Origin of the sequence: Planococcus maitriensis, assembly GCF_003289925.1 — a bacterium.
GTDB lineage: Bacteria > Bacillota > Bacilli > Bacillales_A > Planococcaceae > Planococcus > Planococcus maitriensis.
The window spans coordinates 1-111,997 of sequence record NZ_QLZQ01000003.1 but is presented as its reverse complement, the minus strand read 5'-3'; the positions used below and the strand labels follow the sequence as shown (position 1 = coordinate 111,997).

Annotated in this window: 122 protein-coding genes, 7 tRNA genes, 1 rRNA gene, 2 riboswitches and 1 other annotated feature; of the genes, 37 read left to right on the top strand and 93 right to left on the bottom strand. The window is 50.6% G+C overall.

Translation table 11 applies throughout. From position 1 onward, the window contains the following. Positions 1-154 precede the first annotated feature (154 nt). Positions 155-1,147 (top strand): alpha/beta hydrolase, encoded by a 993-nt coding sequence (locus DP119_RS08965; protein WP_112232870.1) that lies wholly within the window; start codon positions 155-157, stop codon positions 1,145-1,147. Between the two features lie 45 nt (positions 1,148-1,192). Here DP119_RS08965 and DP119_RS08960 read toward each other — a convergent pair whose 3' ends face one another. From DP119_RS08960 to DP119_RS15830, 10 genes are all read right to left on the bottom strand, one after another. Continuing rightward, positions 1,193-2,512: a nucleobase:cation symporter-2 family protein gene (locus DP119_RS08960; protein WP_112232869.1), complete on the bottom strand. Its 1,320-nt coding sequence runs from the start codon at positions 2,510-2,512 to the stop codon at positions 1,193-1,195. Beyond that, the gene (locus DP119_RS08955) at positions 2,509-3,096 is read right to left on the bottom strand and encodes a xanthine phosphoribosyltransferase (RefSeq protein ID WP_112233078.1); all 588 of its coding nucleotides are present in this window, start codon (positions 3,094-3,096) and stop codon (positions 2,509-2,511) included. The genes DP119_RS08960 and DP119_RS08955 overlap by 4 nt, the downstream gene beginning before the upstream one ends. Positions 3,097-3,238: 142 nt before the next feature. Beyond that, a riboswitch (purine riboswitch) is annotated at positions 3,239-3,340 on the bottom strand. A 57-nt stretch (positions 3,341-3,397) separates the two neighbouring features. Further along, complete coding sequence (locus tag DP119_RS08950; protein WP_112232868.1) at positions 3,398-3,814, bottom strand: acyl-CoA thioesterase; 417 nt, start codon at positions 3,812-3,814, stop codon at positions 3,398-3,400. A 59-nt stretch (positions 3,815-3,873) separates the two neighbouring features. Beyond that, positions 3,874-4,845, bottom strand: a complete 972-nt coding sequence (locus DP119_RS08945) for a proline dehydrogenase family protein (protein WP_112232867.1) — start codon at positions 4,843-4,845, stop codon at positions 3,874-3,876. Positions 4,846-5,061: 216 nt separating this feature from the next. Continuing rightward, entirely contained in the window at positions 5,062-5,559 is a 498-nt protein-coding gene (locus DP119_RS08940) for a TspO/MBR family protein (RefSeq protein WP_112232866.1), read from the bottom strand. Between the two features lie 27 nt (positions 5,560-5,586). Then, a complete protein-coding gene (locus DP119_RS08935) occupies positions 5,587-6,870 on the bottom strand; it encodes a DUF4139 domain-containing protein (protein ID WP_205853866.1) in 1,284 nt (427 codons plus the stop codon). Positions 6,871-7,005: 135 nt separating this feature from the next. Then, positions 7,006-7,227 carry a hypothetical protein gene (locus DP119_RS08930; RefSeq protein WP_112232864.1) on the bottom strand — a complete coding sequence of 74 codons (222 nt, stop codon included), beginning with the start codon at positions 7,225-7,227 and terminating at the stop codon, positions 7,006-7,008. Then, positions 7,227-8,891 (bottom strand): formate--tetrahydrofolate ligase, encoded by a 1,665-nt coding sequence (locus DP119_RS08925; protein ID WP_112232863.1) that lies wholly within the window; start codon positions 8,889-8,891, stop codon positions 7,227-7,229. Before DP119_RS08925 ends, DP119_RS08930 begins: the two co-directional genes overlap by 1 nt. Before the next feature lie 125 nt (positions 8,892-9,016). Further along, the gene (locus tag DP119_RS08920) at positions 9,017-9,958 is read right to left on the bottom strand and encodes a hypothetical protein (protein WP_112232862.1); all 942 of its coding nucleotides are present in this window, start codon (positions 9,956-9,958) and stop codon (positions 9,017-9,019) included. A gap of 115 nt (positions 9,959-10,073) precedes the next feature. Further along, positions 10,074-10,217, bottom strand: coding sequence for a hypothetical protein (locus DP119_RS15830; protein WP_167399208.1), 144 nt, complete (start codon positions 10,215-10,217; stop codon positions 10,074-10,076). 126 nt (positions 10,218-10,343) lie between these two features. Here DP119_RS15830 and DP119_RS08915 point away from each other — a divergent pair, with 126 nt between their 5' ends. Beyond that, complete coding sequence (locus tag DP119_RS08915) at positions 10,344-10,847, top strand: methylated-DNA--[protein]-cysteine S-methyltransferase (RefSeq protein ID WP_240616403.1); 504 nt, start codon at positions 10,344-10,346, stop codon at positions 10,845-10,847. Between the two features lie 39 nt (positions 10,848-10,886). Here DP119_RS08915 and DP119_RS08910 read toward each other — a convergent pair whose 3' ends face one another. From DP119_RS08910 to DP119_RS08900, 3 genes are all read right to left on the bottom strand, one after another. Next, on the bottom strand, positions 10,887-11,441 hold the full coding sequence (locus DP119_RS08910) for a TetR/AcrR family transcriptional regulator (protein ID WP_112232860.1): 555 nt from the start codon (positions 11,439-11,441) through the stop codon (positions 10,887-10,889). A gap of 121 nt (positions 11,442-11,562) precedes the next feature. After that, positions 11,563-11,961, bottom strand: coding sequence for a hotdog fold thioesterase (locus DP119_RS08905; protein WP_112233077.1), 399 nt, complete (start codon positions 11,959-11,961; stop codon positions 11,563-11,565). A gap of 30 nt (positions 11,962-11,991) precedes the next feature. Continuing rightward, a complete protein-coding gene (locus DP119_RS08900) occupies positions 11,992-13,548 on the bottom strand; it encodes a fatty acid--CoA ligase (RefSeq protein WP_112232859.1) in 1,557 nt (518 codons plus the stop codon). 299 nt (positions 13,549-13,847) lie between these two features. Between DP119_RS08900 and DP119_RS08895 the strand changes: the two genes are divergently transcribed. Continuing rightward, positions 13,848-14,876, top strand: coding sequence for a C40 family peptidase (locus DP119_RS08895; RefSeq protein ID WP_112232858.1), 1,029 nt, complete (start codon positions 13,848-13,850; stop codon positions 14,874-14,876). Positions 14,877-14,947: 71 nt separating this feature from the next. On the opposite strand, the gene DP119_RS08890 is transcribed toward DP119_RS08895, so the two are convergent. Beyond that, positions 14,948-16,342 (bottom strand): protoporphyrinogen oxidase, encoded by a 1,395-nt coding sequence (locus DP119_RS08890; protein ID WP_112232857.1) that lies wholly within the window; start codon positions 16,340-16,342, stop codon positions 14,948-14,950. 423 nt (positions 16,343-16,765) lie between these two features. Here DP119_RS08890 and DP119_RS08885 point away from each other — a divergent pair, with 423 nt between their 5' ends. Further along, on the top strand, positions 16,766-17,323 hold the full coding sequence (locus DP119_RS08885) for a nitroreductase family protein (RefSeq protein WP_112232856.1): 558 nt from the start codon (positions 16,766-16,768) through the stop codon (positions 17,321-17,323). Between the two features lie 37 nt (positions 17,324-17,360). On the opposite strand, the gene coaW is transcribed toward DP119_RS08885, so the two are convergent. Further along, positions 17,361-18,164: a type II pantothenate kinase gene (gene coaW / locus DP119_RS08880; protein WP_112232855.1), complete on the bottom strand. Its 804-nt coding sequence runs from the start codon at positions 18,162-18,164 to the stop codon at positions 17,361-17,363. Between the two features lie 251 nt (positions 18,165-18,415). Here coaW and DP119_RS08875 point away from each other — a divergent pair, with 251 nt between their 5' ends. After that, the gene (locus DP119_RS08875) at positions 18,416-18,622 is read left to right on the top strand and encodes a hypothetical protein (protein ID WP_112232854.1); all 207 of its coding nucleotides are present in this window, start codon (positions 18,416-18,418) and stop codon (positions 18,620-18,622) included. 54 nt (positions 18,623-18,676) lie between these two features. Here DP119_RS08875 and DP119_RS08870 read toward each other — a convergent pair whose 3' ends face one another. Then, positions 18,677-19,666 (bottom strand): S8 family peptidase, encoded by a 990-nt coding sequence (locus DP119_RS08870; protein ID WP_112232853.1) that lies wholly within the window; start codon positions 19,664-19,666, stop codon positions 18,677-18,679. A 179-nt stretch (positions 19,667-19,845) separates the two neighbouring features. Here DP119_RS08870 and DP119_RS08865 point away from each other — a divergent pair, with 179 nt between their 5' ends. Continuing rightward, complete coding sequence (locus DP119_RS08865) at positions 19,846-20,916, top strand: saccharopine dehydrogenase family protein (RefSeq protein ID WP_112232852.1); 1,071 nt, start codon at positions 19,846-19,848, stop codon at positions 20,914-20,916. A gap of 31 nt (positions 20,917-20,947) precedes the next feature. Here DP119_RS08865 and DP119_RS08860 read toward each other — a convergent pair whose 3' ends face one another. The 19 genes from DP119_RS08860 to hisC all read right to left on the bottom strand — a co-directional run bounded on the left by DP119_RS08860 (position 20,948) and on the right by hisC (position 36,699). Then, positions 20,948-21,697 (bottom strand): ABC transporter permease, encoded by a 750-nt coding sequence (locus DP119_RS08860; RefSeq protein ID WP_112232851.1) that lies wholly within the window; start codon positions 21,695-21,697, stop codon positions 20,948-20,950. Continuing rightward, positions 21,694-22,425, bottom strand: a complete 732-nt coding sequence (locus DP119_RS08855) for an ABC transporter ATP-binding protein (protein ID WP_112232850.1) — start codon at positions 22,423-22,425, stop codon at positions 21,694-21,696. The genes DP119_RS08860 and DP119_RS08855 overlap by 4 nt, the downstream gene beginning before the upstream one ends. A gap of 204 nt (positions 22,426-22,629) precedes the next feature. Next, complete coding sequence (hxlA, locus tag DP119_RS08850) at positions 22,630-23,253, bottom strand: 3-hexulose-6-phosphate synthase (RefSeq protein ID WP_112232849.1); 624 nt, start codon at positions 23,251-23,253, stop codon at positions 22,630-22,632. 27 nt (positions 23,254-23,280) lie between these two features. After that, positions 23,281-24,117, bottom strand: a complete 837-nt coding sequence (locus DP119_RS08845) for an SDR family oxidoreductase (protein ID WP_112232848.1) — start codon at positions 24,115-24,117, stop codon at positions 23,281-23,283. An 11-nt stretch (positions 24,118-24,128) separates the two neighbouring features. Continuing rightward, positions 24,129-25,187 (bottom strand): mannonate dehydratase, encoded by a 1,059-nt coding sequence (gene uxuA, locus DP119_RS08840; protein WP_112232847.1) that lies wholly within the window; start codon positions 25,185-25,187, stop codon positions 24,129-24,131. Between the two features lie 11 nt (positions 25,188-25,198). Continuing rightward, positions 25,199-25,822: a bifunctional 2-keto-4-hydroxyglutarate aldolase/2-keto-3-deoxy-6-phosphogluconate aldolase gene (locus DP119_RS08835; RefSeq protein WP_112232846.1), complete on the bottom strand. Its 624-nt coding sequence runs from the start codon at positions 25,820-25,822 to the stop codon at positions 25,199-25,201. A gap of 11 nt (positions 25,823-25,833) precedes the next feature. Beyond that, on the bottom strand, positions 25,834-26,853 hold the full coding sequence (locus tag DP119_RS08830; RefSeq protein WP_112232844.1) for a zinc-binding alcohol dehydrogenase family protein: 1,020 nt from the start codon (positions 26,851-26,853) through the stop codon (positions 25,834-25,836). A gap of 12 nt (positions 26,854-26,865) precedes the next feature. After that, the gene (locus DP119_RS08825) at positions 26,866-28,140 is read right to left on the bottom strand and encodes a TRAP transporter large permease (protein ID WP_112232842.1); all 1,275 of its coding nucleotides are present in this window, start codon (positions 28,138-28,140) and stop codon (positions 26,866-26,868) included. Beyond that, a complete protein-coding gene (locus DP119_RS08820) occupies positions 28,137-28,634 on the bottom strand; it encodes a TRAP transporter small permease (RefSeq protein ID WP_112232841.1) in 498 nt (165 codons plus the stop codon). Before DP119_RS08820 ends, DP119_RS08825 begins: the two co-directional genes overlap by 4 nt. Before the next feature lie 70 nt (positions 28,635-28,704). Continuing rightward, positions 28,705-29,703, bottom strand: coding sequence for a TRAP transporter substrate-binding protein (locus tag DP119_RS08815; protein WP_112232839.1), 999 nt, complete (start codon positions 29,701-29,703; stop codon positions 28,705-28,707). A gap of 38 nt (positions 29,704-29,741) precedes the next feature. Beyond that, positions 29,742-30,752, bottom strand: coding sequence for an ureidoglycolate dehydrogenase (allD, locus tag DP119_RS08810; RefSeq protein ID WP_112232837.1), 1,011 nt, complete (start codon positions 30,750-30,752; stop codon positions 29,742-29,744). A gap of 10 nt (positions 30,753-30,762) precedes the next feature. Continuing rightward, complete coding sequence (gene hxlB, locus DP119_RS08805) at positions 30,763-31,308, bottom strand: 6-phospho-3-hexuloisomerase (protein ID WP_112232835.1); 546 nt, start codon at positions 31,306-31,308, stop codon at positions 30,763-30,765. A gap of 15 nt (positions 31,309-31,323) precedes the next feature. Further along, positions 31,324-32,280, bottom strand: a complete 957-nt coding sequence (locus DP119_RS08800; protein ID WP_112232833.1) for a sugar kinase — start codon at positions 32,278-32,280, stop codon at positions 31,324-31,326. A 25-nt stretch (positions 32,281-32,305) separates the two neighbouring features. Next, complete coding sequence (locus DP119_RS08795; protein ID WP_112232831.1) at positions 32,306-33,310, bottom strand: LacI family DNA-binding transcriptional regulator; 1,005 nt, start codon at positions 33,308-33,310, stop codon at positions 32,306-32,308. A 262-nt stretch (positions 33,311-33,572) separates the two neighbouring features. Further along, positions 33,573-33,941 carry a nuclear transport factor 2 family protein gene (locus DP119_RS08790; protein ID WP_167399207.1) on the bottom strand — a complete coding sequence of 123 codons (369 nt, stop codon included), beginning with the start codon at positions 33,939-33,941 and terminating at the stop codon, positions 33,573-33,575. Beyond that, on the bottom strand, positions 33,934-34,116 hold the full coding sequence (locus DP119_RS08785) for a hypothetical protein (protein ID WP_058382011.1): 183 nt from the start codon (positions 34,114-34,116) through the stop codon (positions 33,934-33,936). Before DP119_RS08785 ends, DP119_RS08790 begins: the two co-directional genes overlap by 8 nt. 59 nt (positions 34,117-34,175) lie before the next feature. Then, positions 34,176-34,475, bottom strand: a complete 300-nt coding sequence (locus DP119_RS08780) for a hypothetical protein (RefSeq protein ID WP_112232827.1) — start codon at positions 34,473-34,475, stop codon at positions 34,176-34,178. A gap of 70 nt (positions 34,476-34,545) precedes the next feature. Further along, positions 34,546-35,454, bottom strand: a complete 909-nt coding sequence (locus DP119_RS08775) for an NAD(P)/FAD-dependent oxidoreductase (RefSeq protein WP_112232825.1) — start codon at positions 35,452-35,454, stop codon at positions 34,546-34,548. A 141-nt stretch (positions 35,455-35,595) separates the two neighbouring features. Continuing rightward, the gene (gene hisC / locus DP119_RS08770) at positions 35,596-36,699 is read right to left on the bottom strand and encodes a histidinol-phosphate transaminase (RefSeq protein WP_112232823.1); all 1,104 of its coding nucleotides are present in this window, start codon (positions 36,697-36,699) and stop codon (positions 35,596-35,598) included. Between the two features lie 229 nt (positions 36,700-36,928). Between hisC and DP119_RS08765 the strand changes: the two genes are divergently transcribed. Continuing rightward, positions 36,929-37,672, top strand: a complete 744-nt coding sequence (locus DP119_RS08765) for a SurA N-terminal domain-containing protein (RefSeq protein ID WP_112232821.1) — start codon at positions 36,929-36,931, stop codon at positions 37,670-37,672. A 439-nt stretch (positions 37,673-38,111) separates the two neighbouring features. Here DP119_RS08765 and DP119_RS08760 read toward each other — a convergent pair whose 3' ends face one another. Beyond that, on the bottom strand, positions 38,112-38,396 hold the full coding sequence (locus tag DP119_RS08760; RefSeq protein ID WP_112232819.1) for a DUF6509 family protein: 285 nt from the start codon (positions 38,394-38,396) through the stop codon (positions 38,112-38,114). A 130-nt stretch (positions 38,397-38,526) separates the two neighbouring features. Between DP119_RS08760 and DP119_RS08755 the strand changes: the two genes are divergently transcribed. The 3 genes from DP119_RS08755 to DP119_RS08745 all read left to right on the top strand — a co-directional run bounded on the left by DP119_RS08755 (position 38,527) and on the right by DP119_RS08745 (position 40,655). Continuing rightward, positions 38,527-39,171: an SDR family oxidoreductase gene (locus tag DP119_RS08755; RefSeq protein WP_112232817.1), complete on the top strand. Its 645-nt coding sequence runs from the start codon at positions 38,527-38,529 to the stop codon at positions 39,169-39,171. Between the two features lie 70 nt (positions 39,172-39,241). Next, entirely contained in the window at positions 39,242-39,619 is a 378-nt protein-coding gene (locus DP119_RS08750; RefSeq protein ID WP_112232815.1) for a nucleotide excision repair endonuclease, read from the top strand. A gap of 181 nt (positions 39,620-39,800) precedes the next feature. Further along, positions 39,801-40,655: a dimethylarginine dimethylaminohydrolase family protein gene (locus DP119_RS08745; RefSeq protein ID WP_112232813.1), complete on the top strand. Its 855-nt coding sequence runs from the start codon at positions 39,801-39,803 to the stop codon at positions 40,653-40,655. 56 nt (positions 40,656-40,711) lie between these two features. Here the strand turns inward: DP119_RS08745 and DP119_RS08740 are convergent, their stop codons facing one another. Continuing rightward, on the bottom strand, positions 40,712-41,320 hold the full coding sequence (locus DP119_RS08740) for an anthranilate synthase component II (protein WP_112232811.1): 609 nt from the start codon (positions 41,318-41,320) through the stop codon (positions 40,712-40,714). Continuing rightward, positions 41,317-42,669 (bottom strand): anthranilate synthase component I, encoded by a 1,353-nt coding sequence (gene trpE / locus DP119_RS08735; protein WP_112232810.1) that lies wholly within the window; start codon positions 42,667-42,669, stop codon positions 41,317-41,319. The genes DP119_RS08740 and trpE overlap by 4 nt, the downstream gene beginning before the upstream one ends. A 78-nt stretch (positions 42,670-42,747) precedes the next feature. Further along, positions 42,748-42,950, bottom strand: a binding site (T-box leader). Positions 42,951-43,143: 193 nt separating this feature from the next. On the opposite strand from trpE, the gene DP119_RS08730 reads away from it, so the two are divergent. The 3 genes from DP119_RS08730 to DP119_RS08720 are packed head-to-tail and all read left to right on the top strand — an operon-like array spanning position 43,144 to position 46,109. Beyond that, positions 43,144-44,400: an ABC transporter substrate-binding protein gene (locus tag DP119_RS08730; RefSeq protein ID WP_112232808.1), complete on the top strand. Its 1,257-nt coding sequence runs from the start codon at positions 43,144-43,146 to the stop codon at positions 44,398-44,400. Between the two features lie 7 nt (positions 44,401-44,407). Further along, positions 44,408-45,283 carry a carbohydrate ABC transporter permease gene (locus tag DP119_RS08725; protein ID WP_112232806.1) on the top strand — a complete coding sequence of 292 codons (876 nt, stop codon included), beginning with the start codon at positions 44,408-44,410 and terminating at the stop codon, positions 45,281-45,283. Between the two features lie 16 nt (positions 45,284-45,299). Then, entirely contained in the window at positions 45,300-46,109 is an 810-nt protein-coding gene (locus DP119_RS08720) for a carbohydrate ABC transporter permease (RefSeq protein ID WP_112232804.1), read from the top strand. 35 nt (positions 46,110-46,144) lie between these two features. On the opposite strand, the gene DP119_RS08715 is transcribed toward DP119_RS08720, so the two are convergent. The 3 genes from DP119_RS08715 to DP119_RS08705 all read right to left on the bottom strand — a co-directional run bounded on the left by DP119_RS08715 (position 46,145) and on the right by DP119_RS08705 (position 47,869). Further along, positions 46,145-46,768: a cell wall hydrolase gene (locus DP119_RS08715; RefSeq protein WP_112232802.1), complete on the bottom strand. Its 624-nt coding sequence runs from the start codon at positions 46,766-46,768 to the stop codon at positions 46,145-46,147. Positions 46,769-47,004: 236 nt separating this feature from the next. After that, positions 47,005-47,538, bottom strand: coding sequence for a dihydrofolate reductase family protein (locus tag DP119_RS08710; protein ID WP_112232800.1), 534 nt, complete (start codon positions 47,536-47,538; stop codon positions 47,005-47,007). Positions 47,539-47,593: 55 nt separating this feature from the next. Then, on the bottom strand, positions 47,594-47,869 hold the full coding sequence (locus DP119_RS08705; protein WP_240616402.1) for a hypothetical protein: 276 nt from the start codon (positions 47,867-47,869) through the stop codon (positions 47,594-47,596). A gap of 127 nt (positions 47,870-47,996) precedes the next feature. Here DP119_RS08705 and DP119_RS08700 point away from each other — a divergent pair, with 127 nt between their 5' ends. Continuing rightward, positions 47,997-48,497, top strand: coding sequence for a metallophosphoesterase family protein (locus DP119_RS08700; protein ID WP_112232798.1), 501 nt, complete (start codon positions 47,997-47,999; stop codon positions 48,495-48,497). An 81-nt stretch (positions 48,498-48,578) separates the two neighbouring features. Here DP119_RS08700 and DP119_RS08695 read toward each other — a convergent pair whose 3' ends face one another. Beyond that, complete coding sequence (locus tag DP119_RS08695; RefSeq protein ID WP_112232796.1) at positions 48,579-49,430, bottom strand: STAS domain-containing protein; 852 nt, start codon at positions 49,428-49,430, stop codon at positions 48,579-48,581. Between the two features lie 184 nt (positions 49,431-49,614). On the opposite strand from DP119_RS08695, the gene DP119_RS08690 reads away from it, so the two are divergent. Further along, positions 49,615-50,808 (top strand): fibronectin type III domain-containing protein, encoded by a 1,194-nt coding sequence (locus tag DP119_RS08690; protein ID WP_112232794.1) that lies wholly within the window; start codon positions 49,615-49,617, stop codon positions 50,806-50,808. Between the two features lie 70 nt (positions 50,809-50,878). Here the strand turns inward: DP119_RS08690 and DP119_RS08685 are convergent, their stop codons facing one another. The 4 genes from DP119_RS08685 to DP119_RS08670 form a co-directional block, all read right to left on the bottom strand. Continuing rightward, positions 50,879-51,280, bottom strand: coding sequence for a thiol-disulfide oxidoreductase DCC family protein (locus DP119_RS08685; RefSeq protein WP_112232793.1), 402 nt, complete (start codon positions 51,278-51,280; stop codon positions 50,879-50,881). 41 nt (positions 51,281-51,321) lie between these two features. Continuing rightward, positions 51,322-51,687: a nuclear transport factor 2 family protein gene (locus DP119_RS08680; RefSeq protein ID WP_112232791.1), complete on the bottom strand. Its 366-nt coding sequence runs from the start codon at positions 51,685-51,687 to the stop codon at positions 51,322-51,324. Between the two features lie 62 nt (positions 51,688-51,749). Further along, the gene (locus DP119_RS08675) at positions 51,750-52,301 is read right to left on the bottom strand and encodes a TraR/DksA C4-type zinc finger protein (protein WP_112232789.1); all 552 of its coding nucleotides are present in this window, start codon (positions 52,299-52,301) and stop codon (positions 51,750-51,752) included. Between the two features lie 78 nt (positions 52,302-52,379). Continuing rightward, positions 52,380-53,309, bottom strand: coding sequence for a phosphotransferase family protein (locus tag DP119_RS08670; RefSeq protein ID WP_112232787.1), 930 nt, complete (start codon positions 53,307-53,309; stop codon positions 52,380-52,382). A gap of 196 nt (positions 53,310-53,505) precedes the next feature. Here DP119_RS08670 and DP119_RS08665 point away from each other — a divergent pair, with 196 nt between their 5' ends. From DP119_RS08665 to DP119_RS08655, 3 genes are all read left to right on the top strand, one after another. Beyond that, on the top strand, positions 53,506-54,834 hold the full coding sequence (locus DP119_RS08665) for a cytochrome P450 (RefSeq protein WP_112232785.1): 1,329 nt from the start codon (positions 53,506-53,508) through the stop codon (positions 54,832-54,834). A gap of 712 nt (positions 54,835-55,546) precedes the next feature. Next, positions 55,547-55,594: riboswitch (PreQ1 riboswitch) on the top strand. Positions 55,595-55,690: 96 nt separating this feature from the next. Further along, the gene (gene queF, locus DP119_RS08660; protein ID WP_058382035.1) at positions 55,691-56,185 is read left to right on the top strand and encodes a preQ(1) synthase; all 495 of its coding nucleotides are present in this window, start codon (positions 55,691-55,693) and stop codon (positions 56,183-56,185) included. Positions 56,186-56,197: 12 nt separating this feature from the next. Then, positions 56,198-56,827, top strand: coding sequence for a queuosine precursor transporter (locus DP119_RS08655; protein WP_112232783.1), 630 nt, complete (start codon positions 56,198-56,200; stop codon positions 56,825-56,827). Between the two features lie 52 nt (positions 56,828-56,879). Here DP119_RS08655 and DP119_RS08650 read toward each other — a convergent pair whose 3' ends face one another. From DP119_RS08650 to DP119_RS08625, 6 genes are all read right to left on the bottom strand, one after another. After that, on the bottom strand, positions 56,880-57,728 hold the full coding sequence (locus tag DP119_RS08650; RefSeq protein WP_112232781.1) for an endonuclease/exonuclease/phosphatase family protein: 849 nt from the start codon (positions 57,726-57,728) through the stop codon (positions 56,880-56,882). Between the two features lie 96 nt (positions 57,729-57,824). Further along, the gene (locus DP119_RS08645) at positions 57,825-58,610 is read right to left on the bottom strand and encodes an endonuclease/exonuclease/phosphatase family protein (RefSeq protein ID WP_112232780.1); all 786 of its coding nucleotides are present in this window, start codon (positions 58,608-58,610) and stop codon (positions 57,825-57,827) included. A gap of 54 nt (positions 58,611-58,664) precedes the next feature. Continuing rightward, the gene (locus tag DP119_RS08640; protein ID WP_240616401.1) at positions 58,665-59,426 is read right to left on the bottom strand and encodes a MerR family transcriptional regulator; all 762 of its coding nucleotides are present in this window, start codon (positions 59,424-59,426) and stop codon (positions 58,665-58,667) included. Between the two features lie 62 nt (positions 59,427-59,488). Further along, positions 59,489-61,228, bottom strand: coding sequence for an ABC transporter ATP-binding protein (locus DP119_RS08635; RefSeq protein WP_112232778.1), 1,740 nt, complete (start codon positions 61,226-61,228; stop codon positions 59,489-59,491). Between the two features lie 32 nt (positions 61,229-61,260). Continuing rightward, positions 61,261-62,475 carry an MFS transporter gene (locus tag DP119_RS08630; protein WP_205853865.1) on the bottom strand — a complete coding sequence of 405 codons (1,215 nt, stop codon included), beginning with the start codon at positions 62,473-62,475 and terminating at the stop codon, positions 61,261-61,263. 144 nt (positions 62,476-62,619) lie between these two features. Next, complete coding sequence (locus DP119_RS08625) at positions 62,620-63,810, bottom strand: class I SAM-dependent rRNA methyltransferase (RefSeq protein WP_112232776.1); 1,191 nt, start codon at positions 63,808-63,810, stop codon at positions 62,620-62,622. 121 nt (positions 63,811-63,931) lie between these two features. On the opposite strand from DP119_RS08625, the gene DP119_RS08620 reads away from it, so the two are divergent. Continuing rightward, positions 63,932-64,135 (top strand): hypothetical protein, encoded by a 204-nt coding sequence (locus DP119_RS08620; RefSeq protein WP_112232774.1) that lies wholly within the window; start codon positions 63,932-63,934, stop codon positions 64,133-64,135. A 658-nt stretch (positions 64,136-64,793) separates the two neighbouring features. Here DP119_RS08620 and DP119_RS08615 read toward each other — a convergent pair. Next, on the bottom strand, positions 64,794-65,150 hold the full coding sequence (locus DP119_RS08615) for a SpoIIAA family protein (protein ID WP_112232772.1): 357 nt from the start codon (positions 65,148-65,150) through the stop codon (positions 64,794-64,796). 6 nt (positions 65,151-65,156) lie between these two features. Beyond that, positions 65,157-65,516 (bottom strand): SpoIIAA family protein, encoded by a 360-nt coding sequence (locus tag DP119_RS08610; RefSeq protein WP_112232771.1) that lies wholly within the window; start codon positions 65,514-65,516, stop codon positions 65,157-65,159. A gap of 163 nt (positions 65,517-65,679) precedes the next feature. Here DP119_RS08610 and DP119_RS08605 point away from each other — a divergent pair, with 163 nt between their 5' ends. Beyond that, complete coding sequence (locus DP119_RS08605) at positions 65,680-66,342, top strand: GntR family transcriptional regulator (RefSeq protein WP_112232769.1); 663 nt, start codon at positions 65,680-65,682, stop codon at positions 66,340-66,342. 46 nt (positions 66,343-66,388) lie between these two features. On the opposite strand, the gene brnQ is transcribed toward DP119_RS08605, so the two are convergent. After that, a complete protein-coding gene (gene brnQ / locus DP119_RS08600) occupies positions 66,389-67,762 on the bottom strand; it encodes a branched-chain amino acid transport system II carrier protein (protein ID WP_112232767.1) in 1,374 nt (457 codons plus the stop codon). A 335-nt stretch (positions 67,763-68,097) separates the two neighbouring features. Here brnQ and DP119_RS08595 point away from each other — a divergent pair, with 335 nt between their 5' ends. Both DP119_RS08595 and DP119_RS08590 read left to right on the top strand, forming a co-directional pair. Further along, positions 68,098-68,472: a CidA/LrgA family protein gene (locus tag DP119_RS08595; protein ID WP_112232765.1), complete on the top strand. Its 375-nt coding sequence runs from the start codon at positions 68,098-68,100 to the stop codon at positions 68,470-68,472. A gap of 2 nt (positions 68,473-68,474) precedes the next feature. Continuing rightward, positions 68,475-69,164, top strand: coding sequence for an LrgB family protein (locus DP119_RS08590; RefSeq protein ID WP_112232763.1), 690 nt, complete (start codon positions 68,475-68,477; stop codon positions 69,162-69,164). A 98-nt stretch (positions 69,165-69,262) separates the two neighbouring features. Here the strand turns inward: DP119_RS08590 and DP119_RS08585 are convergent, their stop codons facing one another. Genes DP119_RS08585 through DP119_RS08570 form a run of 4 tightly spaced genes read right to left on the bottom strand, consistent with a single transcriptional unit; the run spans position 69,263 to position 72,807 of the window. Further along, positions 69,263-69,640, bottom strand: a complete 378-nt coding sequence (locus DP119_RS08585; RefSeq protein ID WP_112232762.1) for a VOC family protein — start codon at positions 69,638-69,640, stop codon at positions 69,263-69,265. Positions 69,641-69,653: 13 nt separating this feature from the next. Continuing rightward, a complete protein-coding gene (locus DP119_RS08580; RefSeq protein WP_112232760.1) occupies positions 69,654-71,255 on the bottom strand; it encodes an ABC transporter permease in 1,602 nt (533 codons plus the stop codon). Continuing rightward, positions 71,255-72,160, bottom strand: coding sequence for an ABC transporter ATP-binding protein (locus DP119_RS08575; protein WP_112232758.1), 906 nt, complete (start codon positions 72,158-72,160; stop codon positions 71,255-71,257). Before DP119_RS08575 ends, DP119_RS08580 begins: the two co-directional genes overlap by 1 nt. Beyond that, positions 72,157-72,807: a TetR/AcrR family transcriptional regulator gene (locus tag DP119_RS08570; RefSeq protein WP_240616400.1), complete on the bottom strand. Its 651-nt coding sequence runs from the start codon at positions 72,805-72,807 to the stop codon at positions 72,157-72,159. The genes DP119_RS08575 and DP119_RS08570 overlap by 4 nt, the downstream gene beginning before the upstream one ends. A gap of 180 nt (positions 72,808-72,987) precedes the next feature. On the opposite strand from DP119_RS08570, the gene DP119_RS08565 reads away from it, so the two are divergent. The 6 genes from DP119_RS08565 to DP119_RS08540 all read left to right on the top strand — a co-directional run bounded on the left by DP119_RS08565 (position 72,988) and on the right by DP119_RS08540 (position 78,565). Continuing rightward, on the top strand, positions 72,988-73,833 hold the full coding sequence (locus DP119_RS08565) for a transporter substrate-binding domain-containing protein (RefSeq protein ID WP_112232756.1): 846 nt from the start codon (positions 72,988-72,990) through the stop codon (positions 73,831-73,833). Positions 73,834-74,110: 277 nt separating this feature from the next. Next, positions 74,111-74,809 carry a 5-oxoprolinase subunit PxpB gene (gene pxpB / locus DP119_RS08560; RefSeq protein ID WP_112232754.1) on the top strand — a complete coding sequence of 233 codons (699 nt, stop codon included), beginning with the start codon at positions 74,111-74,113 and terminating at the stop codon, positions 74,807-74,809. Continuing rightward, complete coding sequence (locus DP119_RS08555) at positions 74,793-75,773, top strand: 5-oxoprolinase subunit C family protein (RefSeq protein ID WP_112232752.1); 981 nt, start codon at positions 74,793-74,795, stop codon at positions 75,771-75,773. Before pxpB ends, DP119_RS08555 begins: the two co-directional genes overlap by 17 nt. After that, entirely contained in the window at positions 75,770-76,540 is a 771-nt protein-coding gene (locus DP119_RS08550) for a LamB/YcsF family protein (RefSeq protein ID WP_112232750.1), read from the top strand. Before DP119_RS08555 ends, DP119_RS08550 begins: the two co-directional genes overlap by 4 nt. Before the next feature lie 22 nt (positions 76,541-76,562). Further along, the gene (locus DP119_RS08545) at positions 76,563-77,768 is read left to right on the top strand and encodes an NRAMP family divalent metal transporter (RefSeq protein WP_112232748.1); all 1,206 of its coding nucleotides are present in this window, start codon (positions 76,563-76,565) and stop codon (positions 77,766-77,768) included. 14 nt (positions 77,769-77,782) lie between these two features. Beyond that, a complete protein-coding gene (locus tag DP119_RS08540; RefSeq protein WP_112232746.1) occupies positions 77,783-78,565 on the top strand; it encodes a putative hydro-lyase in 783 nt (260 codons plus the stop codon). 57 nt (positions 78,566-78,622) lie between these two features. Here DP119_RS08540 and DP119_RS08535 read toward each other — a convergent pair whose 3' ends face one another. The 5 genes from DP119_RS08535 to DP119_RS08515 all read right to left on the bottom strand — a co-directional run bounded on the left by DP119_RS08535 (position 78,623) and on the right by DP119_RS08515 (position 82,030). Continuing rightward, a complete protein-coding gene (locus DP119_RS08535; protein ID WP_112232745.1) occupies positions 78,623-79,252 on the bottom strand; it encodes an NUDIX hydrolase in 630 nt (209 codons plus the stop codon). Beyond that, positions 79,242-79,712 (bottom strand): GNAT family N-acetyltransferase, encoded by a 471-nt coding sequence (locus tag DP119_RS08530; RefSeq protein WP_112232743.1) that lies wholly within the window; start codon positions 79,710-79,712, stop codon positions 79,242-79,244. The genes DP119_RS08535 and DP119_RS08530 overlap by 11 nt, the downstream gene beginning before the upstream one ends. Positions 79,713-79,734: 22 nt before the next feature. Further along, positions 79,735-80,493, bottom strand: coding sequence for a hypothetical protein (locus DP119_RS08525; protein WP_112232741.1), 759 nt, complete (start codon positions 80,491-80,493; stop codon positions 79,735-79,737). A 100-nt stretch (positions 80,494-80,593) separates the two neighbouring features. Continuing rightward, positions 80,594-81,427, bottom strand: coding sequence for an STAS domain-containing protein (locus tag DP119_RS08520; protein WP_112232739.1), 834 nt, complete (start codon positions 81,425-81,427; stop codon positions 80,594-80,596). A gap of 141 nt (positions 81,428-81,568) precedes the next feature. After that, positions 81,569-82,030 carry a DinB family protein gene (locus tag DP119_RS08515; protein WP_112232737.1) on the bottom strand — a complete coding sequence of 154 codons (462 nt, stop codon included), beginning with the start codon at positions 82,028-82,030 and terminating at the stop codon, positions 81,569-81,571. A gap of 220 nt (positions 82,031-82,250) precedes the next feature. Between DP119_RS08515 and DP119_RS08510 the strand changes: the two genes are divergently transcribed. Then, a complete protein-coding gene (locus DP119_RS08510; RefSeq protein WP_112232736.1) occupies positions 82,251-83,252 on the top strand; it encodes an EAL domain-containing protein in 1,002 nt (333 codons plus the stop codon). Between the two features lie 95 nt (positions 83,253-83,347). On the opposite strand, the gene DP119_RS08505 is transcribed toward DP119_RS08510, so the two are convergent. Genes DP119_RS08505 through DP119_RS08495 form a run of 3 tightly spaced genes read right to left on the bottom strand, consistent with a single transcriptional unit; the run spans position 83,348 to position 84,694 of the window. Next, positions 83,348-83,716, bottom strand: coding sequence for an iron chaperone (locus DP119_RS08505; protein ID WP_112232734.1), 369 nt, complete (start codon positions 83,714-83,716; stop codon positions 83,348-83,350). Between the two features lie 33 nt (positions 83,717-83,749). Further along, positions 83,750-84,196: a PaaI family thioesterase gene (locus DP119_RS08500; RefSeq protein ID WP_112232732.1), complete on the bottom strand. Its 447-nt coding sequence runs from the start codon at positions 84,194-84,196 to the stop codon at positions 83,750-83,752. 27 nt (positions 84,197-84,223) lie between these two features. Further along, positions 84,224-84,694: an HIT family protein gene (locus tag DP119_RS08495; RefSeq protein WP_112232730.1), complete on the bottom strand. Its 471-nt coding sequence runs from the start codon at positions 84,692-84,694 to the stop codon at positions 84,224-84,226. 143 nt (positions 84,695-84,837) lie between these two features. Between DP119_RS08495 and DP119_RS08490 the strand changes: the two genes are divergently transcribed. The 4 genes from DP119_RS08490 (at position 84,838) to DP119_RS08475 (ending at position 88,713) form a co-directional block, all read left to right on the top strand. Next, positions 84,838-85,512, top strand: a complete 675-nt coding sequence (locus DP119_RS08490; protein WP_112232728.1) for a response regulator transcription factor — start codon at positions 84,838-84,840, stop codon at positions 85,510-85,512. After that, complete coding sequence (locus DP119_RS08485; protein ID WP_112232726.1) at positions 85,509-86,888, top strand: sensor histidine kinase; 1,380 nt, start codon at positions 85,509-85,511, stop codon at positions 86,886-86,888. Before DP119_RS08490 ends, DP119_RS08485 begins: the two co-directional genes overlap by 4 nt. A 116-nt stretch (positions 86,889-87,004) precedes the next feature. Continuing rightward, positions 87,005-88,045 (top strand): ABC transporter permease, encoded by a 1,041-nt coding sequence (locus DP119_RS08480; RefSeq protein ID WP_112232724.1) that lies wholly within the window; start codon positions 87,005-87,007, stop codon positions 88,043-88,045. After that, positions 88,042-88,713 (top strand): ABC transporter ATP-binding protein, encoded by a 672-nt coding sequence (locus DP119_RS08475; protein ID WP_112232722.1) that lies wholly within the window; start codon positions 88,042-88,044, stop codon positions 88,711-88,713. The genes DP119_RS08480 and DP119_RS08475 overlap by 4 nt, the downstream gene beginning before the upstream one ends. Positions 88,714-88,743: 30 nt before the next feature. On the opposite strand, the gene DP119_RS08470 is transcribed toward DP119_RS08475, so the two are convergent. The 3 genes from DP119_RS08470 to DP119_RS08460 all read right to left on the bottom strand — a co-directional run bounded on the left by DP119_RS08470 (position 88,744) and on the right by DP119_RS08460 (position 91,823). After that, positions 88,744-89,124, bottom strand: a complete 381-nt coding sequence (locus DP119_RS08470; protein WP_112232720.1) for a hotdog family protein — start codon at positions 89,122-89,124, stop codon at positions 88,744-88,746. Between the two features lie 13 nt (positions 89,125-89,137). After that, a complete protein-coding gene (gene abc-f, locus DP119_RS08465; RefSeq protein ID WP_112232718.1) occupies positions 89,138-90,778 on the bottom strand; it encodes a ribosomal protection-like ABC-F family protein in 1,641 nt (546 codons plus the stop codon). 283 nt (positions 90,779-91,061) lie between these two features. Continuing rightward, the gene (locus DP119_RS08460; protein ID WP_112232716.1) at positions 91,062-91,823 is read right to left on the bottom strand and encodes a TerC family protein; all 762 of its coding nucleotides are present in this window, start codon (positions 91,821-91,823) and stop codon (positions 91,062-91,064) included. A gap of 556 nt (positions 91,824-92,379) precedes the next feature. Here DP119_RS08460 and DP119_RS08455 point away from each other — a divergent pair. Together DP119_RS08455 and DP119_RS08450 are read left to right on the top strand one after the other, a co-directional pair. Next, positions 92,380-93,702 carry a hemolysin family protein gene (locus tag DP119_RS08455; protein ID WP_112232714.1) on the top strand — a complete coding sequence of 441 codons (1,323 nt, stop codon included), beginning with the start codon at positions 92,380-92,382 and terminating at the stop codon, positions 93,700-93,702. Between the two features lie 34 nt (positions 93,703-93,736). After that, positions 93,737-94,792: a hemolysin family protein gene (locus DP119_RS08450; protein ID WP_112232712.1), complete on the top strand. Its 1,056-nt coding sequence runs from the start codon at positions 93,737-93,739 to the stop codon at positions 94,790-94,792. Positions 94,793-94,868: 76 nt separating this feature from the next. On the opposite strand, the gene DP119_RS08445 is transcribed toward DP119_RS08450, so the two are convergent. The 6 genes from DP119_RS08445 to DP119_RS08420 all read right to left on the bottom strand — a co-directional run bounded on the left by DP119_RS08445 (position 94,869) and on the right by DP119_RS08420 (position 98,498). Then, entirely contained in the window at positions 94,869-95,627 is a 759-nt protein-coding gene (locus DP119_RS08445) for a DUF1129 family protein (RefSeq protein ID WP_112232710.1), read from the bottom strand. A gap of 1 nt (position 95,628) precedes the next feature. Beyond that, positions 95,629-95,958, bottom strand: coding sequence for a PadR family transcriptional regulator (locus tag DP119_RS08440; protein WP_112233072.1), 330 nt, complete (start codon positions 95,956-95,958; stop codon positions 95,629-95,631). 150 nt (positions 95,959-96,108) lie between these two features. Then, positions 96,109-96,531: a GNAT family N-acetyltransferase gene (locus tag DP119_RS08435; RefSeq protein WP_112232708.1), complete on the bottom strand. Its 423-nt coding sequence runs from the start codon at positions 96,529-96,531 to the stop codon at positions 96,109-96,111. Positions 96,532-96,734: 203 nt separating this feature from the next. After that, complete coding sequence (locus DP119_RS08430) at positions 96,735-97,139, bottom strand: hypothetical protein (protein WP_112232705.1); 405 nt, start codon at positions 97,137-97,139, stop codon at positions 96,735-96,737. A 100-nt stretch (positions 97,140-97,239) separates the two neighbouring features. After that, positions 97,240-97,602 carry a VOC family protein gene (locus DP119_RS08425; RefSeq protein WP_112232703.1) on the bottom strand — a complete coding sequence of 121 codons (363 nt, stop codon included), beginning with the start codon at positions 97,600-97,602 and terminating at the stop codon, positions 97,240-97,242. 20 nt (positions 97,603-97,622) lie between these two features. Continuing rightward, positions 97,623-98,498, bottom strand: a complete 876-nt coding sequence (locus DP119_RS08420; RefSeq protein WP_112232701.1) for a YitT family protein — start codon at positions 98,496-98,498, stop codon at positions 97,623-97,625. A 207-nt stretch (positions 98,499-98,705) separates the two neighbouring features. Here DP119_RS08420 and DP119_RS08415 point away from each other — a divergent pair, with 207 nt between their 5' ends. After that, a complete protein-coding gene (locus tag DP119_RS08415; RefSeq protein WP_112232699.1) occupies positions 98,706-99,257 on the top strand; it encodes an NADPH-dependent FMN reductase in 552 nt (183 codons plus the stop codon). 150 nt (positions 99,258-99,407) lie between these two features. Here the strand turns inward: DP119_RS08415 and glmS are convergent, their stop codons facing one another. The 9 genes from glmS to DP119_RS08365 form a co-directional block, all read right to left on the bottom strand. Next, entirely contained in the window at positions 99,408-101,210 is a 1,803-nt protein-coding gene (gene glmS / locus DP119_RS08410; RefSeq protein WP_112232697.1) for a glutamine--fructose-6-phosphate transaminase (isomerizing), read from the bottom strand. Positions 101,211-102,459: 1,249 nt separating this feature from the next. Further along, positions 102,460-103,809 carry a phosphoglucosamine mutase gene (glmM, locus tag DP119_RS08400; RefSeq protein ID WP_112232693.1) on the bottom strand — a complete coding sequence of 450 codons (1,350 nt, stop codon included), beginning with the start codon at positions 103,807-103,809 and terminating at the stop codon, positions 102,460-102,462. A 73-nt stretch (positions 103,810-103,882) separates the two neighbouring features. Then, positions 103,883-104,887 carry a CdaR family protein gene (locus DP119_RS08395; protein ID WP_112232691.1) on the bottom strand — a complete coding sequence of 335 codons (1,005 nt, stop codon included), beginning with the start codon at positions 104,885-104,887 and terminating at the stop codon, positions 103,883-103,885. Next, a complete protein-coding gene (cdaA, locus tag DP119_RS08390) occupies positions 104,880-105,716 on the bottom strand; it encodes a diadenylate cyclase CdaA (RefSeq protein WP_058383732.1) in 837 nt (278 codons plus the stop codon). Before cdaA ends, DP119_RS08395 begins: the two co-directional genes overlap by 8 nt. A gap of 100 nt (positions 105,717-105,816) precedes the next feature. Then, positions 105,817-106,452, bottom strand: a complete 636-nt coding sequence (locus tag DP119_RS08385; protein ID WP_112232689.1) for a zf-HC2 domain-containing protein — start codon at positions 106,450-106,452, stop codon at positions 105,817-105,819. 12 nt (positions 106,453-106,464) lie between these two features. Then, positions 106,465-107,028: an RNA polymerase sigma factor SigW gene (gene sigW / locus DP119_RS08380; RefSeq protein WP_101189215.1), complete on the bottom strand. Its 564-nt coding sequence runs from the start codon at positions 107,026-107,028 to the stop codon at positions 106,465-106,467. Positions 107,029-107,300: 272 nt separating this feature from the next. After that, on the bottom strand, positions 107,301-108,209 hold the full coding sequence (rocF, locus tag DP119_RS08375; protein ID WP_112232687.1) for an arginase: 909 nt from the start codon (positions 108,207-108,209) through the stop codon (positions 107,301-107,303). A gap of 67 nt (positions 108,210-108,276) precedes the next feature. Further along, positions 108,277-108,843, bottom strand: a complete 567-nt coding sequence (locus tag DP119_RS08370; RefSeq protein WP_240616399.1) for a GNAT family N-acetyltransferase — start codon at positions 108,841-108,843, stop codon at positions 108,277-108,279. A gap of 79 nt (positions 108,844-108,922) precedes the next feature. Further along, on the bottom strand, positions 108,923-109,804 hold the full coding sequence (locus DP119_RS08365) for a LysR family transcriptional regulator (RefSeq protein WP_112232683.1): 882 nt from the start codon (positions 109,802-109,804) through the stop codon (positions 108,923-108,925). A 103-nt stretch (positions 109,805-109,907) separates the two neighbouring features. Between DP119_RS08365 and DP119_RS08360 the strand changes: the two genes are divergently transcribed. Then, the gene (locus DP119_RS08360; RefSeq protein ID WP_112232681.1) at positions 109,908-110,987 is read left to right on the top strand and encodes a citrate synthase/methylcitrate synthase; all 1,080 of its coding nucleotides are present in this window, start codon (positions 109,908-109,910) and stop codon (positions 110,985-110,987) included. A gap of 62 nt (positions 110,988-111,049) precedes the next feature. Here the strand turns inward: DP119_RS08360 and DP119_RS08355 are convergent. From DP119_RS08355 to rrf, 8 genes are all read right to left on the bottom strand, one after another. Then, positions 111,050-111,122 (bottom strand) — tRNA-Ala (locus DP119_RS08355). Between the two features lie 24 nt (positions 111,123-111,146). Beyond that, a tRNA-Lys gene (locus tag DP119_RS08350) sits at positions 111,147-111,219 on the bottom strand. An 11-nt stretch (positions 111,220-111,230) separates the two neighbouring features. Beyond that, positions 111,231-111,305, bottom strand: a tRNA-Gln gene (locus DP119_RS08345). Between the two features lie 14 nt (positions 111,306-111,319). Then, positions 111,320-111,403: transfer RNA gene (locus DP119_RS08340), tRNA-Tyr, on the bottom strand. 30 nt (positions 111,404-111,433) lie between these two features. Next, a tRNA-Val gene (locus DP119_RS08335) sits at positions 111,434-111,509 on the bottom strand. Between the two features lie 5 nt (positions 111,510-111,514). Then, positions 111,515-111,589: transfer RNA gene (locus tag DP119_RS08330), tRNA-Glu, on the bottom strand. A gap of 58 nt (positions 111,590-111,647) precedes the next feature. Next, positions 111,648-111,720 (bottom strand) — tRNA-Thr (locus DP119_RS08325). Between the two features lie 42 nt (positions 111,721-111,762). Further along, a 5S ribosomal RNA gene (gene rrf, locus DP119_RS08320) occupies positions 111,763-111,878 on the bottom strand. Positions 111,879-111,997 lie beyond the last annotated feature (119 nt).

The following is a 111,997-nucleotide window of genomic DNA, read 5'->3' as shown; positions in this document are numbered from 1 at the left end:
ATACCCGATTTGCCGGGCTCTGAACCCCCAACACCTTACAGTTCCGTTTCATTTCCATGACAGTTAATCTTTTGAGGAGCTGCACGGCACGTGATAGGATGTCAGTAAGCTTGATTGAACTTCAGGTATATTCGCCATGCAGAGGATGGAAACCATGAAACGCAAACGACCCATTTCCAACAAAATAATCGCACTTCTCGCAGGGATATTCCTGGCTTCTGCAGGATTCGTACTGGCCAGCCATTTAACAGAAGAACAAAGCGCCCCGCCGATCATTGGCTCCGCGATCTACAGCCCGCCACCGAATATCGCGGAAATCGCTTCCCATGTCGAAGTCGTCAAAGACATCCGCTACCATGCATCCGACAACGCCTTCATGGATCTCTACTACCCGAAAGGTGCTACCGGCCCCTTGCCCGTCATCTTATGGATCCATGGCGGCGGCTTTATCGGCGGCTCCAAAGACAGCCGCCAGGATTACGGGATGACACTGGCGAACGACGGCTATCTTGTCGCCAATATCGACTATGCACTGGCGCCCGGCCAATTATATCCGGGCCCTGTCATCCAGGCCAATGAAGCCTTGAAGTTCTTGAATGGATCTGCTGCACAGTATGGCGGCGATATGGAACGGATTTTTGTCGGCGGGGATTCTGCCGGCGCGCAGATCGCCAGCCAGCTGGCAGCCTTGCAATCCACCCCTGCCCTTGCCGAAACGATGGATCTGGCTCCAGCCGTTTCTTCGGGACAGATGCGCGGGGCGTTGCTGTTCTGCGGGCTGTATGATATGGAAACCGTCCGCGAGTCCGGCTTCCCGAATATCGACTTTTTCCTGAACGCCTATACGGGCACAGAAAGTTTCGAGACATTCGGCAATATACATGAAATGTCGACAATCCAGCACGTCACCCCTGCTTATCCGGATGTCTTCATATCAGCCGGCGACGCCGACCCGCTGGAGCCGCAATCGGTCGCACTGGCCGATAGCCTGCGTGCCAAAGGCGTCGATGTCACCGACGTCTTCTTCCGTGGCACCAATAAGAACCTGAAGCATGAATATCAATACGCCTTGGATACGAACGACGGCCAGGAAACCCTCCAGAAAACATTGGAATTTCTGCTTGAAAAAAGCCAGGCGCAAAAATAAAAGCTGTCCCGTCGCTTTAAGCGAAGGACAGCTTTTTTCGATTGATCAATGGGGAGTGACTGCTTGATTGGATTGTACCGCTTGCGCCTCGCGTTTTCTCTTGCGGGATGGCAGCATGTTGAAGACGACATTCAATCCGATCGCCGTCAAGCTCCCGGCAACGATGCCGTTGCTCGTCAAGATCTGGACGCCTGCAGGCAATAACGCGAACAATTCCGGAACGACCGTCACGCCTAGGCCGATGCCGACAGAACAAGCGACGATCATGGAGTTTTCCTGCGATTGCGATATGACGCCGCTCAGCATTTTAATGCCTTGTGCGATGACCATACCGAACATCGCGATCATCGCCCCGCCGAGAACCGGTGTCGGGATGATGGTCGTCATGGCGCCGATTTTGGGCACAAACCCGAGGACGATCAACATGAGCGCCGCGATGAAGATGATCTTGCGCGACTTCACGCCAGACATTTGGATCAACCCGACGTTTTGCGAGTAGGCCGTATACGGGAAAGCGTTGAAAATCCCACCTAGGAAAATCGCCAAGCCTTCCGAACGATAGCCTTTCGCCAAGTCCTTTTCTTTAATCTCTTTTTTCGTGATATCGCTGAGCGCGAAATAGACGCCTGTCGATTCGACAAGTGACACGAGTGCTACCAGGATCATCGTCAGGATTGCGGACCATTCGAATGTCGGCATCCCGAAATAGAACGGCTCCACCATATGGAAATACGAAGCTTCCGCAATAGGCGTGAAATCGACTTTGCCCATAAACCCGGCTGCGACCGTTCCGGCAATCAAGCCGACCAGGATCGCAACGGCGCGCATAAAGCCGCGTGAGAATTTATAAAGGAAAATGATAAAACCCAATGTCCCGAATGCCAAGGCAATATTCGACAGCGAACCGAAATCCTCCGCACCCTGGCCGCCGCCCATATTGTTGATGGCGACCGGAATGAGCGTGATACCGATGATGGTGACCACTGACCCGGTGACGACTGGCGGGAAAAAACGCACGAGGCTTCCGAAAAACCCGGAGACCACAATGACAAACAAGCCCGAAACCAGAATCGAGCCATAAATAGCGGAGATGCCGTATTCGCCGCCAATGGCGATCATCGGGCCGACCGCCGTGAATGTGCAGCCGAGCACGACCGGCAAGCCGATGCCGAAAAAGCGCGAATTGAACACTTGCAGCAGCGTGGCAACACCGCAGAGCAAAATATCGATCGATACAAGATAAGTCAATTGTTCAGATGTCAATCCAAGCGCTGCCCCGACGATCAAGGGAACAAGAATCGCTCCTGCATACATCGCCAAGACATGCTGAAGCCCGAGCGCCGCTTCTCCAAATGCTTTTTTCATCGGCTCGGCACCTCCCCGTAAAACTCCACATGCCCTGGTTCCATCCATTTAATATTTGCCAATGTCTCCACGCGGATGCCTTTATCGCGCAGCAGTTTCCCGCCTGGCTGGAATCCTTTTTCAATGACGATGCCGATGCCTGCACATCCCGCTCCAGCCTGCTCGACGATATCGAGCAAGCCCAATGCCGCCTGGCCATTCGCCAGGAAATCATCGATGATCATCACGACATCACTTTCCCCGAGAAAGTCATGGGACACGGAGATATCGTTCGTTTCATTCTTCGTAAATGAATGGACAGGTGCTGTGTACAAACCATCCGTCAAAGTCAGCGATTTGCGCTTTCTGGCGAAGACGACCGGCACGCCAAGGGTAAGCCCGGCCATCACTGCAGGCGCGATGCCTGATGATTCGATCGTCAAAATCTTCGTCACCCCCGCTTCCTTGAAACGTTCAGCGAATTCTTCCCCGATCGCCTGCATCAAAGCAGGATCGATCTGATGGTTTAAAAATGAATCGACTTTCAGTACCGCTTCGGACAAAACCCGCCCGTCCGCTTTAATCTTCTCTTCCAACTGCTTCATGTTTTTCGCTCCTTTTCCCGCATCCCCCGAGAAAAAGCCCGGAGGACGCGCATCCATTCATAACCATGAGTGGAGCAAGGTCCTCCGGGCTTCGCCGAAAGGAAACGCAAAAGGAAGCCGCCTAAAAGAATAGGCAGTTTCTTTCCGTTCCATTGCTTCTCATAGTCAGTCCGTTTACGGCGGACCGGTAGAAACTTGCGGGCCATATTCCCGCTATTATATGAGTGAATATTGTTTTTGAATGCACTTATTATAGCACGCCAAAACACTCTTTCAAGAGCTGCCTTAATTAAAAAACTATTCAGAATCCCTCTTGATTTTCGCTAGTCTCACGCAGATGCTTGCTCAGTTCAGCGCGAATCGGGGCCGGGATCGGTTCGCTGTGCTGCTGTGACAGATTGAAGTTTACGTAGACGGCCCGGTTTTTTGCGCATAGGCGCCCTTCCTGGTACAGCTCCTCGTACAACTCGAGGCTGCTGTTGCCGATGCGCTCGACCCAGGTATGGATTTCAGCGTCTTTCCCGAAATACACTTGCCCGGTGAATTCGAGCGTCGTTTTGACGATGACCATTTTCCACTTGGCGAAATCGTGGTCCGGCGTAAACAATTCAAAAAGCGGGTTGCGGCCCGCTTCGAACCAGACCGGCAAACTCGTGTTGTTGATATGGCCGACCGCATCGGTCTCGGATACGCGCGGGGTGATCGTTGTTTTATACATGCATACATTCCTCCACATTTAGCAATTGAAAAAGGCGCCTCCGGAAGAGACGCCTTTGTTTACTTGCGCTTTTTGGTGGCGCGGCCCAAGATGAATGCTCCGGCAAGCGCCCCGATGGCGATATTGTTCTTTTTGGTGAATACTTGCTTGAATACGAGATTCAAGTTTTGCGGGCGCTCTGCCAGGCGGCGCATGAAATATGCATACCAGTCATCGCCGAACGGCACGTATGTGCAGAAGTTGTAGCCTTTATTCGCGAGTTCGCGCTGCAATTCTTTGCGGAATCCGTAAAGCATCTGGAATTCGAATTTATCGTATGAAATATCATGTTCTTTGATGAAAGCCTCGACATGATTGATGATGTTATGGTCGTGTGTGGCGATCGACGTGAATTTGCCGTTCAGCAAATGGTACTCGATCAATTTGATGAAGTTTTCGTCGATTTCTTCACGCGTCTGGTAAGCCACATCTGCCGGCTCTTTATAAGCGCCTTTGACGATGCGCAAACGCAAATCTTTGTGTTCCTTTATGTCGTCCATTGCACGGAAGAAATACGCTTGGATGACGGTCCCGATATTATCGTAGTCTTTCGAAAGCGTATTCAAAAGATCGTACGAAGGCTGGACATGCCCGTAATCCTCCATATCGATATTGATGTGCATGCCATAATTATGGGCAAGGGCGACAATTTCCTTCAAGTTTTCCAGGCAGAAGCCATAATCGATATCCAGCCCGAGCTGAGTCGGTTTCAAGGAAATATGGGCATCGACTTTATTCTTGTGGATCGCTTCGATCATATCCATGATATTCTCTTTCGCTTCGAGCGCCGCTTCCCTTTCGAACACGAATTCACCCAGGTTATCTACTGTCGCGCTGATTCCCTGCGCATTCAAGCTTCGGATACTTTTAATGGTCTCTTCAATATTGGTCCCCGCCACTACGGTTTGGGCACCTAATTTCAAGCCGTACTTTTTGGCCGCAGCCGTAAGGAGACGGTTTTGAGACAAGCCGATAAACACATCTTTTAACATTGATTTCCCTCCTGATACCATTCAACTGCGTTGATTCCAACAGTCCCAAAAAGGCCATGCCTCGAACGTTGTCAACTTCCTTCATTGTAGTCGTTTTCCTCCCGCTATGCATCATAATTTTTTAACAGTTTGCAGTGTTTGCAATACTTTTTTAAAACCAGGTCAAAAAATGGACAAAAGTGCCGGAACCGCTTGGGATTCCGGCACTTTGGGCAATCATTTATTCAGCTGCCAGAATGAATAATTCAACCCCAGGGCAAACGCCACCCAGGCGATATATGGCACCAGCAAACTGCCGGCCAGCCGGTCGACTTGATAGAATTTATACGCCGCCCAGATGACTGCACCGAGAAGCGCCGCCATTTCGGCGAGCGCCGCCCCCCGGAGCCCCCATTTAAAGAATAAAAACGACCACAGGAAATTCAAGCCGAGCTGAAGTTCATATGGAGCCAGCACTTGCCGCTCCCGCCCAAGCGATTTGGCCGTTTCTTGCGCGCGGTACTTGGCGACACCCATCATTTTGTAAAGCACTGTCCAGACGGCCGGGAAAACCCAGCCCAGCGGTGCAAACGAAGGATTTTTCAGCCGCTCGTATTGCTCGCGGGTGCCTCTATTGGCAAGCGCTCCGACAATCGACCCGCCGACGACCGGGACGAGTATGCTCGCGGCCAGGTTCCTCACATGTATACGCCCATTGACTGATGCGACTTCCATGGCATTCGCCTCCTCATTCTAATAGTCTCACCCCTCGCGCCGTTTATCGACTTTGTACGTGAACTCCAATTCAACGGTAGTTTCGGGCTGGATCCGCACGACAAATTCAACTTCCGAACTGCTTTTCCGCTCATAATCATGGCTGGACGATTCCATTTCCCAAATGGGCTCGAAAATAACGTGTTCGACCAGTAAACGGATACTTTCCGTTTTTTCATTTTCAAGTTTGTACACATAGGTGATGTATTCATGGACGCCGTGCTTTTCGCGCAGTTTTTCATAACTGTCGCTCGTGATGTCGAGCGCTTTCCCGACGTGGATGCGCAGGTTTTTGCCAGCCGCCGTATGTTCGATTCGATCTTCGCCTGTGAAAAACACTTCCCCTGAATCCCCGGATTCGTATACTTTCACCACGCCTTCCGGAAGCGGCATGCCGAGCCCATTTTCAATCGAATTGGAAAATTCCAGTTTGACATCGGCATGCGTATCACCTGACCTCACCTGATAAGCCCGTTTGAATTGTGCGCCATTTGCCGAGAATAGGACTAATTGCTTGAGCTGTTCGTTCATGACGGTGACTGGCCGGTTGATCCGGTAGACAAGACGGTCCGGCAATGTTTCCGCTGTAATCAAGGACTCTTGCATGCGCGAATACAAAATCGGCGAATCGCCATTATTCAGGAGCTCTTCCCGGTGGACTTCTCCTGCCACCAAAGCAAGCTCTGCCTTTTCGTAATGTGCACCGCTATGATTCAGTATTTTCACCCAACCATCAAATTGAAACCCTTTATCTTGGATTTCCAATGTGTAATGGGCGTGCCATTCCAGGCTTTTCGTCAAATACGAAACCCTGATCTCCTGGTCCACAGCTGCTGGCGCGATTTTCCACACCAGTGCCGGCTTCAGCAATAAGCCTTCCGGCAATGCCGGAAGAATCAGTTCCCCGGCTGGATCGATGACGATTTCCTTTGTATCGGCCCGTTCGCCGATGATGCATTCCGACACGCTGAGCAGGCGCATCTCCAGCTCTTCCCCGGTTTCGCTGTTCCGCACATGGACATGGCGGTTGATATAGCGTTCCAATAATTTCCCTTTGCTGACCAGGTCATAGTCGTAATTCTGCTCCAGGACATCGAGCCCTTTCACAATGATCGAATCCGTCTCCACCCGTTCGGCAACATCCAGGAATTGCACTTCCTCCACTGGCCCGTCCGATTTCAAATAACGCATCTCCCGCACCAGCGCAAACCCTCCGTTATACGCCGCCACCGATAAATGCTTCTGCTGGCTTCGTGTAGACTGCAGTTTCATGGCAACCGCTCCTTTTTGAATCGATTGTTCATTCAGGCGATTCATTTCTTTCACCTTAGCACATTCAGCATAAAAGCGACCATAAATAATTGAATATTCAGTCACTAAAGATCAAAGATAAACCCACTTCGGAAATCATCTTCCGAAATGGGTTTTTAAATAAGCGATCGTTTCGATGCGCACCGGATCTGCCAGCGGCGATTTCTTTTCGTGGATCAATTCCCCGTATAGCAACTCCCCAAGAAAACGGACCTCGCCTTCAACTGCCGTCCCAGTCTCTGCATCAATCACCTTCAATTGAATATAAAGGGATTGGCCTTGTTCGACATAATCCACGATTTGCACGCTGGCTGCCATCAGAACAATCCGAGCGCTTGCCCGTCTTCCGCCACATCCATATTCAGTGCGGCAGGCGATTTCGGCAAGCCTGGCATGGTCATGATATCTCCTGTCAGGCAGACGATGAATCCTGCGCCAAGTTTCGGGATCAATTCGCGGATTGTCACCGTAAAGCCTTCCGGGCGCCCGAGCAATTTCGGCTGGTCGGATAAGGAATACTGAGTCTTCGCCATGCAGATCGGCAATGCGTCCCAGCCGTACTTTTTCAGTTCGGCCAATTGTTTCTTTGCTTTATCCGTCAATTGGACATCCGCACCGCCGTAGACTTTTTGCACGATCGTCCGCAGCTTTTCTTCAACGGCGTCTTCTTCTGCATACAGATAGCCGAAATCAGCGCCTTTATCGAGTTGCCGTTTGACGAGTTCTGCAAGTTCAAGCCCGCCGGCGCCCCCTTTGCCCCATACTTCCGTCAGCGCGATCGCGACTCCTTCCGCTTCCGCCCAGTCCATCACGTGCGCGAGTTCCGCAGCGCTATCGCCCATAAAGCGATTGAGTGCCACGACCGGCTCGATGCCGAACTGGCGGATCGTTTCCACATGCTTCGCCAAATTGACGATGCCGCGGCGAACGGCATCCGCGTCTTCCGCTCCAAGTTCTTTCTTATCCACCCCGCCGTGCATTTTCAGCGCACGCACCGTCGCAACGATGACGACCGCATCCGGATGGAAGCCGCCTTTGCGTGATTTGATGTGCATGAATTTCTCGGCGCCAAGGTCCGCGCCGAAGCCCGCCTCTGTGACTACGACATCCGCCAGGCTTCTCGCCGTGTTCGTCGCCATCAAGGAATTGCAGCCATGGGCGATGTTGGCGAACGGGCCGCCGTGAACGATCGCCGGTGTCCCTTCGATCGTTTGCACCAAATTTGGCTTGAAAGCTTCTTTCAAGAGCAGCGCGAGCGCACCTTGGGCTTCCAAATCTCTCACTGTGACCGGCTCGCGATCATACGTATAGCCGATGACCATGCGGGCCAAGCGTTCTTTCAAATCTTCCCGAGAAGTGGCGAGGCACAGCACCGCCATGATTTCCGACGCGACCGTGATATCGAAGCCGTCTTCACGCGGCACGCCTTGCGCAGGGCCGCCGAGACCAATCGTCACGTGGCGCAGCGCCCGGTCGTTCATGTCCAGCGCACGCTTCCATGTAATGCGGCGTGGGTCGATGCGAAGCGCATTCCCTTGGTGCAAATGGTTATCGATCAAGGCAGCGAGCGCATTGTTCGCCGAAGTGATGGCGTGGATATCACCCGTGAAATGAAGGTTGATGTCTTCCATTGGCAATACTTGCGCAAAGCCGCCGCCTGTCGCGCCGCCTTTGATGCCCATGACCGGCCCGAGGGAAGGCTCACGAAGCGCCACCATGACCGACTCGCCGCTTCTTCTTAATGCATCCGCAAGCCCCACTGTCACCGTTGATTTTCCTTCGCCTGCCGGTGTCGGGCTGATCGCCGTCACAAGTACGACTTTTCCGTCCTTCGTGGTGTTCGGCAATTTGTTCACATCGATTTTCGCTTTGTGTTTCCCGTACAACTCCAACGCGTCTTCCGCAATCCCGGCTTGCTGTGCAATTTCCTGGATCGGCCGGATAGCCGCTTCTTTTGCAATCGTCAAATCGGTCATCGCCATGCATAGTCCCAACTTTCAATTTTTCTTCCCATTATAAACGGGATGCCGGAAAACACAAGCCTGCCAGCGCCCAGAAAAAACTTCAGCTAGAATAAAAAAACGCACCCGCAATGGGGCACGTTGGCTTAGAAGCGCATGTCTTCGATGAACAGAAGTTCAGGGAAATCCGCTTCAATATGCTGTTGCAAGCCGTACTCTTCCAGCAAATCGTAAAAACCTTCGTCATCCAGCTTCAAAAAGCGCGGCGAATCCGGCTCGTCGTATTGCTCAAACTCCACAATGTACTTTTTTCGGCTATTGCGGGAAATGCTGAATACTTTAAAGGAGTCGAATTCCGTCGCTTCGCCAATCTCTTGGCAATCAATGACCGTCTCCGGATCCATCTTATCCAAGTGCATGTAAAGGAAAGCTTCAGAACGCGGCTGTTCTGCAGAGATGGCTGCCATCTTATCGCTATGACGGTTAATGAACCGTTCCGACAATTCCTGGTGAAACGACAGCGTTTCCCATTCCACTTGGCCTTTGTGTTTCTCGATAAACCGCTCCGTCAATTTTTGCCCGCGCGTCACAGCAAGCCAGTCAACTTTGTCTGCATGGCGGCCGATCAAGCTCATCGGTAATTCCTGCTGTTCGCTTAGCACCTGCCAATTGACCCGGTCCTGGTGTTTTTCGATGAACATCGGCGATGGGCGTCTAGCGGAGACGAGCGTCCAATACTCCCGCTCGTCAAAAGGCTGCCCGTGCATTTTCAATGCCTTCAATTGCTTTGCAGATAACCGGTCTTCTTGAGGCTGCCATTTTTCAGGGCTTGAAAACTCTTCCAGAAAGCGTTCCGATAATTGCTGGTTGCGGATAATCTCGCCCCAGTAAAGAAAGCCGCTGTATTGGCGGATAAACTTTTCGGATAGTGATTGGTGCTTGGAGACCAGCTGCCAATGGATATTGCGTGCGTTATCCGCCAGAAACTTCTCCGACAATCGCTCTTCCTCGCTGATTTTTTTCCAAGCGACCGAACGCTTGCTGTCCAGTCCTTTTTCTTCCATCAATTGTTCAAGGGTGTCAAACATGAAAACCACTCTTTCCTAAAAAAGTATTATCTACCATACTACCACGCCTGCACCCATAGTGAAAAAAGCCCGCCCACCGGATTTTCCGGTGCGCGGGCTGGGTTTGGCATGCGGCTTATTTTTGCTGGTTATGTGTATCGGTCATCCGGTTCTGTTCGTCGAGGTTTCTGGCACTGTCCTTAAAAGCCTGTTCTTCTTCACGCAACTCCTGCTCGCGGCGCTCTTCTTCCAGTCTTTCTTTGTTCTTGTCTCTTGCCATGTAGATCCCTCCTTATGTCTTACCCCTCGTATTCCCGTTCTCCACAAGCTCAAACAGGAAATCTGCTTGCTGAAAAATCTCTTGGCGGGGCGTATACTGGAATAAAAATACGGAAGGATGATGGCTATGGCACGGACCATCCGCTGGGCTTATGCTGAGCAGCACGGCTTCCGCCTGCTCCTCGCCAAAAGCGACAAGGGCCTTTGTTATGTCGGTTCGCCGGGTGAAGGCCTTATTGAAATGCAGCAGCATTGCGCAAAACGGTTTCGGGGCGCTGATTTCGTCCAGGACGAATCAGCGTTAAAGGAATATAAGTATGCAATCGAAGCTTGGCTCGCTGGTTCCCGCGAAAAGTTCCCCTTGCCTCTTGATGTGGAAGGCACCGCTTTTCAACGCTCTATCTGGCAAGCCTTGCAGGAAATCCCTTACGGCCGGACCATTTCTTACTCCGATCTGGCTGAACATATCGGCAAGCCGAAGGCAGTCCGGGCAGCCGGTTCAGCAGTCGGCGCGAACCCTTTGCTGCTGTTCATCCCATGCCACCGGGTCATACGGAAGAGCGGCGATGTGACAGGTTTCCGGGGCGGCATGGCGCTTAAAAATCATTTATTGGAACTGGAACGCAGTTAAGCATCTAAAAGCCGTTATCCGATGAACGGATAACGGCTTTTACTTTTGCGTCGGCATAATGCCATGGAGGATGAAATCCGTGTAAAGTTCAGCGAGTTCCCCAGTGGACAGCTCACCGCCGGGCTGAAACCATTGATAGCTCCAATTGGTCACGCCGAGGACGGCGAAAGCGATCATCTTCGGATTCAACTCCCGGCGGAATTCGCCGCTCTTGATACCCGCAATCAGGACCGATTCGATTTGTTCCCGGAATTCCGCCCGTCTTGCACGGATCGCTTTAGCGTTCTCCTCTTTCAAATGCCTGAGTTCGCGGAAATAGACATTGGCAATCGGCCCTTGTTTTTCCATGTCGCCGATCAATAAGCGGACAATCTCCGACAGCTTTTCTTTTGCCGGCGCTGCATCCTGCAGGATCGATTGCTGCCTGGCGAGCAATTCTTCGATGTATTGCCGGTGGATATCCATCAGCAATGCTTCCTTGCTTTTGTAATGGTAGTAGAAAGAACCTTTTGTCACGCCAAGCGCATCTACTATATCCTGTATCGACGTGGCGCTATAGCCTTTGTCGACAAACAGTGCAATGCTCTGTTGCATAATTTCCCTTTTCAAAATCTGTCACTGCCTTTCCGGACGCCCGATTCCTTGTTTAACTATTATAACATGGCCGAGCCAGGCAAAAAGACCGGACCTCATCGCGAGGTCCGGCCTTCCACCATCATTCAGTTGGCTTTTGGATAATCGCCACCGTGCAGCGCGACACGCAAATGAGCCGTTCTTCTTCATCCATGATTTTGATGTCCCAAATCATGGTGGTGCGCCCTTTGTGAAGCGGCGTGCCGATAGCTGTCACGATGCCGTCTTTTTTTCCGCGGATATGGTTGGCGTTGATTTCCAGCCCGACCGCGATTTCATTTTGCTGGTCAATCGCGTGCCAGGTCCCGAAACTCGCCACCGTCTCTGCGAGAACCACTGATGCCCCACCGTGCAATAAGCCGAATGGCTGGTGCGTCGCTGCATGCACCGGCATCGTCGCGACAATCCGTTCGCCGGACTGCTCTGTCAGTTCAATGCCCAGCACTCCCATGATCGTTTCTTCCACAGGCTTCATCTTCACCATTTTTGCCCCTCTTTTCTTGCCGCCCATTCAAGACGATAATTCTCGATATTGTTCGCGCAGCAGGAATTTCTGGATCTTCCCGCTGGCATTGCGCGGCAGCTCATCGACAAAACGGTACGAGCGCGGCCGCTTGTAGCGCGCGAGATTTTCGTGATTGACGCAGTATTCTTCCAAATCCTCTTCAGTCAGCGATGAATCTTTAGCAACGACGAACGCCAATACCGATTCGCCCCATTTCTCGTCCGGCACGCCAAGCACCGCAACGTCCTGTACTTTGTCATGGCCATGGAGCGCATCCTCCACTTCACGCGGATAGATGTTCTCCCCGCCGCTGATGATCATATCATCGACGCGGTCGGCAACGTATAGATACCCTTGTTCATCCATATAACCCAAATCACTCGAATGGTACCAGCCTTTATAAAGCGCTTTTTCCGTGGCGTCTTCGCGCTGGAAATACCCGGCCATCATGCTCGGCCCCCGTACGATGATTTCCCCGACTTCAAAAGGCGCAAGCACATCTTCCGGTTCCGACGGGCCGTCTTCATTCGGCCGGACGACGCGGATTTCGTGATTATAGGCAGGCTGTCCGGCGGAGCCGGCTTTCGTTAACTGGTCTTCTTCCGATAAAAACGTGATGGCCGGGCCCATTTCCGTCTGTCCATAAGCCTGGATCAAGTCGATGCCGAGCACTTCCTTGACGCGTTTCACGAGCACGGGTGCCATCGGGGCAGCGCCGTATAGCCCACGCTGCAAACTTTCGACTTTCTGCTGCGCGCCATCGATTTCGGAAATCATGCTCCACATCGTCGGCACCGCGAACATCACTGTCACTTTTTCTTTCTCGATTGTATCCAGCGCCAAAAATGGATCGAACTGATGCATGATGATGCTCGATGCGCCCGCTTGGACGCGCGGAATGATATTGCAATGCAGTTCCGCGCAATGGAACATCGGCGCGGCGACCAAACCGACATCTTTTTTGGTCGTCTTGAGCATCGCAATGCACATCATGCTTTGTTCGGCCATGCTCCTGTGGCGATGGATGACGCCTTTTGGCCGCCCTGTCGTTCCGCTCGTATACATGATGGCGTATGTATCCGATTCATCCATTTCAACACCCGGGTCTTCCGTCGATACCCCTGCGACCTGTTCATGGTAATTCTTTGCAAACGATGGCGTCTTGTCGTCGATGGTCCAGAACTGTACCGCCGGGAACTGCGGCGCAATGGTCTGCACTACGCCTTCCAGCACTTCTTCAAACAGCACCACTTCAGGTTTGGCATCTTCGATGATGAATGCCAATTCTTCCGCTTTCAGGCGGAAATTGATCGGGTTGAAGATGGCGCCGATTTTGGCGCAGGCAAATAATGCAGTCGCCAACTCTTGATTATTGAAAAGGTACGTGGAAACACGGTCCCCTTTCGTGACACCTGTTGCCGTCAGCGCATTCGCCAAGCGGTGCACGTCGTCCCGCCACTGCGCATACGTCCAGCGCTTATTTCTTCTTAAATCGACAAACGCTTCACGTTCCGGGTGCAGGGAAACCGTATGATCGAATATACTTCCGAGTGTCGCATACATTATTTTTTCCTCCCTCTACTGAATGGTGGTTCACCAATAAACTACTTTCATAATGTCAGATTAGAACAAATATTTCAACAATTGTTTTGTGAATCTCTTGTTTTGATTCACAACTAATAGACCAGAAGAAATTTTTACCATTATTATTTTTATAACCAAAATAAAACTCTAAATTAAGACTTTTGATTTTTGTAACACAAATGTAACATAAAACTTATTGCCTATATTCGTGAAACTGAATACACTTAAAGAAAATTGCGCACGCAAGAGACGTCGCTGTAAACAAAAGGGGAATGAACATGAAGAAGCTGATCGGCATGGCTATCACGGCTGGAGTCCTATCCTTGGCAATAGGGGCTGCAGATACAGAAGCAAGTTCGTATACAATCAAACCAGGCGATACATTATGGAAAGTGGCTTCAAGCAATAAGGTTTCTGTCGACAACTTAAAAACATGGAATCACCTGAGCACGGATTCCATTTATCCAAACCAAGTCTTGCGCTTGACTTCGCCAGCTGCAGCAAGCACTCCGGCACCAGCCGCACCAGCTGCCGCCAAGACCAGCACTTATACTGTCAAAGCCGGTGATACTCTTTATAAAATCGCCCAGGCACATTCCACATCCGTCGCAAAAATCCAGCAATTGAACAGTTTGAGCAATTCCACTATCCGTATCGGCCAGAAGCTGAAAGTCAGCGGCACAGCATCAGCTGCCGCCGTATCGCCTTCACCGGCTCCCGCTGCGCCGCCAACGCAAGCTAATACGACTACATACCGTGTCGTCTCGGGAGACACGCTCAGCAAGATTTCCAGAAGCTATAAAGTATCGGTTGCGCAATTGATGAGCTGGAACAATTTGAGCACAAGCAATATCCGCGTCGGCCAAGTGCTGAAAATCCAAGGAGGCACAGCTCCTGCCCCTTCGCCTGTCCAAGTTTCCAATCCGGCTGCCTCTTCGAAAGCCGGGCAAGTGCTCTCCATCGCACGCACGCAATTGGGGGTGCCTTATGCATGGGGTGGCACGACTTCAAGCGGCTTTGACTGCAGCGGCTATCTGTACTATGTCTATAACCGCGCAGGCATCACGATTCCGCGCACGAACACCATCGGCTATTACGCAAGTTCGTTTACGGTCAGCTCTCCGCAACCTGGGGACCTGGTATTCTTTAAAAATACCTACCGCCCGGGAATTTCCCACGTCGGCATCTATGTCGGCAACAATAGCTTCATCCATGCCGGCGGAGACCGCGTCCAAATCACCAGCCTCAACGACAGCTATTGGGGCAAGCATTTCGACAGCTACAAACGCCTCAACGCCATGAGATAATGCAGTATGTAAAAAAGCTCCGGAATGTTTCCGGAGCTTTTTTTGCATGTTGATGAATGTATTTTGCTGTTCTATATTTCACCCATCGCTTGTGCGATTTTCTGCGCCACGTCTTTGCCGTTTTGGATACAGGCGCCGATGCCGACACCGTAATAGGAAGAGCCGGCTAGATAGATGCCCGGATAAGCGCTTTTCAGCCGCGCTTCAAGCGACGTGACTGCCGTTTTGTGGCCCATATGGTAATTCGGCATGAGCTCGTTCCACGACGTGATTTCGATGACAGCAGGCTGTTGCTCGATGCCCAGGCTTTTCTGGATATCCGCTTTGGCTGTAGCCGCGACCTGTTCATCGGATCCTTTTTGCAGCTCGGCGAACACCGGATTTGTGCTCTTATAGAACAAACGCACCAACAATTTGTGCTGCGCTGAAGTATGCGGCCACTTGCGGCTCGTCCAGGTGCAGGCATTGCATGCCAAATCGCTGCCTTCCGACACGATAAAACCGGTGCCATCCGCCGGCAATTGCCCGTCCGGCAAGTCGTATCCCAGATAAACGCTGATCAATGACGAGTTGATCAATTGGCCGAATTCTTCACCAAGCGTTTCGTCCTTCACCAATGCCTGGGCTTGCTGGTGCGGAATCGCCAGGACGACGAAATCCGCCTCGCTTGATGTACCGTCCGAAAAGTTCAGCTTATAGCGTCCGTCCTGCTTTTCCAACGAGCTCGTCCCAACGCCTTTTCGGACGAGCGCTGTCTCCAGCTGTTCTTCGAGGCGGTCGATCAAAGCCGCCATCCCTCCCTCGAATGAGATGAACTTCTTATTCGCCGCCCCTTGAAAGGTTTTCTTGTGCGCTTCAAACCCTTTGATGATGCTGCCGTAGTCATTTTTATAATCAATTAAATATGGCAAGGTGGAAGCTAAAGTCAATTCACGCAATGAACCTGAATAAACGCCGGATAAAACTGGCGCAATCTGGCGTTCCACTAGTTCCTTGCCGAGGAACTCTTCCAGGAACTCCCCGATTGAACTGTCTTTCGTGAAACGGTCGTTCACGGTCTCAAAATCTTCCATCGCCCGTTCTTTCCCCTGTTCCGACACGAGCGTCGAACTGAACAGCGCTTCCCGGTCCATCGGGATGCCGAATACGGTATCTTTCGGAATCGCGTGCAATTGGTTATCCGTATACAGGTAGGAGATACCGGTTCCGTTATAAACCATTTGTTCTTCGAGCCCCAGCTCTTCAACGAGCGGCAGGACGCTGGCATGGCGTGCGACAATGGAATCCGCACCGACTTCCATCGCGAAGCCGTCTTTTTTCACTGTACGGATCTTCCCGCCCAGCTGTGCCTCTTTTTCAATAAGCTCCAATTCCAAGTCGAGCCCGTGCTGCTTTTTCATCCGCTCTAGATAATGCATGGCGGAAAGGCCTGTAATCCCCCCGCCGATGACCACGGCTTTCTTCATCCGAATCACTCCTCGCTTATATATCAAACTAAAGAAATCAAATTTATAAAAAGACGGACCATGTTAATGACGTCTAAATGGAGCAAAACCGCGGAAAAACCCTTACTGCTCAATAATGCTGCGCATTACATCGCAAGGCGCAAGGCGACTGAGGAAGCTTGGCGCTCGCCCGCAGGAAATGAATAAGCGATGGAAAGCGGAGCTGATTCATTTTCGATGCTCGGGCTTAGCGAGGGTTGAGCAACGCTTTTTCGTAGCGGTTTTGCGGAATGTTATGAAGTCGTAACATCAAATTATATAGTAATTATTTTATCAAGAAACCAGTATTTCTACAGAGGGCAATATGTCATTTTCAACACGATTTTCGCCATTCGTGGTAGGATTTAACCGAAAGCATTTAAAGGATAGGAGAGGTTCAAATTGATGAATCCGATTGATCAATTGATCATGGAAAGAAGATCGATCAAAAAATTCAAGCCAGACGCTGTCGATGTGGAAGAAATTATCGAATTGCTGAATATCGCAAAATGGGCGCCTAACCATAAAGTGAATGAACCTTGGCGTTTCCAGCTTTACGCAGGCGCCGGCAAAGAAAAGTTCGTCCAGGCATTTCTCGATTCGATGAAAACGCCGGACGGCGACATTCCGCAAAAAGCGCTCAATAAAGCCCAGTATTTTCGTGATATCCCGCTCCACCTCGTCGCCATCATGCCGGTCGACCCGCGGCAGCGACGCTTTGATGAAGATTACGGCGCGCTTAGTTCCATGCTGCAAAATTTCCAATTGGCTGCCTGGCATCGCGGCATCGGCATGATCTGGCGTTCGAACGACTGGATTTACAACCCCGTCTTCCGTGAGGCCATCGGGGTCGAACCAGGGGAGAAAATCGTCGCGACCATGATGATGGGCTACCCTGCACACGTGCCGGAAAAACAAGCACGCACCGATATTCGCGAAAAGCTGGAAATCATCGATCAATAACGAAGAAAAAGAGCATCAGCCTTGATGCTCTTTTTTCTTAACCCAAAACAGATAAGGCGCCGACTGCACCGGAATATTCGCCGTTGTCCGGGAACAATGGCTTCGAACCGCGCAGAATGGTATAGCTCGTAACAACCTCTTTCAAAAGGGCGTTATCGATGAACGACGAGCCGATATAGACGATTGTCGAGCTGCGGCATTGGCGAGCCGCTTGTACACTGACCGTACTGACCGTTTCGCCTACCAAACCGATGACCGTGGCAAGCAATTCTTCTTTCGACAACTCATGGGAAATGGAAAATAGATCCTGCCCAAAATTACTGGCAGTCAACTCACCTGAAATCGGCGGTTCTTTGCCTTCATAAATATGCTTCACTTTTAAATCGATGCGTTCACGCGATCCGCGCTTGGCCTGTTCGACGATTTCATCGAAGCTGGTGATGCCCGTCAGCAAATGGCTGAGGCCGATGAGCGTCCCGCCGCCAATTCCCGTCCCGCCGAGGCGCTCCTGTGTGTTATCCTGCACGCAATGGATCGACGTGCCGGTTCCGACATTTGTGACCAAATAAGCTTCCTCGTGAAGCCCCATGCGTTCAAGCAGTACTTGGACGCCCAAATGGGTCGCTTCGAATTCCACCATTTCCTGTACGGATTTCTCCAGCAAAGATGCAAGAACACCTGATTTGCCGCCTGTCACGCATACTTCACTAGCCGTCAGCCCGTTGATCCATTCCGCTACCAAACCGATTTCAGCAATCGGATACTTCGCAAAATGAATCGGGCCTCCGTCGGTGTAGGCCACTTTGATCAGCGTCCCGCCCGCATCTATTCCGACTTTCATCTATTCTGCACCTTCTCTTCTTAAAAGCACTTTTACTGCCTTACATAGTTTTTAACATATGGGGAAATTCTAACATATTCGCGCAGCGAGCGGGAGGAGTTTGCGCCATTCCGCTTCAGCGCTTTTAAAGATTTCAGTTTTTCAGGATTGAACACCGGCGAATGGGGGAATAGAAACTGCAGCAAACCATTTAATAACTCGTACTGAATTTTCTTTGCTTCTGCAAGGAGGATTTTGTGGGAGGTGATTAAATGGGGAAAATCCAGGGAATACCGAAATTGCTCGACTATCTCGAGCAGAGAAGTTGCCCTATGACAGAGGAGCAGATTAAGCGGCTCCTGTCAGAACGAACGATTCCGCATGCCCGGCCTTACGGTGATATGATCCTGTTCGACGGCAATCACATTGATTGGTGGATTGAAGAACAGCGGAAAACGGATAAATTAGTGACGGATTAACTGCAAGAAAACCCCTGGACTCTGCGTCCAGGGGTTTTTGAATGGTTTTTTCCGTTACCGGTCCAAGCCATTTCCATAGGAATTGCTGAGAATCTTGAACAATTGCTCGAATTTATTGAGGATGTCGAGCGCCAGCAAGCCGTTGCCTTCCGCTGTCTTTGGATAGCCAAGCGGAACCGTGCGCCGGACGAGCTGTGCATACAATTCGGCCTCTGTCAGTTTCCGGTCGAAATCACGCTCGGAAATGTTTCGGATCAATGCCAAGGCCCCCGACACATGCGGAGTCGCCATCGAAGTGCCGGATAAACTGGCGTATTTCCCTTCCAAGTAGGTCGAATAGATATTGATGCCCGGCGCTACCAAATCGATTTCGTTATTGGTATTGCTGAACGGGGCGATGCGCCGGTCGAAATCGACAGCGCCGACTTGAATGACTTCGCCGTAAGCGCCAGGGTAGGCGAATTCATCGGTATCGTGAGCATCGTCCCCTTCATTGCCAGCGGCACAGATGACCGGGATCCCGGCATCAACCGCCCGTTTCACAGCTTCATACAATTCGGGATGATCTTCAGGGCCGCCGAGTGACATCGAAATGACCGTCGTCTTTTGCCCTTCCGGACCGCGCCAATCGATGGCGTAATGGATGCCCGCGATGATGCCTTCATAGCTGCCGCTGCCTTGTTTGTCGAGCACTTTGACAACAAGCAAATCGGCGAGCGGCGCTACGCCGACCACCCCTTCCTCATCTCTCAGGGAAGCGGCGATCGTCCCGGCCACATGTGTGCCATGCCCGTTATAATCCTCGAACCGCTCCGGGTCCCCTCCGTCATCATGCGTAAAGTTGCGGCCGCCTGCGATTCGCGCCTCCAGATCGGGGTGATCGGTCTGACAGCCTGTATCCAGTACGGCCACTACATTGCCTTTGCCATGTTCGGCGCTTTCCCAGACTTCAGGGGCCTGGATTATCCGCACGCCTTCCGGGATACGCGGTGGTGCAGCCGTTACTTGTTCAACGCGGTATGGAATCAAATGAATATTTTTCATCGAGAATTCCTCCTTCAGCTCGTTTCTTTCATTCTACCTGACAGCTACAGACAAAATCAAACGTTTGTTCGCTTTTATAATTGGAAAGTTGTTCTTATTAGTTTCAAGCAAGAGACAGGAATTTCCTGCTTACTGAAGAACACAAGAAAGACGCCAAACTACGAGGAGACCAAAAAACGATGACTACATGGCTATTATACGGAGCGACAGGCTATACAGGAACATTAATCGCACAGGAAGCAGTGAAACGTGGATTGCGGCCGGTCTTGGCCGGGCGCAGCAAAGAAAAAGTGCAGACGCTTGCTGAAGAGCTCGATTTAGAATTCCGCATTTTCGAATTGAATGATCGCACAGCCGAACATTTGAATGGCATCGATCTCGTGCTGCATTGTGCCGGTCCGTTTGAGAAAACTAGTGAACCGATGATCCACGCCTGTTTGGAAGCCGACGCCCATTATCTCGACATTACCGGAGAGATTAGCGTTTTTGAGCATACCCATTCCTTGCACGAGGAAGCGCAACGGAAAAATATCATTTTCTGTTCTGGCGTGGGCTTTGACGTCATTCCGACTGACTGCACTGCGCTGAAGCTGCAGCAAGCTTTGCCGGATGCCATCGAGCTCGCGCTTGGGTTCGATTCGGATTCCGGCATTTCCCCCGGCACCATGAAAACGATGGTCGAAGGGCTCGGCGGAGGCAATATCATCCGTGAAGACGGCCAGTTGACCGCTGTCGCGATTGGCAAGCACCAGCGGGTGATCGATTTCGGGCGCGGACGGAAATCTGCCATGGCGATCCCTTGGGGTGACGTCGCTACTGCGTACTACACTACCGGCATCCCCAATATCACCGCTTGGATTCCGACGCCAAAACCCGCTGCCAAAATGGCACGGCTCATGAATGTGGCGAGTCCGCTGCTGTCTTCTGAAAAAGTGAAGCAGCCTTTGCTGAAATGGATTGAGCGCAGCATACAAGGGCCGGATCAGGAAGAACGCGCCGGAAGCGCAGCGCACATTTGGGGACAAGCCAAAAATAAGGACGGAGTTATCAAAACGTGCCGGATTGATACCGCGAACGTTTATGACCTGACAGTCTACGGAGCACTCGAAGTGACGCAGCGCTTACTGTCAGGCGACTACCCAGGCGGCAGCTGGACACCAGCGGCATTGTTCGGCCCCGAGCTGCTCGAAAGCCTTCCGGGTTCCGGCCGTTTTGAAATCGACAGCTTTTATCCAGGAACAGCCAACTGAATCTACACATAACAAAAAGGCTGACGTTATGTCAGCCTTTTAATAATTGCATACGCTTATTGAACAGAGTTGGATAGGATAAGTATCCGAGGAACACACTAGTCACAGCAGCCGTCGTCAATAACAGGAACATGATGAGCAACTGGAATTGCACCGCTTGTATCGGGTCTGCCCCTGCGATGATCTGCCCGCTCATCATGCCCGGCAATTGGACCAGCCCGACCGTCTTCTGGCTTTCGATCGTCGGGATCATGCTCGCCTTGATCGAATTGATCAATTGCCGGTGAATCGCTTGTTTCGGGGTCCCGCCGAGCGACAGGATCAATTCCGTCTGGTCCTGATGGTCTTCCACTTCCGCCGTGAAGCGGTTCAGGAACAGAATCGACAGCACCATCGAGTTGCCGATGACCATGCCGCTGATCGGGATGATATATTGTGCTGTAGCCGGCGTGATGTTGAAGCCGATCAGAATCCCTTGTGTCAACACTTCCACAAAGATTAAGGTGACGGCAATTTTCCAAGTAATCCCTTGGATGGCTGCGCCTTTTTTCTGCGCGTTATGGGTTGCCGCAACGATCATCAGCGCAACCATCAAGAAGATGTAGAGCAAACTTTCGGAGTCGAAGACGAATTTCAAGACATACCCAACAGCGAGCAGTTGGATGATCGAGCGGATTGTTGCGACCGTCATATCGCGGCCCAGCCCTAAGTTCAATGTTTTCGATAGTAAAAGGGGAATGAGGACGAAAATGAGCGTCAGCGATAAAGCCCAATAACTCATGACACTACCCCTTTCACAAATTCTTCGACGCGATCATTTTGCGGGTCTTCCAGCAGCGAACTCTCGCCGGTCTCCACTACTTGGCCGTCCATCATGACCCATGTGTAATCACCGATTTCGAGCGCCTGTTGGAGATTATGAGTGATCCAGATAATCGTCGTCTTGTATTTCCGGTTGATCTTGCTGATCAATTCCTCCACTTCAAGTTTTGAAGCGCGGTCGAGTGAAGAAGTGATTTCGTCCATCAAGAGAATTTCAGGCTTGTTGACAAGCGTTCTCGCGATGGAAACTTTCTGGCGCTGCCCGCCTGAGAGCTCTTTCACTTTCCGTTCCAGCAGATCTCCTTTCAAGCCGACATCTTCGAGCAGTTCAAGGGCTTCTTCTTTCGCCAATTGCTGCCCCTGCAGCTCCAAAGGCAAATTCAGATTCTCGTATACCGTTCCATTGACCATCGGCGCGCTTTGCAACGCCATCCCGACCATGCGGCGCAGTTCCACCGGATCGTATTCGCCAATCGCTTTATCTTTCACGAAAATTTCTCCGTTCGCCGGCGATATAAGGCCATTGCATAATTTCAGCAGCGTCGACTTCCCGGCGCCAGAAGGCCCTACTAGAGTGGTGATACGGCCTTGTGGAAATGAACCGGTAATATCGTTTAAGATTTCTATGTCTCCAATGCGATAATCCACGTGCTGAAAGTGGATCGCAGGTTTGTACTGGGTGCTCATGCCCACACCTCCCAAATTCTCAAGTTTCTTATTTATAATTATTCTAATGTAGATATCATAGCACAACTTTACAGCCGAACCAAGTAATTGAGAATAACTATTTTTAATTGAGAATACATATCAATTAATGCGTTTTCACAGGCTTCTTAAACGATAATTATTATCATTAAAAAAGAGTTGAATCCTTTTTGGATTCAACTCTTTTCACTTCATTAAGTTTTGAATTTCTTTTGCGGCATTTCTAGGATTGTCCGAAGCTGTGATGGCGCTGCCGATAATCAACACATCAAAGCCTTTCCCTTTCAGCGTCGGAATCGAACTCGCAGTAATACCGCCCGCCAGCGCAAACTTCAATTTCGGGTTTGTGAACTGCTGAAGTTCTTTCTGGAAGTCTGTATGCTTTCCAGCCGATTGCCCATCTTTTCCGATGTGCAGGGCAAAAAGCGTAGCACCCAAACTTTCCAACTCCTCCAACCGGCCACTCCCGTCCACTTGGAGCATATCGATCATGATTTGGCCATTGTGTTCTGCCGCTACCGACAAAGCGGCCTCTATGGTCTTGTCATGTGAGAATGCCATGACGGTCATAATGTCCGCTCCAGCGTCGAAAGCTTGTTGGGCTTCAAATTGTCCGGCATCGCATGTTTTCATGTCCGCCACCAGAACAATGTCAGGGTAACGAAGTTTCATTTCCCGCACAATGTCCATTCCGTACTCTTTGATTACTCCAGTACCAATCTCAATCCAATCAATATAAGGGAGCGTCTCCTCTACCATAAGGAAACACTCTTCCTTCGTTAACCTGTCTAATGCCAATTGAAGTTTCACATACTCGCCTCCAATGATTGACCGACCTTATACGCCCGAGTACGCTAGGAAGCCACCATCCACTGGAACTGTAATACCAGTCACGAAGCCAGAATAATTTTCATCCAATAACCATAGCATCGTACCCACTAGATCTTCGGGTTTGCCGAAACGTTTCATCGGCGTGCTCGCCATAATTTTACCGGAACGCGGAGTCAATGAACCGTCTTTGTTGGTCAGCAAATCTTTATTTTGTGCAGTCAGGAAAAAACCGGGAGCGATCGCATTTACCCGTAAATTTTGTTCAGCAAAATGAACAGCCATCCACATAGTGAAATTATTGATCGCAGACTTTGCTGCACTGTAAGCCGGAACTTTCGTCATCGGTGAATATGCACTCATGGACGAAATATTTAAAATGACCGGAGATTCCTGCTTAAGAAGTTCTTTGCCGAACACTTGGCTGGCCAAAAACGAACCGGTGAAATTACTGGCAAAGACACGGGAGAACCCGTCTTCTTCCAAATCAAAAAATGTTTTTCCTTGGCCGTCTTCAGAGTGAAGCTCAATGTCTGTGATGGCATCGGGATGGTTTCCTCCAGCGCCGTTTATGAGGATGTCGATGTGGCCGTAAGCATTTAAAATTTCTTCTTTTGCCCGTTCCAATGATTGCCGATCCAATACATCCGCAGCTACAGCGATAGCGCTCCCGCCAGCTTGTTTAATCTCATCAGCTACCGTTTGTCCTTTTTCCGCCGTTCTATTCAAAATAGCGACATTTACATTTTGAGTGGCAAGCGCTCTGGCCATTTCCGAGCAGAGAACACCGCTTCCGCCGGTAATAACTGCTGTGCGCCCTGCCAGATTTTCGTGTGAAGAAAACATTCTCCTACCTCCTATTTTTCTTGATAGGCATCCCATAGCCCAAGCAGATACATAATTCCAAGCGCACGGTCATACAAACCATATCCAGGCCGGCATTGTTCGTTCCAAATATGGCGGCCATGATCTGGCCGCGCATATCCCTCGTAGTCTTGAGAAGCAAATTCCCGGACAACTCCAGATAAATCAATGGAACCATCCTGCGTATAATGGGACGTTTCAATGAAGTCGCCGTTTTCGAAAATCTTTACATTGCGTAAATGGGCGAATGGCGAATGCTTAGCATACTTCGCGGCCAGTTCCACCATATCATTTTCTGGATTCGCCCCCATGGATCCTGTACAAAACGTAATGCCGTTGGACGGAGAATCAGAAATCGACAACAGTTTTTCCCAGCTTTCCCCACTCGTCATGATACGCGGCAAACCGAAAATCGACCATGGCGGATCATCCGGATGGATAGCCATTTTGATGCCACTTGCTTCTGCCACTGGCAAAATCGCCTGAAGGAAGTAGCTTAAGTTTTCCCAAAGCGTTTCTTCCGTCATTCCTTCATATTCTTCGAAAAGTTCCTTAATGCGCGACATTTTTTCGGGTTCCCATCCAGGAAGCGTTAAATCAGAAGCTGAGGCCACCGTTTCAATCAACTCTGCCGGATCCAGTGATTCGATTTTCTCCTTTTCGAAAAATAAGGCTGTCGATCCATCAGGCAAAGGCTCGTAAAGTGCTGTTCTGGTCCAATCAAAGACCGGCATAAAGTTATAGCAAATCACCTTGACTCCAGCTTCCCCTAAATTTCGGATCGTTTCTTTGTAGTTTTCGATATACTGCTCGCGATCTACATTTCCGAGCTTGATCGATTCATGGACATTGACGCTTTCCACAACATCCGCGTGAAATCCGTGCGACTTGATATAATCCACTTCCTGCTGAATTTCTTCTTTTTGCCAAACTTCACCGACCGGCTTTTGATGCAAAGCCCAAACGATTCCCTTTGTTCCGGGAATCTGCTTGATTTGCTCTAATTGGACGCTGTCATTATCCTGTCCATACCAACGAAATGTAATATTCATGATTGCCTCCTTTACCCTAATCGTGCACGGTATTGTTTTGCCAAATCAGTTACTTGCTGTGCCCCGCCTGCTTGGTAGGCTTTAGTCAAATCGCTCCCGATGCCTACAGCCACTGCGCCAGCATCCAGCCAATCGTTCATATTGTCCATATTGATGCCACCTGTCGGCATGATTCGCACTTTCGGAAGCGGCCCGTTTACAGCCTTGATAAATGAAGGGTCAAACCCGTTGGCGGGAAACAGCTTCAAAATATCGCAGCCCCATTCCGTTGCCTGCACCATTTCTTTGATTGTCATGCAGCCAGGAAGGTAAGGTACGTTATAGCGATTACAGACTTTGGCGATTTCCTCATCAAAATGAGGGCTGACGACAAATTGCGCTCCGTGGAGCAATGCGTGGCGTGCTGTCTGTGCATCCAGTACGGTGCCCGCGCCTATTAATGCATCGCCAGTTCCTTCCAGTTGATCAAACGCTTTAGCAACGTTCGGAGTCGTATAAGTCAGCTCGATTGCGGTTATGCCGCCGGCAATTGAAGCTTTGGCTACCGCAACCGCTTCATCAGCATCTGCGCCTCGGATGACGGCCACTACCTTGGCAGTTAATAGCGTTTCATACACTTTCATTTTCGGGACCATTCCATCGCTCCTCAGTCAAAGACAATTAATGCTTTTCGCACTTTGTCCGGATTGTTTTCTACAAAAGAGAATGCCTCTTTGACATCGTCCAATTTGAATTTATGGGTAATCAACCCGCCTGAAGTCAGTTCGCCGCTATTCAAATATTTTACGACCGGCCCAAATTGATTGGTCTGAAGCCGTGAACCGACGATTGTCACTTCTTTTTTAGTGATCGGCAATTGCGGAATCGCAGACGGCTGTTCGGTGAATCCGAGCACTACGACGCTTCCTGCTGGAGAGACCACATCAATGGCCAGTTCGACTGTTGACGGAATGCATACGGCATCGATCACCACATTGACACCGGTGTCATTGGTGAATTCGAGCACTTTCTCTTTTACTGATTCCGCTCCTGCGTTGATGACTTTATCTGCACCATTTTCTTGTGCGAACTTAAGCCGTTCTTCGCTGAGATCGGACATATAAACCGTGGCCCCGGCAATCTTCGCCAGTTTCAATATGCAAATACCGATTGGCCCACAACCTTGAATCAGGACGGTATCGCCTTTTTCCACCTGTCCGCGCCAAACTGCCTGCGCACCAATCGTATAAGGCTCCGCCAATACGATTTCGTCCCAGTCCAGCTGTTTGTCTACCGCATGAAGTTGCTTTTCTGGCAATACGATGTATTCGCGCATCCCGCCGTCTTCATGAACCCCGAATACGGAAAGTTTTTCGCAGACATTCGGGCGGCCCTTGCGGCAAGCATAGCATTCACCACAATAATTGATCGGCTCGACCACCACGTGATCACCTTCTTTCAGGGAGCTTACAGCTTCGCCTGTTTCGACCACTTCTCCGGCCACTTCATGCCCCACCACCCGGGGATAGGTTGCAAGCGGGTTACTGCCATGAAAAATGTGCATATCGGATCCACAAATCCCGACCCGCTTTACTCGAACTAAGACATCCTGGGGGTTTTGAAGCTGCGGTCTATCTTGTTCTATGATTTTCATTTCATGCGCTTTAGGAACTTGTACTGCTTTCATTGATATAACCACCTATTCGAATAGACTTGGTAAGAACGTCGTAATGGAAGGAACAAATGCGACGAGCATTAAAACGGCTAAACTCACACCGAGAAACGGCAATAGTTCCCTGGCTGTTTTTCCGATGGACACTTTCCCGATTTGAGAAGCCACGAATAGACAGACGCCGACTGGCGGTGTGACCAATCCGATCACCAAGTTCAAGACCATCATGACACCGAATTGGATTGGGTCCATCCCGACCGTCACCGCTACTGGAAGCAGTACTGGGAACAAAATGACCAATGCGGCAATCGTCTCCATAAATGTGCCGACAAACAATAATAGTAAATTAACTAACAAGATGACGATGATGGCATTTGTTGAAATACCAAGAATGGACTCTGCAACGAGTTGCGGAATTTGCTCCCGCACCATGATCCAGCCGAACAAATTCGCAAACCCGACCAACAGCATGATAGAAGCCGTTGTCGTCATCGAATCGAGCATGATTTTCGGTATTTTTTTCACCGGCAATTCGCGGTAAACAAAGATACCGATTACGAAAGCGTATAGAACAGCCACGATAGAAGCTTCGGTAGGTGTGAAAAGACCGCCCAGGATTCCATACAAAATGATGACTGTCATCAAAATTGCCCAGAAAGCACCGACAAAACTTTTTCCGATAGCTTTCAAAGATTGACGCTCGCCTTTCGGGTAATTCCGCTTAACGGAAATCAAGTACGTAGGAATCATCAAACCGATTCCGAGCAGCAAACCAGGAATCGCACCAGCAAGGAAAAGGTCGCCAATTGACAGTGAAGCAAGCGTTCCAACAATGATCAATGGAAGAGAAGGAGGAATGATCGGTCCGACAGTCGAAGAAGATGCCGTAACGGCAGCGGAGAATCCTGCGCCGTAGCCTTGCTTTTTCATCGAAGGAATCATAACCGACCCGATGCTCGCCGTATCTGCAAGCGCCGTACCCGAAATTCCGGCAAATCCCATGGAGGCGCCGACGTTCGCGAGTCCTAAACCACCTCGGATATGCCCGAAGAAATTATTGGCAAATCCGATGATTCGCTCTGTAATCCCGCCTGCGTTCATCAAGTTCCCCGCCAGGATAAATCCTGGAATACAGAGAAGGACGAAAGAATTCAATCCGCCAAACATTCGTTGGGGAATGATATTCAAAGGAATATCTGCAATGAATAAATACAGCAAAGAACTCAAGCCAAGGCTGAAGGCCACGGGAACTCCAAGAAAAATCAATGCGATAAATGAAATGAAAAGCAGGGCTGCCATTATAAATCATCCCCCTCAAAATTCTGGCTGTAATCCTGTTTGTTTTTCAGTAAGTCGATGATTTTGATAACGGCGTAGAACACCAAAAATACACTCATGACCAAAAGTGAAGCATGCACCCATGATAATTGGAACGGCATGGTAGCTGAATTCTGGTTATGTCCGAGCAGCGTGAAGTTGTATCCTTCGATTACCATGACCGAGCTTAATAAAATGATCGTCAAGTAAATCACTACTTCGTAATATCTCCGGAAATTATCAGGCATTCTTGCCAGCAGAATGTCTACATTGATGAATTCATTGCGCAGCAAGGCCAACGGTGCTCCGAAAGCAATGGAGAATAGAAACAGGTAACGCGTCAATTCCTCTGTCCAGACAAAGGAGAACGGTAAGAAACGCGAAAGAATTTGTACACTGACAATAATGATCACGCCTGCAAAACTCGCAATCGTCAAGAAGGCCAGCGTTCGGTCGATCAACTTCCGGAATATAGACATCCGAGTTCATTCCTTTCATAGTGGAAAGGCACATTCGACCTGTTGGACGAAAGTGCCTTATTCTTCTATATTATTCAACTGCCAAAATTTGCTCATACAGCTCCAATTGTTCAGCAGAAAGTGAGCTTTCGACTGCCGGAGTCATCGCTTCGCGGAATGCATCTTGGTCAACATCGACGAATTCCATTCCTGAATCGATCAAGTCCTGTTCAATTGTTTCAATTTCTTCGTTATACAATTCTTCTCCATATACCTGCGCTTCAGCTGCTGCATCTTGAACTACTTGTTTCAAGTCATCGGAAAGGGCGTTATACTGCTCATTCCCGACAAGGATATAGATCCAAGAGAAAACGTGTTCAGTACGGTTCACATAATCCTGCACTTCATAGAGGCCGCCACTTTGGATAAGGTCAACCGGGTTTTCCTGGCCGTCAATAACGCCTTGTTGCAGCCCTGTGAACACTTCGTTAAAGTCCATGACTTGTGGCGCTGCACCAGCTGCCTGCCAAGTGTCCAAGAACAACGGAACGTTTGGTACGCGCATGCTGAAACCACTCAAATCGTCTGGCGACGTAATCGGTTCATTCGACGTCAAGTTACGCGGAGCGCGCGTGTGGTAGTAAAGCGCTGTTAGACCCGCTTCGTCGCTGATTTCCTGCTTGATTTGTTCACCAATGTCACCTTCTACTACGCTTTGGACGTGCTCCAAGTCACGGAACGCATAAGGAACGGCCATCAAGGCTGCATTCGGCGCCCAGTTTTGCAAAGTCTCTCCCGAAATAACCATGTCGGCTGACCCCGCTTGAATCGAGTTGATCGTATCTGTTTCCCCACCGAGTGAGTTATTCGGGTAAATGGTGATTTCCAGTTGGCCGTCTGCATTTTCTTCCACCAATTCTTCAAACTTCAAAGCCGTTTTGTGCCAGATGTGATTTTCATCCGCCAAATGGCCGAAACGCCATTCCGTTGTGCCGCCCGAAGATTCGCCGCCCTCGCTCGCGTCATCTGAACCACATGCTCCTAAAACCAATGCTGATGCAAAAACTCCAACCATCCATTTTTTCTTCATTATAAAAACTCCCCTTTGTGTAATTTTTTTATGACTGCTTATGCTTTTAAAAACTCATAAGTTGTTTCCGCGATTGTGATGCCCTGTTGCCGGTTGTGTTCTTCGTTCGCCTGTTCGATTTCACCGGGCACCATTACTTTCTCAAAGCCTTCAGCAGCTGGCACTTCCCTAACTTCCCGGATCATCCGGTCCATCTGCGCTAAGAACATCTCTGAGTCTGTAAAGTACGAAGGGTTGATGACGCAAATATAATGCCCGAGTTTGCGATTTTTATCCAAGTCGCCGTACATTTTATTGATATGCGGTCCGAAAGCCATACCGGCAAGCAAGCCAGAGAAGATATCGACTACCATTGAAAGGCCGTATCCTTTGGGACCGCCGAATGGCACCAGTGCAGAAACTTTCCCCGGGTCTGTAGTGGGCACTCCCGCTTCATCGACTCCCCATCCTTCGGGAATAGCGTTTCCTTCTTCTTTCTGCTGCAGGATTTTACCCAATGCAACATTTGAAGTCGCCATGTCGAGAATAAACGGCTTCTCCGATTTTGCCGGAACTCCGTAAGCAATTGGGTTGGTGCCGAGAAATGCTTCCTTGCCACCGAAAGGGACGACGATTTTATCCGTATGGGTCATCGCTACGCCAATCAGGCCGTGCTTCGTCGCTTCTTCTACAAAATAGCTGAGCGCGCCGCAATGGCTGCTGTTCATTGCCGTGACCATACCGACTCCGTTGGCCTTCGCCATGTCAATCGCATGAGCCACAGCGATTCCAGCGACTACATGCCCGAACCCATCGTCTCCATCTACAGTTCCTGTAACAGGGCCCGTTGCATGGAAAGATATCTCAGGATCGGTATTGATCCCGCCAGCCTGGATTCTGCTGATGTAATGCTCGGTCCTTAATGCTCCATGTGAACTGACACCGCGCAAGTCAGCATGGATGAGCACGTCTGCGACTTTCCTTGCATGGTCTTCACGCAAGCCGGCTTTGATGAGTTTCTTCTGGATTAAAATTTTCACTTCTTCGAAAGCTACTGTAACTGTTGCCATAGTTTTTCTCCTATTCGATATTAGTATGCCGCTTCGATAAATTTTCCATTGAATCTTCACTGTAAGGACCATCGATTATGGCTGCGTCCAATAATAGATGCGCAGCTTGGTCGAATTGGTTGCCTAGCGGCTGAATCGTAGCAGGCTCCCATTCACGTCTTTTTTTCGTAGCTGCAGGGATGGCAAAGCCATATCTGCATCGGTGCTCTTGCAGTTTGGAAGCATCTGCGGTAAGCATGGCTACTTCAGCACCAAGTTCATGCGCTATCTTGCAAAGCCCATTGAGTTGAATCGAACTTCCCGAACCGGAAATGATGAGTAAGATGTCATCTTGGCCCATCGAAGGTGTTGTCGTTTCGCCAATCACGTAGACCGTTTTACCACAATGCATCAAGCGCATCGCAGCCGCCTTCGCCATCAACCCCGACCTTCCTTCACCGAAGAAAAAGAATCGCCTGTCCTGTTTCAATAAATCCACGAGGTCATCATACTGGGTTTTATCCACCCGTTTGATTAGCTCATTCAGTTCTTGTAATATGATCAACGGTGTTTGCATCAAGTCACTCCCTCCTCAACGCTCGACAACTTTCCTATCTTCCACGAAATCGCTTACATCTTCTAAATAAGGAAGACCTTCATTATCACCGGTTACCGTGGTCACCAAAGCCCCCACCCCATTCGCGAAACGCAGGAGTTCCTCTGGGCTGTAGCCTTTTAGCCATCCATAAACATACCCCGCATCAAAACCGTCGCCAGCTCCCACTGTATCTATTGGGGTTACGGGAAAACTTGCAGCTTCTGTCCAGCGGTTATCTCTCCACAACCTGGATCCGTTTGCTCCGTCTTTAATGACGAAATCGGAGATATTGAATTTCTGGATGTACGCCAGCAGTTCATCGAGTGATTCTTTTTGTGAAATCATTTGAATTTCATCAAGGCCGGTCAACAGTATGTCCACTTCCGGGAAGATGCTTTCGTATACAGGCCGCGCTTCTTCAATGCTCCACAGCTTCAAGCGGATATTCGGATCAAACGAGATCGGAATATTCAACCCTTTGGCGTATTGGATGATCGCATGGACAACTTCTCTATGCTGTTCGGCTATCGCCAAGTAAACACCGGTTAAATGAACCAATTGAATATCTTTAAATAATTCCTCTGTGATATCTTCCGGCTTCAAGTCAGCCATCGGGGAAGGAGTCCGGTAGTAATATGTTTTACCAGCGCCGCCTTCGTGTATTTCCTTAAAATTAAGGGAAGTTGGTATCCCTTCCACAAAACGCACTGCCGATACGTCGATGCCTTCACCACGTGCAAAATTATAAATCACTTTACCGAAATCATCGTTTCCTAATCGGCTGATCCACTTGCTGCCCATGCCTAAGCGAGCGCAGCCGATGGCGAAATTCATTTCCGCACCGCCGACTTTCCGGTCAAATTGCGTGACATAACGCAGCGGCCCTGTTGTGGCCGGATTCATCGTAATCATAGCGTCACCGATTGTTAACACATTGAATTCATTCGACAATTAGGACACTCCTCACTCACTCATTTTAAATAGATTCTCTTGCCACCAGTTCCGGGGCATAGCGTTTTGCTTCATATACTGCATCCAAGCTTGTGCTGCTAATCAACGACAGCAAAGTTTGGGCTGCATCTTTTCCGATTGAAAAGGTCGGCTGTTTGATGACGCTGACCGGGGTCGTTGCAATTTCCAGAAAAGGTGAGTCGTCAATGGCAATCACTCCGACATCTTCCGGAATCGACAACTTGTTTTTCCGTATAAACTTCAATAACTCGATCAGCGCCAAATCGTTTGTTGCAAAAAATGCATCGGGGTGATTGTTTGAGTCCCATAATTTCTGCAACCGCTCCGTCAATACTTGCCGCTCATCCGCTACAATCCATTCGGGATCTACGTCCAACGCTCTCTCTTCCATCGCGCTTTTGAAACCGCTGATTCTCTCAAGGCGGGGCGTTACTTTTTTAGCGATGGATGTAGAGACCAACCCGATTTTTTTATGTCCTTTTTTACTTAGCTCTTCGACAGCTATATGTGAAGCGCTTTCATTATCGAGCAAAAGGGTCGGGTATAAAGGTTGATCGATTAGCCGGTCGACAAAAACAATGGGAAATTGTGCATTTTTCAGTTGCTTATAATATTCTTGGTTTCCATTGGTCGGAAAAATGATTAAGCCATCAACTTGCTTGGCAATCAACATATCAATATAGGCTCGTTCTTTTTCAGGCTGGTCGTCTGCATTGCAGACAAACAAATGGAACCCGTTGCATTCGCATTCATCTTCGATGGCCCTGATTATTTCCGTCGAGAAAACATGAAGGATATTGGCTACGATGACACCAATTGTTCCTGTTTTCTTTTGCTTCAGGCTTTTAGCCACGTAATTTGGGATATAGCCCAATTCTTTAATCGCTTCTTCAATCCGTATTTTGGTAGCTGGCGCCATGTATTCGAAGCGATTGTTTATATACTGTGAAACAGTACTTTTGGAGACACCAGATTTTTCCGCGACATCTAGCATGGTTACTTTTCTCATCTATAATCCCTCTCTACTAAACCGGTTTAGTAAATCGATTTAGTCAAAGTATATTTGAAAGCCCTTTCAAAATCAACATTAATTTTTAGAAAAATCAATTTTAATCCTTTTGTCCTGATTTGAACTCTTTTGAGAACTCTACTGATAAACTGTATCCCAAACAGTAGCTATAAAATAAAGCCCTGTCGCAAGTTCCAAGGAAGTTAGCGGCAGGGCTTAGTGCGTTTTTACATGGAAATATCAAAGGGATTGGAACTTCTAATTACTTTATTTGATCACTTTCGCTCAACCCGCTCTCTCCGAAAGCTTCATCAAGTTCATCGAAGCGCCCAATGCGATGGATTTTCTGATCGTCCATTTCGAAAAAGGTAAAAATATGAAATTCACCCGGCTGTCCTTTCTTCTTGGCGAGCTGTTCGAAGATGACTCGATTGCCTTTGGCGAATTTGTTGAGCGTCTCCAATTGCATGCCAGAGCCTTTCACCCATTCGGCAAGCATTTCGTGTCCGGCGGCTGATTTCCCGGGACTGATCAACTCGACATTATGGTCCGTAACAGACAGCACCCCTTCGACATCTCGTGCATTGACATACTCGGTAAAGCGTTCCGCAAGCTTAATCGGTTCAATCATCATGTGTGCCCCCTTCTTCCGGTAATTTTTCGAATATCACCAAGGCCAATGTCGCGATGGGCCCCAGAAGCAGCGACGCCAGGAACCACATAAGGCCGCTCCGGTTTTTGCCTTGGGCGAGACCTGCATTGATCAGCGCAAGCGTTCCCCATCCGACCGCATATTCGTTTCCCATATCCATTCCCCCTTTTCTTCCATTCTACTCGAAAAAAAGAAGCCGGGATTTCCAGCTTCTCAATAATTGGCGTTTTTCAGTTTTTTGAAAGTCTTGATGAAACGGTCAGGGTCCCTCGGGACTTTATAAGTCAAGACGCCGCGATGCGTGTGCAAGTACAACAAATTGGCATCGTCGGAAAAGGTCTTATAGGAAATATCCCAGACATGCATCAAATTGAACTCTTTAGTCGAAGCGGTCAATTTATCTTCGTATAAATGAATTTCGTATTCGGTGTGCGTGATTTTCATCTGGCCGGCTACGATCGAGCGTTCCGTGTCGACATAAGTAATGGAAGACAGTAAGCTTTTCGGATCCATTCGGTTCGCCTCCCGGCTGTTTTCCTAAAGTCTACTGCACCCGCGCTTGTCTATGCAACTGAAACGGCGCCTACATTTTATCGAAATATTCGTTCGTCAAATCCCCGCATACCCCGATGGCTGCGGCACTGCCTTCGCCCGCTGCGATGACGAGCTGTGAGGGGACGATCAGCGAAGCGTCGCCTGCCGCATAAACATTCCACACGTTCGTGCGCCCGTAATCATCCGTCAAGATCCCCCCATGCTCGTTTTGCTTGCAACCGAGCTCTTTTGCGAAATCGGTCGCATGGCTCCATAAAGGCGTGACAAACCCGGCACTGCGGTCGATCAAAGTTCCATCTTCCAGCCGGACGCTCCTCAGCTTGCCGTTTTCCCCTTCAAGTCCGGAAATCGTATCTTCGTAAACTTTGATTCCCTTGGCGAGCAGCTTCTGCTTTTCCTCTTCTTCCAGACGCCCTTCCCCGTTCGTAAAGACCGCCAAGTCCCGGCTCCACGTGTAGACTTCCTTCGCCAAAGTGAATACTTTTTTATCTGCGATGACCGCGAGCGGCTGGTCGCGCATTTCCCAGCCATCGCAATAAGGGCAGCTGAACAGGGTCGTGCCGTAGAACTTCTCAATATCCGGCACATTCGGCAGTTCTTCTTTCAATCCTGCTGCAATGATGATTTTGATGCTATGGAAAACCTTTCCGCTGGCGGTCGTCAATTCGTAATGGGTTTCAGAAATCCGGTTGATGTTGACGACCCGCTCGTTTTCCGTTTTGACGCTTCCGTATTTGCGGATCTCCTCGTGCCCGAGCCGCTTGAATTCTTCCGGACAAATGCCGTCCCTTGTAATGAACCCATGCGCTTCACGGGTCACCAAATTGCGGCCGTTGTCATCATCAAATAACACGGCATTCCTTCTCGAACGACCAAGAACCAGCGCAGCATTCAAACCTGCAGGCCCCCCGCCGATAATGGCACAATCGTATAGCATAGCGTTCATCCTTTTCTAATTTCGTTTTCCTCCCCTCTTCCCCCTTCACATCTGCATTAAACAGGGAGACAGCCTAAAAAAACCGATTGCCCAGGGTCTCCCGGACAATCGGTTTTAAACGCAAGCTTCGTTTCACCTGCTTTATTTTTGGATCAATTCACGCAATGCCTGGACAAAAAATTCGTTTTCTTCCTCGGTGCCGACGGAAACCCTTACGTACTCGGGAAGGCCCCACCCTTTGCCATAGCGGACGATAACGCCTTTTTTCATCAGGTCTTGATAAAGTGCTTCTCCTTCGTCGCCCAGTTTGACCAACACGAAGTTCGCCATGCTCTTCGTATACGGAAGACCCAGTTCTTCGAATGCTTCATATAGAAACTCGCGCCCGCGGCTATTCGCCTCGCGGGATTGGGTCACGTGTTCATGGTCTGTTACTGCCGCCGTCGCAGCAAGCTGTGCCAGTGTATTGACGTTGAACGGCTCTTTCACTTTCAGGATCGACGTGATGATCGAATCCGCCGCAATGCCGAAACCGACGCGTACCCCGGCAATGCCATAGATTTTCGAGAAGGTCTTCAAAGTCAGCAATGGATAGCCTTGGCGGATAAATTCGGTGCCGTCCGTATAATTTTCCGCATCCGCGTAATGGCTATACGCGGCGTCAAAGACCACCAGTATGTCTCCTACAGCGTCCAATAACTTTTGGACATCCTGTTTCTTCATATATGTTCCGGTCGGGTTGTTCGGCGAGCAGATGTAAATGATTTTCGTCTTGTCGCTCACTGCCGCGATCATGGCATCGACATCGAATGCGAAATCTTGTGCAAACGGCACTTTCACGACTTTCGCGCCCATGATGTGCGCTCCGAAATCATATTCACTGAATGACGGGTCCGGTACGACGATTTCATCGCCTTGTTCCAGGAACGCTTCCGAGATCAGCGTGATCAACTCATCCGCGCCGTTTGTCGGAATGACTTGATTCTTTTCGACGCCATGCTCTTGGGCAATCGCTTTCTTCAAATCACTGGCATCCGCATCCGGGTAACGGTTCAGGCCGAGTACGCCTTGTTCGATGGCCGCAACAGCCTTTTTCGACGGGCCGAGCGGGTTTTCGTTGGACGCCAGCTTAATGACGCGCTCCAAGCCCAGTTCTTCCTGTACTTCCCAAATCGGCTTGCCTGGTGAGTAAGGCTGGATTTGATCCAAGGTTTTGCGTGCTTTGATATTCTCCAAATTCGCCATTATGTACGCCTCCGTCATCTATTTTTAATAGTATTGAATGAATATGTACTGCCATCAATAATGATACCATTAAAGCTGGATTTCCTGCATATTCAACTTAAGTTAAAGAAAATAATAGTCTCTATTATTACAGAAAACCCTGTTTCCCGAAAGGGGCACGGCCTACAATTTGAAACCCTTACCTAAATGTGGTTTACTTTAACGAGACTGACGAAAGAGGAGTTTTCACATGATTAAAAAAATGACATTTGTTTTTGCCCCATTCGCCCTCGCCTTAGTGCTTGGCGCGTGTTCTGATAATGAAGAAACTACCGCTAACGAAGAAACAGCGGCTCCTGAGACCGAACAGGCTGAAGGAACGGAGGAGGCAGCCCCTGCCGAATCGGCGCTCGAACTTCCTGAAGAAGACGCGATTGTCGCAGTCGTCAACGGTGAAGAGATCCAAGGCAAAGTGTACAATAGCGTCGCCCGCCAATTCGAATCGACATTGGCTTCACAAGGACAGGACCCTTCAACTGAAGAGAACCTTCAATTGATTGAAGATGAAGCGATGTCCGTCGTCATCGGCAACGCCGTGCTATTGCAAGATGCCAAGGAAAAAGGCCACGAAGCGGATGAGGCCGTCGTAGAAGAACGCATGGAAGAATTGAAAGCCAACTTCGAGGATGAAGAAGCGATGAACGAGGCCCTTGCAGAAACAGGCTTCACCCTTGAAGAAATGGAAGAGCAATTGCGTGAACAGCTCGTCTACGAAAGCTATATGGAAGAAGAAATCGACTCACCTGAAGTGAGCGACGAAGAAGTCCAGGCAGCTTATGACCAATTCGCCGAAAGCTCTGAAGAAGAAGCACCGGCTTTCGAAGAGATGGAACCGACCATCCGCCAATCATTGCAAGAGCAAAAAGACCAGGAAGCTACCTTCGCGCGCGTAGAGGAATTACGCGAAGAAGCTGAAATCGAAGTAAAACTTTAATTTCCCAAACCCCCTACCGCAATTGGTAGGGGGTTTTTTCGGAGTGTTGAAGAAGTCTATAATCCGCTATGAATGAAAAAGGGAATCACCTTTTCTACATTCAAAATTCAATGTTCTATCTGAGTATTTGGAGAAGCATTCGCTCGACTCCTGTGGGACTAGCGGGTTTGAGAGACCCCGCAGGCAATGAATGAGCGAAGCTGTGCTGAGCACATTCATTTGCGACGCATCTGCCGAGCAGATGTGGGAGCAACGATTTTCTTGCGATGCTCGAACGCAGTGAGAGTTGAGCACACGGTTTTAGTGACGAGGAGGCTCGATTCCCGCCCCACGGAAAGCGAGCGATGAGCTTCGGAAAATACGGCTTTTTACCTTTCTCGACAGCTTGAAAAACCCCTACCGTAATCGGTAGGGGTTTTTTTGGTCTTACAGCCGTTATCTATTCAGCGAGACGCTCTTTGCAAAACGCCAAAACTTCCTGCTCTTCCTCTTCGTCCAACGCAAAATCGAGCGGCTTCTCACTGTCATTGTCGATAAAATGATAATTGGCGATGCGCGCATTGCCGTCTTCCACAGCCAAGATCAAGCGCAAATCCAGTCCGCCCGGGCGGTACAGTTCATCTTCTTCGTCCACTTGGATCGCCATTGTATACTCATAACGTTCACCCGCCAGGATGCCCGTCGGGTCTTGCAGTTTTTCCACTTCGTAATTAATGATTTCCATTATTGCACCTCCATTGCTCTATTTTAGCTTTCATCCTTCCATTTGAATAGCGTCACACGGTGGTTTGGCGTTTAAGCGCACCAGATGCGGGAAAACATCAAGCAGACATAAAAATTAGGAGTGGATTTCGATGAACGTATTAGTTATCGGAGCAAACGGCCAAGTGGGCCGCAATATTGTAGAAGAATTAACAGAAAAAGGCCATGGCGCGGTCGCGATGATCCGCAAAGAAGAGCAGCGCGAAGAAATGGAAAAACGCGGCGCGAAGAAAATCGTCCTTGGCGACTTGGAAAAAGACTTCAGCCACGCATTCGACGATGTCGATGCGGTCATCTTCGCAGCAGGATCCGGCCCGAAAACAGGCCCAGACAAAACCTTGACCATCGATCTATGGGGGTCTGTCAAAGCAGCGGATTACGCGAAGCAAAAAGGCGTCAAACGGTTCGTCCAGCTTGGCTCGGTCGGATCCGATGACCCCGATGCCGGCGGCGAGGAAATGAAGCCTTATTTGGTAGCGAAACGTACAGCCGATGACCTTCTTGAACAGAGCGGCCTCGACTATACGATTGTCCGTCCCGGCCCATTATCGGACGATGAGAAAACCGGCCATATCGAAGCAGCCACACATTTTGAATCTTTCGAAAACCGTTCGATTCCACGTGCAGATGTAGCACGTACACTTGCTGAAGTGGTCGACCGCAAAAACACCTACGGAAAAGTGTTCGAAATCCTGCAGGGTGAAGCTGGCATCGCCCAGGAACTCGACCGCCTGTAAGCTTTAGGCGGATGGCGTTCATGGCATTTCTATGGTAGACTAGCTTTACGATAATAGAGGACGTGATAACATGATTAATATTCAAGCACCGAAAGCTGACATTACCATCACTCAGCGCAAACAAGAAATCCAAGGCGATGAAGCAGTCATCAAACCGCTATACGGGTTTATCGACTTGCATGAAATCCCGCGCGACAAAGGCGGCATCATCCAATTCTTCAACCACAGTGGTGAGCTATTGTTTGTCGGCAAAGCCCGCAAACTGCGCCAGCGCGTGAAAAAGCATTTCGAAGACAATGTCTCGCCATTGAAGAACCATCGCGATGAAGTACATCGCATTGCGGTTTCCATCGTGGAAGACCCGATGGAGCGCGAAATTTACGAGACTTACTTGATCAACACAGGAAAAGCGAAATACAACGTCGATAAAGTATTTTTTCGCGACTAACACAAACGGGCGCTCCCGATAGAGCGCCCGTTTTTTCTATTCGCGGCTTTTCTTGCCGTTTTAAAATATACTTCTCCTGTAAGCTGTATTCAATCAGATTCAAATAAACCCTTTTCCAGGTTTTATGAGACTCCGAAAAAGGAATAGTACTGTAAAATAATGCTCTTTGGAGGAACTCACTATGTCCACACACGCCAAGCCAGTCCCAGCGGCCAATTGCCGCAGCGAATACGACACATTGCGCCACGTGCTCCTATGCCCGCCGCGCTTTATGGAAATCAAAGATGTCATCAATGATGTGCAGAAAAGGTATAAAGAAGAGAACATTGACGTAACGGAAGCCCTCCGGCAGCATGCGGCATTTGTCGATGCGCTTGCTGCAGAAGGCGTCGATACTGCTTTTTTGGAAGCCTCTGAAGAATACCCGGAGCAAGTGTTCACGCGGGACATCGGCTTCACGATCGGAGACACCGTCTTCATCAGTGAAATGGCCGCCAATGTCCGTCAAGGCGAAGAACAGGTTCTGCAGAGTTGGCTCACTGAAAAAGGCGTCCGCTTCAAGCACTTGCCGGGACACCGCATCGAGGGCGGCGATGTCTTGGTCGACCAGGATACGGTATTCGTCGGGATCAGCAGCCGCACTTCCGAAGAAGCGATCGAGGAATTGCAGCGGCATATGCCCGATTTCCGCGTCGTCCCTATCCACCTCGACGAAAAATACTTGCATCTCGATTGCGTCTTCAATATTTTATCGCCGACCGAAGCGCTCATTTTCCCGGAAGCCTTGGAACAAGAAACAATCGACATGCTGAGTGAGTGCTATACGCTGATTCCCGTCGAATCGGATGAACAATTCAAACTTGGCACGAACGTGCTGTCGATCGGCGACCGCCGTGTCTTCAGCCAGCCGCAAAACACCAAGGTCAATAAGCAGCTGCGCAATCACGGCTTCCGCGTCATCGAAACCGATTTTTCGGAAATCATCAAATCCGGCGGCGCTTTCCGCTGCTGCACGATGCCCGTCGCCAGGGACTGAACAGAAAAAAGCTGCCCGCATTCATTCAGTGGGCAGCTTTTGTTTTGTCCATATTTTTACTCATGATCGGCTTGCTGCATATGCACCCGGCTTGCGCGTGCAAGCTCCACAAACCTGGCCATCATATCGGTGCCTTCCGGGGTTCCGATTGATTCCGGATGGAACTGCAGCCCGTATACCGGGTACTCTTTATGCTTGATTGCCATGACGGTGCCGTCATCCAGCGCTTCCGCCTGCACGTCAAAGCAATCCGGCATGGATGCTTTTTCGATGGCCAGCGAATGATAGCGCATGACAGGGACCCGCTCTTTCAGGCCAGCGAACAAATCAGTGCCGTTATGGGACAACTCGGAAACTTTCCCGTGCCGGATGACCGGCGCTTCGGTGACGCGTCCCCCGAATGCTTCTCCGAGCAATTGCTGTCCAAGGCAGATGCCAAGGATCGGCACATCTCGGTGGAGCGCACGGATCAACTCGATCGATTCAGGTACATCTCTCGGATGGCCCGGGCCTGGGGAAAGGATAATCGCTTCCGGATTCTTTTCACGAATCGCATCAAGGCTCAACTGGCCGTATCGCACAACCTCAACGTCTTCACCAAGTTCGGCGATCGCTTGATAGATATTATAGGTGAATGAATCGTAATGATCGATCAGGAGAATCATCCGAACACCTCCGTCAGCGAACGCGCTTTATGGAGCGTTTCCTCGTATTCGGCTTGTGGTTCGGAATCGAAGACGATGCCGGCCCCCGCCTGGACATGGACAGCGCCGTCCTTGACAACGAATGTCCGGATGGCGAGCGCCACATCGAGATTGCCATTGAAGCCGAGATAGCCGACAGCGCCACCATAGACGCCGCGCCGTTCTTCTTCAAACTGCTGGATAAGCTGCAGCGCACGCACTTTCGGGGCCCCGGATACTGTCCCCGCCGGCAAGCAGGAAACGAGTGCATCAAGCGGATGCATCGCGCCTTCCAATTCGCCGGTCACTTCCGATACGATGTGCATGACATGCTGGTACTTCTCGATGACCATGTATTTCGGGATCGCGACCGTGCCGACTTTCGCGACGCGGCCGACGTCATTGCGGCTGAGGTCGACGAGCATCTGATGCTCTGCCCGTTCTTTCTCATCCGCCAGCAGTTCGTTCTCTAGCGCTGCATCTTCCTCTTCGGTCCGGCCGCGCTTCCTCGTGCCGGCAATCGGGTTGGTGACCATCTCACCGCCGCGGATCGTCAATAAGCTTTCAGGCGAAGCGCCGACGACCGCGTAGTCCCCGAAATCGATGAAAAATTGGTAAGGCGACGGATTTTGCTTGCGCAGTTTCCGATATAAAGTGAAAGCATCTCCCCTATAATCCGCAGACAAGCGCTGTGACAATACTAATTGGAACACTTCCCCTTTGCGGATTTCCTGCTTGGCGAGCTCGACTTGCTCGCGGAACCGTTCAGCCGTTGTTGCGGAATGGAAACTTAACGTTTCCGGCTGGTCGCCCAGTTGTTTCTCCGCTGCCTGTTCAAGCTGTTGCGCAATTTCACTTGCACGCCCTTCGAACGAAATGACCGTTACATCATGACGGACATGATCGAACACGACGATCGTTTCGTATAGCTGCAAATGGATGTCCGGCATGTTCAGGCTGTCTTTCCGGGCGCTTTCGACCGGCTCGTATGCCGCGATGGCGTCATAGCCGATATAGCCGATCGCCCCGCCGGTAAACGGCAAGCCTTCTATATCGCGATCGTCTTTCGGCATCAAGTCCTTGATCCGCTCGAGCGGGCGCCCTTGTTCCACCGTACGCTCGCCGCTCCGGTAATCGATCACTTCCAATTGGTCCTTCAATCCGATAAACGCTTTTGACGGATCCACCGCAATAAATGAATAGCGGCCGCTTGCACTCGTTTTCAGCGAGCTCTCAAGCAGGCATTTGTATGGCCCCTGCAAGCGGTTGAACACCATGATCGGCGTCAAGCTATCTCCTTCTACTTTCTTAATCTGTACATCTCTTCTCATCTCGGCTCAACTCCTCTTTCTTCCGGGCACCGCCGGTTCAATACAAAAAGCCCCCTGCACGAAATAAGATCATTTCGTGCAGAGGACGGATCGACCGCGGTGCCACCTCATCTTGAAGCTGTCAGCTTCCACTTGAACCCCAGTAACGCGGGGCAGACGGGCTCTCTTTTCAGATGGCCACTCATAAGTCCATTCACGCATGTGCCACACCGGTTCCCAGCTGTCCCCGGCTCTCTGTCAGAAGCTATCCATGCGCTACTTTTCTTATTCAACGATTTGGGCAATGTGGCGCTTTGTTTCCGCAGTCCTGTAAAATCACCGCGCAATAAAAAGCTTGTGACCATCTTATGGAATTCAGGCCCTTCTGTCAACTGAAAGCAAACCCCCAATTTAGATAATTCTGTATTTTTGGGGAGATTTGCGTTATAAATGATAGTAGGAGAATGTTTCTAAAATCGAAGGGGGTATCAGAAAATGAAAAACAGACTTTGGCTTGCGACTGGAACAGTAGGAATCGGTTTAATGCTCGGCGCTTGTGCGGGCGAAAGCGGCGGCGATTCTTCTTCTGAGAGCGGCGATGCAACACAGATTAGTTTCATGCACTGGCGCGGGGAAGATAAAGACGTGCTCGATGAAATCATTGCCGATTTCGAGGAAGCGAACCCTGATATTCGCGTAGAACAGAACATCTACCCGTCCGACCAATATCAGGCGACGGCACAGCGCATGCTGCAGGAAGGTTCGACAGGAGACGTCTTCACATCTTTCCCGGGCGCGCAATTTGAATCCATCCAAAGTGCCGGCTTTTTTGAAGACTTGAGCGGAGAAGACTTTGTCTCGAATTTTGACGAAAGCCTGATCGCTGTCGGCCAGAAAGACGGCACGCAATATGCCTTGCCGTATCAATTGGTATTCAATATGCCGGTTTATAACAAAGGCATGTTTGACGAACTCGGCCTGGAAGTGCCGAAAAGCTGGACGGAATTCCAGGAAATGGCCGATACTTTGCTTGAAAATGACATTACGCCAATCGCATTCCCAGGCGCCGATATCGGGCCGAACCAATTCATGAACAGCATGATGATGAATAATGCGCCGGATGAGGATGTGTTCGCCAAACTCCAAAACGGCGAAGAATCCTTAACGAATGAATGGTGGGTCAAGACACTGGAAGACTTTAAGCTTCTTGCGGATAAAGGCTATATCCAGGACGATGCGCTCGGCACCAACCAGGATTCCGCCATGGCAATGGTAGCGAATGAGGAAGCAGCCATGCTTGCGACCGGTTCCTATCACATGAACTCCCTGCTCGACCTGAACCCGGACCTTGAGCTCGACTTGCTCGCCCCGATTACAGTGGAAGAAAGCGAAGCCACTTATGAAGGCATCAATACAGCAACGTTCATGCTGGCCGTCAACAGCAATTCCGACAAGAAAGACCAGGCAAAAGCGTTCATCGACTATTTGAGCCAGCCGGAAGTGGCTTCCAAATACGCCAATGAAACCGGGCAGCATTTGACGGTCAATGGCGTCGAATACGAGTCTGAAGCGCTGCAAAACACTTCGTATTGGATCGACGAGCGCAATACGCGTTTCCAGCCGCGCTTTTTGATCACCAACGCCCAGATTGAAGATGCGGTCCTCAGTTCAATTGAAAACGTTCTTGGGGGCGAAGATCCGATGGCAGCGGCTGAAGCTGCCCAGCAAATCGTAGAAGAAAACAGGGAATAGCCAACCGATGAGAATCTCCAAATCCATCTACCTGTTCTTTCTTCCGGGGCTTGTCCTTTACAGCTTATTCTTTTTGTATCCAACCATCAGCGCCCTGTTCTATTCCTTTACCGACTGGGATGGCTTAAGCGCCGCTTTCCAGTTCGTCGGTATCGATAATTACACCCGCGCGTTCACGGGGGATTCGATTTTCCAGAAAACGATCGGCAACAACTTGAAGTTCATGCTGACGGTCGTCGTATTCCAGACACTGGTCGCGCTTGCTTTCGCGCTGATCGTCATCAAGAATACGAAGACGAATGTATTCCTGCGGGCGCTTTACTTTTTCCCGACCATTCTTTCTTCTGTATCGGTCGCGTTCATCTGGGCGTTCATCTACGACCCGTCGATGGGCATCCTGAATCAAATTCTCGGGTTATTGGGATTGGACTTCCTGGCACAGAACTGGCTCGGCAATGCCAATATCGCGATCTATTCGCTGGCCATCACGCAAGTCTGGTTCCATGCCGGACAGATGCTGATTATCTTTGTGGCAGGGCTCCAGGCCATTCCAGAGGAGCTGTACGAAGTGGCGAAAATAGAAGGCGCCAGCAAGTGGCAGACGTTCAAAGGCGTCACTTGGCCGCTGCTAGCGCCTTCCGCCACTATCGTTGTCGCCTATACGACCATCCAGTCGTTCAAAGCCTTCGATTTAGTGTTTGCGATGACCGGCGGCGGGCCGAACAACTCCACTGAAATCATCGCGACGTATATTTATGATGTCGCGTTCAAGAGCTATCAATTCGGCTACGCTTCCGCGATTTCCATCATTTTCATGGTCATCATCGCATTGATCACCTACCTGCAGTTCAAAGCTTTGCGCTCAGACCGCGTATCTTACTAGAAAGGGGGCGGCAACTTTGCTGTTCAGGAAATTCTCACTGCTCATCTACGCGCTGCTGATCGTGATTCCGTTAGTGGTCGTCCTGTTGACGTCCGTTAAAACACTGCAGGAAACATTCCGCGACCCGCTCGGCTTGCCGGATGGCGGCTTTAAATTCGATAATTATGTCGCGATTTTCCAGGAACAAACGATGGCCGGCTATTTCCTCAACAGCACCATCGTCACCTTGTTCTCGGTGTCGTTCACTCTCCTGCTCGCCGCGATGGTCGCATTCGGCATTACGCGCATGAACAATTGGATCGGCAATGTGCTGTTCGCGCTGTTCACGCTCGGCATGATGGTCCCTGCGCAAGTGATCATGGTCCCGCTTTATTCACTGATGTTGGACCTCGGGCTGACGAATAGCCTTCTTGGGCTGATTCTCGTCAATATCTCCTCGACCTTGCCGATTGCCGTTTTCATCCTGACCGGCTTTATGAAAACTTTGCCGAAGGAATTGTTTGAAGCCTCGACGATTGACGGGGCCGGCAATTGGAAGATGTTCACGAAAGTGGCAATACCGTTATCTTTGCCTTCCCTCTCGGCTACAGCGATTTTCCTGTTCGTCATGCACTGGAACGATCTTCTGTACCCGCTCCTGTTCATCACGGACAACGCCTATAAAACCTTGCCGCTCGCACTTCTAGAGTTCCAAGGGCAATATTCAACCAATTATCCGATGCTGTTCACGGGCGTCATCATCGCCTCAGCACCGATGGTCATCGCCTATGTCTTCCTGCAGCGCTACTTCGTCGCAGGCATCACAGCCGGCGCGGTCAAAGGATAACAAAAAGCCTCCGGAAATTCCGGAGGCTTTTCTTGTTATTTGGCAAAGACGTGCTTGCCGATTTTCTTGATGGTCGAACGGGTGAAGATCCACTGGTCAGTTGCCGTGACCGGGTTGTAATAGTATGTCGCGCCGGAAGATGGATCCCAGCCTTTCGCCGCTTCCCGTACAGCACGGTAAGCGGAAGCGTTTGGCGTCAGCCAATATTGCCCGTCATTCACTGCTGTGAAAGCGTTGCGTTGGAAAATGACGCCATATGTACTGCCCGGGAACGCGCGGGATTGCACACGGTTCATAATGACTGCCGCTACCGCGACTTTTCCTTCGAAGATCTCACCGCGGGCTTCACCGTGTACGGTTCTTGCCATCATATCGACTTGCTTCATCTTTGCGCGTGTCAGGGGCCCGGTAAAACCTGTCGCTTTCACGCCAAAATCACGTTGGAACTGCACCACGGCGTCTTTTGTGATCGAGCCGTAGTAACCGGTCGGTGCTACGTGGAAATAACCGAGCTTTTGAAGCTTGGTTTGAAGCTCTGTAACTTCGCTTCCGGAAACGCCTTCGTGCAAATCAGGCGCATGGGCGGAAACCGCTGAATGTGAAAATGTTAGAAAGAAAATCGTTGCTAAACTGAATAAGAGCACTTTGAATGTTTTCATGCTTCCTCTCCTTTTCCTTTTTGACAAGAATCGACAATTGATTCCTTTTTAAAGTATATCTTTGGCAAATACTAAAAACAACATGACAGAGTTACTTTGTTTTCTAATTTTTCTATCAACTCATTAGGCCTTTCTATGCCCGGCGGATTCTTTAGGCCTATAAGTTACGTTTCAACTACCGCGAGACTCAAAAAAAAGACGAGCATATAGCTCGTCTTCCCGAAAATCCGACTGATTCAAATTCTTCGTCTTGTGTAATGCAATTGCGCGATTTGGCCGTCTTTCCCCACTCTTTCCAAAGTGAAATCGAGCCGGCGCTGGGCTTTTTGGAATAAAGGGATGCCGTCCCCAAGGGTTACTGGCGCGATTGAGATGACGAACTCATCGATCAGATCTTCCTGCAGGAGGTTTTCCAGCAGCAAACTTCCGCCTACCGGCCAGATGGTACCGCCGGGTTGCTGCTTCAGTTTTTTCAAGACGCTTGCCGGATCTTCCGAAGTGAATGCAATCTGGCCTTCGTCTTCTTTGGGGTGGCTTGTGAATACATAGGAACGCAGGTCGGCATAGGGAAACTTCCCACTTTCATGGGCAATCACCCATTCATATGTGCGCCTGCCGAGTAAGATCGTATCGACCGTTTCGATGAACCGCCCATACCCGGCGTCTCCGTCCATTTCCACATCCAATAGCCACTCTAACGTCTCTTCTTTATCGGCGATATAACCATCCAAACTTTGCGCAATATAACAAACGACTTTCCGTCCACCCATCGAAGATGCCTCCTTCAACGTCTCACCACCGCTGCTTTCTTCACTATGCAGTCAATCAGGATTCCAGGTCTTCCAACTGCTTCTTCGTTTGCGGGAATGCGTTCGCCTGCCATTCGGAACGATAAGCAGAATCCAATTGGGTCAATCCTTCCTCTGCGTGGTCATAAGGTGCGTCGACGCTTTCCTCATGGTCGATTTCATAACTATTGTGCATATCGCTGTCTTCGTATACCCAAACATTGCGCTTCTTGCCATTATAAGCCTTCAATAAGATCAGCCCTGCGCCGAGTGCTGCGCCTGATGCAATGAATTTTTTCATGTCGATGCCCATAACGATCCCTCCAATTTATTCTTTCTACCTTGTCTTCCCCCTTTTCACCCGCCTTAACCTTTGCCGCTTTTAGACGTATGGACAAGAGTTTGGTAAAGTGGAACTAAATGATCCTGGAGGCGATTTGATGAAGAAGATAGTCATCGTATCTGATACGCATATTCCAAACCGGGCAAAAAAACTCCCTCAGCCGCTTGTCGATGCTTGCGACGGCGCTGATTTCATCATCCATGCCGGTGACTGGCAAACACTTGATGTCTATCATGAATTGTCGGCTTATGCTGAAACAGACGGCGTGGCGGGGAATGTTGACCCTTGGGACATCGCCGACCGTTTCGGGCGGAAAAAAACGTTCACATTCGGCGAGTTGAAAATCGGCGTCGTTCATGGAGACGGCATACGCAAAACGACCGAACAACGGGCTCTTGACAGCTTTGAAGATGAAGATGTCGATATCATCGTCTTTGGCCATTCCCATCAGCCGCTCATGCGTGAAACGGATGGGCTGACTTTATTCAATCCCGGCTCGCCCACCGATAAACGCCGGGAGCCGCGATACTCATTCGGACTGCTTGAAATTAACGATACTTGGGAACTCAAACACGTCTTTTTCGATAAAGAAGAGTAACAAAAGGCCATTTCCTGATGCAAAGGAAATGGCCTTTTTTAATAAACGGCAGCTGAAGGAACCATTGCAAATCAACCTGCTTTAATTTTTTTGGAAGCTGAAACCGAGTCGCTTGAGCGCCGTCTCGAGATTCGCTTCGATCATCGTCCCTTTCAACGCTTCTGCAAAATGAGGGACTTTCAGCGCCATATACGGCTGGATGCCCGTCACGACCGGCTGCACGCCGATCAACTCCAAGACCTTCACCAGCTTCAATAAATACTCCCCCACCTCTGAATTGATCTGCGATACGCCCGATACATCGATCACCAGCACTTCGATGCCTTTTTCCGCACAGCCATGCATCACATGGTCGATGATTGCTTTGGCCCTTCCCGCCCTGACTTCCCCGATGATCGGCAAGATCGCCACTCTTCCGACAATCGGAACCATCGGAGCTGCCAGCGATTCGATTTCACTGTATGCCCGTTCAAGCTCCAACACATAAGTCAATAATGTCGCGAGCGTTTCAAAGATGAATGGCAAATCCACCGGCAGCTCGCATGGGCCATCGTCAAGCCCGCAAACCGTGCCATAGGCTGTCCCGTCTCCATAAAAAATCGGCACACCGATAAAACAGCCTGCTTCGAATCCATCGGCAATCCCCAAAGAACGCGTCAATTCATGTTCCCCGATCCGTTCGATAATCAAGGTCTCCGCCCCATGCTCGACGCTCAAAGCCGACAGTGTGCATGGCAGCGGGGGGGCTTCCCCCTCTTCGATCAGATGATGTTTCGTATTATGTACCTTGACGATCTGTTGGGCGCCGCCTTCTTGCTTAGAAATATAAAAGCTGTTCATTCCTGCTTGCTTGCTGAGAATTTGGAGAATATACGAAGCCGCTTCATCGAAATCATTTATGTCCCTTATTTTTTCCAGATTTCTCCTCACCATTCACCCATCTCCCCTTCTCAACTTATTTTCCACCGAAAAACCCGCTGGTTCTGTTATCTACCTTCATTATAACGCTCTTTATTATCTGAAATGTTTAAATTGTGTAACAAAATCAGTTTTTTTAACATGTTCATTCTTTCTAAATATCGGGTATACCTTATCACAAGCGGAAGGAGGCTCATCAATGAGTAAAGAATGGGACGTTGAACTACTGGAACAAACCGATAGCATGATTTCTTTTACCTGGACTCCGACAGCTGAAGTTTCACGGGTTAAAAAAGACGGGGAAATCGTCTATACAGGAACACAATCATCGTTTAAGGATGAGGGCCTCAGTCCCGGGGAATTGTTCTGTTACACGATAGAGCGCCAAACCCCGAAAGGCAGCTGGGTGCCCGCCTTGAAACTTTTGACAGGCACTGAAAAACGCGACCCCGACTCCATCAACCAACTCGAACAGATTGTCCTATCGACTATCATTTCATACGAACGGGTATCACTCGCATGGGGAGCGATCGATGGCATCGATGAATACGAAATCTACCGCGATGGAAAAAAAGTCGCAAAGACCCGGAATACCCAATTCACTGACCGGGATGTGCCGCAAGATCGAGAAGTGATCTATTGGATACGCGCGAAACGCCCTGTCGAACGGACCGAAAGCCCATTACGCAAAATCAAATCACTCACAGCCAATATATTCGGGGCCTTAAACCTTGGCTCATCACCAGAAGAGGCCGCAGTTGAAAAGTTCTGGCTGTCGAAAAAGATTGCGCCGCTCAACCAATTGCTCGGGGAAAATCAGGGCAAGGCGCCGGAACTGAAATGGCATCTGCGCTACCTGACCTTTTTGCCGGACGATGTGTTGAAAAATCCTAACCTGGTCTCCCCGAATCCATACTTCCAAGGGGACAACCGGACATTCGACCCCGAATCCAAACATTACCGGTCACTCACCAATTGCATCGTCGACCTCACGGAAGAACAGAGTGCCTTCGACTTCGACAAAGACATCGGCACCAGCATCGCCTATAATTGGCGGCGCAAATTCCGTAAAGCGGATGTGGCCTCGAGCGAAGGCGTCGATGCAAAAATATCGGAAGAGACGGCCCAAAAAACCGAGATCCTGCTCACCCATAGCGTAGGAAATCCGCTGACGACATCGCCGAACATCGATTATGAAGTAGCCGCGACGTTTTACCGGAACGGCGTGTATGATTTCATCGGCGTCCATGACCAATCGCCGAATCACGAAATTTACTTGAAACTCGGGGATAATGGGACATGGCAGCCGCTCCACCAGACTGAAAGCGAAGGGCTCGCCTGGATGGCCGACCCGATCGCCGCCCATTATTGGCGCTTTTCCAATTTCCTTTAATGGACCATCCACAGTATCTCCATATAAAAAAGGGCAGTTCCAGGTTTTCTGGAACTGCCCTTTGCCATCCTTAATATTGGTCCAAAAATCGCTTGCGGATATGCGGAGGCGGCAGCATGCAGCTGTCGAGTTTGCCGAATACTTTATAGCGGTTTTTTGCAATGACGTCGTATGCCCCGTCGCGAAGTATGCGCGGGAATGGCTGAAGATGATACGCAAGTTTCCACAGGCCCGTCAAATGGTGTGAAATCTTGAGCGCACCTTCTGACTTCACGTACGCTTCGCCGTCTTCAATCAGCACCAGGCTGTCGACATCGTCCGGGACATTGTGTTTTTTCGAAAGCTCCTGACCGATCTCGCTTTGCAAGGAAGCGAATTGAAAATAACCTGCCGGGTCATGATTGATGATGAATTGCACACTGGAATCGCAAAAATTGCAATCCCCATCGAATAAAACAATCGCATGCTCCATAAATGATCCTCCTTTAAACTAATGCCTGTCTTTCATTTTCCCTATTCCCATTTCTTGAAACCATCTGTCTTCGTCCCTTGGTGAAAGAATAGTTTCCAGCCATCGCGGCGTTTTTTCCAAATCGAACTGCGGTGGGTCCATACACCTGTCGTCCGGTTCTCCAATGTATAAATGGTGAGGACTGACCCCGGGCCGAGAGATTTTGCTTCGAAACGGGAAATGCGATAGTCGTCTTCCCCCAAAGCATAGCCCCCGTTAAAATCGGAACGCTGGCAAATTCCGCCGGAGATGCCGAATTCGAAAAACTCGTCGTCGAGTATGTGCGCCATGTCCTGGTTCGAATTCCTGGCAACCGGCGCCAAATGGCTGTTCTCTAAATCCAGAAATTGTTTATGTAAGCTTTCCATCCAGACGCCCCTTCCATTTGCATTGATTGAAGAAAAAAGCCCCGGCGAGCGCCGGGACCGGATTATTTAAATTGCTCATCTTCTTCTGCTTCGTCGTCCTTGTAGAAATCTTCCTGGTCTTCACCCGGCTGGTCTTGAGGGCCATCTGATGAACCAAAGTTCTCCACATCTTCGAAGCTGTTTTCGTAATCGCGGATTCTGCCGTCTTCCGATCTTGCCGGGCGGTCAGTCGAGGACCCGAGAACATCTTCCTCTGAAGGACGGCTTTCCAGGTCCAGGCTGTGATCGGCGTGATCGATGCAGGTAAGCGCGGTCGGCATGGCTTCAAGCCGCTCATACGGAATGTCTTTTCCGCATACTGCGCATTTGCCATACGTTCCCTCTTCTATGGCTTTAAGCGCAGCGAGCACATCTTCATGCTCTTCTTCCTTAAATTGCTCCAACGCCATTCCGCGTTCCTGGTCGTACAAGTCGGTGGCGTTGTCGCCGGGATGGTTATCGTAATTGGATAATTCACTGGTTTCGAATTCCTCTGTATGTTCCATTCGTTCCTCGAGCGATTTCAATTGCGCTTCGAGTTCTTGCTTCATGTTTTTCAGCTGTTCGTCCGTCATGTTGACTCCTCCTCCAAATACTCGCTTGTGCTATATATATTGCCTTTATCGGAGAAATCAAACCTCAGGAAACACAGCTCAAAAATCATCGAAGCGGTCCATCAAGCTCATGAGATACTCATCCAAGCGATAGCGGACCAATTCATCGGACAAGCCACTCAAGCCGAACGCCTTCCATCCAGGGTACACTGCCGGACTTCCGTCCAAGATATCGATCAGCGACAGTAAATCCCAATACGGATCGTAAGAAAATGATTCGCCGGCATGGCGTTCGTAAGCATCCAAAAACTCATTGGCGACCCGCGTGCCGTAAAGCTGTGCCAAATTGACGCGGCAATGCCCGACATCGACGCCCGCCGGCCCGCGGCACGTATTGACCCAATCGACGACCCCGCTGACGCGGCCTTCTTCCCACAAGACATTTCCCGGGTGATAATCACGGTGGATCAAGCAATAATCAACCGGCGGCCCGCCAGCGGCTACAATATAGAACGCGCGCATCCAGTCTCCCTCTACACGTGACCATTTGGGCCGCTCGAGGCGCCTTGCGTCGTTATAGGCAAAATATTCATAAGGAAAGCTTTCCGCTTTGTGCCGGTGGATCTCTGCAAGTGTCCGAGCAAGCCCGTCGAGCCAGACCGCATCATAAGCAGGCGGCAAGATGACCGCTCCCGGAACTTTCGTCATCAACACAGCCGGCATGCCACACGCTTCGCCGCTTTCATCAAACGCCAACACGCGGGGGGCGGAAATGCCCGCTTCTTCTGCCAGCTCCAGCCCCATCGCTTCATGCTTGGCCAAATCCGGTTCCTCGTCTAGCCACTCCCCTTTATGATGAAGCCGCAATACGACGCTTTGTCGCTCTCCGTCTCTGCTTGCGCGAATTTCATAAAGCAGTGAAGAAGTCCCACCTTCCAACCGGACAGCTTCTTCAAGCACAGCTCCTTGCCACTTTGACTCGACCCATTCGAGTGCCTGGCGGGATAAGCCGCCGAATCCATTTGTCATCCTTGCCGCTCCTTTCAGCCTATCTTTTGCTTTAAGTGTACCATGAAAAAACGCCTACTCCAGCTTTTTGATACGCGCCAGCCAGAAATTAGGGAAGCGTTTACCGAAGCGCCAGAAGGGTATGGTTTCCTACAATGACTTTTCAACTTAACAGGCACGTTGCCTGCATTGAACATACTGAAGGAGCTGACGTTAGATGAAAGTGAAGCACCCGATCCCGAAAGCAAAAGAGTTGGATAATACCCTATCACTTCTCGGGGAAGGATTTGATTTCCTGCCCGGACGCCGCAAAGAGCTTGGGTCGGATATTTTCGAAACCCGCCTGCTCGGTAAAAAGGTAGTGTGCATGGCTGGCGAAGAAGCGGCTGAACTGTTCTATAATAATGACTATTTCAAACGCAGCGGCGCTGCGCCGCTTCCGCTTGAACAAACCCTGTTCGGGCGCGGGGCGGTCCACGGACGCGACGGTGAAGACCATCACCAGCAAAAGCGCATGTTCCTGTCGATGATGACACCTGAACGGTTGGAAGATGCCAAACGCATGATGATCCAAGAACTTGATGCCAAGGCCGAACAATGGGAGCACATGGACGAAGTCGTCCTATTGGATGAAATCGAAGAAATCTTCACGCGCTCCATGATCCACTGGGCCGGACTGCCGATGAAAGAAAGCGAAGTCAAGCAGCGCACATGGGAACTCGTCAAGATGGTCGATTCGTTCGGCCTCACTGAAGGGCGCTACCGCGAAGGCATGAAAGCACGCAATGCGCACGAAGACTGGCTGAAGAAAATCATCAAGCAAATCCGAAAAGGCGAATACAATCCGCCGGCCTATACGGCAGCGTACATCGTCGCCCATCACCGGACACCGAACGGCAAACTGCTTGATCTCGAGACGGCAGCTGTCGACTTGAATAACGCCTACCGACCGATGATCGCCACAGCTTACTTCATCGTCTTCGGCGTCATGGCGATGCACGAAAACCCGGTCACGCGCGGCAAACTGCAGGCGGACGAAAACAATTACAGCCATAATTTCGCCCAGGAAGTGCGCCGTTACTATCCATTCGCGCCAGTCATGGCAGCGATCGCCAAGAAGGATTTCAACTGGAACGGCGTGCAATTCAAAAAAGACATGCGTGTCATCCTGGATCTGTACGGCACGAACCATCACCCGGATTCCTGGGACAATCCCGACGAGTTCATCCCGGAACGCTTCAACACATGGGACGGCAGCCCGTTCTCCTTTGTACCCCAAGGCGGCGGCGACCACCATACCGGCCACCGCTGTGCAGGTGAGTGGATGACGGTCATGTACATGCAATCGATCTTCAAATATTTCGCGGAGAACTTGAAATACAGCGTGCCTGAACAAGACTTGTCCTACGACATGTCCCGCATGCCAACTATGCCAAAAAGCCGCCTGATCTTAAAAGACGTGCAAAAACTGAAAAACCGCCCAGACAATGTGTTCTATCACGAACAAAAGAACACGACTGTGCAATCAGGTTGCCCATTCCATTGATAATGAAAGGCTAGAGATTCTGTCTCTAGCTTTTTTTATTTGTTGGAAAAGAAGATAGCGAGGGTTTGCTTGTGGAATCATTCCTGTTCATTAGTTGAACTTCATTTTGTAGCCGCCGCCCTGCTTTGGGTTGGCCTCTTGCAATAAGCCAGGAAAAACACCTGTCTTATTGCGTCGTCTCACCCGTGGCGCTGGGCGGCTTAGAGATGTCATTGTATGTTGACTGTTTAAATTGATCTGCTTCTATATAAAGTTGCCGGCTAGTGGGGGAATCACTTCCCGGGAGGTGGCATCTGGCACAGAGGTGCTGACCACTAAATTTTGTGATTGGGCAAGAATTAATTAGCACACTCCTAAGCTTGAGATGACTTAAGCTATAAAATGCGACTCACTTTCACATTTATTAATGTGTGGATTGAAAAATTTATCTTCCATTTTAAACATAGAGACGGAGTGGAAGGGGGCTGACGCCTGTGGGACCGCGCGGGCTGGCGAGACAAAGGTGGCGCGTTTTTTGCCACCTTGGCTCAACACCCGCCTCACGGCAAGCAGCCCCCTGAAACGCAGTCGAAAAGCGGAAGCTTTTCTACTCACTCCTTCATATATTTAAATGTATGACCCGCAACTTGAAGATGCTATTCCCTAACAAACCAACAATTGACAGAACCGCCCCTATCTTATACGATAAGGCAGGAAATTAAATAACCCGGTAACGGGAGAGGTTCATAGCATTACACCCTCTATAAAAAACTATGGATTTTGAAATCAAGCCGAATCCACATGCGATTCGGCTTTTCGTTTGTCCGAATTTTTTATAGCTCTCCCCCAGCCGGCCGAATATAAGGAGGCCACTCACATGGCAGGAAGAAACGAAGAGACACTTGAGCATTTGTCTTTGCTCGGCAACCAGAACACACGCTATAAATTCGAATACGACCCAGGCATTCTAGAAGCGATCGACAATCTTCACACGCGCGATTACTTCGTCAAATTCAATTGCCCCGAATTCACTTCGCTGTGCCCGCAAACCGGCCAGCCGGATTTCGCGACGATTTACTTGAGCTTCATTCCAGACAAGAAACTCGTCGAAAGCAAAGCCTTGAAGCTGTATTTATTCAGCTTCCGCAACCACGGCGATTTCCATGAAGATGTCGTCAACATCATCATGAACGACTTGATCGAGCTGCTCGACCCACGTTATATCGAAGTATGGGGCAAGTTCACCCCGCGCGGCGGCTTGTCGATCGACCCGTACACGAACTATGGCAAGCCAGGCACGAAATACGAAGAAATGGCGACGTACCGGATGATGAACCACGACATGAACCCGGAAACGATCACCAACCGATAAGGAGAACCGCTCATGCTACTTTATCTGAACGGCGCTTTTGTCGGGCTGCTTATCCTGTCGAATATTTTGGCCGTGAAATTATTTTCGATCAACGAATGGGCGGTGCTGCCGGCTGCAGTTATCGTCTACGTCTTTACGTTCCCGATCACCGACACAATCGCGGAAGTGTACGGCAAAGAAGCCGCGCGCCAAACGGTCATGGCTGGGTTTATCACACAACTCGCAGCCCTGGCATTCATCTTTGCGGCCATTCACTTGCCGTCTGCGCCATTTTTTGCGGACCAGGCAGCTTTTGAATCGATCTTCTCGGCTGGCTTCCGGGTAACGCTCGCAAGCTTGGTATCTTATTTCATCAGCCAAAACTTGGACGTCACGATTTTCCATAAATTAAAAGCACGTAACGGTGAATCGAAGTTATGGCTGCGCAATAATGCCTCGACGATGGTCAGCCAATTGGTGGATACGACGATTTTCATCACGATCGCTTTTTATGGGACGATGCCGCTGTCGGCGTTGGCTGCCATGATTTTGACGCAGTATTTATTCAAATGGGTCGTTGCAGCAGCGGACACGCCGCTTGTCTATCTGCTCGTCAAACTCGCGCGCCGCTCCAAGACAGCCACTCAAAAAAGCTTTGCTTGAGCGATTCATGCATAAAAAAACCGCCGGCAATTTGGCCGGCGGTTTTTGGTGTTTAAATTTTTTGTTTGGCTGGTTGGACTGCAGGTACGATGATCGCAGCCGAGTCATGTTTCTGTGTCCAGACGAGCTCTGCGGTGATCGGCAAATGATCCGATACAGCCGTTTCGATTTTTTCTGCATCCCGCACGTCAAAGCCGCGGTCGGCAAAAATATAGTCGATGCGCGTCATCGGCTTAAACGATTCGCCAGTTTCATGATTTTCATAAGGAGATGGGTACGTGTAGGCGTCGCCGCGCTTCGCTTTCAGGAAGACATCCGTCATGGCCCGGTGAAGATGCGCCAAATGACGATGGGTCGGCGGTGCATTGAAATCACCCGCGATGATTTTCGGGAAATGGCTCTTGCCAGCAATCTCCAATATTTCCGCAATGCTCATTTCAAGCTCTTCATCTTTCAACGCTAAATGGGCATTCAATACTTTGAGGTAAGTGCCCCCGACTTCAATTACTGTCTCGAGAACGCCTCGCTGCTCATTATTGTAGATGTCAGTGACTACTTGCGTCAAAAAATGGTTTTCTGCGTACTTGATTGGATAAAGGCTTAACGTAGCATTGCCATACTGTCGGTTCGGGCGTTCTGGGTCATCCGGCGCTTGGTTCAAATTGGCGCCATATGCGGCGTACATCCCGAGCCGTTCGGAAAGCCATTCGACCTGATCCATATAAAAACTGCGGGCTGAAAAATAACGGTCGACTTCCTGAAGTGCCACTATGGTAGCTCCCGACGCTTCAATCACTTGTGCGGTTCTTTCTAAATCCACTTCGCCATCCATTCCCATTCCATGGGCAATATTGAACGACATCACTTTCACTGTTGGTGTCCTGCTGGCATCGCCGTGCATGAGACCATCTCCTTTTCTGGTTGAAACGAATCAGTGGCAGCTGCAATTGTCCCCTTAATTATAGCAAGGATGGCGCTTTTGTAAGTTAAAAACAGGTTAAAAATTGTTAAAGTTTTGTAAATTTCTGATTTTTGCCACAATTGGAACATGATCCGATGCCTCGGTATCGATGGTCCACGCCTGCAATGCTTGAAAATGGGCATCGTGAAAAATATAATCGATTTTTTGGCCGTGGTCGCCTTGTTTTTTATACGTATCGGGATAAGGTCCCGAACCGAATCCGTTATAAAAATGCTTGGAAAATCGCTGGATATGCTTGGTAGAAGGCGCAGCATTGAAATCCCCCACCAGCACTTGCGGCAACGGATTATCGGTCGTGATGGCGATGATTTCCGTCAAGCTGCGGTCCACTTCCTCATCAATCAGCGATAGATGAGTGTTATAGAAAGAAAACCGGAACCCCTCCATTTCAATGATCGCTTCGAGCATCCCGCGCGGCTCGAACTCTTCGGGATGGACTTCGACTGCGCTCAAATCATGGTTACGGAATGACACGATCGGATAGCGGCTCAATATGGCGTTGCCGTATTCACGCTTCGGCCGTGCACCTCCAGCTCCCCTATCGACCAGATTCGGCCCGTACGCCATGTGCATGCCAAGCCGGTTGGATAGCCATTTGGCCTGGTCCCAAAAACGGCTGCGGGAAGAAAAGTTCCGGTCCACTTCCTGCAATCCGGCGACATCCACTTGTCCTTGTTCAATGGCCCGTGCCGTTAGTTCAAGGTCCAGTTTTCCGTCGATTCGTCTGCCGGAGGCAATATTAAAGCTCAACACTGTCAGCATCTTCCCCACCGCCATTTTCTCCTGTTTTTTTACTTCCATTCCCCTGCCCTGTTAATTGAAACCAAAAAGGCCCGCTGGCAAGCGGGCCCGGTTTTATTCACTTTGCTTCTCTGTATAGGCAATGATTGCATCCCGCAGATATTGCGCTGCCCCTTCGCCCGCTTTTTCATAATAAGCTGCGAAGCGTTCATCTGCCACATACATCTCCGCCAGTCCGGCGTGCGCTTTCGGCTCGTAGCTTCCCCATGTGAAACCGAGCCACTGCCGGTGCAAATCAGCCACTTCCTGCCCAGAGGCTCCTTCCGGTTCGCCTGCTTTCAGCGCATGCTCCAGCTTCTCCAGGATTTCTTGCTCAAGGCGCTTGAATGCTTCGTATTGTTCCTGGCCCATGCCGAGCATTTTGGCGTTCGACCGGTCGACTTCCGCGTCGCCGTATTTCTCGCGGATTTCTTTCCCGAAAGCTGCTTCATTGTCATCGACCAGCTGCTGTTTGAATCCTTCGAACTTTTCGTGATCTGCCATTCGGCTCTCCCCTTTTTTTGCGGAGATCGTTTTCTCCACATTTGTAATCAAAAGGTCCAGGCGGCTGCGTTCCCGCATCAATTGTTCCCGCTGTGCAATCAATGCCTCGGTTTCGTCAAAACCGGATTCATCCAACAGCTTGGCGATGTCGTCCAGCCCAAAACCGAGTTCCCGGTAAAATAAGATGAGCTGGAGACGGTCAGTTTCTGCGCAGCCGTACACCCGGTAGCCGGATTCATTTTTCTTTGGCGTCAATAAACCGATTGAATCGTAATAGCGCAAAGTGCGTGCACTCACGCCGGCTAGCGTTGCCAATTTCTGCACTGTGTACATGCCGCCACCTCCTGATGACTTCATCATAAACCTTGACGTTGCGTCAAGGTCAAGAAAAAACATTAGGTTAATTGCTGCTCCGCGAATTCGCGGTATAGCGGGTGCTTCCCGGTCAGCTCCCGGTGGTTCCCGATGCCCGTGACCCGCCCGCCTTCGATAAAGACAATTTGATCGGCATCGACGATCGTCGACAAACGATGGGCGATGACGAGCGTCGTGCGCCCCTCCATCAAACGCCCCAGCGCCTGCCCGACGATGCCTTCCGATTGGCTGTCGAGGCTTGCTGTCGCTTCGTCCATCATCAATAATTTTGGATCGCGCAAAAATGCGCGGGCGATGGCAATGCGCTGCCGCTGCCCGCCGGACAATTTGACGCCGCGTTCCCCGACTTGCGTATCCAATCCGTCCGGAAACGAAGCGATGAATTCCTCGGCGTACGCCATGCGGGAGACGCGCCACAATTCTTCATCCTGATAATTGTCAGCATCCGGCAAGCCGTAAGTCAGATTCGCCCGGATCGTCCCGCCCATCATGGCGCTTTCCTGTGACACATAGCCGATCTGGTCGCGCCAGGAAGCAATCGCCACATCCCTAATCGGCACATCACCGATTGTAATGGTCCCAGCGGTCGGTTCGTAAAAGCGCTCGATCAACCCGAAAATGGTTGTCTTGCCTCCGCCGCTCGGCCCGGCAAACGCAATCTTCTGGCCGGGCCGCGCTTCAAACGACACGCCCTGCAACACTGGCTCGCCGTTTTCGTAGGCAAAGCTGACGTCCTCAAGGCGCAGCGTTTTGCCGCTGATATCCATTTCGATGCCGCGCTGTTGTTCTTCAAGCGGCAATTCCAGAATATCGATGATGCGTTCTGTCGCCCCTTTCGCTTTTTGCAATTCGGTAAAGAACCGCGCGAATGTAGCAAGCGGCACAACGATCTGGAACAAATAGAGAAGAAAGGCGACTAGGGATCCGGTCGACATCGAACCTTCCGATACACGGATGCCGCCGTAACCGATAATCATCACGATGACCACCATGACGACTAGATACATGAGCGGGCCGATCAAGGCATAGACTTTCGCCTCTCTCATGCCGAGCCCGTATAATTTCTGGATGCCCGAAAGGCCGCGCTGCTCTTCCACCCGTTCCGCAGTCGAGGATTTCATCAAGCGGATTTCCCCGAGCGTCTGCTGGACGTCGCCCGTGAATACGGCGGTCTCGTCCTGCAAACTGCGGGAGATTTTCGCCATCTTGCGCCCTAACGGAATCATGATGGCAATCGTCAGCGGCACTGCGAGCATCATGATCAAGGTCATTTTCCAATCGAGGATAAGCAGGATGATGACCGCCCCGATAATTGTAATGATGCCGGTAACGAAATTCGGGAAATGGTCGGTGATGAGATTCCTGACGATGCCGGTATCATTGACGACACGGCTCACCGTCTGACCGCTTGCGTGCTGGTCAAAATAGCCGACGCGCAAACGCAGCAAATGAAGCCACATGCGCTCGCGCAGCCCCGCCACGATCCGCTGCCCGACCATGCTCAATAAATAAATCGATACCCCATTGATGACAGCCTGCACGATAAAGGCTGCGGCAAGCGCGGCAATCAAGCCGCCGCTCAATGCTTCCACCGAAAACCCGTCCACCAATTCCCTCGTCAGCAAGGGGACGAGCAATCCGACGATGGTCGTGACCAAACTGGTCGCCAAGCCGAAAATCAGCGCCCATTTCGGAATTTTAATCGACGCTAGCAGTGCAAAAAACGGTTTGATTCCCTGCTTTTCCTGAATTGAGTCCATAACTCCATCTCCCATCTATCCGGCCTGGCCATTTACGCAGCCGCAATTTTCCGGTCTTTCGGCAAAGCGAGGCCGACCAGCCCAAGAATCGGCAACACGGAAATAATGACCATCGTTTCGTACACGCCGATCGAGTCCATCAATACACCGATCGCGACGGCTCCAATGGCCCCCATGCCGAACGCTAAACCGACTGTCAATCCCGACATCGTGCCGATTCTGCTCGGTACGAGTTCCTGGGCGTAGACAACCATGACGGAAAAGCTCAGCATGAGGAAAAAGCCCAGTACCGAAAGAATGACGGCGACTAGCGGAAGCGCTGCATACGGCAGCACCAGCGCCAGCGGGATCGGCACGATTAACGACAGCACGATGACGCGCTTGCGGCCGATGCGGTCTGCGAGCGGACCGCCGAAAAAGGTCCCGAACGCCCCGATTCCAAGGAATAGGAAAATGAACATTTGGCCTTGCTGTATTGTTACGCCATAATTATCCATTAAATGGAATATATAAAAACTTGTAATGGTCGTTATGTAAAAAGTGCGCGCGAAAATGATCAATAACAGCAAAGTCAAGGCAGTGCCCACTTGCTTTTTCGTTAAAGGCGGCAAGGAAGACAGCACGGCTTTCTTTACTTTCTCCAATTTATCCCGCTCTAATTGCGCCTTGTACCAGGCAGATATTTTGGATAACACGAAAATGCCGAGCGCTGCGACGAAGAGAAACAAGGCCGCGCCTCTTTGGCCGAGCGGCACCAGGATGAAGGCGCTGATCAAGGGCGCCAGCGCTTGACCCGAGTTGCCGCCGACTTGATAAATCGATTGCGACAAGCCGCGCCTCGAGCCCGCTGCCATATACGAGACACGCGAGCCTTCCGGGTGGAACACCGCAGAACCGAAGCCGAGGAAAATGACTGACAGCAAGATCAGCCAATATTGCGGCGCAAAGGCCAAGCCGGCGATTCCGATAAACGAGAATACCATGCCGAGCGGCAATGCATAAGGCATCGGTTTTTTATCACTCGCAAATCCGACGACCGGTTGCAGGACAGATGCCACCATATTGAGTGCAAATGCGATCAGCCCAAGCTGCGTGAAGGACAAGCCCAGATCCTTCTCTAAAATCGGGAACATCGCCGGAATCACTGCCTGCAAGGAATCGTTCAGTAAATGGACACCGCCGATTGCGAACATTACCGGATAAACCGGGTTGCCTGCAAGCGATGATGAGGAAATTGCTTTTGCCATGATGCCGCCTCCAAAATGAATGATTATGTTTTTCCATTATAAACCAAAGTCTCCAACTAACGAAATGCACAAACGCAAAAAGCGCCAATGCACATTCATGTATGAATGCCCATCTGCGCTCTTTATTCTGCCTATGAGCCCGCCTTACAATAAACGGAGGAATAGCACTTTTAAATAATCGCCTTCCGGAAATCTTCTGTCTACGTGGAAATCTGCCGGCAGGCTATAAGTTTCCACCACTTTGTATTTCTGGTTTTTATCTTTGAATGCTTTATCGATCATTTGGGTGAACTTCTTCATATTGAATGAAGCGCTGTTGGTCGAGGCGATGATCAAACCGCCCGGCGCAGTAATATCGATCGTTTCCTTCATCAAATTGGTGTAATCTTTCGCTGCACTGAAAACATGCTTTTTCGAGCGAGCAAAACTTGGGGGATCGAGGACGACCATATCAAAGCTTAAGTTCTTGCGCTTCGCGTATTTGAAATAATTGAAGACATCCATGACCAGAATGTCCTGTTCATCGAAATCAATGCCGTTGATGCTGAACTGCTCGATCGTTTTCGCCGAACTGCGCTTCGCGAGATCCACGCTCGTCGTCTTGTCCGCACCGCCAAGCGCCGCTGCCACGGAAAAGGCCCCTGTGTAGGAAAAGGTATTGAGCACGGTTTTGCCGTCCGCATATTTCGTGCGGATCGCCTGCCGCACATCGCGCTGGTCGAGAAAGATGCCGGTCATCGCGCCGTCATTCAAATACACCGCGAAATTCATGCCGTTTTCTTTGACGATCAGCGGGAATTCCCCGCGCTCGCCTGACACGAAATCGTCGTCTTCGATGTACTGGCCTTTTGTATCGAAGCGTTTTTTCTCATAGATGCCGATGCATTCCACCACATTCCCCAAAGCTGCCACGACATCATCACGGAACGAGTAGACGCCTTCGCTATACCAGGACAGCAGGTAAAATCCAGCATAATAATCGATTGTCAATCCGCCGAAACCGTCCCCTTCGCCGTTGAAGACACGGAAAGCGGTCGTCTCCGGATTGTTGAAGAATTTCTCGCGGCGGCTGAATGCCAACTCCAGCTTGCGTTCGATAAAGGCTTGGCTGACCGCCTCGTCCTGGTTTCTCGTCAAGACCCAGCCGGCGCCCTTGTTCTGTTCGCCGTAATAGCCCGTGCCCAAATATTGTCCGTCTTTGTCGACGAGGCGCAGCAAAGTCCCTTCCGGCGCGTCGATTTCACTCATCAACCCGTCTTTTGTAATGAGCGGGGATCCTTTCGCCAATTCATTTCTCAATGAGTCTTTCACTGTTGCCGTCAATTCGTTTCTCACAATTCCTCATCCTATCTATGCCGTTGCATTTTGCATTATAATCAGTGTAAAGGAAATCCGTCGCCCTGCCCACTTTCAAACGCCTTTTTCCGTGAATTGGATAAGGAAAGGAGGAGCCGTCGTGAAAAAGAAGTTCTACATCTACAATATCCTGCTGACGAACGGGGACATGCTGGAAGATATCCGCATTGAAGGCGCGCTTGAAGACCATTTCATCGGCATTGCTGTCAGCCTGCTTCCTGTCGAAGATGCAGCGGGCAAAACGATTGTCTTGAATCTGTTCCACATCGTGCGTGCTGAGCTTGTGCGCATTGAAGAAGCTTAGTGGAGATAATGAGGGTTAGCTTGCAGAAATGTGTTTGCTGTTCTATCGGAGCTTCAGGTTAGTAGTCGCCGCCCGGCTTTGGGTTGGCCTTTGGCAGCAAGCCAAGAAGAACACTTGTCTTACTGCGTCGGCTCACCCCCTTACGCTAGGCGGCTAGAAGATTTCATTGATCCGAATATGTTTAAACAGGTCTGCTTCTTTATTCAGTTACCGGCTAGCGGGGGAATCGCTTCCTGAGATGCAGCGTCTGGCATATTGATGCCTTGGACAAGCTAGCTTCTCTATACCAAAGATGACTTGAGCTAGAAAACCTGATTTGTTTCTACATTTAATATTTAATGAGCTGAAAAAATAATCTTTCACTCTAAAACTAGAGACGGAGTGGAAGGGGCGACGCCTGGGGGGCCGAGCGGGCTGGCGAGACAAAGGTGGCGCGCTTTTTTGCCGCCTTGGCTCAACACCCACCTCCCCCGGCAAGCGTCCCCTGAAACGCAGTCGAAAAGCGCAAGCTTTTCCAATCACTTCTTTTCACTTCTTTTCACTTCTTTTCACTTCTTTTCACTTCTTTTCATTCCAAGTATTCTAATTTCTGGCTTCAATAGTTCTCTGAAAAGAAAAAAGCGCTCCGCAGCAATGCGGAACGCTTTGTATTCATTGGTTATTCTTGCATCCATTCCCATGCATCGTTCATTTCGTCGAGGTTGAAATGGCGTGTTTCCAGGCCTTCCGCGAAGCCTTGCCAGCCGCTCGCTGCCGAGGTCCAGTCCTTTTCGCTGATGACCGCGAACTTGCGCGCTTGGCTCCAGCTTTCACGGTCGATTTCGGCACTGTCTGCCGCATCGAACAAAGTCGAATCTTCCACCTTGTAGATGATTGCATACATATTGAAATGCCCTTTTTCGCTCACTTTTTCGCGGATGACGTGGTCTAGTTTCTCGATGTCGGCTTTGCTGGCACGACCCTCCACTTCAATCGCAATCGTTTCTATGTCTTTACTCGGTACAATTGACAGCATGTCTCTTCACCTCTCCTTTATCCAGTCCCAAGCCTGTTCCATCCGGTCAATCGGGAAGTGTTCGGCTTGGACGCCAGGCATTTTGTCAATGACGCCCGATACTTTATCAAGCCAATTCTTTTCACTCACGACCGCGAGTTTATTGTATTGGCTCCAGCGTTTGGCATCGACGGCCAGCTCTTCGAACATCGCTCCTGCTGTAGGGACGTCGATATCGCCGATTACGGCATAAACATTGAATTTCTCATCATTGCGGAATTTTTCGAATACCACATTGTCGAATTTCTTCAGATCGTCTTTCGTCACTTTGCCTTCCACTTCGATGGCAAGAGTTTGTTCGTCCTTACTGGTAACGAATGATAGCATGGCGGCTCCTCCTTAAAGTTTCCTGATAATGCTGTTATTCCCTTTAGGAAGGGCCTCAAACTGACATTCGCAAATCACCGTTTTAGATATATCGCATTCTGCATTTTATCACCCCTTAAATTAGTGTATAATGGAGTCAGATAATTTCGAAAGGAGATTTACTATGCCGATTCCTGTAGACCATACAAGACCGGTACGCGTTTCCGCTAAAGAAAGTGCCCATTCGCAATTGCAGCAATGGATCATCGACGGCACCTTGCAGCCCGGCGAGAAACTGGTCGACACCGAACTCGCTGAAGCGCTCAATTTGAGCCGGACACCGATCCGCGAAGCATTGCAACTTCTTGAAGTCCAAGGATTCATCGAAATGTTTCCCGGCAAAGCGACACGCGTTACGGATATCCATATCGAAGACATCAAACACCTCCTGCCCCCCCTTGCCGCGCTCCAAGCGCTTGCCGGTGAACTTGCCATTCCAAATTTAACGCCTGAGATTTTTGGCCTGTTGGAAGAAACCAACCGCAAATTTGCGCGTGCCATCCGCAACAGTGATTCCTTCTCTGCTTTGAAAATCGATGAAGAATTCCACCAGATCATCGTGGATGCGGCTGGAAATCCCTATATAGATTCCATGCTCGGCCAGCTTCAATCGCATGTCCGCAGACAATTTTTCCATCATTCCCTAGTTTTGACGATGCGCTCCCACGACGAGCACATCGAAATCATCGAAACACTAAAAGCCGGGGACGGCGAGAAGATTACACACCTGATGAAATCCAACTGGGTCCGTACCATCGATGACCTGACCGCTTCCAAAGGCATTTAAAAAAGCTGTTCCTCAACGTGTCCGACACGTTAGGGAACAGCTTTTTTTAGCGGTTTGTGAAAGCTGGGGATTCCGCTTCCCCGCGGCTTCTCAAGCGGACAGCCACGCCGGAAATGATGATGGCGGCCAAAGCCGGCACCAGCCAGCCGAGCCCATCAGCGTATAGCGGCAGAACCTCCGAATAGAAGTCGATGATGCTTTGAAGCCAAGTCGGGTTTGCTATGCCAAGCGATCCCGTCAAAGTCTTCAAGCCGTCAACGATCGCGATGAAGAATGTCACGCCAATAGCCGATACGTAGACGATGCGGCTGTGGTGGAAAAGAGGCGACAAGAACGCCAGCATGATCAGGACGATTGCCAATGGATACAAGAACATCAATACTGGAATGGAATACGTGATGATGTTCGATAGTCCGGCATTCGTGACGACCAATGAAAATACGGTGAAGATAAAGACATATGTGCGATAGCTGATGCCAGGCGTCAACTTATGGAAGAATTCCGCATTGGCTACAGTCAAGCCGACCGCTGTCGTAAGGCACGCCAAAGTGATGATAACAGCGAGCAGCAAGGCGCCGAATGTGCCGAAGTAATGGCTCGAAGCTCCGCTCAATACCGGCCCGCCGGTTTCCAATAGGCCGAGCTGGGATGTGCTTGTGGCACCCAGGAATGCGATTCCTGAATACACGACTGCCAGCAAAGCGGCTGCAACCACACCGCTGCGAAGTGTGGCTCTCAAGATCCCTTTGGATGAAGTGACGCCCATTTTCCGCACAGCAGAAATGACGATGATGCCGAACACGAGTGAAGCAAGCGCGTCCATCGTATTATACCCTTCTGTAAAGCCGGTCAGGAAAGCACCGCTTGCATACCCCTCTTGCGCAGGGCCAGCCTCGCCCATAGGGGAGAAGAACGCTGCGACCAGCAGGATACCGAGCACGACCAAGATCGCTGGGGCCAAAAACTTGCCGATGCTTTCGACCATTTGCGTCGGGTTCAACGACAACAATAAAGATACTGCAAAAAAGACAATTGAAAATACGATCAAGCCGACCGTCATCGACCCTTCGCTGATGAATGGCACGATGCCCACTTCATAAGAAACGGCTGCCGTCCGCGGCAACGCGAAGAATGGCCCGATCGTCAAATAAAGCGCTGCGGTGAACAATAATCCGTAGACCGGATGTACACGGCTCGAAAGATCTTGCAAGTCCCGGCTCTTAGAAAAGCCGATGGCCAAGATGCCAAGAAGCGGCAAGCCGACACCTGTCGTCAAGAACCCGGCCATCGCCAACCAAACATTTTCCCCTGCATATTGGCCGAGTTGTGCCGGAAAGATTAAATTCCCCGCCCCGAAAAATAACGCGAAAAGCATTGTGCCAATGATAAGATAAGCCTTCATCGATAATTTGCTGTCCATGCTTAATTAACTCCTTTACTTTTTGAATATTCACTCTTCTTTATCTCAAAATACTATTAACGAATAATTGTATGCGATATATTGCATAAGGTAATACTACAACATCTCAGGTAAAATGCAAGCATTAAAGTTTTATTTTCGGAAAATTTCATCATTCATGTAGAATGTATATATACAGTGCTTTTTCGCTATATCATTTTCTTCCTGTCCTTACAGTTATTCCGCTTCTTTTGACGAAAATAGCGGCTCGCATTTCCAGCCCATTGCTGTAAAATATCTACATATATGAAGACGTCCATCGTTTTCCAAAACTGTCGGGGAGGCGGAGGTACCCAATGAAAATCATACGCATTGTTTTACAATTACTTGTCCTCTATGGCTTTTTATTGATCGGCGAAGCCATTCAGGCCTTACTCAATTTACCGATGCCGGGAAGTATTATCGGCTTTCTGCTGCTGTTCAGTGCATTACTGCTGAAGATCTATCCGCTTGAGTGGATTGACGCCGGCGCCACTTTTCTGTTGAGCTTTCTTTCTTTATATTTCATTCCGGCGACGGTCGGCGTGGTTGATTATGGTCCCTTGTTCTCCGGAAAAGGCGTGTTACTGCTGCCGATTGTCGTCATCAGTACGCTGATGACGATGGGGGCTGCCGGGCTCGCAAGCCAGCACATCGCGAATCGCAGTACAGTTCACAAGGAGGAATCGTAATCATGGCATTCACTCCTTCAGCTATTATCTTTTCCGTGCTGACCGTAGCAGCTTACGTCGTCGCCAATTTTCTTTACCTGCGGTTTCGCAAAACACCCTTGAACCCCGTCATCACGGCGACGGTAGCGCTCGTCGCCATTTTAATCCTGTTCGATATTCCTTATGAAACTTATATGGAAGGCGGCGACTGGGTCGCAGCCTTTCTCGGGCCGGCTGTCGTCGCGCTTGCCGTGCCACTTTACAAGCATCGTGAATTGCTCCAGAAAAACCTGGTTCCGATCGCTGCCGGCATTGTTGCCGGCGTCATCGCTGGCCTCGCCAGCGGCACCTTGTTTACGCGCTGGCTGGGCTTTACGGAAGAATTGATTCTGACGGTCTTGCCGAAATCATTGACCACGCCTGTCGCCATGCAAGTTGCGACGACAATCGGCGGCATCCCGTCGCTGGCTGCCGTATTCGTCATGGTCGCCGGCTTCACGGGCATCCTTCTCGGCCCCTATTTGCTGCAATTGCTGAACATCGATTCCCCGATTGGACGCGGGATCGGCCTCGGGGCTTCTGCTCACGGGCTTGGCACAGCGAAAGCGTTCGAATACGGCCCGGAAGATGCCTCGATGAGTTCCGTCGCGATGACCTTGGCCGCCGTCCTCGGCGCTTTGCTCAGCCCGCTCGCTGCCTGGCTGCTGCTTTAACCTGCGTTCAGCGAAAGCGAGGAACCGAGTCCTTTTGCCGTCATCGCAGCACAATAACTCCTAAAAAATCCCCGGTGCATCGGTGCGCCGGGGATCTTCTATTTAATAGTCACTTGCCAGGATACGCCGAAGCGGTCATTGCACCAGCCAAATTTCGCGCTGAAGCCGTAATCGCCAGGTTCCATCAGCACTTTTCCGCCTTCGCTTAAAGCACTATAGACTCTATCGAATTGCGCTTCATCATCCACTTGGACAAATATCGACACAGCAGGCGTAAAAGTGAACTCATGCGGAACGGGGCTATCGATGCACATGTATTCGGTGCCTGCCAATGTAAAGCTTGCCTGCTCTACTTTGCCGTCCTCTCGGTACGAAATAGAACCGATATGGGAATTTCCGAAAATTGAAGTGTACAGTTTCATCGCCTCTTCTGCTTGGCCTTGAAACAGCAAAAACGTCGTAATCGCTTCGGTCATCTGATTAACCTCCTTAAGTTTTCAAGTCACGCCGGCGGAAACCATATGCCCCTGCCACTGAAAGGATGATCCCGATCCCTGCCATCACGGCGAGCACGCCGTAATTGACCTCATCCAATGGAATCGCGGGGATATGGCCATAAGGTGTCAGCTTTTCCACCCAATCCGGAAGCTGCAGCAGCTCACCCAGGTAAACAACGAAAAATGATAGACCTAAGTAGAGCCAGATGACGCTCGCAAAACCAGGCAAAAAGCCGATGAACACGAGTGCCAAACCGATCATGACCAGCACTGCCGGCAAATACACGAACGAAGCGCCGATAAACGTGCCAAGCGGCAGATCTTCGGCGAGAACGGCGTTGCCTGCAAGGCCCAGCCCGATACCGGTCAAGAACAACATTGTGACTGCCGTCAATATCGCCAGAAGCCAATAGCTGAATGCCACGCGCCAGCGGGAAATCGAACGGCTGATAATGTGTTCCATGCGCCCGTTCTTTTCTTCTGCCTTCACTTTCAGCATCACCATGATCGCCGGAATCGAGGCGAGAATCGCCATGACCGAAGACAGCACCGGGATGAACAACTCGATCAAGCTAAAGCCTGCCTGCTCAACGATCAATTGCTGGAACAAATCGATGCCTTCAAAAAAACGTTCGATCTCGCCGAGCACCGAACCGTACGAGACACCCAGGATGAACAAAGCGACCGCCCAGGCGATCAAGCCGGTGCGCTGAAGCCGCCATGCTAAGCCGAACGGCCCATGAAGCATTGCCGAGGCTTGCGTACGGCCCGCCCGTGTCGGCAAGAAGCCGGAGTCGTGGTCACGGATGCTGTTCAGGTAAAGCGCCAAGATGGACAGCGCAATCGCCAAACCGACCGATAGCACGACCGGCCACCACAAGTTTTCGACAAACGGCTTGGCGCGCAGGATCCAGCCGAGCGGCGAAGTGAGCGACAGCGCTTCGCTCATGACGTCGCCAATCGCACGGGTCATATAAAACACCAGTAAAGCGGCGATTGACAAGCCGGTCGTCGCACGGGCGTTTTGCGTGAGTTGCGCAAACACGGCCGTTAGCGCAGCGAAGAACAAGCCGGTCGCACCGAGCGCTGCCCCGAACAATAGCGAACCGTGAAGGTCGACGCTATCGACTTGCAATGCGGCCATCGACACGCCGGTCAATACTGCCAGCAGCGTATTGCCCGCTGCAAGCACCAATAGCACTGCCGTTAAACTGGACAACTGCCCGACCGGCAGCGCACGGACGAGTTCCAGCCGCCCTTCTTCCTCATCGCCGCGGGTATGGCGGCTGACCAGCAGGATGTTCATCAAGGCCACAATCGCCGCGGTCATGACCAGCATTTCATGTGCCGTCATGGCGCCGGTCGTGTAATCCGCCCCGCCGTAATTGGGCCCGACCATGGCGACCATGGCCGGGTTTTCCATCGTTTCCGCAATGGCCTGGCGCTCGCTGTCATCTCCGTACAAATTTTCGAAGACAAGGACGATGCCCGCCGACACAAAGACAAAGGATAGAATCCAAATCGGCAAGCGGACGCGGTCACGCCGCAGGATGAAACGCATCAAACTCCATGTATGGTCAAAAAGCTGGCTCATCACACGCCACCTCCCGCTCCTGTCTCCGTTTCCTCGTAATGGCGGATGAACAGGTCTTCCAGCGTCGGCGGCCGGCTTTCCATCCGCTTGATGCCAAATGAGCTCAAATGACGGACGACCGCGTCAAGTTCATCGGCATCCACTTGGAACGACCAGCCACCGTCAAATGCCTGCACGCGGTGTACGCCCCGAAGCTCCGCCAAATCCGGTATCGGCTTGTCGGTTTCAATGAACATCAAGGAACCGGTCAAATGGCGCATTTCCTTGAGTGTCCCGGTTTCGATGATGCGCCCTTTGCGGATGATCGCCACCCGGTCGCACAGCTTTTCCACTTCCGACAGGATATGGCTCGACAACAGGATGCTCTTGCCTTGCGCTTTCGCTTCATGGACATATTCAGCAAAGATACGTTCCATGAGCGGATCGAGGCCAGAAGTCGGCTCATCGAAGATATAGAGATCCGCATCTGCGGAAAATGCTGCAATGAGCGCCACCTTTTGGCGGTTTCCTTTTGAATAGGTACGGCATTTCTTGCCCGGGTCAAGCCCGAAGCGGCTGATCAACTCATCGCGCCGGGCCTTGTCGTAGCCACCGCGCAGCCTCCCGAACAAATCGATCACTTCGCCGCCGGTCAGGTTCGGCCATAAATTGACGTCACCCGGCACATACGCCACCCGCTTATGGATATCGACCGCATCTTTCCAGACATCCTTGCCGAAAATCTCGGCACTGCCTTCGGATGCTTTCAAAATGCCCAGCAAGACGCGCAAGGTCGTTGACTTCCCTGCCCCGTTCGGCCCGATAAAGCCGAACACTTCCCCTTCCTTCACTTCGATGTCGACCCCATCAAGTGCCTTGAAATCACCGAAGGTTTTACTGAGCCCATGTGTTTTGACGACTGTCATCGCAATCCCTCCTCCGTTTCGTAAAAGCTATTCTTCAAAATGGCCAAATAGGCATGGAATTCTTCCCAATACGGTGCGAAATCGATATCTGCAAGTTTCTGCCCGGTCAACCGCGCAAGAAGTTCTTGCTGGTAGCCATCAATCGCCCAGCGAATCAAATGAAATACTTTCTCCGGGTCTGCATCTTTGCGGAAGAGGCTTTTGTCGATGCCTTCATACATGAGCCTGTAGCCGGATTGCTTCAATTCCTCTATTTTCGCTGCCAGCCCTTTCGGCAAATACGCTTCGCCTTCTTGCAAAAAGACCGCCGAGAACTTGAATACTTCTTCATTTTCCGCTTGGGCTTCCATCTTCAAGCGGGCCAGCTGCGTGAGCCGTTCGATCAAATCCGGTTCCCCTGCGTCCACTTTATCCAAATAGCGGATCTGGATGAATTCAAGGCTATACTTCACCAAATACTCGTAGAGCTCCTGCTTGCTGGTGAAATAATAAAACAGCATTCCTTTGCCGATCCCAGCCGCTTTGACGATGCGGTTGGTCGACGCCTTCTCATAGCCATGTTGCGCAAACTCCTCGAGCGCTGCCTGGCGGATGGTGTGTTGCTTGCTTTCTTCCAAGCTTTCAAATCGTGCAATGATGATGTCCACCTCCTTTTCCCCCACACAACTAGACCACCTTGGTCGACTTAAATATACAACAGTAGACCACCCTGGTCAAATTTAATAATCAGATAATTCCGCCTTCATTTTCACATGCATTTGCACTTTCCTGGAAGCGCTTGTCGTGCTATGTTTTACATAAGTATGACAAGACAGGAGGAGCTTCTTTTGAATAAAATCATGACATCTAAGTTTTCTGTCGCCGCACTTACTGCAGCTGCAGCACTTACTTTGTCTGCATGCGGCAGCGACAGCGAAGAAACCGCTGATACTGCAAGCGCATGGGATGAAATCCAAGAACAAGGTACATTGACCGTTGCGACATCGGGCACGCTTTACCCGACTTCGTACCGCGAGGAAGGCACCGATGAATTGACCGGCTTTGAAGTCGAAGTGGTCCGCGAAATGGCTGAACGTCTCGAACTTGAAGTGGAATTCTCTGAAATGGGCTTTGATGAGATGATGACGTCCGTCCAGACCGGCCAAGTCGATATCGCCGCGAACGATATCGAGATCAACGAAGACCGCAAGGAGAAATTCGCGTTCTCCACGCCGTTTAAATATTCTTATGGCACCGCTATCGTCCGCGAAGGCGACCTTTCCGGCATCGAGACGCTCGAAGATCTCGAAGGCAAAAAAGCAGCCGGCGCTTCGACATCCGTCTATATGGAAACCGCCCGTTCTTACGGCGCTGAAGAAGTGACCTATGACAATGCGACGAATGAAACCTATTTGCGCGATGTGGCAATCGGCCGCACCGATGTCATCCTCAACGATTATTATTTGCAGACGCTTGCCATCGAAGCATTCCCGGAACTCGACATCGTCATCCACCCGACGATCAAATACCGCCCATCTGAAGGCGGCATGGTCATGAACAAAGGCAACGACGAACTGGTCGAAAACGTCAACAAAGCAATTGATGAAATGCTAGAAGACGGCACCATCGCTGAAATTTCCGCTGAGTTCTTTGACGGAGCCGATGTGACACAGCCGATCGACATTGAAGAATAAGCTCCACTGGCCCGATGCCCGCTTCTGCGGCCATCGGGTTTTTATGAAATGCTATTATTTTAATAACATTCACTCCCCTCATTTCGAAAGCGCTTCCTTTTCTATTTCCACAATCCTCCTGTTCAGTGGGCCAAATTATTGATTCTTTTCGATAGTTTCAGCGATTTACTGGCAGGCGTACTCGCTAAACTCCAACTTTTCTCCGCTTTCATTCACTAGTGAATAGCATTATACTGTTAAAGTATTTAGAATACTCTGCAGAAGAGGTGAGCTTTTTTTGAAATTCACATTTTCCCCGCTCAGCGAACAAGCGCTGGTCATCGAAACCGGTGCCATCATCAATAAAGAGTCGGAACAGGCGGTGCGCAAATTGTCATCGCTCCTGGAAACACAAGCACCCGACTGGCTGATTGAATTCATCCCGGCGTTCACGACCGTGACGGTGTTCTACGACCCGTGCCAGATCAAGCAAGCGGAAGCCGAACAGGAATTGCGTCTCTTGATTGCACAATTGGATGAAGCCGAACCACCTACTCCTCGTCAAATCGAAATCCCGGTTTGCTATGGCGGCGAATTCGGCCCTGACCTCAGCTTTGTCGCGGAGCATAACGGACTCACCGAAGAAGAAGTCATCGAAATCCACACGTCCGGCGTCTACAGTGTGCACATGATCGGTTTTGCCCCAGGGTTCCCGTTCATCGGCGGCATGTCCGAAAAAATCGCGGCACCCAGAAGAAAGTCGCCGCGTTTGCGCATCCCGGAACGCACTGTCGGGATCGCTGGCATGCAAACCGGCGTCTACCCGATCGAAACACCGGGCGGCTGGCAATTGATCGGCCGGACGCCGCTGCGACTGTTCGTTCCCGAACAGGACATCCCGAGTTTGCTGCGCGCAGGCGATGAAATCCGCTTCACGCAGATCGATGAAGCCGAATACCGCGAACAGGAGGCGAAGTTAGATGCTGAACATTCGTAAAAGCGGACTGCAGACAGCGGTCCAGGACCTTGGCCGAACAGGTTTCCAGCGCTACGGCGTCATCTCAAGCGGCGTCATGGACCCGTTTGCCCACCGCATCGCCAATTTGCTCGCGGGCAATGCGGAAACGTCCCCGACCTTGGAGATCGCCTTATCTGGGCCGGTCATCGAGTTCGAAGCCGACCATTTCATCGCCATTTGCGGAGGTGATTTGTCCCCTTCGCTTGACGGCGAGCCACTGGCCATGTGGCGTGGCCATTTCGTCCCGAAAGGCAGCGTCTTGTCGTTCGGTGAACCGAAACGCGGCGCCCGCAGTTACTTGGCGGTAGCCGGCAGTTTTGACGTTCCGTCCGTCATGGATAGCCACTCGACTTATTTACGGGCAGGCATCGGCGGCTTCCAGGGGCGCGCGTTGAAAAATGGCGACAGCTTAAAGACGCTGTCCATTTCGCCTGCGCGCCTGGACGCCTTGAAAAACCAGAATGCCCAGACGCCGGATTGGCTTATCCCGCCTGCCCGCTACCACGAGCAGCCGATCGTCCGGATGATGCCTGGGCGGCAATACGCGCTCTTTAATGAAGCGAGCCGCTTGCGCATATTCGAGGAAACCTTCACCGTTTCTGCCAATTCGGACCGGATGGGCTATCGCTTGGAGGGACCTGAACTAGCGCTTGAAAGGCAGGAGGAATTGATTTCGGAAGCAGTCGCGTTCGGCTCTGTGCAAGTACCTGCAGACGGCAATCCGATCGTCCTCTTAGCCGACCGCCAGACGACCGGCGGCTATCCGAAGATTGGCCAAGTGGCTTCGGTCGACTTGCCGCTGATCAGCCAATTGAAACCCGGCGAATCGCTGAAGTTCCGTGAAATATCCGTCAACGACGCACAACAGCTTTATATTGAGCAAGAACAGCAGATCCGCCAATTGAAGATTGCCATCCAAATGAAACGGGAGGAATGGACATGAACCACAAAGTAGATTTGAACTGCGACATGGGCGAAAGCTTCGGCCCTTATACGCTCGGCAATGACCGGGTGATCCTCGATTACATCAGCTCCGCCAATATCGCTTGCGGCTTCCACGCCGGCGACCCGGCGACAATGCGCGAAACCGTCAAGCTCGCACTCGAGAAGAATGTCGGAATCGGCGCACATCCCGGCCTGCAAGACCTGGCCGGCTTCGGGCGCCGCCATATGGCCGTGACGCCCCAGGAAGTATACGACCTTGTCATCTACCAGATCGGCGCGCTCTACGGCTTCGTCAAGGCAGAAGGCGGGAAATTGCAGCATGTAAAAGCGCATGGCGGCCTATACAATATGGCCGTTACTGATGCCAAGCTGGCAGAAGCCATCGCGGAAGCGGTCTATAAAATCGATCCTGAACTGGTGCTGTTCGGCTTATCAGGCAGTGAAATCGTCAAAGCCGGTGAACGGATCGGCCTGCGCACCGCCAATGAAGTGTTCTCCGACCGGACCTACCAACCGGACGGGACACTCACTCCGCGCAGCCAGCCTAATGCACTCATCACCGACCCGGACGCTGCGATCGAGCAAGTCATCCGCATGGTCAAAGAAAATAAAGTTGCGACGACACAAGGCACTGACACTTCCTTGAAAGCCGATACGATCTGCATACACGGCGACGGCAAGACCGCAAAAGAATTCGCGATGCACATTTCCAGTTCCTTGAAAGAGGCGGGAATCGATATCCAACATATCCATAAAATCGTCTAACACCGCCCAAGGAGGAACTTCCATGAACAATGTCAAAAAGATGAAAAACACCAACCGCAGCGTCCTGCTCGGCGCTGCCTTCCTGATGGCGACTTCCGCTATCGGGCCAGGATTCTTGACCCAAACGACCGTTTTCACTGAAACCTTACTGGCTTCATTCGGTTTTGTCATCCTCATTTCCATCATCATCGATATCGGTGCGCAGACGAACATTTGGCGCATCATCGCCATTTCCGGCAAGCGCGCACAAGACATCGCGAATGACGTGCTGCCAGGGCTTGGCTATGTGCTGGCGTTTCTCGTCGTCATCGGCGGCCTCGCCTTCAATATCGGGAATATCGCCGGTGCCGGGCTCGGCACGAATGTGCTATTCGGCATTTCCCCGGAACTCGGCGCCGGGCTCAGCGGCTTGCTTGCGGTCGGGATCTTCATGGTCAAAGAAGCGGGCCGCGCCATGGACCGCTTTGCCCAGCTTCTCGGTTTTGTCATGATCGCTCTGACCATTTACGTCATGATCACGGCACAGCCGCCTGTCGGTGAAGCCGTTGCAAAAACCTTCGTGCCGGACACGATCGATATTTTCGCCATCGTCACGCTTGTCGGCGGAACGGTCGGCGGCTATATCACATTCGCCGGCGGCCACCGCCTGATCGACGCCGGCATGACCGGCAAACGGCATTTGCCGCAAGTGACCCGAAGCTCCATCTATGCGATCGGTGTCGCTTCGATCATGCGCGTCATCCTGTTCCTCGCCGTACTCGGTGTCGTCTCGCAAGGGCTTGCGCTCGACCCGGACAACCCGCCGGCTTCGGTGTTCCAGCTTGCCGCCGGCAATATCGGCTATAAGATCTTCGGCGTCGTCATGTGGGCAGCCGCTGTCACGTCGGTCGTTGGTGCTGCTTATACATCCGTTTCGTTTATCCGGTCGTTCAGCCCGGTACTCGAGAAATATCACCGCTACCTGACCATCGGCTTTATCGTCATCTCGACCATCGTCTTCATTTCCATCGGGCGCCCGGTCCTGATCCTCGTGCTCGTCGGTTCACTCAACGGCTTGATCTTGCCGATCGCACTCGGTGTTATGCTGATCGCTGCACACAAGAAGAAAATCGTCGGCGACTACAAACATCCGCTGTGGATGACAATCTTCGGTGTTATGATCGTTATCGCCATGTCATGGATGGGCGGCTATACGCTCTTGAACGGCATCCCGCAATTATTTAAATAAGGAGTGATTGAAACATGCAATTCACATCTCCGGAAGAGCTGCGCAGCGCCATCCGAAAAGGCGAATTCCAAGCGCCGACTTCGGGCTTCGCCCCTGGATTCATCCAAGCGAATCTGGCCATTTTGCCGAAAGACATGGCATTTGAATTCCTGCTGTTCTGCCAGCGTAACCCAAAATCCTGCCCGGTCATCGACGTCACGGAACCCGGTTCGTTCGTCCCGGCCCTGTCCGCGCCGATCGCCGATTTGCGCACCGACATTCCCAAATACCGCGTCTACCGGGACGGCGTATTGACGGAAGAAACATCGGATATCCGTTCATTATGGACCGACGATATGGTCGCGTTCCTGCTTGGCTGCAGCTTTACATTCGAAGAAGCGCTGACGCAAAACGGCATCCCGATGCGCCATCAGCAACAAGGCTGCAACGTGCCGATGTACAAGACATCGATTCCCGCCGTTCCAGCTGGCCGCTTCCAAGGCCCGACTGTCGTCAGCATGCGCCCGATCAAAGAACAAGACATCGTCCGCGCGGTGCAAGTGACGAGCCGCTTCCCGAATGTCCACGGCGCGCCCGTCCATATCGGCAATCCCGAATCGATCGGCATCCAAGACATCACAAAGCCCCATTTCGGCGACGCGGTGGAAATCAAGCCAGGAGAAGTGCCGGTCTTCTGGGCTTGCGGTGTCACGCCTCAAGCTGTCGCCATGGAAAGCAAACCTTCCTTGATGATCACCCATGCACCGGGTCATATGTTCATCACTGATTTGAAATCTGAAGACTTCAGTATATTTTGACAACCTAAAAAGCGCTTGTATGGAAAATTTCCATACAAGCGCTTTTTGTTTTTCGGCTTAACTATCCATCAATTGCCGGCGGATACGGATCGCCACTTGTTTCCAATACGACGGTTGATGCGGCACGAAATCGGGCAAGCCGATTTTTTTGCGGAACGGCTTCCTGCCCTCTGGCCTTTCAATAAAACCGCAGGCATCGATTTTTTCTGTTTGATTCATACACAATTCAAAGAATGCCCGGAAATCCACTGCTGCCATGCCTGCTACTTCCTCTGCTTGCAGGCGATAATCCGCTAGGTCGATTTGCGTGTCTTCGTATAAATGGATGTAAGCCCGCTCCCGGTCCGTGAATCCGGGCAGCAAAATCTCATCGTTCACCACCCCGAGCGGCGTCAATTGCTCAAACGAAAGCGCCAAGCCAAGTTCTTCCTCAATTTCCCGCACGCCGTCTTTCACCGATTCGTGCGCTGCAATATGGCCCGCTGCCGTAATGTCAAAAAGCCCGGGGAAATCCGCTTTATCCCGGCTCCTCAGCTGTAGATGGACCCGGGTGTGGCCCAGTTCATGCGAGACAATCCAGCAATGGAAAGTCTCGTGCCACAAGCCTTGCCGATGGACTTCATCACGTGCCGCGACGCCTGTCAGCGCTCCTTGTTCGGTCACACAGGCGATTTTTTCAATAGCCATCGCGCAATCTCCAAAATACCAATTCTTTCGACTGCGCAGTTCGTTCAAACCCCAGCTTTTCGAGCACGCGGATCGATGGTACATTGTCTTCGTAGCATTCCGCCGTCACTTCCCGCACTTCCGGAAACGAAAATGCCCAGTCGATCAAGCCTTGCACGCCTTCTGTGGCGTAACCGTTTCCTTGATACGACTCTTTTACGCCATAGCCGATCTCCACTTTTCCGGCTTTATCCGGCCTCCCTTTAAACCCCATATCGCCAACCGGCACGCCGGATCGATCGAAAGCGACCCAGGCACCCCAACCGTAAAGCCGCTGGTCTTGTTTCAAATCATCCAAATGCAGGCTGATATGTGCGCCCATTTCATAACTGCCGTATAAATTGAGGTACAGTTCTTCCGTAATCGGCACCAGCTTCAGCCGCTCTGTCTGGATTTCTTTCGGTAATGAATTGATATTCATGAATTTTGCCTCCTTGCCTTGTTCAGTCCATGCTTTTGTAGAATGCGAGTGCTGCTTCTATTACATCGCGGTCATAGCCTGACCGTTTATGGATGCGCTCCACCCATTCTTCAAACGACGCAGCAGCTTCTTCCTTGAACAAGCCCTTGCTCGTGCTGAGCTCGCTTTGCCAATCGTTGAACTCCCAATGCGCCACTTCGCCTTCGAACGGTATGCGGACTTCGATGAGCGGGGTTTTGCCAAGCTGATGCTGCGAATATTCCGCTGCCTGCCAAAATGCTGCTTCGCCGACTGGGTCGAGTGAATACTTCTGCACCGATAATTTTCCGCCCGGGCGTTGATAGATGACCGTCATGCCATCAGGCTCAGCCGACAACTGCACGTCCGCTCCCGGAAAAAAACCGGCTTGCGGGGCTTCCGAGAAAGCCGGGTCTTGAGTGTCCACTAAAATCGGCTGTAGCCACTGATCTCCTAAATCACATAGAAAACGCCTGCCTTTTTCATCGAGCGCCAAGACCGCTGCATGCGCCCCTTCCGAACTGAGTTCCGAACCGACCGCATATGCCTCGATCCCCGCCTCGCGAAATTCCGCCATCAGCCAAAGAGCCAAATCGAAGCAATTTCCGCCAAGCCCGTATGCCTCGCGATGCTCCCGCATTAGCCCCACACTGCGCTGTTTTTTTAACCCAGCCCGTTCATAATTCCAGGCCTTCACCAAATTATCCATCGGCAGCCCGTCAAAGCGCCGCCATACATTCAGAATATGTTCACCTGCCCGCATTTCCCGATCCCCTCTCCTCGTCCATCTTCCCTTACTTTCGATTCGAGACATCTATATTCCTGCATGAAAAAAAGAAGGCCGGAGCCTTCCTTTTAAAGAATCATTTAATTTCTGTTTTTTCCAGGCTTTCCAGTGCCTGCTTGACCGTCGCATAGGCATCCGCGGATGATAATTGAATGCCTGAATGGACGATGGTCTGCACCAAGTCCGGCCGGAGCCCCGCCACGACGACGTGGATGCCCATCAAGCTGAGCGTACTGCCGATATGGTGGATCGCTTCTGCGGTCTGGTCATCGATCGTCAAGACGCCCGAGAAATCGGCGATGACGTGATAGACCCCCATCTCCGCAACACGCGGGATGACATTCGTCAAAATATGGTTGACCCTATAGCTGTCGAGATATCCGATCAATGGCAAGACGACGACATCATCTGCGACCGGGACAATCGGTGCCGACAGCGCAATCATCTCGCTTTGCATTTCCGCTTCGTATTTTTCCTGGAGCCGTTCAAACGCAAAGAAGGTTTCGTTCAAGCTGACATCGAGCAGGGTGTTGATGCGTTTGATGACGAGCGAATTTTCTTCCAGGCTCAGTCCCGCTTTGACGCTCAGTTCCGTGAACAATTCTGCAATGACGACGCGCGTCGGCGGATAACGCACGACAATTTCTGAAATCTTGCCGCCCGCTGAGACTTGCATCTCTGCATTTTGCTTGCTCCACTCGATGAGTGCATCCGGCACCTCAAGGTCGGCTTCATTGCCGATGGTCTCGCCGAGATAGCCAAGTAATTTCTCATACATGTCCACCGCCCGCAAACGCTCCTCATCCGGGATGTCCTGGTCGACTTTCGCAAGCACCCGGTCCACTACTTGTTCAGCGAGCGTATGCGGGCTCGCTTTGATATATCCGCAAAACTCCGTAAATGAAGACATTCCGCCTGCCACCTTTTCCAATGAATTGCTTTCAGTATACCATTTTGCATAAGGGCAGGCACGCCGATATGACCATGGAAACGACAATGTCATACTCCTGTAACAAAGCCCCGCCGAGATATCGGCGGGGCTTTCAGGCACTTATTGGATTTTAATCGTTTTGCGGATGGCGCTCATCGTTCCGAGATGAAGCGCATCGTGTGAAATCATGAACGCCAGGACTTCCCTGAGGGTCTCCATGCCGAGAAACGGCTCGAGCAATTTGCTGTCGAGCTTGCCGGCGGTTACGTGTTCGATTTGGTCGGGCTGGTCGTGCAATACTTGCTTGAGCTCTTCAAGCGAAGGAACCTCGCCTTCCCAATTCTGCGGGGATGTGCCGCTTGCGAATAATGTCTGGTAGCGTTCTGGCAGAAAAGGCTTTGTATCAAGTGATTTCGAGACAAAACTGTCGATTCCTGCTGCCAAATGGCCAGCATTCCAGCGGATCGAGTTGCGGAACGGCGCAGGCATTTGGTCCGCTTCCTCTTCGCTGATATGGTCGAGCAGTTTGATGATCATCCCGCGCCACGTTTTCCATTGCCGAAACATTATTTCTTCATTCATCCTATCGCCTCCAGAAATGTGAATATTCCCATTTTAGCGTTTTCACAGGATACAAGGCAAAGCTTCCGACTCGCCGCCATACCGGCCATTCAGAAAGCTAATCCGCTCTTGGCAAATACTTTGTTTTTTTTCATTTGTTTTTTATACTTTGCAAATTTTTATTGTGAATTAAGTCACCTCGGATATACTTTAATTACCACAATTTTAAGGGGGAGCATGTTTGAACTGCAATAATTGTTCAGTCTCCACACTGACTTTTGATATTCGCCTAAGCGGTGAATTGAACCGTTCCATCATCCCCATTGCCATTGGCCATTTAGAGCGCCAAGGCTTGGACGTCTCTCTGAAAGACAACCGGCTGCGCATGGGCGAGTTCGGCGCACGTGAATTTTTGAGTTTTTGTGAAGACCTACTTGAAATGGATGAGGCAGAATTCCGCATCAACCAGGAAAGTTACCAGCCGATTACCGACATGCGCCAAGTGTTCGATATGGAATGGATCGATGAAGTTATCCAAAACGAGCGCATCGTTTCCCATTTCCAGCCAATCGTCGATCAAGACCGCAACGTCTTTGCCTATGAAATGCTCGCGAGGTTCCACGACGCCGAGGGCCAGGTGATTTATCCGAACACGATCTTTCCTGCCGCGAAAAGCCGCGGCCGTTTGTACGCACTTGACCGTGTCTGCCGGATGACCGCTGTCCGAGCGGCCGGCCAATTATCGGGCGAAAAAGCGTTCATCAATTTCATCCCGACTTCGATTTACTCGCCCGAATTTTGCCTGCGGTCGACGATTGACCTGGCCCACCAGACAGGCGTCGACCCGAAGCAAATGGTGTTCGAAGTCGTCGAATCCGAGAAAGTCGATGATCTGGAGCATTTGAAACGTATCCTTGGCTATTACAAATCGCGAGGCTTCCAATACGCACTCGACGATGTCGGCGAAGGCTATAGCACCGCTGAAGTGCTCGGCGAGCTGAAGCCGCATTTCATGAAGCTCGATATGAAATACGTTTTGGACGTTGCTCAAGATGTAGAAAAGCAGAAAGTGGCGCAAAGTTTCCTCGAAAAAGCCCAAGCAGTCGGTTCGACGCCACTTGCAGAAGGCATCGAAACCGAAGAGGATTTCCTTTGGCTCAAAGCACAAGGCTATGAATTGTTCCAAGGCTATTACTTCGGCAAGCCGGCGGCAGCACCGCTTGCGGCGAAAACGGCTTCATAACAAAAGGAAGAGACCGTGGTCTCTTCCTTTTCTCGTTGCATTAAATCGAGTCATGAGAGGGAATTCCAAACACTCCCGTTACGAAATAGTCTCATTTACCGCCAAAACTTCTCATGATCCGCTTTGTCTTCGATATTGAATTCAATCAATTTGCCGAGCAATGCGTAATCGACGGGACGGTCCCAGCTCATGCGGATCAATTGCTTCGTGCTCGAATGGCCGCCTGCTTCAACGTCCTGCTCGAAGCGGTCGATCGCTGCTTTTTCCGGTGCCACCGCCATATGTTTTTTCGCGGTGCTGAACGCGATGATAAAAGTGCCGTGATCGGTGAACATCGGCTGATTCCATGCAACACGCGGAACGAGCTGAGGATAGGTTTCCATGACCCATTTCAATGCTTCCTCGACCCGTTCGCGGTGATCCGGGTTGTCGATCTTCGCCAAGTACTCTTCAAATTCATTCATGCCCTGTGCCTCCTTTACAATAAAAGCTTTCTATTATTCCGTGTCCACGAAATACTGGTCTTTCCGGTACGCTACCCCGTCAACTGTCGCGATGATTTCGTCTCCGCGCAGCACGTCGACGCGGTAGAAACCGACACGGAAATTGCGCTTCGTCTCGATCGCGCGCGCCGTCAACAGGTCTCCTGGTCTTGCTGCTTGGATAAACTGGGCATTGGTCGACAAACCGACCGATGCTTTGCCGTGCGCATTGCTTGCAACCGACATGGCATGGTCAGCGAGTGCGTAAATGACCGCACCGTGCGCAGTTCCGTACGCATTGACCATGTGATCTTGCACCACCAGCTCCGCCTCGGCCAGCGTCTCTTCGAATTTCGTCAAACGGATGCCGAGTGACTTGGCATAGGGATCGCTTGCCACTTTATCTCGGATTTCCGCGTAATGCTGTTGATGGAGTGCTTGTTCATCGATTCGTTTTGGCATAACAGCCTCCTTTGTCTTCGCTGCGCATTATTTCCCGGGAAACCCCGAGAGTTGCTTTTCAACAGCCGCCACCAATTGAGCGCGCGTGTCGGCCAGTTGGTTTTTCAACGCTTCGTTATCCCAATCGTCTCCTGTATAAAAACTTGCGAACGGCTGATTTTCATTTCTGGCAACGACATGCAAATGAAAATGCGTCAATTCGTCGGCCCCGCCGCCATTTTGCGTTTGCGTGATGCCAAACGGCGCGTATAGCTCCCGGATGGCCCGGCTCATCACTTGTGACGCGTTTAAAATGGCAAGTGCCGTCTCGCTGTCCATGTCGTCGATAAACCGGTAATGGGCTTTCGGCAATATGAGGACATGCCCTTCGTTGAATGGATCGTGGTCCAAAAAACACGCCACCCACTCGTTTTCATACACCATGTGCACCGGCAACCCGCCGTTTGACAGCCTGCACCCTAAGCACCCCCGTTCTGTATGTCCTGAAATCCCACTCATCGCCCGCACCCCTTTCCGCCGCAGCAAAATCCGTTATGCTGCAGGCCTTTTCTTTTCATTATACAAGCTGGCTTCATCCGTGAAAGGAAAATCTAACGCCTTTCCGCATGATGTCCTATACTAATAGGCAAGGAGGGTTTTACATGATCCGCATTCTCGCAGTAGACGACGATTTACATATGCTCCAGTTTGTCGCCGGGGAGCTCCGGCAACATGGCTATGAAGTGATAGCCGCTGAAAACGGTGAACAGGCATTGGCGCGTCTGGAACAGCAGACGGTAGACCTCGCGATTGTCGATGTCATGATGCCCGGGATCGACGGTTTTGAATTAACCGAACGCATCCGCACAGACTACGATATCCCGGTCATCCTATTGACAGCACGCCACCACATCGAAGACAAGGAACGCGGTTTTCTCGCCGGATCCGATGATTATTTGGTCAAACCGTTCGAATCCAAGGAATTGCTGTTCCGTGTTAAAGCGATTTTGCGCCGCTACGACCATCCCGAAAACAATACCCTTACGGCAGGGTCGTTGACGATCGACTTGAAAAGCTACGAATTGCGCTCGCCAAACGGCTTGTCATTCATTCCATTGAAGGAATTTGAGCTGCTCGTCTTGCTTGCCTCTAAACCGCGCCATGTCTTTACAAGGGACGCCATCATCGAAAGCGTATGGGGGCTTGATTTCCAGGGGGACGAACAGACCATCAACGTCCACATCAAACGGCTGCGCGCGAGGCTCGAGCAATTCGCGCCGGATGTCAAGATTGTCACGGTGCGCGGCGTCGGCTATAAATTGGAGGCCGATTCATGAGCTTGTATGTCAAATTCATCTGGTTCACGTTCCTGACGATGCTCATCAGCAGCGCCATTTCGTTTTTCGCGATGAATACGCTGTACCACCAATTTTTGAAAGAAGACAATAACGACAAAAACCTCGCGATTGCCCAATCGTTTGCCGGCCATTTGAGCAGCCTGCCGCCGAACCAAGTGGAAATCACACTCGAGGTGCTCGGCGACGCCGGCTATCAATTGTATTTGACCGATGGCCGTGATGTCTCACGCTTTGGCGGCGAATTCCGCGATGAAACGATCGCCCAAGAAGACGTCCAGCGCGTGCTCGGGGGAGACACCTTCAACGGCATCCGTGATTTTCCGCGCCAAACTTTCGTCACCGGCTTTTTCGCCAATGAACTTCAAAATTCCATCGGCGTCCCCGTGATGCTTGGCGGTGAATCCTATGCTTTATTCCTGCGCCCCGACATCGAGCTATTGTTCCAAGAACTCCATCTGTTGTTCGGCGGTTTGGCCGTAGGGATCGTGCTGTTAAGTTTTCTCGGCATGCTGTTGGTTGCGCGCTTATTGATCCAGCCGATCACGAAATTGACCGAAGCGACCGAGAAAATGGCGACGGAAACCTTTGACGTGCCGCTCGCGATCGACCGGAGGGACGAAATCGGCCGCCTTGCCGACCAGTTTCGGTTGATGCGTTCGCGCATTGAACAGTCGACTGTCAAACGCAAGGAATTCGTCCATAATGTCTCCCACGATATCCAGTCGCCGCTCCATACGATCCAAAGCTATCTCGGCTTGCTGGAGAAACCAGGCATCAGTGATTCCGACAAGCAGTACTACGCCGAAATCATCCGCGAAGAGACGGCGCGCCTGTCGCTGTTGACAACGCAACTCTTGACTTTGGCATCGGTCGACAAGGAAACGCCTGAAGCGCTCGAAACCGTCGCACTCCACGAACAATTGCACACGACGCTCAGCCATTTGCGCTATGCCTTCGACGCCAAAGAACTGGCGCTATCCGCACAGCTTACGCCAGCCTATACGCAAGGCAACGCGGTGCTGCTTCAAACTGTCTGGGAAAACTTGTTGACCAATGCAGTGAAATACAGTGAACAGGGCGGCTCGGTCGACGTTGCGCTTACGCAAAATGATCGCCAGATCCATATTACGGTGCGCGATCACGGCATCGGCATGTCAGAAGACGAAGCGAAACATGCTTTCGAGCGCTTTTACCGCGCCGACCAGGCCCGCACACGCGGCCAAAAAGGCTCCGGCCTCGGCCTATCGATTGCCAGGGAAATCATCGAGCTCCACGGCGGCCGGATCGAACTCGACAGCGCGCCGGGCGCCGGCACCACCGTAGCTGTTATTCTTACATCCTCATCATCTGCATAGACTCAAAGCCCTCCACAACCGGAGGGCTTTTTTTATTCCAAACTGTCAACGCCCGTTCATCTTCCATTCATCTTGACCCTGTAGACTGAAAGTACACCAAAATGGAGGCGAACAACGTGAACTTAGCATGGAAAGAAATGAAGAAAAGCAATACGAAATTCGTGATTCTCGGATCGATTGTCTTTTTGATCAGCTTATTGACCTTCATCATCTCAGGGCTCGCGAACGGCTTGTCACAAGACAACGCCGCCTTGATCAAGAACTTGCCGGACGGAACGATCTATATGGAAACGGCGGCGGAAGAAACCCACGCCTTGTCTGCGATCGATACGGACACCGAAAAGCAAGTCCTAATGGAAAACGACGGCGCGTTTGCATTCTCCATCCAGATGGGTTTTTTATTGAATGAACAAGACGGACAGCAAAGCGTCGCCTTCGCCACGTCGACCGGTTCGGCTGAATTCCCTGATGTCGCAAAAGGCGATATCATCCTCGACCGCTCGCTCGAAGAAGATGGCATCAAGCAAGGCGACATCTTCAACAACAGCCAGTTGGAGGATGAATTTACCGTTGCAGGCTTTACAGACGGCGCGAAATACAGCCACGCCGCTGTCGCTTTTATCCACCCGGACGATTACGCGGACATGTATCGTACAGAACAGATGCAAATGCTGTTCGTTCCGGAGACGGCACAACCCCGCACAGTCTCCGGCCTGCAAAGCTTCTCTACAGAAGAATTTCTCAACACTTTGCCGAGCTATAGCGCCGAGCAATTATCGCTGTCGATGATCGTCTGGTTTTTAGTGGTCATCAGCGGCATGCTGTTCGCGATTTTCTTCTATATGATGAACATCCAGAAACTCGGGCTATATGGCATTTTAAAAGCGATTGGCGTGAAGACTGGGGCCTTGTTCCGCATGATCTGGACACAAATGCTCGTCATCACTGCGATCGCACTCATCCTATCGATCGCCATCAGCCAATTGTTCGGGCGCGTAGCACCAAGTGATATGCCGTTCCACTTGCCGGTTGATGCCACGCTGCAATTAACTGCGGTGTTCTTTATTATCGGTTTTTTTGGTGCCACTTTATCCGGCCTTCAGATCCGCAAAGCCACACCGCTTCAAGCCATTCAACAAGGAGAAGAATCCGCATGATTTTCACGACACAAGACATCCAAAAGACTTTCAAAACCGGCGAGGTAGCAGAAGAAATCCTAAAAGGCATCGACCTGTCGCTGACAGAAGGCGAAATCACCGCACTTGTTGGCGCATCGGGATCCGGCAAAAGTACGCTCCTGACGATTGCCGCTGGGCTTCAGGCCGCTTCAGGCGGCGAGATCCATTTTGACGGCGGGGAATTGACCGCCATGAACCAAGAACAGATCCGGAAAATCCGCGCGCAATCGTTCGGCTTCGTGTTCCAGTCCCCGCATCTCGTACCATTTCTCACGGCCGAAGAACAATTGCTGCTCATGCTTGAGACAGCCGGATCCCCGCTTTCGAAAAAACAACGCCGCGAGGAAGTTGACAAAATGCTCCATTCGGTCGGCATGGCCCACCGGAAAACCGCCTATCCTGCCTCGCTGTCCGGAGGCGAAAAGCAACGGGTCGCCATCGCCCGGGCCATCGTCCACCAACCCAAGCTTTTATTCGCGGACGAACCGACCGCAAGTTTGGACTCCACCAAGTCGCATGAAGTGATGGGATTGCTGCAGCAACTGACGAAAACATTGAACATCGCCACCCTAATGGTCACCCACGAAGAAGACATGCTTGCCTACGCAGACCGCGTCATCACTATGAAAGACGGGCGCTTTGCATAGAAAAAGAGACGGCCTGGGCCGTCTCTTTTTCTATGAAGCCAATATAATTCCTGCAAACCCACCGATCAGGACTTGTTTCCCGTGCTGGTTGCTGCAGGTAAATGAGGCGTCGATCTGAATACGCCCGTTTTCCATCTTGTCATAGCGGCCGATCTCCACCTCACAGCGGATCGTATCCGACGTAAACACCGGTCGCAGAAATTCGAAATTCATCGTCCTGGCCAATACATTATGGTCGCCGCCGACTTTGGTCGGCAACGTCGCCGTCAACAGCCCTTGCACGACCAAACGCCCCTGCTCATCCGGCGCCAAGTGATGGTCACCCTCATCCCATGAAAGTTTCGTGAAAAGCTCGACTTCCTGCTCCGTAAATGTCCGTTCAAAGCTAATGATATCCCCTGCTGTCAGCATGTCTTTCCCCCTTCTACTCCAGTTCCTTTAGTTTTTTCGTCAATTCCACAAAGCGCCGATCGAGTTCTGTATAGCTCGGGTCTTTCGGCTGCATAAAGCTCAGTTTGCCGAGCACGGCTTGACGCTCCGTCTCGAGTTTCAGCCGAAGTTCACCGCTGCTGCCTAGCGCTTCTTTTGGCGGCGCTTCCCCGAGCTGCTTGCGGATCGTTCCCCCTTCAAACACCAGTTTGCCATCCGTCGCCTTGTCGAGCAAATAGCGGTCATGCGATACGACGAGAAGCGTGCCGCGATAGTCCGCCAAGGTCGACTCCAATTGTTCGCGCGACGGCAAATCCAAATGATTGTTCGGCTCATCGAGCAATAGGGCGTCTTTATCTTCCAAGATGAATTTCATCAATTTGCATTTGACCCGCTCGCCCATGCTCATCTCCCGGATCGGCTCCAGCCATTGTTCTTTGCGGAAGCCTAAATGCTTCAATAAGTTCTGCACACGCCCCCGCTCTTTGAACGTGAACTGCTCAAATAATTCGGCAGGCGTCTGGTCGAGCGGCAAATCAAAGACGTCTTGCGTCAAATAGCCGATGGAAGCGGAAGGCGATAGCCAAAGCTCCCCCTCACTTAGCGGCTCTTCGCCCGCCAGTATTTTCAAAAACGTTGTCTTGCCGCTGCCGTTTGCGCCGACAACCGCGATTTTCTCCCCGTGCTGGACTGTAAACGAAGCGTTCTTGAATAATGGCATGTCGCCAAACGATTTCTCTAGCTTTTTCACTTCCAAAAAGCGTTTCCCGGCTTTCGGATTGGCACGGAAAGCAAAGTCCACCTCGTATTCCGGTTCGACAGCGTCGACCGCCGCGTTCGCCAATTCCTTCTCCAGGCGTTTTTGCTTTGATTTCACTTGCGCGTCCATGCTTTTGGCTTTGACCCGGTAATATTCCTTATAGCCTTCCTGCTTGGTGGAATTGGCATGCGCCGATTCAGACCAGGAGGAAAGCTGCTTCATCTGGCTTTCGATCCGGTCGACGCGTTTTTGTTGTATGTCATAGGCGTGCTGTTGATTTTTACGCTGTTGTTCGCGGAATTCAATATAATCGCTGTAATTGCCGTTATAGCTATGGATCTTGCCATTTTCAATCGACCAGATCTTCGTTGCGATTTGATCGAGGAAATAGCGGTCGTGCGAGACGATCGCGATGGCGCCTGGATAAGCGTTTAATTCGCGCAGCAAATGGGCTGTGCCTTGTGCGTCCAGATGATTGGTCGGCTCATCCAATAGCAAAAGATCTGCTGGCTGTGCTAAGCCTTTCGCAAGCCTCGCCTTTAGTTTTTCGCCTCCGCTCAATTGAGCAAAATCGCGGAACGGGACTTTCCATCTGTTCAATAGCGCTTGTTCCGTTTTCGTCACGTCTTCAAAAGCGTAATCCGGCAATTCCTGTTCGACTGCCCGCACGCTCATATCCGGTGCGCCTTGAATCAACTGTCCACTGGCCGGTGCGATGTCGCCGGAAATCAGCCGCAACAGCGTCGTTTTTCCAGCGCCGTTTTTCCCGATGATGCCGATGCGGTCGTCGCTCATGATGTTCGCCGTCACGTCCTCGAATAATAGTTGTTGTTCGATTTCCAAGGATACGTTCAATAATTTCATTAGTTCTGTCATGCAGAACCACCCCTTCTCGTTTTGACAGGGAGAATTAAAAAAATCCTCCCACATCTAAATTTGGAAGGATTAGCCAGTACACTTTGGGTGCGCCAAATAACCAGCGACACCTTATGGATGAAATGGGCAGACTAATCCTATGTTTTCGTCTTCGAAAAATAACTATTTCAAATGACTAAAAATATAGGTTAGTTACGCATTGTCCACCCATCAACTCGTTTCATTTCAGAATTGAGTTGATTTTATCATGCAGGAACTTTGCTTGCAACTGGGCCAGCCGGAATTACGCAGCGCTTTGTTCGCGTTTTTTCTTGACGCTGACAATTGCGCCGACTGCCACGATGGCAAGAAGGACGCCCCAGAAGATCAATTTCCATTCCGTCGAGTGGGCAAATTCGTATGGCAAGATGCCGACGCCTTTGTGCCCGAGCGTCAACACGGTCAATTTGACGCCGACCCAGCCGACGACGACGAATGCTGTCGTTTCAAGCTGCGGGTAATTCGACAATAGCTTGACGAATTTATGTGCCGCAAAACGCATAATAACGAGTCCGATCAAGCCACCGGCAAGCATGACGGCGAACTGCCCGCCGTTGATGCCGCCGATTTCCATAGAACCAAGATGCGGCAACGTGATGGCAAGCGCCACCGCTGCAAGCATCGAGTCGACTGCGAATGCGATATCCGCCAGTTCCACTTTCAAAACCGTCATCCAGAAGCCAGAACCTTTTGTCTGTTCCGGCTCAACCGAATGTTCTTTGCCTTTTCGCTGATCGTAAATATGCTTAAACGCGATAAACAAGAGATACGCCGCACCGAGTGCCTGGATTTGCCAGACATCGACGAGCAAAGTGATCATGAATAAGGCCGCGAAACGGAACACGAACGCCCCGAGTAAACCGTAGAACAATGCTTTCTTTTGTTGTGCTTTCGGCAAGTGCTTGACCATGACCGCCATGACGACGGCATTGTCCGCAGCAAGCAAACCTTCAAGTGCCACTAAGACGAGCAGCACCCATGCATACTCCAATAATATTGCTTCCACTGAAAAAAACCTCCTTGAATTTGACAACAAAAAAGACCCCTGCCTATAGAAGGCAAAGGTCTTGCTAAGCAAAATGATTTTGCTATCACAACCGATGGAACGGGTCCATGTAATGACGACTGTGAAATAGGTTTCCCCATAGCTACTCCCCTTTGACGTGATGTCAAGGTCTATTGAGTTGTTAAAAAAAGTATAGCATAAAAAAACAAAAAAGCTACTACATAATATCGCCAATTTCCGGGATTGTTTATCCATCATTCTCCTGAATATTTTGCAGATTCCTGTCATTAATATGGTATTATACTTCTTAATCACTGAAGGAGGGGAAACCATTGGGAAGGGAATAGCGACACTTATTTATGCACTCAAACGAATCATCCGCTTTACACCGTTTTGCATGAACAGTTGCACCCGTGCGGACCGTCTCATTTCAACGAACGGAGTTCACCTGTCATCGTAAGCGGCCATTTTGAATAACATCAGCCATGCCCCGTGGAAAATTACCGGCGCCGGCTGAACTATTTATGGAGGTGAATCCCTTTTTAGGGAATCTTACGTGGACATAATCACATTATTGAATCTAGCTTTGCTTGTACTATTGCTCGCTTTGACCGCCTTTTTCGTCGGTGCAGAATTCGCGGTCGTCAAAATCCGCATGTCGCGCTTGGACCAGCTCATTGCAGAAGGCAATAAAAAAGCCGTGCGCGCCAAAGAAGTCGCCGGCAATTTGGATTATTACCTCTCTGCTTGCCAGCTCGGCATCACGGTTACGGCACTCGGTCTCGGGGCACTCGGGAAACCGACCGTCGAACGGCTCATGTATCCGGTCTTCGACTTTTTCCAAGTGTCGGATTCGGTCGCATCCGCCGCTTCCTATGCGATTGCTTTCCTATTGGTGACGTATCTTCATGTGGTGCTCGGAGAAATGGCGCCGAAAACGCTCGCCATCGAATACGCTGAAAAAATGTCGCTGCTGTTGGCCCCTCCGCTGTATTGGTTCGGCCAAATCATGAAGCCATTCATTTGGGCATTGAACGGAGCCGCCCGCCTGTTGCTGAGAGTTTTCGGTGTCCAGCCAGGACATGAACAGGCGTATTCTGAAGACGAGCTGAGAATCGTTATGGCGCAAAGCTATGAAGGCGGCGCCATCAATAAAAATGAATTGTCTTATATGGAAAATGTCTTCACATTCGATGAACGTTCGGCCAAAGACATCATGGTGCCGCGGACCGAGCTCGTAACACTCGACCTCGACATGCCGTCGCAAGAAATCATCGATGTGCTCGACGAACATAATTACACCCGCTATCCGGTCACGGAAGACGGCGACAAGGACCGGATTATCGGTTTTGTCAGCGCCAAGAAAATGCTGCCGCAAATTGTCGCAGGGCGTGATTGGAAGTTGCACGATTTTGTCCGCGAAGTGCCGACCGTTTTTGAGATGACGGATTTGCAAGGTGCCTTGCTGCGCATGCAGAATGCCCGCGTCCACCTAGCAATTGTGGCGGATGAATACGGCGGGACCGCCGGCATGCTCACGCTCGAAGACATCCTCGAAGAAATTGTCGGCGAAATCCGCGACGAATTTGACGAAGACGAAGAGCCGGAAATCAAGAAAATTGCAGATCGCGAGTACGTACTGAATGGCCGCGTGTTATTGAAAGAACTCGAAGAACGTTTTGGCGTAGACTTCGACAATAGCCAGGACATCGACACGATCGGCGGCTGGATCCACTACCGCACGACCGGAGAAATCGAAATTGGCGAGCCGTTGACGTATAAAAATACGGAATGGACCGTCACCGATATGGACCACCAACAAATCAAACAAGTTTTGTTTAAGCAAAAACCGAAAAAATCTCAAGACCAAATCGACTAACTGGAGGTGAGCCCCCGATTCTGGGGGATCCAACTTGGATGGACAAATAATAATTAACTTATTGCTCGTAGCTTTAATGATTTTGGCGACTGCGTTTTTTGTCGGCGCCGAATTCGCTATTTTGAAAGTACGAATGTCACGGATCGACCAATTGATCTCAGAAGGCAATAAAAAAGCCGTGCGCGCCAAAGAAGTGGCAGATAAACTCGATTATTACCTTTCTGCCTGCCAGCTCGGCATCACAATCACGGCATTGATTCTCGGGGCGCTCGGGGAACCGACCGTTGAGCGCTTATTGCATCCACTGTTTGAGGAGTTCAATTTATCCCCTGCCATCGCGACCATCTTGTCGTACGCCATTGCCCTTAGCATCGTGACCTTTTTGCACGTTGTCATCGGCGAACTGGCCCCGAAAACTTTGGCCATTCAATATGCAGAACGCATGACTTTATTGCTCGCCCCGCCATTGTACTGGTTCGGGAAAATCATGGGCCCATTCATCTGGTTGTTGAACGGTTCGGCACGCTTGTTTTTACGCTTGTTCAAAGTGGAACCGAGCGGCCATACGGAAGCACATTCCGAAGAGGAATTGAAATTGATCATGGCTGAAAGCTACCAAAGCGGCGAGATCAACCAAACTGAGCTGACGTATTTGAAAAATATTTTCGATTTTGACGAGCGCATCGTCAAGCACATCATGATCCCGAAAGAGAAAATCGTGTCGGTTGAGAGTTCTTTGACACAGGAACAACTTTTCAAGGTACTCGATGGTCATGAGTATACACGCTATCCTGTGACAGAAGGTGGAGACCCCAATCGCCTGCTCGGATTCATCAACACCAAAGAATTGCTGACGAGCATGGCGGCCGGCAGAACCCAGACACCGGAATCGTTCCTGCATCCGATGCCAAGCTTCCCGGAAAACACGCCGATCCAAAAAGTGCTCTCGAGTATGCAGCAAAGCCGGACGCATATGGCCGTCATTACCGGAAAAGACGGACGCATCGCAGGCCTTGTGACAATGGAAGACATTCTCGAGGAAATCGTCGGCGAAATCAGCGACGAATCGTTCGAAGCCGGTACCATTTAATTGATTTATAAGAAAGAAGAGCTGCTGCGGCAGCTCTTTTTTTTCAGCGAAGATAAGCCCTGCTCCAACTCATCGTTCAAGCGGTTTTACGGCGTTTTCGCATCAACAACCAGATGACCGAAATGCCGATCAAGACGAAAATCCCGATGGCCATGGCGATGTATACCGGATCTTCATTCACATCCTGGGGGATCCATTTTTCCGCAAGCGGACCCGCACTCATCAACGCCGCGACGATAATCGTAATCCAGGATTTCGTGTACAGCGCATAGGCGATAAACACGACAAGGCAGACGGCGAGGATCATATAATTCTGTTCAGCCGTTGCAGTGAAATAAGCCGATGTAGTTTCCGGAACCATCCATAAATAAAACGCCACCCAGAAACCGAGGACCAAGGTTGAAACAGCGACCGCGATCAGGCCAAGCTTCACCGGCTTGTCGTGGAACTTCGGAAACACCTTGAAAATCAAGGAACTATAGATGAGGAGGCTCAAGACGACCGGAATGACGCCCCATAGCACCGTTTGAGATAATCTGAAATCCCCCGATAAGGCCGGCACATACGCCAAGTATGCGAGAATCACCAGTATGGTCGACGGGATAAGGACCATCAGCTCTTTTGCCGCAATCGGCAATGGCTCCCCGATACTCTTCATATACTGTTTCGGGTCTTTCCCGACGATGCTCTCGACGTTTTTGCCACGCTTCTCCGATTCAATCAAATGGCTTTCCAGTTCATCGACGACCTCATTGATGTCTTCATCGCTTTTCCCCCGCTGCATCAGATACATGCGCAGTTCGATCAGGAATTGTTCAGATTTCGCAGATAGCATCTCATTGCCCTCCTTTAGTAATGACCGCATCGACCGATTGCTTCAAATCAGCCCAGCGCCCGAGAAATTGCTTCAGTTCCGCTTGTCCTGCTTCCGTTAATGAATAATATTTACGCTTCGGCCCCGCTGTCGATTTCCGCTGCACACTCGTTACGAGCCCTTCTTTTTGCATCCGCAATAATAGCGGATAGATGCTGCCTTCACTGAATGATTGAAACCCGTAGCTCTGCAGCTTTTCGGCCAGTTCATAGCCGTAAATCTCCCCTTCTTCGATGATTGACAGGATACAACCGTCCAAAATCCCTTTGAGCATTTGTGTAGAATCTGCCACTTCGCGCATCATCCCTTTCTTTGCCACGCCATTACCTTGCAATGCAAGTGTTGTAAACCCATCATAAACGATAAACCCTTGCATTACAAGTTAGTGAATGGAATTTTTTCCATAGAAAAGGCCAGCCTGCAGCCAGGCCGGCCTTATGCTTTAATTCTCTAATCGTTTCTGCAGGAAACACTGGCTGAAGCCTTTCGGATGGTCTTCAAGCATGCCAAACACCTCATAGCCGTTTCGTTTGTAAAAATCGGGCGCCTGGAAACTGAACGTATCGAGCGTGATCAAGCGGCAGCCTTTTTCTTTTGCGGCTTGCTCCACCTTTTCAAGCAACACTTTCCCTTGGCCTTGCCCCCTCAGGCGCTCATCCACCCACAAAAAATCGACATGCAAACGGCGCCAAAATGTGGAGGCGGTAATGCCGCCCAAGATCGTCCCGTCATCGTCTTTCAGCACGAAGCTGAGCTGCTCGACCGGCGACTTGGCCTCGTCAGGCAAGTTCTTCATATTATGTTCAATCACTTTCTGTCTGATGAATTCACTATCTTGCCGGTTCCATTCATGACTAATTTTCATCCTTGTCCTCCTATATTCCATCGACCGCCCCATCCTCTACAGGATGTCTCCCGCGGTTCTTTAATCATGCCGCTTGCTCTGCAGGCTCCCGTTCATGGCGGTCTTGATAAAGCCCAAGTGCAAAGCCGGCCACCGCGCCAAGTGTGCTCATGATGACCACGTAATTCAAATCGATTCCGTTCCAGAACTGCCCTTGCATTAAATTAAGCAGGAACAGGAGCGCTGTCAGGACAACCCCTGCAATAAAAGCTTACCAATAGGAAAAAGCCCAGCGATCTTTTGCCGTGGAGAATCAGCCCCATGAACGTTCCGTAAGCAGTTGCCGCACAGATGAAGAAAATGACGTTGGGCATGAGGTCACCAATCGGCAAGACAGCGGAAGCTCCGCCGATGCCGAACCCGATTAAAAACGCCCCGACCAGCGCGATGATGCTCAGCCCAATGTTCTTCAGGAAATCCTTCCGGTACCCAAGCAGCAGCAATCCCAAACTTCCTGCCATCGCTGTCACGAACGTGATGAAAATCCCTGGCGGCAGCAGCAAACTGGATCCCAAACTGCTGATCAAAAACGCTAACAGCCCGACAGCGAACCCGATTATACTTTTCATGTGACGCCCTCCTTGAATTGAGATGCAAATTATTTCACTTACAATACCCTATACCCTATTTATTAGAAAATTGCAACATCTTAAACTCACTTTCCATTCATCATGATAATGAAATCATTTCCACCCGGTTGCCGAACGGATCGCGGAATTCAAAACGCGCAAATCCTGGAATCGGCACCGCCTCCAGAATTTCCACACCGCTTTCTTCCAGCCGCTCGCGCCAATAGCCGATATCCTCCACTTGATACGCCAGATGCGCTTTTGTGGTTAGCCTATCGAATCCATCCTCAGTCCCGACATGTACTTCCTGACGGCCCGTGCTGAGCCAAAAGCCGCCGCGCCCTCTCAATGCTTCCGGCTTGTCGATTTCCTGCAAGCCCAATAGCTCACAATAAAACGCTTTTCCTTCCGCTTCCGCCCCTTTTGGGATGGTGATTTGTGCGTGATGCAATCCGATGATCATCTCGTCTCCCCCCCTGTTCCTTAATGGATATCGCGCTTCTTGAAATTCCCGCCTTTTACTTCAGCGACATCATACACCGCCACAAAGGCCTGCGGGTCGATTTCGTAAATGATTTCCTTCATCTTGCTATCTTCGAGACGGTTGATGATGCACGTAATTTCCTTATACTCTTCGTTGGTATACGCCCCTTTGACCAAGTTGTATGTAGCACTGCGCCCCAAGCGGTCGCGGATCGTCTCGACCATATTTTCGGGTTCACTCGTGATGATCTTATAGGTCTTCGAACCGCTCAGGCCTTCCTCCACCATATGGATCACTTTGGAAGCAATAAAATAAGCGATTCCCGACAAGAACGCGCCCTGCAATCCGAATACCGTCGACACGACGATAAAGACGAATAAGTTCAGGAATAAAATCAAATCACTCGTGCCAAACGGCAATTTCCGCGACAGCAATACCGCGAGCATATCGATGCCGTCCAACGCGCCGCCATTGCGCAGCGCAAGCCCCATGCCGAAACCGATAATGATGCCCCCGACTACGGTCACGAGCAGCGAATCGCCTTCGACAATCGGCGGGACACGGTGCATGATCGTCGTCCCGTATGCCAAAGCGGCAATCCCGATGATTGAATAGATGGCAAAGCTCTTGCCGATTTGCTTATACCCCAGGTAGACAAACGGAACATTCAGCAGGCCGATCAAAATCCCCAGCTGCACTCCGGTCAATTGCGAGCCGACGATGCTCAGCCCCGTTACGCCGCCGTCCGATACATTATTCGGAATCAACACCGCCTCCAGCCCATATGCTGTAATGAATCCACCGATGATGATGGCAATCGCGCGCAAAACTTTTTTCACACGCTTGCTAGTTTTGTTTTCTTTACCAGAAACCACTCTGCTTTCCTTCTTTCCGTTTGGATGTCTTTGCCCCTTTCATTATACGCTTTTTTTCATCCAGTTAAACGACATGGCCCGAGCGGGGCGCCGTCACTTCCCAGCCGTCTGATGGTCTTGGGCAATTTCCTTACATTTGCCGCATGGATGCATCATAATGGAAGGGCAAGCTATTTCTACTATCTTAGGAAAAGGACGTGTATTGGAATGAAAGTAGTCGCAATCGTCGGCAGTGTCCGCGAAGGTTCATTCAACAAATATTTGGCGCGGTTCGTGCAAAAAAGGTATGCGGATAAGTTCGATATGGAAATCCTGGACCTTTCGGGATTGCCTTTGTTCAACCAAGACATCGAAAACAACCCTCCGGCAGCGGTCGAGGAATTCAAATCGAAAGTGAAAGCGGCAGATGCGGTCCTTTGGATCACTCCTGAATACAACGCTACCATTCCAGGGGTACTCGGCAACGCCATCGACTGGCTGTCGCGCGTCGAGAAAGTGATGATCGGCAAGCCTTCCTGGATCATGGGCGCTTCCATGGGGCAGCTCGGCACCGTCAAAGCGCAAGCCCACCTCCGGGATATTTTGTTCGCGCCCGGCCTTCAATCCCCTGTACTGATCGGCAACGAAGTATACGTAGGGGCAGTACATACGAAGATGGATAAAGACGGGAACATCACAGACGAAGCGACTGTCGCCTTCTTGGATTCCGTTGCCGCCAACTTCCTTGAATGGATGAAGCGCTTCGGCAAAACCTCCTGAACAGTTCCACACAAAAAAGAGCCGCTCAGTGCGGCTCTTTTTTCTCTTCCTATCAATACAATCGCCAAAGCATGACCTATCCCTCGATAGCCGCCATATTCCCCGGGAAATAAGAAAAGCCCTGCAGTTACGCAGGGCCTTATTGATAATTTATTCGACTGTCACGGATTTTGCCAAGTTGCGCGGCTTATCGACGTCACAATCGCGGTGGAGAGCGGCATAATAGCTGATCAACTGAAGCGGGATGACCGATACGAGCGGTGTCAGCAATTCATGGACTTTCGGCAAGACGTGGCTGTCGCCTTCTTCGTTCAAGCCTTCCATGGAAATGATGCACGTATTGGCGCCGCGTGCCGCCACTTCCTTGACGTTTCCGCGGATATTCAAGTTGACGGATTCCTGCGTCGCAAGCGCGATGACCGGCGTGCCTTCTTCGATCAATGCAATCGTGCCGTGCTTCAATTCCCCGCCAGCAAAGCCTTCTGCTTGGATATACGAGATTTCTTTCAATTTCAATGCGCCTTCAAGGCCGACGAAATAATCCATCAAACGCCCGATGAAGAAGCAATTGCGTGTAGTTGAAAGGAAATCCGTTGCAATCTGTTCAAGCTCTTCTTTCATATCGACTTGTGCTTGCACGGCGTTCGCCACGATGCCCATTTCCTGGACCAAATCGAAACCGATATCACGTCCGCGGCGTTCTGCCGTCACTGCTGCCAAAATGGACAGGACAGCCAGCTGTGCTGTATACGCTTTAGTGGATGCGACCGCAATTTCAGGGCCTGCATGCAGCAATAGCGTATGGTCAGCTTCACGTGAAAGCGTAGAGCCTGCCACGTTTGTCACCGTCAATGATGGATGGCCCATTTCCTTGATGCGCACCAACACTTGGCGGCTGTCCGCTGTTTCGCCGGACTGGGAAATGAAGATGAATAGCGGCTTCTCGGAAAGCAGCGGCATATTGTAGCCGAATTCGCTCGCTACGTGCACTTCCACCGGAATGCCCGCCATTTTTTCCAAGTATTCCTTGCCGATCAAGCCCGCGTGGTAGCTTGTCCCTGCTGCAATGATGTACAGGCGGTCTGCCGATTCAAGTGCATCCAAAATCGAAGAATCGATCGTCAATTGATCGTTCTCGTCCTGGTAAGCTTGGATGATTTTACGCATAACCGCTGGCTGCTCATCGATTTCCTTCAACATGTAATGCGGGTAAGTGCCTTTATCGATATCGCTCATGTCGATTTCCGCTGTGAACGGGTCGCGTGCCACTTCTTCGCCTTCGAGCGTCAAGATCTGCACGCTGTCTTTTTTCACGATGACGACTTCTTTATCCATCAATTCAACGAACTGGTCCGTCACTTGGAGCATCGCCATGGCATCGGATGCGATGACATTAAAGTTCTCGCCAAGGCCGACGAGAAGCGGGCTCTTATTTTTCGCTACGTAGATCGTTTGCTCTTCTTCTGCATCAAGCAATGCGATCGCGTACGAGCCTTTCATCAATTTCAACGCTTTGCTGAACGCTTCTTTTGTCGTCATGCCTTCTTCAACGAATTTACCGATCAATTGCACGATGATTTCCGTATCTGTATCAGACTCCATCTCTACGCCTTCCAAATGGTCACGCTGGATGTGGTGATAGTTCTCGATAACGCCGTTATGAACAAGCGTGAAGCGGTCTGATGCATTTTGGTGCGGGTGAGCGTTGACTTTGCTCGGTTTCCCGTGGGTCGCCCAGCGTGTATGCCCGATCCCTGTGTTTCCTGTCACATCGTCTTCCACGACTCCCCGCAGATCCGCGATGCGGCCTTTTTCCTTAAATACTTTGATGCCTTCGCCGTTGCGCACTGCAATCCCTGCTGAATCATAGCCACGGTACTCCAGACGCTCCAACCCTTTCAATAGAATCTCTTTTGAATCCTGTTCTCCAATATACCCGACAATTCCACACATAATTTATATTCCTCCAATTTTCTAAATGTCAAAATAAGCGTCCGCTGCGTTCGCAAACGCTTTGTCGTGAGCCCCTGCAAGCTGGTTGTCCAATCGATCACTCGACTGTTTTAAGCATGCACATAACGACCGGGCTTCGCGGCCGGGAGGTATCCGCCGAAATCTCGATACTCCTCCTCCTCGTCTACTGAAGACTGACTGGTCCGTCCGAGTTCTTCAGTACAGGCGCTATAATTGGTTTCCTTGGCACTTACCTCTATCCCCCTTTTGCATCGGCATTAAACCGACTCCCTAATCATAACCGCTCCATACAATTCCGTCAATCAACGCATAGCTTTCCTTAGGACAATCCGCACAGGCATCTTCCAGCGGCTGGTTCATTGCTCCTCATGTTTTCTAATTCTTTTCAGCTCTGCCCAACCTATAGACAGTACGAAAAGCCGTGAGAACAAGCATACGAGCTTTTCATTGTGCATTTTTGCCGAAAACCCCGAAATCTATCTTTTTGAATTCCTTGATAAACTTTTGACGGCGCAGCCCCTTGAAATGACGAGGAATAACCGTAAAAGTTTCAGCTAATGAAAATCTCGTGGAGTGAGGCGGAAAAACGGGTGAAAAGAAGCTGTCATTGGCCCTTTCCTCATCAAACAGCCGCCTCCCGCTTTGGGCATGTCTCCCACGATGAGCCAAGAAGAACACTTGTCTCATTGCTCCGGCTTGCCTGTATGCGCGGTTCGTCTTTTAGATTTCATTGATTGCTTTGAGCGACTGAGCTTCAGCTTCTTTTATTGCATCCACTGGTTGTCGATGCTTAGTGGGATGTGTGAGTGTGGCGTTATGGCCGTTGATTGTTTCATCTGTAAGAAGTGGCCTAGCTGGAGTTGATAGTGGAAAAGATGGTTAACTAGCTATTCTTTATGTAATTACAAAACTGTCTAAAACTATTCCTGCTAATTTCAATGACAGTTGAATTTGATTTCCGTACTACACTTAGAGATGGAGCAGAAGGGAGGCGACTCCGGGAGGATTAGCGAGACAATTGAGACCCTGCAAGCGAATATGCGAAAGGTATTGAGCGTATTCGTTTGCGAAACTCGAACATCGGGAGAGTTGAGCAGGCGGGGTTTTGTGCAGCGATCGAAGCGGCTCAATGCGAGCCCTCCGGAAAGCGTCCTCCCTGGAGCAGAATCTTCCTCTCCACTTTTTCAACAAAAAAAGGCCAGAGCACCCGCTCCGGCCTCTAGCTTATTTATTTCATGCCCATTTCTTCGCGTACAACCGCCGCAATCCGCTCCACGTACTCTTCGCACGCTTCCGCGGACGGCGCTTCGACCATGACGCGCACCAACGGCTCGGTTCCGGAAGGGCGCACGAGCACCCGTCCATTGCCGTCCATATCGCGTTCCACTTCCGCAATCTTCTCGGCCACAATCGCGTTATCTGTCACGCCGTGTTTATCTGTTACTCGGATGTTCACCAGTTTCTGAGGGAAAATCGTCATTTCATTCGCCAGCTCAGACAATTTCTTGCCAGTGATCTTCATGATGTTCACCAATTGAAGACCTGACAACAACCCGTCGCCTGTCGTGTTGTAATCAAGGAAAATGATATGGCCCGACTGTTCGCCGCCCAAATTGTACTCATTCTTCTTCATTTCTTCCACTACATAGCGATCGCCGACAGCGGTCTTGACGCTTGTCATGCCATTTTCCTCAAGCGCTTTATAGAAGCCCATATTGCTCATGACAGTGGAAACGACCGTATCTTTCTTCAAGCGGCCTTCCGACTTCAGATGCTTCGCGCAAATGTACATGATCTGGTCGCCATCGACAATCGTTCCTTTTTCATCCACCGCGATCAAACGGTCGCCGTCGCCGTCAAAAGCAAGGCCTACATCAGCGCCTTTTTCCACGACCAGCTTAGCAAGTGCTTCCGGATGCGTCGAGCCTACGCCTTCATTGATGTTCAAGCCGTTCGGCGATGCGCCCATCGAGCTGATGTCCGCGTCCAAATCCGCAAACACATGAGTCGCCAATGTCGATGTCGCACCATGCGCGCAATCAAGCGCCACGTGGATGCCGTCGAATTCCTCGTCCACCGTTTGCTTCAAATACTGGATATATTTCTGGCCACCCTCGAAATACTCGGTGATGCTGCCAAGGTCTCCGCCGGTTGGGCGCGGCAGATCATCTGTTTCCGCATCGAGCAATGCTTCGATTTCCGCTTCCTGGTCATCCGACAATTTAAAGCCGTCCGAACCGAAGAATTTGATGCCATTGTCTGCGACCGGGTTATGGGAGGCAGAAATCATAACACCCGCTTCCGCGCTCATGACACGTGTCAGATATGAAACGCCTGGAGTGCTGATGACGCCGAGGCGCATAACTTCCGCGCCGACTGACAGTAATCCAGCCGCCAAGGCATTTTCAAGCATTTCGCCGGAAATCCGTGTGTCCCGCCCTACGAGCACTTTCGGTTTTTCCTTTGAGCTTTTCGTTAAGATATAGCCGCCAAAACGCCCGAGTTTAAACGCCAGTTCCGGCGTCAATTCGCTATTGGCCACCCCTCGTACACCATCGGTCCCAAAATATTTTCCCATTCTTTTCGCTCCTTCAATCACTCTGTAATATGATTTGTTTATATTAACCTAAGTTTACATTTTTAGCTATTTTTTATTCTTCATTGTTACTCTCGGCAATTTCGGGATTTTCTAATTCCTCGGGCACGAGCAAGGATTCATCCACTGAAATATCTGCTTCTACCTGCATCTCTCCCGGGGAAACGCCTGATGCACCCGCTGGAATCGGCAATTCGACCGTCACCGTCGTATCGGATGCGGTGACGCTGTTCGCTTCCACTTCGATGACGTATTCTTCCATCGCATCCACTACGCTGCGCGGGCCGAAAACCCGTACTTGCTCACTTGATGGCGTCCAGGAGTTAATGGTAATGCCCGTCTGCGGGTCGCCGTTCACTTCGATGCGCACCGGCAGCTCACGGCTGTATTCCTCTACCGTGACATCCACTGCAACGGATTCCGGTTCAATCGTGACATTGTCGAGTTTCGTCAAGTCCTCTGCCAGTACGCGGACACGTGCTTCAGCAGTGAAGGATTCCTTGATTTCCGGCTCCCCGGTCACTGTCGCTTTGACAAAGCTGATGGCGTTGATGACACTTTGCGGGCCGGTTACAGTGACTTTGTCCGGTTCGACAGATAAGCCGTCCAAGACAAAGCCTTCCGCCAGCAAGCGCTCGTTCATTTCAGCGTCAATGCCGAATTCCTGGGACACCCGCTCCTCGAGCACGACGTTCACGAATGCCGGGTCCATGCGGGCACTTAATTGTTCCGACAGGTTTTCCGTCTGGATCGGCACTTGATGCTCACCCAAAGGCAGGCTGCGCAAATCGATGAACAGCGTGTAATCATCGAGCTGGCGCGTCGTCTGGATGATGCTTGCCGGGCCGCTTAAATACAAGTCGACCGTTTCCGGCACGCCGCTGACCATCAAGCTCTCATCATAATACACTTGCAGTTCCACATCTTCGATCATTTCCGACACTCTTCCGGTTTCGGTCGTGGTCGTATTGTTTTCCGTCTGGACGGAAAAGAAGAGCAGAAAGGCCAGGAATAATGCCATGATCCGAAGAAACCACGGATTGTCCATCATCTTATCCATTCTTTTTCCCCCTCCAATTCCACCAGGAAGTTGCGGCCTGTTGTTGTTCTGCACCGAACCAGATACGGCGAAGCTTCACTTCAAAGTCTTCGAGCGACAAATTGCGGTGCAAATCGCCGTTTGCCGTCAAGCTGATCGCACCGGTCTCTTCCGACACGACAATGGTGATCGCATCCGTCACTTCACTGATGCCGAGTGCTGCGCGGTGGCGCGTCCCCAGCTCTTTCGAAATGAACGGGCTCTCGGACAGCGGTAAATAGCACGCTGCCGCAGCGATGCGGTTCTTCTGGACAATGACCGCACCGTCATGCAGCGGCGTGTTCGGAATGAATAGGTTGATCATCAATTCGGAGGTGATGTCCGAATTCATCGGAATGCCCGTCTCTATGTATTCACTGAGCCCGGTTTCACGCTCGATTGAAATGAGCGCCCCGATCCGGCGCTTCGCCATATAACTGACCGACTTGCTCATCGCTTCAATCAAGCGGTTGCGCTCTGATTCTTCATTCAGTGTACTGCTCGAGAACAATTTCCCGCGCCCGAGCTGTTCGAGTGCGCGTCTCAGTTCCGGCTGGAAGATGATGATGATGGCAAGAAAACCCCATTCGAGCACTTGCTGCATGATCCAGCCAAGCGTTTCCAGGTTGAGCGCCTGGGTCACAAGACGCGCGATGATAATAAAGAAGATTCCTTTTAATAGCTGGACAGCCTTCGTTCCCTTGATAACAGTAATAAGTTTGTAAATAACGAACCAGACCAACAGGATGTCGATCACATTGCCGATCATCTGAAGCGGCGTCTGGTCATTGAAGTTTTCCAAAAAAGGCATCTGCAACCCTCGCTTTTCTCCATGTGCATATGGTTTCAGTATATCATATCCCGAGACATCTGCCTCCATGCAAAAAGCCCATCCATTGAATGGATGGGCTTTACTCCTCTATTGATTGGTCATCGCCGCCAAAAAAGCTCATAGCATCCTGGAATGTCCCTTTGATCGTATACCAGAGCCATTCGAATACTTGATCGATTTCCTCGATTTCACCGTTGATGACGCCACTCGATGCCATATACTGGCCGTTGACGATCGTCACGTCTCCTTCAAGTTCACCGTCCACGCGCAGATCGCCATTGCGGATCGTCAAATCCCCGATTACCGTTTGGCCTTCCGGCACCACGACCGTCTGCCCCTCGACCACTAAATTCTCTTGTTTTGTGAATGAGAATTGCTGGTCGTCACTGAAGCTCGACATCATCGCTGCACTCATCAACAAGACGAAAAGTGCCGCCGCAATCATCAGCGGATGATGTCGCATAAAACGTTTTACCCCGACACGCTGGGATTCTTTCGGTAAACCGGCCATCGTCTTTTGCACAAAATCCGGCGGTGCCTGGACGTGCGAAACGCTTTGGACGAACGCAATGGTCTTGGTCAGTTCTTGATATATTTTCCTGCAGTCGCTGCAGCTCTGCAAGTAGTCTTTCAGTTCTTTTTCCTCTGATGGGCTGATTTCCCCGTCTAGGTAATCGTCCATCATGCGAATGACTTTCTCCGGACACGCATTCATCATGCTCGCCTCCTACAAATTGCTCAATTGCTTGCGAAGTGCTTCGCGCCCGCGGTGTATCCGCGTTTTCACCGTGCCAAGCGGTAAATCCAGGATTTCGCTGATTTCAGCCAGCGGCAATTCCTCGATATATTTTAACACAATCGCTGCCCGGTACTTATCCGGCAAGCGGCTTATTTCGTACTGCACCCGCTCCTGGACTTCCATCCGCATTAACTCTTCTTCCGGAAGCTCTTCATCATTGGCAATCTTCGAATACATATTCAAGCCTTCCGTGCCTTTGACTTCCGCATCCAAATGATAATCCGGCTTTTTCTTGCGGATCCGGTCTATGCACAGATTGGTGGCGATGCGGTAAAGCCACGTGGAAAATTTACGGTTTTGGTCAAAAGTGTGTATGTTCACATAGGCCCGCGTAAATGCTTCCTGTGCAATATCTTCCGCTTCATGCCGGTTGCCGAGCATCCGGTAGCAAATCTGGAACAATTGATGTTGATACAGCTCCACGATTTCGGCAAATGCGTCTTGGTCGCCCTTCATGACTCGTTTTATTCGTTTATTTACTAACGCATCCATGATCTCATTTCCCTCCGCCATGCGGCTGTCTTTTATATACGATCCAGTTCCGAAAAAGTTTCATTTTTTTCTCTCTTCCTCTATCCTATCAAACCATGTCCAGAAAAAACCAGCCAATTTCCAGTTCTTTGAATGAATTCATCAGTTTATTATTCCGCTGATAAAAATCATGCAATGTGCTCTCCGGCAGTCCTGCACCCTTCTCCCTAATCTCTTATACATTCCATACAATAAAAAAAGCCGCCCGGAAATTCCGGACAGCCGCCTTATTCTTATACCAATTTTTCGCCAAGCAATGAACCGATCAATGCAACCGCCACATCGGCTGTACGGTTCTTTTCATCAAGGATCGGGTTAACTTCGACAAACTCTGCGGATGTGATCAGCCCTGCGTCGAACAGCATTTCCATCGCCAAATGGCTTTCGCGGTAGCTGATGCCGCCCGGCACCGGCGTACCGACGCCCGGTGTATACATCGGATCGATTCCGTCAAGATCCAGCGACAGGTGGACGCCGTCCGTTTTACGCTCTTCGCGCAAGTAGCGGATCGATTCCTGCATGACATGGTCCATGCCCATCTTGTCGATTTCGTGCATGCTGAACACTTTGATGCCGTGCTCTTTGATCAATTCGCGCTCCCCTGGATCGACAGAACGCGCCCCGATGATGACGATGTTCTCCGGCTTCACTTTCGGCGAATAGCCGCGGATATTCGTCAATTTCTCATGGCCATGCCCGAAGCTCGCTGCAAGCGGCATGCCGTGGATATTGCCTGATGGCGAAGTTTCGCTCGTGTTCATATCTGCATGCGCATCATACCAGATGACGCCCAAATTCTCGTAATGCTCTGAAATGCCGGCAAGCGTGCCGATTGCGATACTATGGTCGCCGCCCAACACTAATGGGAAATTCCCGGCTTTAGCCACGCCTGAAACCTTTTCTCCGAGCGCTTCTGTTGCTTCGGTAATTACGTCCATATTGCGCAAATTGGTGTTCTCATCCACTTTGCCATCTGCCTTGCGGATTTGGATATCACCTTCGTCATTTACTTCGTGCCCCAGGTTTTCAATGCGGTCCACTACGCCCGCATAACGGATTGCGCTTGGCCCCATATCGACGCCGCGGCGCATTTGCCCGTGATCCATTGGTACACCTATAATAGAAACATTTAATTTATTCATTATTTTATACCCCCTCAGTAAGATACATTCATTGTACCCTCTGAGGTTCTCTTGGCTCAACCTTACATTATTCCGAATATTTATTCATTTTTTCTTCCAATGATTTTTTCACCTCAGGCCATTCCCGGTCAATGATGGAATAGATGATAGCGTCCCGCGGTTCGCCCGTCGAGCGGATTCGTTCGTTACGTAAATGCCCTTCTTTCACCGCCCCTATCCGTTCGATCGATTTTTGGGAACGGATATTTTCAGCATCGGTTTTGAACTGGACGCGGATCATCTCCCGTTCTTCGAAGCAATAGCCTAGCAGTGCATGTTTGACGGCCGTATTGACATGTGTGCGCTGTGCTTTTTCACTATAGAAAGTTGCTCCAATTTCACAACTCTTGTTCGTGTCATCAATCGAATAAATGCGGGTCGTGCCGACGATTTCACCGCTTTCCGGAAGCTCCACGGCAAATACCAGGACATTGGATTGGTTCATTCCAGCCGATAACCACGCTTCTAAATCTTCGAAACGTTCCACCTTAGTCAGCATATATTCGAAGATGTCCGGTGTATAAAGTGCCCATAATGCCTCAAAATCCTCACGTTTCAGCAAACGAAGCCGAATATTGCGCTGTTCAATATACATATCCATCCCCTCCTTATCTGCAGTATACCAGTGCATCCGTCAAATTCGCCATTTTCAATAAAACTATCGCTTCTTCAACTCACCAGAAATAAACCGATTGCACACGGCTCAAAAAATCTTTCTCCAGTTCCCCCATGCTGAGGGACAGGAAATACGTCGCAACAGTGGGCAACGGGAACAAGTCAAAACGCGCTTCCATCAAACGCCCTTCAATCAACTCTCGGCGCACCATCGACTTCGGCAAAAACGATACGCCGAGCCCTTCCTGGATAAACCGTTTCGCGATATGGGCCTGCGTCACTGTCATCGTGCGGATACCTGGGAGCTGCACGCGTAATTTCACCAGCAACTCTTCCCAAAAAACGGGATGATGATGGGTAAAGATGAAACTCTGCTGCAAAACCTCTTCAGCTGAAACCACCGGGCCCCGCTCATCATCATAAGCATCCCTCGGCACAATGAGCAGCAAAGGATCTTCATAAACCACTTCATGGAGAATCACTCGTTTTACCGGCAGCAAAGCGGAGATGCCAGCAGACACTTCCCCGCTCTCTACCAGTTCTTCAATCGCTTCCGACTCTTCCACACGGATAACCAGCTCAAGGTCCGGATGCGCTTTCGTAAACGACTTTAGGATATACGGCAGCACCGTCTCTGCCATTAACGGGGAGATCGCGATGGTCCATTTTCGCCGATAGCCTTGGGCAAATGATTGAAGCTCATCCACTGTCGAATCGAATTTTTCTACCAATATTTCTGCCTGCTGTTTAAAATGGCGCCCTTCCTCTGTTAACACCACGCGGTTCTTGATGCGGTCAAACAGGCGAATCCCCAAATACTCTTCCAATTGCCGAATATGCACCGTCACACTCGGCTGCGACAGCATCAAGCGTTCGGACGTCTTACGGAAGTTCAAAGTATCCGCCGCATCCGCAAAGGTCCTCAGCCATTGCATCTCCATTTCCGTTCCCCTTTCAATTAGTTTTTTTAATTATTTCAATTATAAATCTTTAATTTTCATAATTAAAGCTGCAGCTTATACTTGAAAAAAAGGAGGAATTTCCATGTTTCAAAAAGGCCTTAAAGGCATTATCGCCGTTCAAACTGCCATTGCATCTGTCGAAGGAGATAAGGGTGAACTCCGTTATCGCGGAACATTGATCAATGAAGTGATCAATCAAAAGAGCTTCGAACAGACCGCCTACTTCCTGTGGCACGGCCATCACGCTTCTAATGAAGAACTCGCAAGACTTATTGAACAATTAAAATCCTATCGTCAATTACCGGATTATCTTATGGCCATTGCGCAAGTTTTACCCAAAGAAATTTCATTAATGGATGGCATGCGGACACTCGTTTCAGCTTATCAGCATGCCGAATTCAAAGAATTGAAGATTCAACAACAAGCCATTGCCCTTACTGCTGCACTTCCTGTAATGACGGCTCTTCTATACCGGCAAAGCACCGGACAGGAGTTCGTCGCGCCAAGAAGCGACCTGGGCCATACTGCAAACTATCTATGGATGATCAAAGGGCAAGTACCGACACACGCACAAACTGAAGCTCTGGAAACCTATTTGAACTTAACAATGGAACATGGCATGAATGCATCCACTTTCGCTGGCCGTGTCACTATTTCCACAGAATCCGACTTAAGCGCTGCCATCGTTTCTGCAATCGGTACGATGAAAGGCCCTTTGCATGGAGGCGCCCCGTCCGGAGTGCTTGAATTGCTTGATGAAATCCAGTCTCCCGAAAGGGTCAATCCGGTCATTGAACAAAAACTGGCACAAGGCGAGAAAATCATGGGCTTCGGTCACCGAGTATATCGCACAGAAGATCCGCGCGCTATCCTACTCCGTGAAAAATGCCAGCAGCTACAGCAAGAAGACCCATGGCTGGACCTTGCAGTCAAAGCAGAAAATAAAATCACCCAATTGTTAAATGAGAAAAAACCAGGACGGGCCCTTTATACCAATGTAGAATTTTATGCAGCAGCGATTATGCGGTCTATCCAAATGCCGCCTGAACTATTCACCCCTACCTTCAGCATCGCACGAATCGTCGGCTGGACTGCCCATGCCATAGAACAACAGCAAGATAACGTGATTTTCCGGCCACAATCGGAATATATCAGAAACTAAAAAAAGCCCGTATCCAATTGAATGGATACGGGCTTTTTACACATGGATTGCACATGGAACAATGGAGCCTAGGGGGCTCGAACCCCTGACCTCGACGCTGCCAGCGTCGCGCTCTCCCAGCTGAGCTAAGGCCCCGCGCGAAAAATGCGCAAAGATAAATGAGCCATGAAGGATTCGAACCTTCGACCCTCTGATTAAAAGTCAGATGCTCTACCAACTGAGCTAATGGCTCAAAATAAAAAATGGCTGGGGTACCTGGATTCGAACCAGGGCATGACGGGATCAAAACCCGTTGCCTTACCGCTTGGCTATACCCCAAAGCAATAAAAAACTGGTGGTGGGGGGCAGATTCGAACTGCCGAACCCGAAGGAGCGGATTTACAGTCCGCCGCGTTTAGCCACTTCGCTACCCCACCGTTATTCGATTAATAGCCTAAATGGATACATGGTGGAGGATGACGGGATCGAACCGCCGACCCTCTGCTTGTAAGGCAGATGCTCTCCCAGCTGAGCTAATCCTCCGTGAATGGTGACCCCTACGGGATTCGAACCCGTGTTACCGCCGTGAAAGGGCGGTGTCTTAACCGCTTGACCAAGGGGCCTTACAAAAAAATTATAAAGAAAACAGTTTCCGATGTAAAGAAACTTTAAAGAATCAAAAGCTTCCAACCGGGTTCGAACCGGTGACCTCTTCCTTACCATGGAAGCACTCTACCTGCTGAGCTATGGAAGCAAGGTAAAAGGAAATCTCGGTACAAAGTAAAAAAAGATAATTGCCCAGCGACGTCCTACTCTCACAGGGGGAAACCCCCAACTACCATCGGCGCAAAAGAGCTTAACTTCCGTGTTCGGGATGGGAACGGGTGTGGCCTCTTTGCCATCATCACTGGACTCTTGAGCTTGTTCGCTCAAAACTGGATAAATCGACATTGTGGGAAACTTGCGTTTCAGTTTGTTGGTTAAGTCCTCGATCGATTAGTATTCGTCAGCTGCACGTGTCGCCACGCTTC

Excerpts from the sequence above, each read along its gene's own strand:
- DP119_RS08965 (WP_112232870.1), top strand. The coding sequence starts at position 155 with ATGAAACGCAAACGACCCATTTCCAACAAAATAATCGCACTTCTCGCA.
- DP119_RS08960 (WP_112232869.1), bottom strand. The coding sequence starts at position 2,512 with ATGAAAAAAGCATTTGGAGAAGCGGCGCTCGGGCTTCAGCATGTCTTG.
- DP119_RS08955 (WP_112233078.1), bottom strand. The coding sequence starts at position 3,096 with ATGAAGCAGTTGGAAGAGAAGATTAAAGCGGACGGGCGGGTTTTGTCC.
- DP119_RS08950 (WP_112232868.1), bottom strand. The coding sequence starts at position 3,814 with ATGTATAAAACAACGATCACCCCGCGCGTATCCGAGACCGATGCGGTC.
- DP119_RS08945 (WP_112232867.1), bottom strand. The coding sequence starts at position 4,845 with ATGTTAAAAGATGTGTTTATCGGCTTGTCTCAAAACCGTCTCCTTACG.
- DP119_RS08940 (WP_112232866.1), bottom strand. The coding sequence starts at position 5,559 with ATGGAAGTCGCATCAGTCAATGGGCGTATACATGTGAGGAACCTGGCC.
- DP119_RS08935 (WP_205853866.1), bottom strand. The coding sequence starts at position 6,870 with ATGAAACTGCAGTCTACACGAAGCCAGCAGAAGCATTTATCGGTGGCG.
- DP119_RS08930 (WP_112232864.1), bottom strand. The coding sequence starts at position 7,227 with ATGGCAGCCAGCGTGCAAATCGTGGATTATGTCGAACAAGGCCAATCC.
- DP119_RS08925 (WP_112232863.1), bottom strand. The coding sequence starts at position 8,891 with ATGGCGATGACCGATTTGACGATTGCAAAAGAAGCGGCTATCCGGCCG.
- DP119_RS08920 (WP_112232862.1), bottom strand. The coding sequence starts at position 9,958 with ATGTTTGACACCCTTGAACAATTGATGGAAGAAAAAGGACTGGACAGC.
- DP119_RS15830 (WP_167399208.1), bottom strand. The coding sequence starts at position 10,217 with ATGGCAAGAGACAAGAACAAAGAAAGACTGGAAGAAGAGCGCCGCGAG.
- DP119_RS08915 (WP_240616403.1), top strand. The coding sequence starts at position 10,344 with ATGGCACGGACCATCCGCTGGGCTTATGCTGAGCAGCACGGCTTCCGC.
- DP119_RS08910 (WP_112232860.1), bottom strand. The coding sequence starts at position 11,441 with ATGCAACAGAGCATTGCACTGTTTGTCGACAAAGGCTATAGCGCCACG.
- DP119_RS08900 (WP_112232859.1), bottom strand. The coding sequence starts at position 13,548 with ATGTATGCGACACTCGGAAGTATATTCGATCATACGGTTTCCCTGCAC.
- DP119_RS08895 (WP_112232858.1), top strand. The coding sequence starts at position 13,848 with ATGAAGAAGCTGATCGGCATGGCTATCACGGCTGGAGTCCTATCCTTG.
- DP119_RS08890 (WP_112232857.1), bottom strand. The coding sequence starts at position 16,342 with ATGAAGAAAGCCGTGGTCATCGGCGGGGGGATTACAGGCCTTTCCGCC.
- DP119_RS08885 (WP_112232856.1), top strand. The coding sequence starts at position 16,766 with ATGAATCCGATTGATCAATTGATCATGGAAAGAAGATCGATCAAAAAA.
- coaW (WP_112232855.1), bottom strand. The coding sequence starts at position 18,164 with ATGAAAGTCGGAATAGATGCGGGCGGGACGCTGATCAAAGTGGCCTAC.
- DP119_RS08875 (WP_112232854.1), top strand. The coding sequence starts at position 18,416 with ATGGGGAAAATCCAGGGAATACCGAAATTGCTCGACTATCTCGAGCAG.
- DP119_RS08870 (WP_112232853.1), bottom strand. The coding sequence starts at position 19,666 with ATGAAAAATATTCATTTGATTCCATACCGCGTTGAACAAGTAACGGCT.
- DP119_RS08865 (WP_112232852.1), top strand. The coding sequence starts at position 19,846 with ATGACTACATGGCTATTATACGGAGCGACAGGCTATACAGGAACATTA.
- DP119_RS08860 (WP_112232851.1), bottom strand. The coding sequence starts at position 21,697 with ATGAGTTATTGGGCTTTATCGCTGACGCTCATTTTCGTCCTCATTCCC.
- DP119_RS08855 (WP_112232850.1), bottom strand. The coding sequence starts at position 22,425 with ATGAGCACCCAGTACAAACCTGCGATCCACTTTCAGCACGTGGATTAT.
- DP119_RS08845 (WP_112232848.1), bottom strand. The coding sequence starts at position 24,117 with ATGTTTTCTTCACACGAAAATCTGGCAGGGCGCACAGCAGTTATTACC.
- uxuA (WP_112232847.1), bottom strand. The coding sequence starts at position 25,187 with ATGAATATTACATTTCGTTGGTATGGACAGGATAATGACAGCGTCCAA.
- DP119_RS08835 (WP_112232846.1), bottom strand. The coding sequence starts at position 25,822 with ATGGTCCCGAAAATGAAAGTGTATGAAACGCTATTAACTGCCAAGGTA.
- DP119_RS08830 (WP_112232844.1), bottom strand. The coding sequence starts at position 26,853 with ATGAAAGCAGTACAAGTTCCTAAAGCGCATGAAATGAAAATCATAGAA.
- DP119_RS08820 (WP_112232841.1), bottom strand. The coding sequence starts at position 28,634 with ATGTCTATATTCCGGAAGTTGATCGACCGAACGCTGGCCTTCTTGACG.
- DP119_RS08815 (WP_112232839.1), bottom strand. The coding sequence starts at position 29,703 with ATGAAGAAAAAATGGATGGTTGGAGTTTTTGCATCAGCATTGGTTTTA.
- allD (WP_112232837.1), bottom strand. The coding sequence starts at position 30,752 with ATGGCAACAGTTACAGTAGCTTTCGAAGAAGTGAAAATTTTAATCCAG.
- hxlB (WP_112232835.1), bottom strand. The coding sequence starts at position 31,308 with ATGCAAACACCGTTGATCATATTACAAGAACTGAATGAGCTAATCAAA.
- DP119_RS08795 (WP_112232831.1), bottom strand. The coding sequence starts at position 33,310 with ATGAGAAAAGTAACCATGCTAGATGTCGCGGAAAAATCTGGTGTCTCC.
- DP119_RS08790 (WP_167399207.1), bottom strand. The coding sequence starts at position 33,941 with ATGATTGAACCGATTAAGCTTGCGGAACGCTTTACCGAGTATGTCAAT.
- DP119_RS08785 (WP_058382011.1), bottom strand. The coding sequence starts at position 34,116 with ATGGGAAACGAATATGCGGTCGGATGGGGAACGCTTGCGCTGATCAAT.
- DP119_RS08780 (WP_112232827.1), bottom strand. The coding sequence starts at position 34,475 with ATGGATCCGAAAAGCTTACTGTCTTCCATTACTTATGTCGACACGGAA.
- DP119_RS08775 (WP_112232825.1), bottom strand. The coding sequence starts at position 35,454 with ATGCTATACGATTGTGCCATTATCGGCGGGGGGCCTGCAGGTTTGAAT.
- hisC (WP_112232823.1), bottom strand. The coding sequence starts at position 36,699 with ATGGCGAATTTGGAGAATATCAAAGCACGCAAAACCTTGGATCAAATC.
- DP119_RS08765 (WP_112232821.1), top strand. The coding sequence starts at position 36,929 with ATGATTAAAAAAATGACATTTGTTTTTGCCCCATTCGCCCTCGCCTTA.
- DP119_RS08760 (WP_112232819.1), bottom strand. The coding sequence starts at position 38,396 with ATGGAAATCATTAATTACGAAGTGGAAAAACTGCAAGACCCGACGGGC.
- DP119_RS08755 (WP_112232817.1), top strand. The coding sequence starts at position 38,527 with ATGAACGTATTAGTTATCGGAGCAAACGGCCAAGTGGGCCGCAATATT.
- DP119_RS08750 (WP_112232815.1), top strand. The coding sequence starts at position 39,242 with ATGATTAATATTCAAGCACCGAAAGCTGACATTACCATCACTCAGCGC.
- DP119_RS08745 (WP_112232813.1), top strand. The coding sequence starts at position 39,801 with ATGTCCACACACGCCAAGCCAGTCCCAGCGGCCAATTGCCGCAGCGAA.
- DP119_RS08740 (WP_112232811.1), bottom strand. The coding sequence starts at position 41,320 with ATGATTCTCCTGATCGATCATTACGATTCATTCACCTATAATATCTAT.
- trpE (WP_112232810.1), bottom strand. The coding sequence starts at position 42,669 with ATGAGAAGAGATGTACAGATTAAGAAAGTAGAAGGAGATAGCTTGACG.
- DP119_RS08730 (WP_112232808.1), top strand. The coding sequence starts at position 43,144 with ATGAAAAACAGACTTTGGCTTGCGACTGGAACAGTAGGAATCGGTTTA.
- DP119_RS08725 (WP_112232806.1), top strand. The coding sequence starts at position 44,408 with ATGAGAATCTCCAAATCCATCTACCTGTTCTTTCTTCCGGGGCTTGTC.
- DP119_RS08715 (WP_112232802.1), bottom strand. The coding sequence starts at position 46,768 with ATGAAAACATTCAAAGTGCTCTTATTCAGTTTAGCAACGATTTTCTTT.
- DP119_RS08710 (WP_112232800.1), bottom strand. The coding sequence starts at position 47,538 with ATGGGTGGACGGAAAGTCGTTTGTTATATTGCGCAAAGTTTGGATGGT.
- DP119_RS08705 (WP_240616402.1), bottom strand. The coding sequence starts at position 47,869 with ATGGGCATCGACATGAAAAAATTCATTGCATCAGGCGCAGCACTCGGC.
- DP119_RS08700 (WP_112232798.1), top strand. The coding sequence starts at position 47,997 with ATGAAGAAGATAGTCATCGTATCTGATACGCATATTCCAAACCGGGCA.
- DP119_RS08695 (WP_112232796.1), bottom strand. The coding sequence starts at position 49,430 with ATGGTGAGGAGAAATCTGGAAAAAATAAGGGACATAAATGATTTCGAT.
- DP119_RS08690 (WP_112232794.1), top strand. The coding sequence starts at position 49,615 with ATGAGTAAAGAATGGGACGTTGAACTACTGGAACAAACCGATAGCATG.
- DP119_RS08685 (WP_112232793.1), bottom strand. The coding sequence starts at position 51,280 with ATGGAGCATGCGATTGTTTTATTCGATGGGGATTGCAATTTTTGCGAT.
- DP119_RS08680 (WP_112232791.1), bottom strand. The coding sequence starts at position 51,687 with ATGGAAAGCTTACATAAACAATTTCTGGATTTAGAGAACAGCCATTTG.
- DP119_RS08675 (WP_112232789.1), bottom strand. The coding sequence starts at position 52,301 with ATGACGGACGAACAGCTGAAAAACATGAAGCAAGAACTCGAAGCGCAA.
- DP119_RS08670 (WP_112232787.1), bottom strand. The coding sequence starts at position 53,309 with ATGACAAATGGATTCGGCGGCTTATCCCGCCAGGCACTCGAATGGGTC.
- DP119_RS08665 (WP_112232785.1), top strand. The coding sequence starts at position 53,506 with ATGAAAGTGAAGCACCCGATCCCGAAAGCAAAAGAGTTGGATAATACC.
- queF (WP_058382035.1), top strand. The coding sequence starts at position 55,691 with ATGGCAGGAAGAAACGAAGAGACACTTGAGCATTTGTCTTTGCTCGGC.
- DP119_RS08655 (WP_112232783.1), top strand. The coding sequence starts at position 56,198 with ATGCTACTTTATCTGAACGGCGCTTTTGTCGGGCTGCTTATCCTGTCG.
- DP119_RS08650 (WP_112232781.1), bottom strand. The coding sequence starts at position 57,728 with ATGCACGGCGATGCCAGCAGGACACCAACAGTGAAAGTGATGTCGTTC.
- DP119_RS08645 (WP_112232780.1), bottom strand. The coding sequence starts at position 58,610 with ATGGAAGTAAAAAAACAGGAGAAAATGGCGGTGGGGAAGATGCTGACA.
- DP119_RS08640 (WP_240616401.1), bottom strand. The coding sequence starts at position 59,426 with ATGTACACAGTGCAGAAATTGGCAACGCTAGCCGGCGTGAGTGCACGC.
- DP119_RS08635 (WP_112232778.1), bottom strand. The coding sequence starts at position 61,228 with ATGGACTCAATTCAGGAAAAGCAGGGAATCAAACCGTTTTTTGCACTG.
- DP119_RS08630 (WP_205853865.1), bottom strand. The coding sequence starts at position 62,475 with ATGGCAAAAGCAATTTCCTCATCATCGCTTGCAGGCAACCCGGTTTAT.
- DP119_RS08615 (WP_112232772.1), bottom strand. The coding sequence starts at position 65,150 with ATGCTGTCAATTGTACCGAGTAAAGACATAGAAACGATTGCGATTGAA.
- DP119_RS08610 (WP_112232771.1), bottom strand. The coding sequence starts at position 65,516 with ATGCTATCATTCGTTACCAGTAAGGACGAACAAACTCTTGCCATCGAA.
- DP119_RS08605 (WP_112232769.1), top strand. The coding sequence starts at position 65,680 with ATGCCGATTCCTGTAGACCATACAAGACCGGTACGCGTTTCCGCTAAA.
- brnQ (WP_112232767.1), bottom strand. The coding sequence starts at position 67,762 with ATGGACAGCAAATTATCGATGAAGGCTTATCTTATCATTGGCACAATG.
- DP119_RS08595 (WP_112232765.1), top strand. The coding sequence starts at position 68,098 with ATGAAAATCATACGCATTGTTTTACAATTACTTGTCCTCTATGGCTTT.
- DP119_RS08590 (WP_112232763.1), top strand. The coding sequence starts at position 68,475 with ATGGCATTCACTCCTTCAGCTATTATCTTTTCCGTGCTGACCGTAGCA.
- DP119_RS08585 (WP_112232762.1), bottom strand. The coding sequence starts at position 69,640 with ATGACCGAAGCGATTACGACGTTTTTGCTGTTTCAAGGCCAAGCAGAA.
- DP119_RS08580 (WP_112232760.1), bottom strand. The coding sequence starts at position 71,255 with ATGAGCCAGCTTTTTGACCATACATGGAGTTTGATGCGTTTCATCCTG.
- DP119_RS08575 (WP_112232758.1), bottom strand. The coding sequence starts at position 72,160 with ATGACAGTCGTCAAAACACATGGGCTCAGTAAAACCTTCGGTGATTTC.
- DP119_RS08555 (WP_112232752.1), top strand. The coding sequence starts at position 74,793 with ATGCTGAACATTCGTAAAAGCGGACTGCAGACAGCGGTCCAGGACCTT.
- DP119_RS08550 (WP_112232750.1), top strand. The coding sequence starts at position 75,770 with ATGAACCACAAAGTAGATTTGAACTGCGACATGGGCGAAAGCTTCGGC.
- DP119_RS08545 (WP_112232748.1), top strand. The coding sequence starts at position 76,563 with ATGAACAATGTCAAAAAGATGAAAAACACCAACCGCAGCGTCCTGCTC.
- DP119_RS08540 (WP_112232746.1), top strand. The coding sequence starts at position 77,783 with ATGCAATTCACATCTCCGGAAGAGCTGCGCAGCGCCATCCGAAAAGGC.
- DP119_RS08535 (WP_112232745.1), bottom strand. The coding sequence starts at position 79,252 with ATGGCTATTGAAAAAATCGCCTGTGTGACCGAACAAGGAGCGCTGACA.
- DP119_RS08530 (WP_112232743.1), bottom strand. The coding sequence starts at position 79,712 with ATGAATATCAATTCATTACCGAAAGAAATCCAGACAGAGCGGCTGAAG.
- DP119_RS08525 (WP_112232741.1), bottom strand. The coding sequence starts at position 80,493 with ATGCGGGCAGGTGAACATATTCTGAATGTATGGCGGCGCTTTGACGGG.
- DP119_RS08520 (WP_112232739.1), bottom strand. The coding sequence starts at position 81,427 with ATGTCTTCATTTACGGAGTTTTGCGGATATATCAAAGCGAGCCCGCAT.
- DP119_RS08515 (WP_112232737.1), bottom strand. The coding sequence starts at position 82,030 with ATGAATGAAGAAATAATGTTTCGGCAATGGAAAACGTGGCGCGGGATG.
- DP119_RS08505 (WP_112232734.1), bottom strand. The coding sequence starts at position 83,716 with ATGAATGAATTTGAAGAGTACTTGGCGAAGATCGACAACCCGGATCAC.
- DP119_RS08500 (WP_112232732.1), bottom strand. The coding sequence starts at position 84,196 with ATGCCAAAACGAATCGATGAACAAGCACTCCATCAACAGCATTACGCG.
- DP119_RS08495 (WP_112232730.1), bottom strand. The coding sequence starts at position 84,694 with ATGAGTGGGATTTCAGGACATACAGAACGGGGGTGCTTAGGGTGCAGG.
- DP119_RS08490 (WP_112232728.1), top strand. The coding sequence starts at position 84,838 with ATGATCCGCATTCTCGCAGTAGACGACGATTTACATATGCTCCAGTTT.
- DP119_RS08485 (WP_112232726.1), top strand. The coding sequence starts at position 85,509 with ATGAGCTTGTATGTCAAATTCATCTGGTTCACGTTCCTGACGATGCTC.
- DP119_RS08475 (WP_112232722.1), top strand. The coding sequence starts at position 88,042 with ATGATTTTCACGACACAAGACATCCAAAAGACTTTCAAAACCGGCGAG.
- DP119_RS08470 (WP_112232720.1), bottom strand. The coding sequence starts at position 89,124 with ATGCTGACAGCAGGGGATATCATTAGCTTTGAACGGACATTTACGGAG.
- abc-f (WP_112232718.1), bottom strand. The coding sequence starts at position 90,778 with ATGACAGAACTAATGAAATTATTGAACGTATCCTTGGAAATCGAACAA.
- DP119_RS08445 (WP_112232710.1), bottom strand. The coding sequence starts at position 95,627 with ATGCTATCTGCGAAATCTGAACAATTCCTGATCGAACTGCGCATGTAT.
- DP119_RS08435 (WP_112232708.1), bottom strand. The coding sequence starts at position 96,531 with ATGAAAATTAGTCATGAATGGAACCGGCAAGATAGTGAATTCATCAGA.
- DP119_RS08430 (WP_112232705.1), bottom strand. The coding sequence starts at position 97,139 with ATGAAAAGTATAATCGGGTTCGCTGTCGGGCTGTTAGCGTTTTTGATC.
- DP119_RS08425 (WP_112232703.1), bottom strand. The coding sequence starts at position 97,602 with ATGATCATCGGATTGCATCACGCACAAATCACCATCCCAAAAGGGGCG.
- DP119_RS08415 (WP_112232699.1), top strand. The coding sequence starts at position 98,706 with ATGAAAGTAGTCGCAATCGTCGGCAGTGTCCGCGAAGGTTCATTCAAC.
- glmS (WP_112232697.1), bottom strand. The coding sequence starts at position 101,210 with ATGTGTGGAATTGTCGGGTATATTGGAGAACAGGATTCAAAAGAGATT.
- glmM (WP_112232693.1), bottom strand. The coding sequence starts at position 103,809 with ATGGGAAAATATTTTGGGACCGATGGTGTACGAGGGGTGGCCAATAGC.
- DP119_RS08395 (WP_112232691.1), bottom strand. The coding sequence starts at position 104,887 with ATGGATAAGATGATGGACAATCCGTGGTTTCTTCGGATCATGGCATTA.
- cdaA (WP_058383732.1), bottom strand. The coding sequence starts at position 105,716 with ATGCCTTTTTTGGAAAACTTCAATGACCAGACGCCGCTTCAGATGATC.
- DP119_RS08385 (WP_112232689.1), bottom strand. The coding sequence starts at position 106,452 with ATGAATGCGTGTCCGGAGAAAGTCATTCGCATGATGGACGATTACCTA.
- sigW (WP_101189215.1), bottom strand. The coding sequence starts at position 107,028 with ATGGATGCGTTAGTAAATAAACGAATAAAACGAGTCATGAAGGGCGAC.
- rocF (WP_112232687.1), bottom strand. The coding sequence starts at position 108,209 with ATGAATAAATTAAATGTTTCTATTATAGGTGTACCAATGGATCACGGG.
- DP119_RS08370 (WP_240616399.1), bottom strand. The coding sequence starts at position 108,843 with ATGTATATTGAACAGCGCAATATTCGGCTTCGTTTGCTGAAACGTGAG.
- DP119_RS08365 (WP_112232683.1), bottom strand. The coding sequence starts at position 109,804 with ATGGAGATGCAATGGCTGAGGACCTTTGCGGATGCGGCGGATACTTTG.
- DP119_RS08360 (WP_112232681.1), top strand. The coding sequence starts at position 109,908 with ATGTTTCAAAAAGGCCTTAAAGGCATTATCGCCGTTCAAACTGCCATT.